This is a genomic window from Nostoc sp. CMAA1605, from assembly GCF_021596505.1.
Taxonomy (GTDB): domain Bacteria; phylum Cyanobacteriota; class Cyanobacteriia; order Cyanobacteriales; family Nostocaceae; genus Trichormus.
In genome coordinates, this window is the sequence record NZ_PJIZ01000003.1 from 57,672 (window position 1) to 147,607 (window position 89,936).

Consider the following 89,936-nt stretch of genomic DNA (forward strand, 5'->3'; position numbering starts at 1 on the left):
TGCATTACGCCATTCATCTGCGTGCAGATTGTAACGTTGTCCGCTTAGTTGAAATATATGGCGTAATTCACTATCACTAAACCACAAAATTCCTTTGGCACGAAAGACATTTTGCGGCATCTCTTCTGCTAGGAAGTTTTCAAATTTATGCACATCAAAAGGTCTATCATATTGACAAGAGATAGATACAAATCCATCATTCTCTAAATGGTGAGAGTGGTGTTCATGGTGATGGTGATGATGGTGTTCATGATGATCATGCTCATGGTGGTGATGATGTTCATGTTCATCATTCTCTAAATTATGGCTAGTATATTCAGCAGTCGGAGTTAAACCCACACCTAAAATTAAAGGTAAAGCCACCTCGCCATATTGAGTGCGTAAAATTCTCGCACCATGTTTCACATCATGAATATAGCTTTCAACTTCTTGCAGCTTTTCTGGGGTGATTAAATCTGTCTTATTGAGGAGAATAATATCTCCATAGGTAATTTGTTTTAAAGCTGCTTCACTTTCAAAATGTTCTCGATTAAATGTCTCAGCATCAACTACAGTCAAAATCGAATCTAGACTAGTTAAATCTCTTAACTCTGTCCCCAGAAAAGTTAAAATAATCGGTAATGGGTCAGCAACGCCAGTAGTTTCAATTACCATGTAATCAATGCGGTCTTCTCGCTCTAACACACGATAAACAGCATCAACCAGACCATCATTAATAGTACAGCAGATACAGCCATTGCTGAGTTCTACCATATCTTGATCAAGAGAGACTAGCAGTTGGCTATCAATGTTAATATCGCCAAACTCATTGACTAAAACAGCGACTTTTAAATCTTGTTTATTTTTCAGAATTTGATTGAGGAGGGTAGTTTTACCACTCCCTAAAAACCCCGTAATAATCGTAACAGGCATTCCCCGTTTAGGGATATCAGGAATGATGTTTTGAGTCGGTGCAGTGATGGCATTCATAGTGCAATTGGATTTTTGTAAATTACTCAATTTCGATTTATCTTCCCAAATTTTTGAATAAATCAGGAAGTTTTAGAAATTATAGCCTCTTGTAAAAAATCCGCCAGTTCATTTAAACTCATCGCGCCTAAATCTCCAGCTTGTCTAGTTCTCACACTCAAATTGTGATTTTCTACCTCTTTTTTTCCCACAACTGCCACAACGGGAATTTTTTCTAATTCTGCTGTCCGAATTTGTTTACCTAAACGTTCGCCACTATTATCTACTTCTACTCTCAAACCAGATTTTTTGAACTCATTGACTACTGATTGGGCATATTCTCGCACATCATCACTTACAGGTAATAATCTTACTTGAATTGGTGCTAACCATAAAGGAAAATCACCCGCATAGTTTTCAATTAAGATGCCAAAAAACCTTTCTAATGAACCAAAAATGGCGCGATGAATCATAATAGGTCTTTGACGACTACCATCGGCTGCAATATATTCCATATCAAAGCGTTCTGGGAGATTAAAATCTACTTGAATTGTGGAACATTGCCACAAACGACCAATGGCATCTTGAATTTTAATGTCAATTTTCGGCCCATAAAATGCACCGCCACCAGCATCCACAACATAATCCCAGCCTTTATTATCTAAGGCTGTTTTTAAAGCTGCTGTTGCTAATTCCCACACTTGATCATTGCCGACTGATTTATCAGGACGGGTGGAAAGATTGACCTCATAATTTTTAAAACCAAAGTCTGATAAAATTTGCTCAGTCAGATTTAAAACACCTAAAATTTCATCAGCAATTTGATGCGGTAAACAGAAAATATGGGCATCATCTTGGGTGAAGCCACGGACACGCATTAACCCATGTAATGCCCCAGACCGTTCATAACGATAAACTGTACCTAATTCCGCCCATTTTAAGGGTAATTCTCGGTAAGAATGCAATTGATTTTTATAAGTTAAAACATGAAAGGGACAATTCATGGGCTTAATTTGGTAAGCCTGATTTTCCACTTCCATTGAGTCAAACATATTCTCTTTATAGAAGTCGAAATGACCCGATGTTTTCCATAAATCGAGATTAGCTACATGGGGTGTGTAGAGTAATTGATAACCAGCTTCTAGATGAGATTTACGCCAATAATCTTCAATAATATAGCGAATACTTGCGCCTTTGGGATGCCAAAATACTAACCCACCGCCAGCAGCTTCTTGAATGCTAAATAGGTTGAGTTCTTGACCGATTTTTCTATGGTCACGGCGTAAAGCTTCTTCTCTTTGTTTCAGATAAGCTTCTAGTTCTGCGGCGGTTTCCCAAGCTGTACCATATATGCGTTGCAGTTGGGGTTTGGTTTCATCGCCTAGCCAATAAGCACCAGCAATGTTAAGTAGTTGGAAAGCATCAGGGGCAATTTCTCCAGTAAAGTTAATGTGAGGCCCTGCACATAAGTCCCACCAGTAGTTATTAGCTGGTTGAATGTCGCTAACAAATAATGATGATTCTGGCTGACCTTTTTCGGGACTACCAATAAAGTAGCGGGTGATGGTTTCCCCTGGGGGAATGCGTTCTAGGATTGCTAATTTGTAAGGTTCGTTTAATTCGGCGATTTCGGTGCGAATTTCCTCCCTTTCTACCTCTTCGCGGATGATAGGGAGGTTAGCTTTAATTATCCGCCGCATTGCTGTGGCGATTTTTTCTAGGTCATCGGGGGTGAGGCTGACTGGACAATCAAAGTCGTAGTAAAATCCGGTTTCTGTAACTGGGCCAATTGCTACCTTAGTCCCTGGATATAGTTGCTGTACCGCCATCGCCATGATGTGGGCGCAGGTATGACGGATGCGTGTAAGTTTATCACTATCATGTGGCTGTGATTTTTCCTGGGACTGGGTGGGGGAACTGACCATAGATTTCAATTCAAAGTTCAAAGTTCAAAATACTTTGGGAATTGGCGGTAGTGTTGCGCCTTCAAAATGCAAAGAGGACTAAAGTCCTCACTACAAAGGGGTTTTGGTAAGGGTGTTGGGGATGGGTGGACTAACAAAGAATGAGAATCGTTATCATAGTAGCGCAAAAAAGGCATTTTGGTTAAAAGATTTTTAGATATGGGAAATTTGGGGAGAAATTATGCTGGTTTTAAATGATACTGTTCTTCTAAGAAGTTAAATAGCCAATCTTTGACGAGGTGGGTGGCGTGACAGTCGTCTTCGTTGTAGCGGCTGATGATTTCTAGTAAAGTGCGATCGCCTGTCTCTAGCCATAGGTCATACCAGTAAATACATTTAGCCCCACTAGCTTCAGGATTACGCCATTCAAATCCTAACCAACGGGCGATCGCTTTTAGGGCGTAACTTTCAATGGGTAATGTTACAGTCTCTGTGAGGTATTCATAAATATCGACAAATCGATTTAAAACCGGCTGGACTAATTTATTGGGTGTACGGTATAACTTGGCCAGGCGTTTAACTGTATCTAATTCGTAGACGCAAAAATGATAAATCGGTGCATCGGGATATCGCCAGACTAAATCGAGAAATTGTTGCCAAATTAATTCTTCTTGGGCTGGTGTTTCCGCTAACAAAGAATAGAATTCCTGAGTGTTGGTTTGTTTATTTACCACCAACACCCCTAAAAGATAATCTAAATTGATATCTGGTTGGGCTTCAATATCAAAGTACAGTTCTACCGGAGCATTAAGATCAACGTGGGGATGGGGAAAGGAAAATGGTAAAGTTAGGGGTCGTTTTTCTAAGACTGATTGGGCTTGAATGACTAATTTTGTGGCAACTTTGGCATCAAAACCCGTAAGATTTTCCAAAAGGCTGGGACTAGTGTTAGCTAGAGAATCTAGAGTAGTGAGATTAAGGCTTTGGAGTTGGGTGTAACGGATGGGTGTCACTCCTGGTAGGAGGGAGAGGTGCTGCTGAGATTGGGCGATCGCATGACATTGACTGTGCCACTGACAAAGATTACACTTTTGACGAGCAATAAAGATTTCTGGCTGAGTTTGGGACTCTAAAGCCTGGATGAACTCCTGCAAAATCTCTTGCATTTGCGGTGTCCATCGAGATAAATCTATGAAGTATTTTGTTTCCTTGCTGCGTAGCATTAACCAAGCCGTTGACGGTGTTACCCCTTGGACTGTAGCTAACACCTGATTATGAAAAGCGGTGACAACCTGGTATTCCTGTTTGGGACGCTTACCCAATTCAATATTGACTGCTGTATACATCCACTCACCAAAACGCGATGCTCCTGGTTGCTTCACAAGTAAATCAGGAATACTGAGGAGAGTAGGATGCAAGGATTCTGACTCTGTGTCTACTAACTGACTGTAATTAGCTAACAGCACTCCTTGATAGATGTAATCAACCCCAAGCTGCATTAATTCTATAGTGGCAGCTTGTCCGGCTTGCCATTTTCCTCTAGGGTAACTGGGTTTTTGATAGGGAAACCGAGCCAAAACATTCAGCCGATGGGCGTTTTTGTCCTGTTGTAGTTTCAGCAACAACTCACTAGGCTGATCCCGAAGGCTTCTGTCGCCGTGAATATCTAAAACCGGACGACGTTTACAGCGTTGGTATTGCAGGAGGTGTTCAGCATTAATTAGCATTCACTCTAGTCACCTTTCATAAGAAATTAAAAGCCCCTACTTTAGTGTAGGGGATAGAGAACGGGGAACGGGTATTGGGGATTGAGGACAAGGTAGACAAGGTAAATCTTTACTGTCTCCACTCAAGTCAATCTCATTGACAACTGGGCGTTACTTCCTGGCAGACTATAGATAGTTTTGATAAAGCGATCGCCAGTAGCGATCAGCCACAGGATGAGTTTTTGAATCAGGCGAGAGCGTGGATTAATGACAATTGGGTGATACCAGATGCACCACCGCCCACCACACCCAGTCATCCAAGCGATACCGACCGATACCAGCCAACTGATAAGGCTTCTGAGGTTTTAGAATCATGCCTAACTTTGATAACCAGAAGCAGAACGGTGCATTACCGCTTTTTTATTAGCCCTCACCTTAACATCACACAAGGACAATTTTGTATCAGTATGATTACAAGCTTATTTGATATATCCTGAGAGAAATAAGGGTGATCGCCGTGATTTTTCTTGAATACTTTTGGCTATTTTTAGAATTTTTTCATAACTAAAATTTATTCTCAAAATAGATAAAAGATTATTAAATAGCATATTTGAATTTAAATTCTTCTCAAAGAAGGGTGGTATTTTATGTGTGGCATAGTAGCCTTATTTTCCAAACAGGAACCAATTTCCGAATCATCTTTGAGACTAGGTATTGATTGCTTGAAGCATCGAGGCCCAGATGGACAAAAATTTTGGATTTCTCCTTCTAGACGTGTTGCATTAGGACATACACGACTGAGTATTATTGACCTTCAAAACGGAGATCAGCCAATTGCTAACCAAGATGAAACTCTACATATCATTGCCAATGGCGAGTTTTATGACTTCGAGCGTATCCAGCGTGATTTGAAACAATGGGGATATCAACTAAAAACTAACTCTGATACTGAGATAGCCCTGCATCTATACAACGAGTTTGGCACACAATGTCTGCATCATCTCAGGGGTGAGTTTGCTTTTGTCATTTGGGATGAGCGTCATGATTTACTGTTTGCAGCACGCGATCGTTTTGGCATCAAACCTCTGTATTACAGTATTTATGAGAATATTCTTTATCTAGCCTCTGAAGTCAAAGCTTTATTTGCTGCGGGTGTCCCAGCCGCTTGGGATCATGAATCTTTTTGGCAAGCTGAGTCCGGCATTTTAGCTCCAGACCGGACTATGTTTGCCAATGTTTATCAAGTGCCACCAGGCTATTTTCTATTGGCATCTCGCTCTGGAATGCAAGTGCATCGTTATTGGGATTTTGATTATCCACTAATTAATAATTCCTTACCCCAGTACAAAGCAGAGGATTACATTGAACAACTTCGCCATACATTAGATGAAGCTATCCAATTGCGTTTGAGGGCTGATGTACCAGTTGGCTGTTATCTCAGTGGTGGTCTTGATTCATCCACGGTTTTAGGGATGGCAGCACATCTAAGTTCTTCTCCCATTCAGGCATTTACTCTTGCTTTTGACCATGAAGCTTATAACGAAGAACCACTGGCTCGTGAAATGGCAGCCCATACTGGTGCTAATTTACAGACTATTCCTGTGCGCCAATCGGACTTAGCTGAACATTTTGCAGATTCCATTTGGCATTGTGAAAGGCTATGTATTAATGCCAACACAACTGCCAAATATCTATTAAGTCGAGCTGCACGAGATGCTGGTTATAAAGTTGTACTTACAGGTGAAGGTGCGGATGAAATCTTTGGAGGCTATGTTCATTTCCGCCAAGATATGTTGCTCCATAATCAACAAGGACAAGATGAGGAGACAGTACAACTTCTGTTAGAAGAACTGAAGTTAAAGAATAAAGTTTCAATGGGACTGTTATTAGCTGAAAATAGCTCAAGTCAAGCTTTAAATAGTGTTCAGCGTTTGTTAGGCTTTGCCCCTGCTTGGATGCAAGCTTCGGCTGAGGGATATCTCAGGTCAGTTCCTTTGTATTCACCGGACTTGATTGCACAATTTTCACACAGGGATGTTTATCGTCTCTTTTTTAATCAGGTAGATGTACTTGAACAACTCAAAGGAAGAGAACCTGTACACCAATCTCTTTATTTATGGTCTAAAACTATCTTACCTAATTACCTTTTACGGATGTTAGGCGATGGTGTTGAAATGGCACATTCCATTGAAGGGCGACTTCCTTTTTTGGATCACAAAGTTGTGGAATTAGTTTGCAATATACCCGTTGCACTTAAAATTCGTGGATTGACTGAAAAATACGTACTAAGAGAAGCAGCAAAGCCGTTTATAACTAATACGATGTATCACCGCCAAAAGCATCCATTTCTAGCTCCACCTTCAACTTTCAAGCCAAATGAAGCCCTACAGCAACTTGTCCAAGATACTCTGCGGAGTTCTTTGATGTCTTCTGTACCTTTCTATAATCATGCAGCAGTAATTCATTTGCTTGACCAATTACCAACAATGAGTGAAAGCCAACGTACTTCTATTGATGTAATTTTGATGAAAATGCTGAGTGCTTGCATTCTTCACGAAAGATTTAGAGTCTCGTAAGTTGTTAGTAAGTAATTTGCTGTTATCATGCAATTTAGATTGCTGATAACAGGAATAAATGTGGACTCAAAAGGCGGAACTTATATGTTATAAATCTGTCTATTTACCTAATATCAATTCCTCTATAAAGTGACACTAAATTTCTACCCCCTATAGCCCCCTGATTCATGGGGGACGACGACAGCAGGGGTGTGATTAAGTGCCTCGTCATGGAGAAATAGTATAAGTCAAACGTCAATTAAAAGATAGCAACTTGCATTGCAAGTAATTGATCTTCAACTCGAAAAATTCGTCAGCTTTCTTACTTAATTTCTGTAAGGCGATGGAGAAGCAATCCGATCTGCATCCACTCTCGAAACGGCAAAAAGAGGCTCTGGCTATGGCATTGTGGATGGGAAAGACATCTGATACTAATGCTACAGTTTGTGCGGGTTGCATGAAGCCATTATTACTGCGCGCATGGGCAATTTATAAACGTCGCGAACAGCTATCTGCTGATAGCTTGTACCACTATCACTGTGACTTCAATCGCCGATTAAAGAAGTGTTTGGAATTACAGCAAGACAACAAGCGAGGTTCACAATCAAAGGGGTATTGTAGAAAATTTCCTCATTACTTGTTTGTCTTTTTAGCAGAGATTTCTAGCCAAACCACTTCCAGCAACCCTAAACCCACCTCGCAGATGAGAAATGTTTCTCAAAAAGCTCAGGCTGTTGTTTCAAAGAAACCTAAGTTTCCTTCATCTCCCTACTACTTAGCTTGGCTCGGCTTAGTAAGGAGCTATTTAGCACTCTGCACAAAAAATTCCACAATTGTCAAACTCAAAAAATTCCTTGGTTGTATAAGCTTAATTACCATCAAGATTGGCCATGAGCATATAAGAGTACGAGGAGTTTGTATTCACTACCATGACTTATACCATCTTGAGGTTGCTCAACTAGAGAGAATCCAGATGGGGAAAGACTGGGTGAGTGGAATTCATGGGATTAACTCACGAGTGTTCCATGCTTCTCCAATTGAAGAAGAGTATGACAGTTTTCTTGATGAAGCCCGGATTGCCATACATGAGTGCTTAACCCGACCTACTGCCTTCAGTCAAGTCAAATTACTTTGCTGGATGACCTTGTTGATATTACAAGGTATCAATCCTTTTGCCGTCCTGATTCGGCATCTGAGAAGTCTGAAGAAAAAGCCGGAAGAATTCCTACTTCTACCTGCTGATCATTGCTAAACTCATACCAATTCACGAAAATTCTGATACAGATCCAAACATAGGAACCCTTGTCAAGTCAGGACTTATCAATTGCGTTAGCGTAGCGGGACGTTAGTCCATTGCGTTAGCGAAGCGGGACGAAGTCCATTGCGTTAGCGAAGCGGGACGAAGTCCATTGTGAATTGGTATCAGATGCGGTTATTGCTTCCCTCAAGCTAGTAGTTTGCCAAGATAACGGTAAAAACCACGTAACTAAACATCCAATCTCTTGTCATCGTGTTTAAATGTGTTTATTATTACAGCTAATATATTATTTGCTACATCAAAATAATGGGTTAAGCAAATGTCTAGTTTATTAAACTGGCACTTTTCGATTAATTCTCCATAAAAGTAACCAAAGAACCGTATTTTTTAATGCACTGATTGATAAAGAGATAAAGCATTTTCACGTAAAATTCCCATAGCGATCGCCTCAGCTTCAGCAACGGTAATATCAGAATCGATGACTGCTTGCTCTAGCACTTCTTTTAACAGTTGGCGACCCCATTTTGCACCCAAATAATACAATTCTGGAATTGAGTGAGCATCAGAAGCATACATGAGTTTGGTAGTAGGAGTTAATTCTAATAATTGTCTGATAGCTTCCCGCATTCCAGATACACTTAAAAAAGGGATTGCCAAGCCAAAATCCACATAGACTTGCGGATATACTGAAGCCAAATAACCAGCCTCCTGCATATAAGGATAGGAAGCGTGTATTGACACTCCCCCGTTTATAAAACGGGGGATTCTTGGGTCAAAAGGGAGCTACTGCTTAACCCCTCGCCAAGCATCTTGACCGTATGCCCTACGGCTGCAAGACCACGTTGCATTACCACCATAGCAGCAGCAATGTCGCGGTCTGTTTCAAATCCACATTCATTACAACGATGCACTCGCTCAGATAAATCTTTTTTGCCTGTGTGGTGGTTGCAGTTGGGACAGGTTTGGCTAGTGCCATCGGGATTAACCTTTGCAAAATAAACCCCTCGCTTCCAGCAAACCCATTCCAAGATAGAAAGAAATTCACTAAAACCAGCATCTAAGGTGTGTTTTGAAAACATCCCTTGAGCATGGGCTTTAAAATTCAAATCTTCAGCAAATACCATTCCACCTTGGTCACACAGATAATGTGCCAACTTGAAATGAAAATCTTTACGAGTGTTGTGAATGTGTTCATGTAGTCGAGACACCTTCTGTTGAGCCTTTCGCCAGTTATTTGACCCCAATTTCTTGTGACTAACTCTTTGTTGCAGCAATCGCAGCTGGCGTTGGAGATCAACAAAAAATCTTGGTCTAGCGATTTGCTCACCAGCAGAGGTGGCTAAAAAACTTTTTAGTCCCAAGTCGATACCAACTGGTTGACCGTGTGGCGCAAAACTCTTAACATCAACATCCGCTTGCAGTGTCAGCATTACATACCATCCTGAAGCTTTCTTCACCACTTGGGCTTGTTTCGCAACAAACCCATCTGGGATAGGTCGGGATAATTGCATTTTCACCCATCCGATACCAGGAAGTTTGACTCTGCTACCTTGAGTTGGATTAACGCCCAATTGAGGGAATAGCAAAGAACGCATTCTTCCTTGTTTCTTGAATCGGGGGAAACCTCTCCCAGACTCCCACATTCCAATAAACGCTTTTTCTAATCGCCTCAACACTTGTTGTAACATCTGAGAATGTGCTGCGTTGAGGTTAGGATTAGTTTTCCGAGCCTGGGTTAAAGCTTTGCATTGAGACGCGAATGTTGGGCGTGGAGCATCGGCAGGAATGATGTATTCGCTCTTGATACTGCAAGCATCAATTCTGCATGACCTTGAGTTATACCAATCCTTCCTTTCTGCTAACGCAAAATTCCAAACTTTACGAGATGTTTCTAGCCATGCTTCGTAGGTTTGGGATTGCTGCTGATTTAGTTTTAAGCGATAGGTATAGGTTAGGTTTAGCATATACCCATTGTATCTTAAAAACGAGTAAACTGTTTTTAAAGCCGAATAAATGAGCCACTGCGTTGCGGTGAATCCAGCCCTGTAGGCGGGTCTCCCGCCGTAGGGGACTGGTGAACCCGGAGGGGGGTTTCCCCCGTTGTAGCAAGTGGCGTTCGGCACATTCGCGGCAGTTGAGCGTAGTCGAAACTTATATCCCCCACTTAAAAGACGTATGAGGTACAAAACTTATTGGTTTTGTACCTCATACTTGGGGGCTTTACGCATCACGACTCGTAAAACTATTGGTGCATGGCGATATTGTGGCGACTCTAATAAATGACGCAGATATAAGGGATTAGCCAACCGTAAATCTAAATCGGGATCACCATAGCCAGTGTGTAACTGTACAGGAAGACGATATTTTGCTGCTACTAATAAAGCCTGTTGCAACAAAAAATCAATCAGGGGTTTATCTGTGAGTCGCAGAGGTTGAGTCGATAATTGTTTGAGTTGTTCAAAATGAGTCGCCGCTACTTCTGGTGTCATAGGTTGGATATGCAAACCACTCCGGTAACAAGCAATGCTTTTAAAAGCCACTACCCCAGACGGTGGCGGATCAATTTCACTGTTAAATCTGTCTAGAAAAGTGGCAAAATCCGGTGATTGGGGAATTAGTTGTTCTGCTAACTGTTCTAATCTCAAAATTCGTCGCACAGAAATAAATCTTTCATGCCATGACAGAGGTAGGATAGTTTCTGGCTGTAAACCATCATCCAAATAAATCGCCTCTAAATTAGCAGCCTGAAAATAAATCTGTGTGAGTGCTTCTAACCCTAAACTTTCCCGCCTGGCTAAAATTGCCGTTTCTTCTGCTTCACAGTTCAACAACGCCGCAATATCCCGCAAACTACGCCGATAAAACAACGTATGGTGAGCATGGTGGTGAATAATTTCTGGATAATAACTTTCAGTGAAAGCTGCTGCATAAGGATACTGAGCAGCTACCTCTGGTTGTAATATGTTGTGGGCGTGTTGGTCAATTAAGGGAATAGTAGCTAAATCCATGGGCAATGGTGATATTTTTAGTATTTCTCTAATAATTTGTCTACTTCTGTCTGTAATTCCCAATCTTTCATAGCTTGCCACTCTGCTTGACGCACGGCTAAAAAAGCTTTGGCTAACTGTGGATTTAACGCTGTTAATAGGATATCGTCTTGTTGGAGATGAGCGATCGCTTGTCCTAAATTCTCTGGTAATTGGTCTATACCATTAGCCTGACGTTCTTCTATTGATAAATATCCAGGATCTTGATTTACAGGATTTGGTGGTGTCAAACCACGCTGCACACCATCTAGTCCCGCAGCAATCATTGCACCCAAGGCTAAATAAGGATTAGCGGCAGCATCCACAGTTTTTAATTCTAAGTGACTGGGACAACCCAAACCAGGGTCACTAGGCACTCTCACTGCTGCTTCTCGATTATCTAATCCCCAACAGCGAAAAGCACCACTCCAACTATGAGGACGAAGGCGACGATAGGAATTGACGCTGGGAGTAGTTAAAGCCATCAGTGCTGGCAAGTGGTGTAGAATGCCAGCCATAAATTGTAATGCTGTGGGAGATAGACCACAGATACCTTTTGGGTCTGGTAAGAGATTTTTACCATGATGCCACAGACTAAAATGAATGTGACAACCACTACCAGCCGCATCAGGGAAAATCTTGGGTAAAAAAGAAGCGGTGAGGTTGTGGCGTTTGGCGATCGCTTTGACAGTTTCTCGAAAAGTAATTTGCCAGTCAGCCGCGTGTAAAGCATCGGTGTAGCGGATGGAGATTTCCTGTTGACCAGGGCCAGATTCAGGATAATATTGCTCTACAGGTATACCTTGGGCAATCAGTGCATCAGCGATCGCATTAATGACCTCACAGTTGAGATCCATTGCCTGAGTCGAGGCAAAAACTGTGCGATCGCCTGGAATCATCCCTTCAGGTGTGGGTCGCAGCAAGTAAAATTCATTTTCAAAGGCTGCTTGTACTTCCAAACCTTGAGATTTAGCGGCGGTAATCATCCGCTTTAAAAAATCACGCGGACATAACGCCCAAGCCGCATCATTGAGTATCATATTGCCCATAACACGAGCATGACCAGGGGCATAAGGCAAAGGCTTTAAGGTAGACCAATCTGCCACTAAGCGAATTTCACCGACTGGGCCTAAATCCGTTTCTGGGACGACGGCATCATACATTACAGGCACTCCCTGCTGCCCAAGGGAAATACCCACCCCATGCTCAAAATAGTGAGAAAGCATTTCTATGTGTACAGCTTTGCCTCGAATCACATTGGCATTATCACACCACAGAAACCGCACGAACTTTACACCTGTTTCTTGCAGAAATTTCCGTATTTTTTTGGGATGATTTTTTTCAACCATTGCTTTTTAAACTCAACTATTTTAAAAAAGATAAACTAGAATAAAACCCTCTTTCTCCCTGCTCTGATTACAATGAATCGTAAAACACTGAGTTAATTCCTCAGAGAATTTAATTTTCAATCTGTTTTTGCAAAAAATATCTCTCATGTCCTGGCGGGTAGTCTGGTAGGACACCAAATATTTGATAGCCCAAACTCTGATAAAAACCCAAGGCTTGAAAGCTAAATGTATCTAGGTAAGCGTGACTACAACTCCTTTGTTTAGCGGCTTGTTCAGCTTTCAGTAACAGTTGCTTGCCATAGCCTTGACCCCGCAAAGACTCAGCTACCCAAAGATGGGAGACAAACAACCATCCCCAATGCGTTTTCCCAACTAAACCACCCACAATTTCACCTTGAGCATCCCGCATGAAAACGCCTAGAGGATAAGCAATATCATCATCCTGTTGAGCCACTCCCCCGTTTTTAAAACGGGGGATTCAGGCATCAGACAGAGATTGCAGTCTGGGACTGTCTAACATCTCCTATGCCTAGAGTCGAACTCCCGACTCTTTGAATATTCAAGCTGGCGTTTTCATCCCTGTCATTTTCAGATTGACATGAAGGACAACGCCAACGTCTAATTGACAAATCTAGGGTTTCTAAAATATGTCCACAGCTAGAACAAGTTTTGCTACTGGGATACCACGGGTCAATGAAAACAACCAGTTTGTTTTTCTTTTTGGCAACCCATTCTAAAATTTGGAGAAACTCACCAAACGCCAAGTCTGATATTTTTCTTCCCCAAAGTCGTTGCATTCCCTTGAGGTTGAGAGTCTCAAAGCATAGTACCTCAAACCTATCAGTCAACTCATGGGCTAACTTCCAAAACCAATCGCTACGACGATTAGAAATGTCTTCATACTTGCGTACTAGATTAAGTCTCGCTCGTTCCCGATTAGCCGAGCCTTTTAACTTCTTTGAATGTTGCCTACTAGCTTTGGTTATAGCGTTTAGAGATTGTTTGAAAAACTGAGGAGAATCAATTTTTGTACCATCTGAGCAGGTGAGAAAGGTCTTCAATCCAAAGTCAAAACCAGCGATTTTACCCGTCTTAATCTCGACTTCTGACTTACTACCGTCGTCAACGCCGAGCGGAGCCGAGGCGTTGACCACAACAACCATAAACAATTCACCTAATGGTGTGCGTTTTATAGTTAGAGTCTTGACTGTTCCCTCTATTTCTCTAGACTTCCAAAATTGATAAATCTTGTTCCCAATTTTGACTCTGTTGCCACCCAAAAACTTATAACCTGCTTGCTTTAGGGTGAATGATTTATATTTCTTGACCTTCTTAAATCCTGGTGGTCTAACTCCTTTCTTCTTGTGCTTAAAAAATAATTGGTAGGCTTTCTCAATGCGTTGACAAATATCTTGTACCGCTTGAGAACCTACGGTCTGCCAAAATTGGTTGCGTTTCCGCAGCTTGGCAATATGAGCCTGAAGTTTTGCACAGTTTAAGTGTTTGCCCCACATCCGGTAGTAGCGTTTGTGCAGGGCAATACAATGATTGTAGATTACCCCACTCGCGTTAATCATGCGTTTGAGAAATCTATTTCTTTTGTGCTGGTACAGTTTGAACTTCAAGGTTTTCATGCGGTTATGATATCATCATTGGTGTAGATAATCAATACTCATCTACATGAAATCTGTATATAATCACTACAACCACGCAATCGGGTTGGCTACTGTTCATTTAGTTTGGATACCATGCAGGCGCAGGAGAGTCTTCAATAACAATGAAAAATTAAAACTACGATGTATTGAGATATTTCAGTCAGTTGCTAATGATAAAAAATGGATTATCAAAGCACTAGAAATTGCTCCTGACCACATTCATTTGTTGGTAGAATATGACCCGCATCACTCAATATCTCAAGTAGTGAAAGCGTTTAAAGGCAGGTCATCAAGATATTTGAGACAAGAATTTCCAGAACTAATGAAGCTTCCTAGTCTGTGGACGCATTCGTATATTTTTGACACAACGGGCAAAGTCAGCACTCAGAAAGTTTTGGAGTACATTAACGACCCACATCATGGATGAATAAATTCATCCTGTTCGCTTATATCCTCCACTTAAAGGACGTATGAGTTGCAAAACTTATTGGTTTTGTACCTCATACTTGGGGGCTTTACGCATCACACTCGTAAATCAGTTTTGTTATATTGCAGAATTTTACTAATTACTGTCCGAATATCTTCGGGATCAGGGTTATCTTCTACATATACTGTTACATTTGTCATTTGTGACTTAAATAAAATCCAACAAAATTTATCAGAGATTCCAGCTGCAGAGTATACTACTAAGTCCTTATCCTTAATAGATTTGTTAGCATTACTTTGGCTTTTGTGGTTACAGAATCACAGTCAAACCTGTGTCAGTCTGACAACTATCTCAGGATAGGAAGGTAGTGACATATGATACTTGACATCGAAAAGCTCATGTTTGTCATCATCAGCCTGTAGCAATTGGTGGTATTTTTATGAATTCCCGGATTCGTTTTTTGATGTGCGCTCCTGACCACTATGATGTAGACTATGTGATTAATCCCTGGATGGAAGGGAATATTCACAAATCATCACGCGATCGCGCCGTAGAACAGTGGCAAGGACTACACCAAATCCTCAAGAAACACGCAATTGTGGATTTGGTGACACCGGAAAAAGGCTGGCCAGACATGGTGTTCACGGCTAACGCTGGTTTAGTCTTAGGTGAAAATGTGGTTTTAAGTCGCTTTTTACACAAAGAGCGTCAGGGAGAAGAGCCATATTTTAAACAATGGTTTGAAGATCATGGTTATACAGTTTATGAATTGCCTAAAGACTTACCCTTTGAAGGTGCAGGCGATGCACTGCTAGATAGAGAAGGGCGTTGGTTGTGGGCTGGTTATGGTTTCCGTTCAGAATTAGATTCTCATCCCTATTTGGCTAAATGGCTAGATATTGAAGTTCTATCCCTGCGGTTAATCGATGAGCGTTTCTATCATTTAGATACTTGTTTTTGTCCTTTAGCTAACGGTTATTTACTCTATTATCCTGGCGCGTTTGATTCCTATTCCAACCGCCTCATTGAAATGCGTGTGGCTGCTGACAAGCGTATCGCCATAGCTGAAGCTGACGCTGTCAATTTTGCTTGTAATGCGGTGAATGTAGAAAGCATCGTGATTATGAATAAAGCCAGTGAAGGCTTGAAATCTCGGCTTGCGGATGTGGGTTTTCAGGTTTTAGAAACAACCCTTACCGAATTCCTCAAAGCGGGTGGTGCGGCGAAATGTCTAACTTTACGTGTCACCGAACCAGTACAGGCGGAAGTTCACGCCAACGTTTCAGTTGAAAGTCGGATTATTCGCTTAGAAGGGCATTTGCTCGACTCTGGTTTGATTAACCGCGCCTTGGATATGATCGTCGATACTGGCGGTAGTTTCCAAGTTCTCAATTTCAATTTGGGAGAACAACGTCAAAGTACCTCCGCCGCAGAGGTGAAAGTTTCTGCACCTTCTCATGGGGTGATGGAAGAAATTATCTCCCTACTAATTGATTTAGGTGCGGTAGACCTACCACAAGATGAGAGAGATGTCAAGCTTGAGCCTGTAATTCAAGATGGTGTCGCCCCTGATGATTTCTACGTCAGTACAATTTATCCCACGGAAGTCAGAATCAACGGGCAGTGGGTGAAGGTAGAAAATCAACGCATGGACGGTGCGATCGCCATCACTCAAACCCCCACAGGTTTACTAGCACGGTGTAAAATCTTACGTGACCTGAAAGTGGGTGAACAGGTGGTAGTAGATGTGCAAGGTATCCGCACCATCCGCAAGACAGAATCACGGGAACAACGCAACTCTCAAGAATTTAGCTTTATGTCCTCTGGTGTTTCCAGTGAACGCCGTGTGGAATTAGTGGTGGAACAAGTCGCTTGGGAATTACGTAAAATTCGGGATGCTGGCGGTAAAGTAGTTGTCACGGCTGGGCCTGTGGTGATTCATACAGGTGGCGGCGAACATCTCTCACGACTGATTCGGGAAGGTTATGTACAGGCTTTACTGGGTGGAAATGCGATCGCCGTCCACGACATCGAACAAAATATGATGGGTACATCCTTGGGTGTAGACATGAAGCGGGGTGTAGCTGTGCGTGGTGGACATCGCCATCACCTCAAGGTAATTAATACCATTCGTCGTCACGGTAGCATTGCCAAAGCTGTAGAAGCTGGGGTAATTCGTAGCGGTGTGATGTATGAATGTGTCCGCAATCAAGTACCCTTTGTTTTAGCTGGTTCCATTCGGGATGATGGCCCCTTACCCGACACCCAAATGAATTTGATTGCAGCCCAGGAAGAATACGCCAAAAACCTCGAAGGTGCGGAGATGATTTTAATGTTGTCATCCATGCTGCACTCCATTGGCGTAGGGAATATGACCCCGGCTGGTGTGAAAATGGTCTGTGTGGATATTAACCCAGCCGTCGTGACTAAATTGAGCGATCGCGGTTCAATAGAATCAGTCGGCGTAGTCACAGATGTGGGATTATTCCTCAGTCTGTTAATCCAGCAATTAGATAAGTTGACAAGCCCCTACGTTTCTAAGGTAGGTTAATGAGGAAGTAGAGGGCAGGGGAGCAGGGAGCAGGGGAGAAACTCATCACCCTGCACCCTACCTCTAATTAACTTACACAAGACGCATAGAAAGGAAATGGTAAGAGTCGCTTTAACAAGAGAGCTGCAAATTAACTGGGTGAGTTTCATCGCTGACTTTATGTTAGTGGGAATGGTTTTCGGCCCTCCCATTGCTCCTTTTTTGGCTGCGTCTGGAGTTTGGTTACTTGGCACTATTGCGGACATCATTTATTTCATGGGTAATCATGTCTGTCCGCAACCAGATATGGGCTTAGATTTAGCACCCCCATTTCTCATGGCTGTGTGTATGCGCTGTTATGGTACTGTCACAGGATTACTCATCACACGGTTGCTATATGCTGTAACTGGTGGTAGCGGATTTTATTGGCTGAGTCAATACGGTTGGAATGGTGCGGCGTTAGCTAGTGTATTAATGATGGCGTATCCTCTGGAATTAGCAGCGCAAATTTTTGGCTTGTGGGATTTTAATAATTATTTAGTCACACCCTTTGGGTTAATTACAGGTTTAGCTTGGGGTTTGTTCATGATGCCATTTTTACATAGTTGGCAGCGTAATTAGACTAACAAATTGTCCTCATGAAAACCGACTCTATTTTTTATCAACTATTTCAGAACTTTCCCCATATATTCTTTGAGTTGATTGGGGCATCATCTATTAGAGGTGATGCTTATAAATTCATATCCGTCGAAATTAAGCAAACCGCTTTTCGGATTGATGGTCTATTTTTACCATCTCTTGATTTAGCCGATCAACCTATATATTTTGTGGAAGTTCAGTTTCAACCTGATCCTAGATTTTATTCGCGTTTTTTTAGCGAAATATTTCTGTATCTACGTCAGTATGATGTGCCTAATGATTGGCGGGGCGTTGTGCTGTATCCTCAACGGAGTCTAGATTCAGGAGTACCAATTCAATATCGTGGTTTGTTACTCACAGAACAAGTACAGCGTATATATTTAGACGAGTTAGATAGGAAAGCAGACAATTCAGTAGGTATTAGTATAGTTCAACTAATTGTAGAGTCAGAAACAACAGCGATCGCATCAGCCCAACAGTTAATTAACAAAGCTGGACAACAAATTGATGATGCAACTTTGAGAACAAAGATTTTAGAATTGATAGAAACGATACTAATATACAAGTTTCCACAAATGACTCGCCAGGAGTTAGAAGCTATGTTTGGATTTAGTGAGTTAAAGCAGACAAGATATTATCAAGATGTTAGGGAAGAGGCAAAGCAGGAAGCGTTATTAGCAGCAATACCTCGATTGTTGGCGTTGGGATTAACGGTGGAGCAGGTTGCTGAAGCTTTAGATTTAACTGTTGAACAAGTACAGCAAGCAACCAGTAAACAACCTCCGGAGACTGAAGAATAATACAAAAGAGTTTGGAACTTGAAAAACTCAACTACTTACTTCTAAACCACTCAGTAATCGCCTCTGCTAGAGTTTTGACTAACTTATTTTGCTCTTGGGGATTTGTCGCCTCCTCAAAATCATCAGGGTTACTCATAAAACCTAACTCCAATAATACCGATGGTGCAGTATGGGGACGTGTGAGTGCTAAATTTTGCCAATACAAACCATAAGAAGGCCTACCCAAATCATTAACTAAGCGGTTATGTAGTAAAGTAGCCAAGCTATGGGCTTGGGGATGATACCAATAGGTACTGACACCCCTGGTGTTTTCCGCATCACCATCATCGGGGAGAGAGCGATAGTGAAAAGTAAGAGCGATCGCAGGTGATTCTTGATCTATAATTTTCTGACGTTCCACTAGGGATAAGTCTCGATCATCTTCCCTCGTCATCACCACAATTGCACCCCGCCGCACTAACTCATCTCTCAATAGCTTGGTGACTTGCAAATTCAAGTCTTTCGCTAACAAACCAGTAGCCCCGACTGCACCCAATTCTTTACCACCATGTCCAGCATTGAGTACAATTTTGATTCCAGACAAGGGCTTTGCAAGAGAAGAATTAGCTAAATTGGGAGTTTTATCTTGCGCCCAAGTCACAGTAGGAGTGATCAGAAAATTTAAAAGGCTTGCGCCTACAAAATCCAAAATTAAGAAAGTGAGACTCAACAAACCTTTTAGCTTTTGCACCTGTATCAACTTGCTCAAATATCCTATTTAACGCTGCTAAACCATTCAGTTATCCCATCTGCTAAAGTGTTAGCTAACTTTTTCTGTTCTTGGGAATTTGTCACCCACTCAAATTCATTGGGATTACTCATAAAACCTAACTCTAATAATACTGAGGGTGCGGTGGCTGGGCGCGTGAGTGCTAAGTTATTCCAAAATACTCCGTAGGAAGGTCTGCCGAGTTTCTGTACGAGATAATTGTGCATGAACACAGCTAAACTGTGAGCTTGAGTATTATACCAAAATGTACCAACACCCTGCGTATTTTCCGCATCACCATTATCTGGTAGAGAATTGTAATGGATAGAAAGGGCGATCGCAGGTAATTCTCGATTGATAATTGCTTGACGCTCCGGTAAAGACACATCCCGATCATCTTCCCTCGTCATCACCACCGTGGCACCGCGTTTGACTAATTCCTCTTGCAACAGCCGAGATACAATCAAATTCACATCTTTTTCTAAATATCCAGTCGGCCCAGCTGCACCAGATTCTTTACCACCATGACCAGGATCTAGTAAAATCTTGATACCAGATAGTGGCTTTTGCCTACTCTGCTTGATAACAGGCGCATGACGTAAAGCCAAAACCAGGGTTGTACCGTTATATCTCAGCTTGTATCCCCATTGTTGGCGTTTTTTGAGGTTAAAGGTGTATTTTACCTGTCCTGGGGCTACCTGCTGCCAATCTAGGCGAGAAATTAAGGGGTCATCATCCAGGCGAATAATATCAGTTTGGGCAGTGGTGTTGTAGAGCGTGAGGCTCAAAGTTTGCTCACCTTGCTCTACACTCACAGGGACAGGAGCTTGTAGAGGGAAAACCATCTCTGTTGTATCGGGAAGTCTCCGATATCCCACACTGCGAATGATTGCGCGTGGCGGAATTGCTCCTGGTAAAGTCCTGGTTTCTTTGCTATTAATCCAGCCACCATAGTCTAAACGCAACCATTCACCCTCTATTCCTGTGACAGTTCCCCTTGTTCCCTGGGGTAATGGAGTTAGCCGAGAATAATCTGTACTAGGGCCAGTTCGAGCCACACCAGATTCTGGTGTCACCTCTATGACTGGTAACTGCGTTGGTGAGAGGATTGTGACTTTACCATTTCCTGGTTGAGCGATCGTCTTACCATTTAAAGTTAACTGAAATTCCGGTTTACCCAGATCAACACTATTTTGGCTTGAATCAGGAATAAAGTCACCAGAAATGATGTTATTCCCGATCAAAAAGGAGAAAGAGTTATCAGATTGGACGGTGGTGCAGCCCTCATACTTGTCGGCATTAGACTGGGTATTAGGTTGGTTTTGTCCCGTCAAAACAGCCAAATTACTTGGTAGTTGTGCTTGTTGTGGTTGAGGTAAAAGTCTCACAGTCTGATTCGCCAATTTCACAGAGACACTGGCGTTAGGTGGCGCAACTGCGCTAAAACAAATTAGTTCTCCCGGTAGTCTGGCGATGTCAGCAACTGGAGTCAGAGAACCTTGAGCAAAAGCTAATCCCTGTGGAATTTCCGGCTGGTTGCTAATCCTGTTCACTTTCATCTCCAGCACTTGATTTTGGTGACGGATGGTAAAAATATTCTCTCCCAACTTTAAGGGAAAGCTAGGTGCAAAGTGACCATCTCGACTGCGGCTTATTGGCTTACCATTAATGAGAACTTGTCCATTAGGTGGTGCTGTACCAATAAAGAAGATTTTTTCCGCACTTGTCTGATGATTGGTGGGAGGGTAAACAACTTTTAATGGTGTTGGTTGGGCCAATGCTACAGAGGAGGTGAGAAAGCAGCTTAAGATTACTGAGACGAGGATTTTTTTCACAGCAAAATCACAGAAAATTTCATGATGTGACACCAATTCACGAAAATTCTGCCACAGAATTCAAAATTACTGGTAAATGCCGGATTTCTTAATTTTAAATTTTGAATTTTGTAGCAAGATCCCGTAGGGTATGCGTGAATTTTGAATTGGTAAGACGGGATGTTCTTTTGGAAGTTATTTTTAGCAGTCGATGGCAATTCAAACTACTATGACTAAGTTTATCTTTGTAACTGGAGGGGTAGTTTCCAGTATTGGCAAAGGCATTGTAGCAGCAAGTCTGGGCCGTTTACTCAAATCACGAGATTATTCGGTGTCGATTTTGAAACTCGACCCTTATATTAATGTTGACCCAGGAACGATGAGTCCTTTTCAACATGGGGAAGTGTTTGTTACCCAAGATGGTGCAGAAACTGACCTAGATTTGGGACATTATGAACGCTTTACCGACACTTTGATGTCACGGCTAAACAGCGTTACCACCGGCTCAATCTATCAAGCAGTGATTACCAGAGAACGCCGGGGCGACTACAATGGCGGTACAGTACAGGTAATTCCCCACATTACTAATGAAATCAAAGAACGGATTTTGTTAGTAGCAAAAGAAACAAATCCGTCCGTAGTCATTACAGAAATTGGCGGTACTGTCGGTGATATTGAATCTCTGCCATTTTTGGAAGCTATACGTCAATTACGCAAAGAGGTAGGACGGCAAAATGTGCTGTATATGCACGTTACCTTAGTACCTTACATTGCTTCGGCAGGAGAAATGAAAACAAAGCCGACACAGCACTCAGTCAAGGAACTCAGATCAATTGGCATTCAACCAGATATTTTAGTCTGCCGGAGCGATCGCCCCATCCCAATGGGACTAAAACAAAAAATGTCAGAGTTCTGTGATGTCCCTGTTCAGTGTGTCGTTACTTCCCTAGATGCTAACAGTATCTACGAAGTACCACTGATTTTAGAACGGGAAGGACTGGCACAACAAGCCCTAGAGTTGTTGCAAATGGAACAACGCCAGCCCAATCTAGAACAATGGCAAACAATGGTAGAACGGCTATACAGTCCTAAACACCCCGTGGAAATCGCCATTGTCGGTAAATATGTCAGATTGAGTGATGCGTATTTATCTGTAGTAGAAGCACTGCGTCATGCAGCATTTGCCACACATGGAGATTTACGTTTACGCTGGGTAAACTCCGAAGACTTGGAAAATCAGCCAGCCGAAAAATATTTGGCTGGTGTAGATGGTGTGCTTGTACCTGGTGGTTTTGGTACCAGGGGGGTAGATGGCAAAATTGCCGCCATTAAATATGCCCGCGATCGCCAAATTCCTTTCCTCGGTTTATGCTTGGGAATGCAGTGTGCCGTTATCGAATGGGCGAGAAATGTCGCTGATTTAGCTGGTGCTAACAGTGCAGAATTTGATCCCGCCACCCAATACCCAGTTATTAACCTGCTACCAGACCAGCAAGATGTTGTAGACTTAGGCGGAACGATGCGCTTGGGAGTCTACCGTTGTCAAATTCTTCCCAATAGTTTGGCTTCCAAGCTTTACCAAGCAGAAGTCATCAGAGAACGCCATCGCCATCGCTACGAATTTAATAACGCATATCGACAGCTGTTATTAGATTCTGGCTATGTAATCAGTGGAACTTCTCCTGACGGACGCTTAGTAGAGATTGTAGAATTACCGCAACACCCATTTTTTATTGCGTGTCAATTCCACCCGGAATTCCAATCTCGTCCTAGCAACCCCCATCCTTTATTTCAAGGATTTGTGCAGGCTGCGATCGCTCGTAATCATCCCACTACTAGTATTCAAACACCTGTAGAGGTATCTTAGACAATTTACAATCCCCTACATTGATCCAAGGAAAAAGCATCTACCGAATTAAACATAGATTTTTGCAATTGTGCATCAACAAACAACAGCACTAAACTTATGACAGGGAAAACAGAGAAGTGGGAGTGGAGATTTTCTTGGCTCCCAACTTCCAAGGAACAGGGAAGAGGAAACAGAGAGAAGTGGGGAGATTTTCTTGGCTCCCAACTTCAACAGAATAGGGAACAAATTTAAAAGTTTCTCGGCATCAAGCTTTATTCTGAAAATCTGTACTGCCTTGACTTGTAATCTGCTGTATGAAATCTAGTGATTTCGTAAAATACAGGGTAAACATCAATCATGAACTTGGGACTTGAGGAGATGTTGTGGCGTACTGGGTAAAAGTTTTTTATGAGAGGAAAGAATATGTGATTAATTTTGACCGTGTTAATGCTTTTTGTTATGAAAAAAACGGCAGAGTAACCTTTTGGTTGCCTGATAGTGCCATTCCCGTAGTGATTAACCCGCAAAGTAATCTAGAAGATTATCAAAAAATTCTAGACTATATAGAGAAAGTTACTGGATTAGAAGTGGAAAATGCCTATTGGGTGAAAATCCTTTATGAAAGAAATGAATATGTGATTAACCTCAATTGCATTAGTTCTTTTTGTCAAGAACAAAATGGCAGGATAACCTTTTGGCTACCCGATGGCACTATCCCCATCGTCATTAACCCTGTAAATAATCCAGAGTCATACAACAAAGTATTACAGTTTGTGCAGAAGACTACGGGGTATTCTTTTTCTTAGTCAATAGTCAATAGTCAATAGTCAATAGTCAATAGTCAATAGTCAGCACTCATTACTCATTACTCAGCACTCAGCACTCATTACTCAGCACTCAGCACTCATTACTCAATAGTCAGCACTCATTACTCAGCACTCAGCACTCATTACTCATTACTCATTCCTTGTCCCCAGTCCCCAGTCCCCCTAACAGCTAACTTGGCTGCACCTACCATTCCGGCGGAATTACCTAACTGTGCGGGGAGAATTTGTAAGCCTGCGCGGGATGTGGGCATGACTCGCTTTTCAATTTCTGCTTTGACGGCTGGGTAGAAAAACTCGAAGCTAGCACTGACACCACCACCAATGACGATCGCTTGTGGTGTTAAAACGTAAATTAAACTAGTTAAACCAATACCTAAGTATCTACCGTATTCTTGCCAAAATTCTAAAGCTTTGACATCTCCGTTTTGCGCTCGCATTCCTAATTCTATGGGTTCACAGCCAGTCATGCGGCGAATGGCTTGAACCGAAGTATATTGCTCTAAAGAACCTGGATTACCACTCTTACACATTGGCCCATCAGGTTGGAGTGTAATTAATCCCAGTTCTCCGCCTGCACCTTGATGTCCTACAAACAAATTACCATCGAGGATAATCGCACCGCCAACGCCAGTTCCCAAAGTCAGCATAATAAAATTGCGAAACTGACTACCTGCACCTAACCAAGCCTCGGCGACACCTGCACAATTAGCATCATTCTCGATAATAGTCGGTTTGCCTGTTTTGGTTTCTAACCAATCAGCTAACGGGATATTCAACCATCCTGGTAAATTAATCGCAATTTGGGCGATGCGTCCTGTCGCATCAGCCGGGCCAGGAGTACCCACACCAATAGCTATAGTTTGATTATCTGGGTCAACTTGCGCGATCGCATCCACCATTACCGCCAACACAGCTTCCGGTGTTGCTGGTTGGGGTGTGGCGACAGTCAAAGATTGTAGACAACTACCATCTTGACTAAATCGCCCCAATTTAATCGCCGTTCCCCCTAAATCAATCCCAATTACTTGAGAATTTTCCACTTTCAAAGCCTCACACAACAATCAATCAGCTAGCAGTGACGTAGCTGATTAAAGTTTCCCCTAATACCAATTCGCAATTCGCAATTCGCAATTCGCAATTCGCAATTCGCAATTAAGAAAGTCAGAGACAATCTTGGTTTCAAGTTTTGCATCTGTTGCTTAATTTTAGTGAATTGGTATAAGTTAGTATTTCCTCTATTCCCTTTTACAAAAGCATACTAGCTTTTTTGAGCCTCTCCACTCACAAATGAGTTGAAGTCATCAGTCTGTTTTGCAGGGACACTAACATTAGTAGCAATAGTAGGACTCAAATTTGATTGTTCCCGCCAAGCCGTCACAGGCGCACCGTGTAAAATCCCCGCTAAAGTCACAGAAAGCATAAACCCACCAGCCGCCGCCGCAATTAAAGAAATGTTATCTTTCACTCTAATCTCTCATTTACAAATACAAAAATATTGCAAATCAATAGTCCAAAGTCCAAAGCCTATAGTTTCTAGTCTCAATCTAAATAACTAATGACTAATGACTCTTGACTATGGACTATTGACTATTTCCGGTTTCCATTTTCTCCCCGTAATTTAGGATTGACAAATTCATTTAACCCCTCACCGAGTAGTGATAACCCTACCACCATCAAAGTCATCGCCAAACCAGGAAACAGAGTAGTCCACCAAACACCGGTAGGTAAAGCTTCTAGTGCTTGTTTTAAATCATGTCCCCATTCGGGTACTTCTTCCGGTAAGCCTAACCCTAAAAAGCCTAAACCACCAAGTACCAAAATTGCGTCGGCAGCGTTGAGAGTGAAAAGTACGGGTACACTTTGAATGACATTCAAAAACAGATAGCGAGACAACACAACCCAAGTAGAAGCACCCATTGCTTGAGCCGCTTCAATAAACACTTCCGTCTTGACGCTCACAGTATGATTACGGACGACTCGGTAATATTGAGGGATGTATGCAATACTAATAGCGATCGCAGCGTTGAATATTCCTCGCCCCACAACAAACGCCAGTGTCACCGAAAGCAGCAGTCCTGGTAAGGTGTAGATGCTATCCATGAGAAACAGCAGCATCTTATCTAACCTACCACCGAGGTAGCCACTTAACATTCCCAGAGGTACACCAACCACCATACTGAGTGCAGTAGCCAAAATCACCACTTGCAAAGCCGCTTGTGCGCCAAATATCGTGCGGGAGAACACATCATGTCCTAAGCGACTAGTACCAAACCAGTATTTAGCAGAAGGGGCTGCTTGTATTGGGTTAGAGAGGAATTCTTTGGGATTTTGTAGCCATCCCCAAGATTGCAATACAGGTGCAAAGAAAGCCAGAAAAATGAAGAATAAAGTAATAGCTAACCCAATCAACATTAATTTTTGCGAAAGACTGGGATTTTTAGCAAAACTCACCAACTTTGGCAGACGACGTTTAGTGACGGTCATGGGCAATATGAGAAGCAAAATACGCTGACCATTGTAATGATTCGTTAGTCAATAGTCATTAGTCAATGGTCAATAGTCATTAGTCATTAGTCATTAAGTAAGTCGGTGCAATAAAACCAAACTATGTGAAGAAAAGTCAATAAGGCTCAAACTCTTTCTCCCCCTGCTCCCTGCCCCCTGCCCCCTGCCTTATTCCAACAATAATTATTTACACCGACCTACTTAGTCAGTGGGTTTGAAGCAAGAATCTCCCGCTAACCGCTTGCGCGGTGTAGCGGCGAGAGTGTCAAAAATACTTGAGTTGAATCTGAATATTGGTGTTGGGGCCAGCTAATATGAAAGCCGCTTCGCTGAATTCGGGTGCTTTGGTGCGAACTTCGGGGTTTCTGGAAAAGCCAAAGCCTTCTAAGGGTATACCTAGATTATTTCTGTTTAAGGTGCGATCGCTATTTTGATCATGAATCACAGCCACAGCATAACTACCAGCTTGTAAGTTATCAAAGCTCACTTTTACCGGAGTTTCACCAATTGTAGTACACTGGCTCTGGACAACACGCTTGGGATCGCTGGGAAATCCTTTACTGGCAGTAAAGACGCTAGCGCAAATTTGACCTTTTTGATTTTTCAAGCCATCAATTTCTACAGTCAGCGTGCCATTGAAGTTTGCTTTTACACTTGATGACCACGTTAAACCTCCAAACGCTGCAAGCAGCATTACGCTAACTGTCATTTTTTTCAGCATAAGATTTTTAGTTAAAACAAATACCAACAGTGAGTGCAGATTCATACTGACACGGAACTGTCAATCTAGGCAAGGGAGTGGAAGCGATGAGTGTTGAGTGCTGAGTGATGAGTGTTGAGTAATGAGTAATGAGTGCTGAGTATTGAGTGCTGAGTGCTGAGTGCTGAGTGCTGACTAATGACTATTGACTATTGACCATTCGGAATATGAATAATGAACTCAGCACCTCTACCTACTGTTGATACACAGTAAATTTGTCCCTGATGTTTCTCTACAATAATTTGATGACATATTGATAAACCTAATCCTGTGCCTTTACCTACTGGTTTGGTGGTAAAAAAGGGGTCAAATAATCTTGTTTTCACATCTTCGGGAATTCCTGGGCCATTATCAGCTATGCGAATCATGATTTGCTGATTATTCATGCTTTCAGTCCGAATCTGAATTTGTGGTTGAGTCAATGATTCTGGACTGTTACTCATAGATTCTTCCAACGCATCAATTGCATTGGCGATGAGGTTCATAAAAACTTGATTGAGTAAGCCAGGATAACAATCTACTGGGGGGAGATTACCATATTCTTTAATAATTCTGATACCAGGATGGTGGTGATGAGGTTTGAGGCGACTTTGTAAGATTAACAGTACACTATCAATACCTTCATGAAGGTCTACTGTTTTTTTGTCAGATTCGTCTAAACGGGAGAAATTACGCAAAGAACGCACAATTTGATCAATGCGTCCACAACCTGTTTTCATGGAAGTTAAAAGCTGGGGCAAATCATTCATCATAAACTCAAATTCATTTTGAGCGATCGCGTTAGCAATTTCTTCTACTGGTTGGGGATAATACTGACGATATAGGTTAATCAAGTCACGTAAATCATCAATATATTCCAAGGCATGAACCAGATTACCAGCAATAAAATTGACGGGATTATTGATTTCGTGAGCAATACCCGCTACTAATTGACCTAAAGAGGCCATTTTCTCATTTTGTAATAATCTGCTATAGTTTTTCTTTAAATCCCGAAACCCGGCTTTGGCTAATTCTGATTGTTCTTCTACACGCTGTAACTGAGTCAGGGTCAGAGTATGAATTTGGGAGTTAGCTAATAGTAGTTGATGAAAATCGATGATCCCGTATTTACCGGATTGAGTTCTAATGATAATTGGTTCGTAAACAAGTGCAGGCGATCGCTGCAATGCTGCCTGAGTTGCTTCTACAATTGTCATATCTTGGTCAAAGATGCACACTTCAGGCTGAAGAAAATTATACAAAGTTTCAATGGGACGCATGGAGAACAACCCGAAGCTATAAGGGCGACTCATATGCTCAAAAAATCTCTGTCGTGAAATCATCCCGACAAAATATTGATTTTTAGTCAAAATAATTCCTGGTAATAATGTTTCGGCTTCAAATGCTTTAATTAATGTATTTCCTGGGAGATTTAGCTCAATTTGGATTTCCCAAATGGGTAGTTCTTGTAAAGTCGAATCCAATTGCAAGCTCGTTTTACTAGCATCGTTCATGCTATGGATAGCAAGCATAATCTCCATCCTTTTCGCTTGGTGCTGTATCGCTTTTAGTTGCGTCATAGGGCATTGCATATTTGCAGAATGACTTGATTGGTTTTGTTAGGATGGGCATCTTGCCATTCCCTAATATTTTGGGGTGGGTAAGATGTCTACCCTGCAAGATTCATTCCTGAATTCAGCAACACCCTTGGAAGAAATTTTTCTCTTGTTCCAGTACAAATTACTAGAACCAACATGATTACTAAATTCAGTCTTCCCAAAATTGCTTTACAAATTTTAATCACAGCTAGAATTTGGCTCAACTTTACTCAATCTTTACGAGCCGTGATGCGTAAAGCCCCCAAGTATGAAGCACAAAACCAATAAGTTTTGTGCTTCATACGTCTTTTAAGTGGGAGATATAAGTTTCGACTACGCTCAACTGTCGCCAATAGGACAAATAAATTTGTCCATGGTGCTTATAAAGCGTAAAGACGATTTATAATATTATCGGAGGTGATAAACAAGTGTTTAATCTGACATACGAATTTAAGCTAAAACCAACTCATGCACAGACTCAGATGTTTGAAGACTGGCTAGAAATCAATCGCCGCGTCTACAACTATGCTTTGGCTGAACGCAAGGATTGGTATTTATCACGTAGTTGCCAGGTTAATGCTTGTTCACTTAAGCACGGATACATCATTCCTGTTGACACACCTCGTCCAACCTACGCCAGTCAGTGTAAAGCGTTAACTGCTGCAAAGAAGGAGTTTTCAGAACTCAAGCAAGTACAGTCTCAAGTTTTACAGCAAACTCTCAAACGCCTAGAAGTGGCATTTGTAGCAATGTGGGAACGTAATCATGGGTTTCCACGTTTTAAAAAGGCTGGAAAAATGCGGTCTTTTGTCTTCCCACAAATGCAAGGTGAAAGGCTCAAGCCAGGGATGGTTAACTTTCCAGTGATTGGATGGGTTAAACTCCGGCAGTCAAGGGGAATACCTGACGGTGGGCTAGTCAAGCAAGCCCGTGTAGTTAAACGTGTCTCTGGGTGGTATGTGATGCTAACCATTCAATGGGATGTGTCTATACCTCAGCCAATGCCTCACTCTGAAGGAGTAGGAATTGATGTAGGACTAACAAGTTTTATTGCAACTTCTAATGGTCTTTTAGTCAAACGTCCGAGGTTTTTTGTAGATGCCGAACGCAAGCTGAAATTGCTGCAACAGTGTGTTTCCAGAAAACGATTAGGCTCAAACAATTGGCGCAAAGCCCAAGCGAGAGTGCAAAAACTGTATGAGTACGTTGCTAACTGCCGTAAAGACTGGCACAGAAAACTGTCTCACCAAATCTGCAAAGATGCCGGAATGGTATTTGTTGAAGACTTGAATCTAGTAGGGTTATCTCGCGGAATCTTGGGTAAACATTTCCTAGATGCTGGATTTGGTCAATTCTTCAGCATACTTGAACAAACCTGTTTTAAGCGTGGTGTTTATTTCCAGAAAGTAGACAGTCGCAAAACAAGCCAGATTTGTCCTAGTTGTGGTGTTGAGACAGGTAAAAAAGAACTCTCGCAACGTACTCATGTTTGTTCAAATTGCGGCTATACCACTGATAGAGATGTGGCCGCCGCACAGGTAGTTCTAGTTAGAGGACTTGCAGCCGTAGGGCATACGGTCAAGATGCTTGCTGAGGGTAAATTCATTGGAATCCCCGCGAAGCAAGAATCCCCCGTTTTATAAACGGGGGAGTGTCAAAGGCCGACTTTTCTGAAAAAAGGAAAAGTTGATAACTAATACCCAGTCCCCAATCCTTCCCATGCGTGAGACAATCAGGTAACACAATCGCAATACAAGCGGTTATACCAATTTGGGACTTGGGATTTGGGATTTGGGATTTTGGATTAAAAGCCTAGATTCTTAGACTATTCCAGAATCTCGAAACAATACCACCTATGCCAATTCGGTATTAAAGTACGGAAGGAACAAGATGTCAGAGAATTTTAGAAGTAAAGTTGTCACACAAGGAGTGCAGCGATCGCCCAATCGCGCTATGCTGCGTGCAGTAGGTTTTCAAGATGAAGACTTCAATAAGGCAATTGTCGGTATTTCTAATGCCTACAGTACGATCACTCCCTGTAATATGGGTATCAATCAATTAGCCCAAAGAGCCGAAGCGGGGATTAAAAAAGCCGGAGCTATGCCCCAAATGTTCGGTACAATCACCATTAGTGATGGTATTTCAATGGGAACAGAAGGGATGAAATATTCCCTCGTCTCACGAGAAGTTATTGCTGACTCCATTGAAACCGCCTGCAACGGTCAAAGTATGGATGGCGTGATTGCTATCGGTGGCTGTGATAAGAATATGCCAGGGGCAATGATTGCTATGGCCAGGATGAATATTCCAGCAATCTTTGTGTATGGTGGCACAATTAAACCAGGACACTACAACGGACGCGACTTAACTGTTGTCAGTTCCTTTGAGGCTGTGGGTCAATACAGTGCAGGTAAAATTGACGACACCGAACTCATCGCAGTGGAACGAAACGCTTGTCCTGGTGCTGGTTCTTGCGGTGGGATGTACACAGCTAACACCATGTCTTCAGCTTTTGAAGCGATGGGGATGAGTTTACCCTATTCTTCCACCATGTCGGCGGAAGATGACGAAAAAGCCGATAGTACCGAAGAATCAGCCAAAGTATTAGTAGAAGCGATTCGCAATCAATTATTACCCCGGCAAATTATTACGCGCAAATCTATAGAAAATGCTATTTCCGTAATTATGGCTGTGGGTGGTTCAACAAATGCTGTATTACATTTTCTCGCGATCGCGCGTGCGGCTGGTGTAGAACTAAATATAGATGATTTTGAAACTATCCGTGGTCGTGTCCCCGTTTTATGTGACTTAAAACCCAGTGGCCGCTATGTCGCCACAGATTTACATAAAGCTGGTGGTATTCCCCAAGTGATGAAAATGCTACTTGTGCATGGGTTACTTCACGGAGATTGCATTACTATTACTGGCAAAACTATTGCCGAAGTTTTAGCAGATATCCCCGACGAACCACCCGCCGGACAAGACGTGATTCGTCCTTGGAATAAACCTATGTACGCGCAAGGTCACTTAGCCATCCTCAAAGGGAACTTAGCGACAGAGGGCGCGGTAGCTAAAATTACTGGGGTAAAAAATCCCAACATTACAGGCCCTGCAAGGGTATTTGATTCCGAAGAAGAATGTTTAGACGCTATCCTGGCAGGTAAGATTAAAGCCGGAGATGTGATTATTATTCGCTACGAAGGCCCCAAAGGCGGCCCCGGTATGCGGGAAATGTTAGCACCCACCTCTGCAATTATCGGTGCAGGTTTGGGTGATAGCGTAGGGTTAATTACCGACGGACGTTTCTCTGGTGGTACTTACGGCATGGTAGTGGGACACGTTGCACCAGAAGCTGCCGTTGGTGGTGCGATCGCTCTAGTGGAAGAAGGTGATAGCATCACGATTGATGCTCATTCTCGCCTATTACAAATCAACATCTCTGACGAAGAATTAGCCAGCCGTCGTGCCAAATGGCAACCCCGTCCACCTCGTTACACAAAAGGTATCTTAGCGAAATACGCTAAGTTAGTATCTTCTAGCAGTGTCGGTGCTGTCACAGATTTGGATTTGTTTAATTAACGTCAGTTTGAGTTAAGGCTATTTTCTGATTCTTTCCACGAAAGAATAGCTGTTATAGCCAAATTGAGAATCCGTTTTTTAGCTTATCCTGTAGGAGATAGGAGGAGAGATCCAGAACATCGCTTGTATCTCTCCTCCCGTTTTGATTATCCACATTTTTCTAGGGGACTTCCAGAAAATAAACTATCCAAATTTATCTTATTTAAAACAGCTGTTTTTCCCCCTGCTCCCTTCGACTGCGCTCAGGGCAAGCCTGCTCCCTGCCCCCTTGCCATCAACGTGATAGTATATTTTTTAAATTGGAAGTCCCTAGAGGGTAATTTCAGCTTTCATCACAGTAGTATCGTTAGTAGCTTCCACATGAAAGCCGAGTTTTTCACAGACTCTTTGCATCCCATAATTATCAGCTAGGATATCAGCCCTGATGTGGGTGATTTGCTCATCACGCCCGACTTGTAGGAGTCGCTTGACGAGTTCTGTACCTATGCCTTGACATTGATCGCGATCGCTGACTAAAATCGCAAACTCCGCAGCATTTGTCCCATGCAATTTACTTAATCTTCCCACTGCTAAGATTTGCCGTGTTCCGGTTTGAGCATCTTGATGTTCTACAACTAACGCCATTTCGCGGTCATAATCAATAAAGCAGATACGGGTTAACCGTTCGTGGGTGATGCGATGACTTAATTTCATCATGTGGAAGTAGCGAAAATAAACGCTTTCTGCGGAAAGTGTCTCGTGAAATTTCACCATTAATGGTTCGTCTTCGGGACGAATGGGACGGATAGTTACAGATGTACCGTCTTTCATTGTCCACTCTCCTACATATTGCGTAGGATAGTGACGAATGGCTAACTTGGGTAATTGCGCTTCTGTGATTTCCGACTCATGCAGCACTACCCGCGCATCTAAAGCAATTAATCCACCATTATTTTGATTGTGTGGGTTGGGAGGAGTCGCCAACAAGGGATTAATATCAATTTCTTTAATCCAACGCTGTTCAACTACCAAGTGACTAAACGCCACTAATAGTTGTTCTAGGGCATCCATATCAATACTTTGCCTACCCCGCACACCTTTAAGGGCTTTGTAAATTTTAGTGTGTTCCATCATCCGCCGCGCCAAAGTTGTGTTTAGTGGAGGTAGTGCGATCGCTCTATCTTGAAATACTTCTACTAATTGTCCCCCAGTCCCAAACAACAACACTGGCCCAAATTGCGGATCTAAACTACTACCAATAATCAGTTCGTAGCCGTCCATTTTCACCATTGGCTGCACAGTCACACCCAGAAAATGAGGTGACTGTTGACTATCAACTATTGAATGTTGGTCATCAACTATTGAATGTTGGTCATCAACTATTGAATGTTGACCATTAACTATTGAATGTTGACTATTGACTATTGAATGTTGACCATCAACTATTGAATGTTGGTCATCAACTATTGAATGTTGGTCATCAACTATTGAATGTTGACTATTGACTATTGAATGTTGACCATCAACTATTAAATGTTGACTATCAACTATTAAATGTTGACTATCAACTATATTTACTACTTTTTCGCGCACATTAGCTTCTATAGTCCGATAAGCACGCCTAACTGCATCTGCATCTTGTAAATTTAATTGGACACCACCGACATCTGTTTTATGGGTGATAGTTTGGGAATAGAGTTTCACCACCACTGGATAACCCAAATTTTCTGCACATCGCACTGCTTCATCTTCAGTAGCAGCGACACAGGTGGCAACAATGGGAATACCATAGGCAGCTAAAATCTGTTTTGATTCATATTCCGTTAGAATAGTCCTTCCTGCCTGACGCGCCGAGGAGATAATATTTTCTACTAAATTGCGATAGGGAATCCCATTACCTGCGTCAATTGCTGGTAATACTGGCGTTTCGTAGATACCGCGTAGGTTATAGCTAGATTGCCACATATAACTAAACACTCGCGCCGCCGTATCTGGGTAAGGATAAGTGGGAATGCGTTGACGATTGAGCATAATTTCCCCCTCTGCAACATCTGCACCCCCCATCCAACTAGCAAGGATGGGTTTACCTGGGATTTGGGCGTAGGGTTTTAACTGTTCTGCTGTTTGGGTGGGGTCAGTCATGGCTTGGGGTGTGAGAATCACCAACAAACCATCACTGTTGGGATCTTGCGCTGCAATTTCCAAAGCTTGGGTATAGCGTTGGGGGTCAGCGTCACCCAAAATATCAATCGGATTATTATGACTCCAGTGTTGGGGGAGAATTGTGTTGAGGGAGTCCATAACTTCTGGGGAAATCGCTGCTAGTTCGCCGCCAGTTTCAATTAAAGCATCGGTCGCCAATACCCCAGGCCCCCCAGCATTGGTGAGAATTGTTAATCTTGACCCTTGGGGACGGGGTTGTTTTGCTAGTACCTCCGCCATATCAAACAAATCAGAAATACTGTCAACCCTTAACACCCCACAACGTCGGAATGCTGCATCTAAAACCGCATCACTACCAGCTAAAGCCCCAGTGTGGGAAGCGGCGGCTTTGGCGGCGGCGGCTGTACGTCCGGCTTTAATCACAATAATCGGTTTAGTCAATGCAACTTCTCGTGCAGCCGAGATAAAAGACCGGGCATCACCGATAGATTCCATGTAGATAACGATACTTTTGGTTTGGGGGTCATCACCCAAGTAATAAATCAAGTCTCCCCAACCCACATCTAACATTGAACCGATGGAAACGAACGCGCTAAACCCGACATTTTCCCGCACACTCCAATCTAAGATGGCGGTACACAACGCCCCACTTTGACTGAGAAAACCCACATTCCCAGAACGTGCCATTGCACTGGCAAATGTAGCATTTAAACCGCTTTGGGGACTCATTACACCCAAACAATTCGGGCCGATGATGCGGATTTTACCTCGTCGCGCTTGGGTTAAGATTTCCTGTTCTAAAGCAATTCCCTCCGCACCAGCTTCTTTAAAACCAGCCGAAATAATAATTGCTCCTTTCACCCCTGCATCGACACATTCAGCAATTACACCAGGAACTGTGGGGGCTGGTGTAGCAATTACTGCTAAATCCACCTGCTCTGGAATTTCGGCAATTGAGGGATAGGCTTTGATTCCGAGGACACTATGGCGTTTGGGATTGACGGGGAAAACTGTACCGCCAAAGGGACTGCTAATTAAATTCCATAAAATCGTGCGTCCAACACTACCGGCTTTTTCACTCGCACCAATGACAGCAACACTTTGGGGTGCAAAAATGGCATGGAGAGGATTGACCTTCTCTGCCTGCAAAATATCATAAGCGCGATCAATATTGGTAGTAGGCTTAAGAGATTGTGGCATCAATCCTCCAGATGATTTGCTGAGTGATGAGTGCTGAGTGCTGAGTGCTGAGTTTTGAGTGCTGAGTTTTGAGTGCTGGGTGCTGAGTGTTTGTTAATCAATGAAGCTATAGAAATCGTATTTAATTTCTGCGAAGCTAGGTACACTTTTATTTCGTCTTTCCTGTTCCCTGTTCCCCGTTCCCTGTTCTCTCCCTATGCAAATAATTTCAATAATCAAGTCGGATTCCTATATCTAAACTAATTCTTGAACTTCTACCCAATAGGTGTGAATTCTGTCCAAAATTTGAATGATTTTTAATAAGGCTAGTGATTTACCGATTTCAGCAATTCGGGAGAGGCGATCGCCAATTTCAAAGTTAAATCCTGGTATCGTTACTAACCAAGCTGTAGGAGAATAACCGTATAAAGCCTGAGTTAAAGCCAATAGCGATCGCGGATCACAAATATGAACACTGTTATCTAAATCATCCGACGGCGAGAGGGGTTGTATTTGCACATCCCAGTCATCGGTAGGTAAACAAGCATCTACAAATATAGCTAAATCTGTTTTTGCTAAGGACGCGGCTAAATCTGGGGTTAGTTGTTGTATTGCCAAGGATTTTACAGACGGTAAATGCCAATTAGCAATTTCATTGGCTATTTGCTGTCCTATGCCATCATCGCTTCTCAGTTCGTTACCATATCCGATCACCATCACAGTCTTATTCATTGTTTAACTCTCTAGATATCAAAAATTGCCAATTTCAGAATGTAGTAAAAGTCAGCAAATTTATCAGTATTCTTTTATTAAGGTGTTCAATTTGAAACAATAAACGAACAATTTGAGGAAGTTGTGAGGGATGGGAAATAAGCAGGAGAGGCAGGGGAAGTAGGGGAAGCAGGGGAGGCAGGGGAAGCAGGGGAGGCAGGGGAAGCAGGGGAGGAAAGAGGTTTATTTTTCGGAAATTCTTCTCTCCTGCTGTCTACCTGACTTAACCAAAAAATTTCTTACCCTTACACCCTTACACCCCCACACCCTTCACCCTGAGTTTTTCGATTTTTTAATTTTTTATTTGAAATTACCACCTAGCAGCTATGGTAATTCTATGATTAACTTGTGTAGCGCAACACAATCAAACACCGACCCAATATTCTGATGTGAGGCTGTTTTATGTCTGAAGTTAATTACCAACAGCCAATTAGTACGGTAGCCACTCTGATGGAAAAGTACCATCTGGGTGAGAGAGATTTTAGCCGAGCCGAATTAGGTGATGCGGATTTGCAAGGCGTGAACTTGAAAGGCTCTGATTTGAGTTACGCTGATTTGAGTACAGCTAATCTCATGGGTGCAAATCTCAGGGGTACTGATTTGAGCTTTGCTGATTTGAGTCAAGCTAATTTACAAAATGCAGACTTACGAGGCGCAATGTTAATGTCGGCGGATTTGCGTCACGCCAACTTGCAAGGAGCAATGCTAGAAAAAGCCGATTGCGATCGCAATACCCATTTTCCCACCAACTTTGATCCCATAACCGCCGGTTTGCAGCACAAAGATTAGTCTTCAGCAACACGGGAAAATTCAGGACAAGGGGCAGGGGGCAGGCTTCCGCCGTGAGCGTCAGCCGAACGGGAGCAGGGGGGAGAATAGGGTATTCTTAAAGAAATCCTGAAGTTTCCCATAGTTAATGACAAAAGTTACTTTCAGGTAGAGAAAATGTGTAATTATTACTAACGAGATTACACATATTCAATGAATAGAGTTAACTAGGTGTTGCTTCACCACTGCCTACAAAAATTACAAAAATATCCCTATTGCCTCACAGCAACAATCATCTTTGCTGTGACTACAACTGTTACACTAAATCACAGTCAATCTGCTGTAGCAGAGATTATTGAAGATAAAACATTACCCGATAATTCTCAAGTTACCTTATCTCGTGGGACTTTCTTAATTGAAGGTGGCACTCAGATTGGGAACAATCTATTTCACAGTTTTTCTGAGTTTTCTTTGCAAGAAAATTACATAGCTTATTTTAATAATCATACTGATATTCAAAATATTTTCAGTCGTGTTACAGGAAACAAACCATCTTATATCAATGGGTTAATTCAGGTAAATCCTAGAGCTAATCTATTTTTGATTAATCCTAATGGTATCAGTTTCGGTGCTAAGGCTAGACTCCAAATCGGCGGCTCATTTTTTGCTAGTACGCTAATAGTATTAATTTTAATAACGGCGAAAAATTTAGTACCAAACCCGAAGAAAGTTCACCTTTACTGACAGTTAAAACTCCCATCGGCTTACAAATTGGCATAAATAAAGAAAAGCCTCTGACTCAAGTGGAAACGCTGGAAACACCCATTGGGTTAGAATTCACTGCCAAGCCAGGAAATATCACTGTTCAAGGCGAACCTCTGTTAGATAGAGCTGACTTGCAAGTATCCTTTGATCAAACATTAGCTTTAGTCGGTGGCGATATATTTTTAGAAAATGCCGATTTGAGTATCTCAAAGTTTGGAGGACGAATAGAATTAGGCAGTTTATCATCAGCAGGTTTTGTAGGCTTAACATCTACGAAATTAGGCACTATTCTTAATTTTGATCAAGCACCTGATTTGGGTAATATTCAGATATCCTCAGCAACAAATATAAATTCTTTGGGTGCATTGCAAGTTGTAGGGAGAAATATTTTTATTAATGGCGGCACATTAAAAGCCCAGACTGATATAAATTTGCTGGCGACAGAAAACATCCAACTATCTCGTGACAGTTCTATTCACTCAGAAGTTTCTGGGAGCAATAGCGGCAATTTCAACGTCAATACGCAAAATTTGTTAATTCAAGATGGCTCTTATCTGGGCATAGATAAAGGTAACTTGACTATCAACGCATCAGGTAAAGTACAACTCAACAGCAACCCAGACACCACTGTACAGCGTTCTAGTCGGCTCTTTGCTACAGCTTCGGGAGACATTAACCAACAAGTAGGAAATATAACTATAAACACTCGCCATTTAGTAGTAGAAAATGGTTCGCAAATTATCACTAATTCTTCTGGAAGTGCGGCTCCTAGTTTATTAAGTTATGATCAGGCGATCGCCACAGTTGAAAGAAGTAATTTAACTATCAATGCTACTGAATCCGTCACTTTATCTGGAAGTACATTAAATGAAATAAATCCCAGTGGTTTGTTTACTAGAACTTTTGAAGGTGGAGATAGTGGAAATATCACCATTAACACTAAAGTCTTGTCCCTTACAGATGGCGCACAAATAACTGCCAATAATTTTAGTTCGGGTCAAGCTGGTAAACTGAGCATTAATGCTACAGATAAACTAGAAATTATTGGTACTTCACCCAGAGGCAAAATTCCTGCTGATTTCCTCAGTGGAGAAATTCTCATAGATGATCCCGCACCTGACACTTCTTTAGTATCTTTATCTTCTGCTCAAGGCGTGAGAATTCAAGATGCTCTACCTAGTGGTTTATTTACTAACGCGCCTGGAGCGGGAGACGCAGGCGATATTGATATCAAAACCCGAATTTTAGTCACCCAAGATGGTGGACAAATCAGTTCTAATAACTTTAATCAGGGATATGGTGGTGATGTAACCATCAATGCGTCTGAACAGGTGCAACTTTTGGGGACTTCCCCTAATGGGATATCTAGCGGTTTATTTACCAGAGCAAATCCCAAAACCAAGGCTGATGCTGGTAATTTGAATCTTTTCACTGGTAATTTATTAGTAAAAGATGGGGCGCAGGTAAGCGCAAGCACCTTTGGCGCAGGTAAAGGAGGAGTTTTAAATGTTGAAGTCACTGACGGAATAAAACTCATCGGTGTTTCGCGTCTCAATGTTCCTAGTGGTTTGTTTACTCAAGCTAATGCTGGTAGTACCGCAGATGCGGGAGAACTTACCGTCAGTACCTCTACTCTGTTGGTGCAAGACGGAGCGCAAATCAGCGCAAGCACATTTGGTGCAGGTAATGGTGGTAATTTGACGGTGAAAGCCACAGCAGGGATTGAATTAATTGGCACTTCTAAAAATGAAAATTTATTCCCTAGTGGTTTGTTTGCTATCACTGCCCGTAAAGCCACAGGGGATGCTGGTAATTTGATAGTAGATACTCCTAAATTGTTCGTGCGCGATGGAGCGCAAATTGCTGCTAGCACTAGCAGCGCAGGTAAAGGTGGTAATTTAACAGTCAATGTTCCCGATAGAGTGCAAATAATCGGGACGGCGGTAAATGGTGCGTTTCCTAGCGGTTTATTCGTTTCCGGTACTCCAGAGTCTAGCGGTGATGCTGGTAACTTGATTATCAAAACCGATGTATTGGAAGTTTTTCACGGTGCAGGGATAGCAGTACGGAATCGAGGAAGCGGTAGTGCAGGTAACTTATTTGTCAACACCCGTTCTATGGAGTTGAATAATCAAGCTTTCATCAGTGCTGATACTCGCGGTGTAAGTAATAATCCTAATCAACTACAGGCTAATATTAACCTGAGTTCTCCAGACCTCATATTATTGCGTGGTAATAGCACCATCACCACCAATGCCACAGGAAATAATGTGATTGGGGGTAATATTAACATTGATACCAAGTTGTTAGCCGCCTTTGAAAATAGTGATATCAGTGCAAATTCGGCAGATTTTCGGGGTGGTCGTGTGAAAGTCTCAGCGCAAGGTATTATCGGTACACAATTTCGTACCTCATTGACTCCAGAAAGTGATATTACCGCCACTGGGGCAACTCCAGATTTAAGCGGTACTGTAGAAATTAATACTCCAGAAGTAGACCCTAGTCGGGGTTTAACTGAATTGCCATCAAATCTAATTGATGTTTCTAATCAAATAGCACAGAAATGCCACGCTAGCGGAAGTAGAGCCAGACAAAACAATCAGTTTTTAATCACAGGTAAGGGTGGTATACCTACAAATCCCTACGATACACTCCAGAATGAGTCAGCGATCGCTAACTGGATTAATGTGGATAATATCAACAATACTGCTCAAAATCCCACTAATTACACTAAAATCACTAGTCAACCGGAAACGCCTATTATCGAAGCTCAAGCTTTAGTATCTGATAGTCATGGCAATCTCATTCTAACTGCCAACGCCCCCAATGTAACATCCCAAAAATCAGCATTTACGCACCCAGTTTGTAATAGTTAAACTTAGCTACATCAAATTACAAAATACTTAATAATTACCGTAAATATTTATTCTGAAATAATGAAATTATATGTCTGAGAAATATGGTGTACACGAATTATCCTAGACTTTTAAAGTAATTAAAAGTGAGCTTAGAGATGAATGACAGCAAAATTTTGTTGTCACTAATTTGATGTGTCGATTTTGGTTTGAAATCAAGTAATATAGGGATTTAATTAACAAAAATCAGCAGAGAAAATCAGATTTACTCATTATTAGCTCACTTTAGCAATAGGTGCAAGTATTTCACGTTTGCAACGTTAAAAACATGGGTAAAAGTAAGCGTATTGGCATTTTAACCAGTGGCGGAGATTGTTCTGGTTTAAATGCGGTAATTAGAGCCGTTGTTCACTGTGCTAGTGGTAAAGGTTGGGAAGTATTGGGAATCCGCCAAGCAACTTTAGGATTGATGGCGCGTCCACCGCAGGTAACTAAACTAGAAACTGAGCAAGTTGATCCGTTATTGACTTCTGGTGGCACAATGTTAGGTACTACCAATAAAGGCGATCCCTTTGCCTTTCCTATGACTGATGGTAGTATATGCGATCGCTCACCGGAAATTATTGCAGGCTATCATCAACTCGGTTTAGATGCGTTGATTGGTATAGGTGGTGACGGTAGTTTGGCGATTTTGCGTCACCTAGCACAACAAGGCAATATCAACTTAGTCGGTATTCCCAAAACCATAGATAATGATATCGGCATTACTGAACACGCCATTGGATTTGATACAGCAGTCAATATTGCCACAGAAGCATTAGATAGATTACATTTTACCGCCGCGTCTCACAGTCGAGTCATGATTTTAGAAGTCATGGGTCGTGATGCTGGACACATTGCTTTAGCTGCGGGAATTGCGGGTGGCGCAGATGTGATTTTAATCCCCGAAATTCTCTACAGTATGGATGACATTTGCCACCACATTAAACACCGTCAAGAAGAAGGCAAAAACTATTGTTTAATTATTGTGTCGGAAGCAGTACGCACTCAAGAAGGCGAAATTCGCACCTTAACCAATCGTTTAGGTCAATCCCGATATGGTGGTATTGGAGAATACCTAGCCGATCAAATTAGCGATCGCATCGGTGCAGAAACGCGAGTTACAGTTTTAGGACATATCCAACGCGGCGGTACAGCTTCACCCCTAGACAGATTAGTCGCCTCTGCTTTTGGTGTAGCCGCCGTCAATCTCATTGAGGAAGGTAAATATGATTACATGGTAGCTTGGCAAAATCGCCAAGTAATCACTGTACCCATTGCAGAAGCGATCGCTCAATATCGAGCAGTTAACCCAGAAGATACTCTAGTGAAAACTGCTCGTGGTTTAGGTATTTATTTAGGGGAGTAGGGACTCATCAATTCAAAATTCAAAATTCAAAATTGAAGAATGAGAGGGGAATGGGAAATCGGTAAAAAGTTATCTGTTCTCCTACTCTTTAATTGCGAATTGCGTTAGCGTAGCGGGACGTTAGTCCATTGCGAATTGCGAATTGGTATCACCTTTTGCCTTTTCTATTCTGATTCCAGAAAGATTTGCGTTACGTAAATTTTGCTACCATTGCTAGCTACACCCACCCCTGAAAGATTGAAGTTTCCCTCAATATTGGTTTTATGTCTGGGACTACTGAGCCATTTTTCTACAGCTAGAGTTGCAGAATTTCTCACATCAATGTCAGCAACATTTTCAGCTGCACCATTATGGGGAATTGCGATCGCGTCGAGTCGTTCTTCTACTCCGTTATGTCCAAACGTAACTTTTCCACTAGCCATATTTTGACTGTGGATTCTGGCTTGATTGTCTATCGCTGCATTACGGGTTAGGGGTGGTAGCTTTTGAGAAACCCGATATTGATTCACTTGCTGAAATACTGATGCTTCTATAGCTTCGGTGTCAATCTGAGATTGTGCTATCTGCTGAAACTGAACAATGGGACTAGCGGCGGAAAATGCGATCGCGCTATTTGAAATGAGAGTCCCAGAAACAACACTCAAAAGAGTGCTGCGGATGATACGAAGTTCCATAGTGTTGCGCTGAATGTGGGATACATTCTTGAGTATCCGCCTTTACCCTTTAAAGCACAATATCTATCTGTGCAAATACTTGGAACACCTGATTTTAATCACAACTTGACTCTGCGATCGCGCAAAAACCCTGGTTCTTTAATAAAACCAGGGTTCTGCATCAACTACAATACAGCCAATCTATTTACCCAACTAGCCTTTTACTATCTTGTCTTTTAAACCTTTGACAACGGAAGTCGCACCGAAAGCACCTATTGCTAACAAGCCTAACATCGCATTGGGTTCGGGAACGCTGCGGTTAGCTAGTCTGTAGGAATGGTTATCAGTTTCAAAAGCGATACCATTGGTACGCATCACAACACGATCAAATGTTTCCCCATTCTCACCAACTAAGTTGATAAACTTATTAGCGTCTTCGCTAGTCCAACTTCCGTTAGCTATAGCAGTTGGGAAATCTGAACCACTGAAAGTTTTCAGTTTCTGACCGCCACTATAAATGTCAATGAAGTTGTATTCATCTATTGAACCAGCATAGAAACCAAAGTAATCAATTGCTTCTTTGAAATCCAGAGTCACAGAACCAGTGCTACCTGCAACGTTAACACCTCCAACTTTACTACCCACAGGGGCAATTGTTAAATAGTGGCTGTTAGTATTGTATGGTGAAGCATAGTGACTAGATTTACTGCCAATAACAATGTTATCAGTGATATTGCTGTAAGTTACAAAGCCATTGGGGTCTTTAGCTGTACCATCATTAAAGTTGACAGTCTTAACATCAGAGTAAGTAGAGAATGGGCCAGCGTTTACTTTCAGAGTTACAGCACTAGCAGAATTGCTGCTCATCACTACAGCTGTCAAACCTAATAATGCAATAGATAATTTATTTAACATTTCAATGATTAGTCTTTCTAATGTGTGAGTAGAACTGGATCTAATCTAAGTTGTCGCCAACATAAACATGAACTGTATATATACGAAAAGTTTCTTGAAGATTAAATAAAGTAAATTGACTAAAATATTAGGAATCCGGTTAGCTTTATGAAATTATTTACTAAGTGAGTAGCTGATAAAGAACATCATCTATTTTAGGAACTAAATAAGTCTAAAATCCTTTAGAATTATGGCTCATGCCGTCTGTTTAACAAATTATCCCGACTAAAGATATTCATGATTTTCTACTTATTGGTATCAGTATATGACATATGTAAGTTATATCTTTACTCCTCGAACATATTCGATAAATACAATTAGAATATCTAATTAAATCTCTCTATTTATTTTGCAAAATACATCTAATAAAAATAATTAAATATACATTAAAAACAGTCCCGATAATAAATATTATCCAAATTAATTAATATTAGAAAATAATAGAGTTAATTTCGTATCAAGAAAAAACACACTCTTTATCTGACAACACTTTAGACCATCTTCACTGATATGAACTCATAGAGAATTTCCAGAATCATCTTTTGTATGACAGATCGTCATACTTGACCAAAAAACCATGTAGATATTGCGTAATTTTGGCTAACTTATCCATAAAATTACACAGGCATTTAATTAGTGAAAATTTGATTAAACTGACCTGAACGCAGAGACAATACTACAAAAATGAGGATAGAATCCCGTGCAGTGAGCAACCGTTTATACCAATTATGTTTGCCAATTCACACCCAGGTTTTATAACATCAATTCCTGTGACAAATGTAGAAATGACAGACATATAATTTTCACCGTGAATCTACGCACTAATTGATATAAACATTTCTCCAAAGCAGAATTTCTTTATTTATTTAGCCGCATCAAAAATGAAAAGTAAGTTTTTCCAGATTTCAGCTTCAGTTTTACTAGCTACCGGAATCGCAGGTGCAGTGGTAAATGCACCTGCAAACGCAGCAGTTTTGTGCAGTACCAGTAACGTTTCCCTTGGTGGAGTCAATTCTACAGCTTGTGCAGGAGCATTTGACGGTAATGACACTGGTGCAGGTGATCCTTTAAAAACTAAATTGAATGGTGGCTTATTTAAAGATTTTGTTGGTACTGGCGTAACTTGGGCGCAAGTAGCGAAATCTGATGAGGTAAATTCGTTATTTGACGCTGCTGAGGGTTCTACTCAGGGTAATTGGAATTTGACGAAAGCATTAACCAGCAAGACTTTTGTCGTGAGTTTTAAAGCCAGCAATAGTTACAGTGCTTATCTGTTTAAAGATTATGATTGGTCTAAAGGTCTGACTGGAATATTTAATACTATCGGTGTTTCAGTCAATGGGCAAGGAAAAGCACAAGCATTATCTCATGCTTCTCTCTTTGTTTCTGATATCAAAAATGCTCCCGATCCTCAAGCCGTTCCAGAACCAGCTACTTTGTTGGGGTTAGGTTTAGTTGCTAGCGGTATGGTAATTTCTCGCCGTCGTCAATCTCGCTAATTATAAGCTAGTAGTTTTGGCAAAATTCCAGTTTAAAAATCCTGGTTTTTAATAAGCCAGGATTTTTAATTGTTGACAGGTTTCGTAGTGTACCCCTGCGGGGAAGCAAGCTACGCGCAAGCGTCTCGTAGAGAGGACTTAAGTCTTAGTAAATAAGGACTAAAGTCCTTACTACAAACGGGTAAAATCAACTGCGGGAGATTTCATCCAGTAGAGTACCATCTGAGGCGACTAATTGAATTTGCAATGGCATTTGTCCGGCGGCGTGGGTGGAACAACTTAAGCAGGGGTCAAAAGCACGTATTCCAGCTTCGACACGATTTAGCATTCCTTCTGGGATTTCCGTACCTTGAATAAAATGTTTGGCAATTTGGGCGACTGTGCGATTCATCGCTAGATTATTTTGACCTGTAGCGATGATTAAATTGACCTTTTGCATCAGTCCGTTTTCATCAACTTGATAATGATGGAATAATGTCCCTCGCGGTGCTTCACTTACGCCAACACCTTCTAATTGATTGACACCAGCTTCCGCACGTAATCGATTTGATAATATATCTGGATGATCTAAAAAGATTTCGACGTATTCAATACAAGCAATAATTTCAATTAAACGGGCATAGTGATAGAAAAATGATGATGTGACAGCACCTTGTGCGAGTTGACGAAATATCTGTAATTCTTGATCTGCTAACGGTGTCCCAATAGAACTGCAAATATTTAAACGTGCTAGCGGCCCTACACGATACATTCCACTATCTAAACCGCTATGACTATTATTCTCTGGATATCCCAAGGGACGATAATAGGGTGATTTTAAGTAAGAATCTGGTTGAACAACTTCCCCAATAAACTCTTGATAGTTTGTGGGGTCAAGTTTATCAGCAATAATATTACCGTTACTATCAACAAAGCGAATATAGCCATCGTAGGTTTCCCATAAGCCATCAGGAGTTACTAAACCCATAAATAAACTAGGGAAATTACCGAAGGTTTGTACTTCTTTTTGATAGTCTTGCAAAAGGTTCTTGAATTTATCTAAAGCATTGAGAGTAGTTGCTTTAGCTTCGGGGATGCGTTGTTGAATGTGGGTGCGGGCTTCTGGTGTGAGGGGTTCTCTGACTCCTCCAGGAACAGCCCAAGCTGGGTGGATTTTTGCGCCTCCCAATAATTCAATAATTTCTTGACCAAATTGACGCAGGCGAATACCACCACGGGCTAATTCTGGTTCGGCGGCGATGAGTCCAAAAACATTGCGTTTAGCAGGGTCACTATCCATACCCAGCAATAAATCTGGGGCGGTAAGGTGAAAGAAACTCAAAGCATGGGATTGAATAATTTGCCCCCAATTCATCAACCGCCGGAGTTTAGCAGCGACGGGAGGTATAGTAACAGATAAAATGCGATCGCCTGCTTTAGCTGAAGCCAATAAGTGACTAACTGGACAAATACCACACACACGCGCCGTAATTCCTGGCATTTCCCATAAAGGACGACCTTCGCAAAACTTTTCAAATCCGCGAAACTCAGTCACATGAAACCGAGCATCGCTAACCTGTCCAGTATCATCTAAGAAAATACTAATTTTGGCGTGACCTTCAATCCGGGTAACGGGATCAATAACAATTCTTTTAGGCATAGGGATTGGGGATTGGGGACTGGGGATTGGGGATTGGGGACTGGGGATTGGGGACTGGGGACTGGGGATTGGGACTGGGGACTGGGGACTGGGGACTGGGGACTGGGGACTGGGGACTAGGACAAGGTAGACAAGGGAGTATTTATTTCTCTCTCATCACTCATTACTCATTACTCATCACTCATTACTCATTACTCATTACTCATTACTCATCACTCAGCACTCATCACTCAGCACTCCTAAAGATCATAAAGTCGAGCCTCTAAGGCTTCTGGGTATTCATCGCAGTAGTCTTCAAAAGCTGTTTTGTGAATCTTTTCGGCTTTTTGGTGAGCGATTTCTGATTGCAGTTCTTCTACGACATCCCAAGCGGCGGCGCACTCTTCAGAACGGACACCTTTCTGTTCACAAACGACGCGGGCTTTTGTAATTTCATCTTGTAATTGTTGTTCTAAAACTACTGTTCGGGGTAGTTCCAAAAAGTTACTGTTAGCCAAAATGTCAGTCAGGGAAATGATGCCCAATAACCCACCTTGAATCACGGGCGCTCTATGTAAATGATAATCAGCGAATAATCTGGCTACGTACTCTAAACCCAAATCTGGATTGATGGCGATACAAGGTTTAGTCATGACTTCGTAGACACGAACTTTACCAGGATCTTTACCATAAGCAATCACTTTATAAACAATATCGCTCTCGCTAATAATGCCGTAAGCGTCTTGTTCATGACGACGATCTACAATTAAAGCCCGCCAGTCCCTAGCGCGCATTAATTTCACAGCGTCGGCTACAGTAGCAGAACTGCGGATAGTCGCCACATCTTTTGTCATCACATCTGCTGCTTTTAACATAAATTACCTCGGTTGGGGGGATTGGGGACTGGGGATTGGGGACACTTCGGCAAGCTCAGTGCATCGCTGGGGACTGGGGATTGGGGACTGGGACAAGGGAGACAAGGGAGAAAATTCTATGCCCAATGCCCTATGCCCTATGCCCAATTACAATTACCCAAATTTAATTAAGTCGCGTCCTTCTAGATGTGGTTTTTCTCCGCGCAATAGTGGTTCTAGGGCGGCGCGGATGCGTGTAGCTGAGGGTGGACAACCAGGTAAATAAATATCTACTGGTACTATTGTGTGTACTGGTGTCACTTGATCTAGTAATGGGGGACAATGCCGGGTTCGTGGGGAATTTGCGGTTTTAGATCAACTGCTTGGATGTAAGAACGCTGTAAAACTGGTTCAGCACTACCCAAAGGGTTGCGTAAGGCGGTGACGTTACCGGTTACAGCACAATCACCAAAGGAAATTAATATTTGAGAACGTTCCCTGACGATCTGGATAGTTTCCAGGTGTTCTTCATTAGCGATCGCACCTTCGACTAATACCACATCCACATACTCTGGATATTTTTTAATATCTGCAAACGGACTAAACACTACATCTGCTTGGGCGGCTAAGTCAATCAGCCATTCGTCTAAATCCAAAAAGGACATATGACAACCAGAACATCCGCCTAACCATACTGTTGCTAATTTCAAACGAGACATAATTTTTGGGGATTGGGGATTGGGGATTGGGGACTGGGGATTGGGGATTGGGGATTGGGGATTGGGGATTGGGGATTGGGGACTGGGGATTGGGGATTGGGGATTGGGAGACAAGGTAGAATTTATTTCTCTCTTAGCACTCACTACTCAGCACTCACTACTCAGCACCCAGCACTCACTACTCATTACTCATTACTCATTACTCATTACTCATTACTCATTACTCAGCACTCATCACTCTCTGCCATTCTTGGAGGATAAAGTGGGGGACGTTGATGTCGATGGAGCGATCGCCAGGTTGAGGTATGCTCAAAACTAGGGGTTCTGTTGGTAATTTGGACAAGATGTCTTGAAAGTCATATTGACCAATAGTGGGGGCTGGTGCTTCTTCTAAGAAAACATCAGCAGCTTTGAAGACTTTGCCTGTAGCAGTGGTGATTTTTAAAGGTTGGGGATGAATCAGTTCAGCAGAACCGGGAAATCCTACCAGCCGTAAATTTAAAGTTTGTCCTTGACCTGGATAAACTTGTTTAAATAGAACAACTTGCCAAGTCTTTCCTAATTGATCAGCTAATCTTGTTTGTGAGCGATAGAGAGTTTCTGCTGATGCTGTTTCTCGTTTTTCAATAGACGCAATAACTGTTTCGGTATATAGACTTCCTAAACCAAAAAACATAATCATTGTGACTATCGCTAACAATAGCAGCCACCAAAAAATACTTTTGAAGGAAGTCGCAGACAAACACATCGAGAACGGAGAAACATTTTTCCGCCCCTGTTTCCTCCTATTCACTTTTCGACTCACTTTCGCCATCAGATTCACCTCCTAATTTCGGGAATAGGGATTGGGAATTGGGCATGGGGCATGGGGTATCGGGAATTAGAAATACTGTCTACCTTGTCTACCTTGTCCCAATCCCCAGTCCCCAGTCCCCAATCCCTATTCCCTAAAAATTCCATTGCTGCTTTTCTCGTGCGGTAACTAGGAAATCGAGTTTGGCGCGATCGCGTTTCATTTCGCCGACGCTAGAACCTTGATAAAATAGCGCGCCTGTGGGGCAAGCATTGACACATTTACCGCAAGAGGTGCAAGTTTGGGATGTTCCCCAAGGTTGGCTTAAGTCGGTAATGACGTGGGATTTTGTCCCTCTCCCTGCCATATCCCAAGTATGCGCGCCTTCAATCTCGTCACATACACGGATACAACGGGTGCAAAGAACACAACGATTATGGTCTATACCGTAGCGGTCATGAGATAAATCAACTTTGCGATCGGGGAAATGATAGTCTAAACGCACATGATCCATACCCATTTCAATCGCTAGGTCTTGTAATTCACAGTTGCCGTTAGCCACACATACTGAGCATATATGATTACCTTCAGCAAAGAGCATTTCTATAATCGTGCGACGATAACTTTGTAGGCGATCGCTATTAGTTACTACTTCCATACCTTCAGTAACTTTTGTCACACAAGCCGGAAGTAACTTATTCATCCCAGCGATTTCTACCAAACACAACCGACAAGCCCCCACATCCCCCACGCCTTCTAAATGACACAATGTAGGAATATGAACACCCGCTTCTTGCGCCGCTTGTAGTACCGTTTCCTCCTCACGCGCACTGACTAATTGACCATCAATTGTTAAAGTTTTTACAGTCACGTTGCATTACTCCGAATTTATAGTTACTGGGGGTTGGGGACTGGGGGTTGGGGACTGGGGACTAGGGATTGGGGACTGGGGACTGGGGATTGGGACAAGGTAGAATTTATTTCTCTCTTAGCACTCACTACTCAGCACTCACTACTCAGCACTCAGCACTCAGCACTCATCACTCACTACTCAGCACTCATCAACGCCAAATACTCATCATGAAAATAGCGCAAGGTACTAAATACGGGGTTGGGTGCAGACTGGCCTAAACCGCATAAACTGGTGTTTTTCACCATGTCACACAGTTCTTCTAGGAGTTGTAAATCAGCGCGTGATGCTTTCCCTTCGCTAATCTTGGTTAATAATCGATGTAACTGCACAGTCCCGACTCGGCAAGGAATGCACTTACCGCAGGATTCATCCATGCAAAATTCCATAAAGAAGCGGGCGACATCTACCATGTTGGTAGTTTGATCCATGACAATCATCCCGCCAGAACCCATCATTGAACCTAAGCTAGCTAAGGACTCATAATCTACAGGTGTATCAAAAGCGGAGGCGGGAATACATCCCCCAGAAGGGCCACCTGTTTGTACTGCTTTCGCTGTACCACCATCAGGAACACCACCACCCATTTTTTCTACTATTTCTCGGAGAGAAGTTCCCATTGGCACTTCGATTAGTCCTGTGTTGCGGATTTTGCCAGCGAGCGCAAATACTTTTGTACCTTTGCTTTTACCAGTACCGATACTAGCAAACCACTCAGCACCTTTACGGATAATAGGGGCAATATTTGCAAAGGTTTCTACGTTATTAATTAAGGTGGGATGTCCCCATAAACCAGATTCAGCCGGATAGGGGGGGCGGGGATGAGGGACACCGCGCTTACCTTCGATAGAAGCCATCAGAGCCGTTTCTTCACCGCAAACATAAGCTCCTGCACCGATGCGGATATCTATTTTAAAATCAAAGGGAGAATCAAAGATTTTACTCCCTAAAATACCTAAACGTTGGGCTTGATTAATGGCAGTTTGTAAGCGTTTGATGGCGGTGGGATATTCTGCCCGCACATAAATATAACCTTGACTTGCACCTACAGCATAGCCTGCGATCGCCATTCCCTCTAACACCCGATGGGGATCACTCTCCAACACACTCCTATCCATAAACGCACCAGGATCTCCCTCATCGGCGTTACAGATCACAAATTTGCGCTCACCTTTAGCTTTAGCCACCGTCGCCCATTTCAACCCTGTGGGATAACCAGCACCACCACGTCCCCGTAAACCACTGCGGCTAATGGTATCCACCACTTCAACCGATGTCAGATCCCGCAGCACATGATAAAGAGCCTGATAACCACCGGTGGCAATGTAAGATTGAATCCTTTCTGGATCTACTTTGCCACTGTTTTCTAAGACTATCGGCATCTGGGATGTAAAAAATGGTTGGTCTAGTTTTACTACCGATAGGTTAGACTCTTTACCTTTGAGAGTCTCTATAATGGCTGGTGCATCTTCAGGTGTCACCTTCTCATAGAGAATTTCTTGAGTCTCTACACCGACTCTTTCCACTTCTACTAAAGGCCCCTGACAGCACAAACGCATACAACCAACACCAGAAACTTGCACCTCTTGTTCCCAGCCTTCTGCTTTCACCACCGCCTCTAGTTGTTGTTTTACAGCTTGTGAGTTAGCAGAAAGACATCCAGCCGCCGTACAACAACGAATTTGTATTGCTTTAGCTTGAGAACGTTCTTGTCGAGATATTTCTAATAATTCATTTAGTTCCATGTTTTATACCAAATTCTTATATGCCACATACCCCTAATAACAATTCAAAATTTACCTTTTGCCTTTTGCCTTTTTCCTTTATGTTCTTCCCATCCACTCTTGTACACGTTCGGTTACAGATTCAGGGGTTTGATTCCCTAAAACTTTGTTATCAAACACTACTGCCGGTGCAATTCCACAAGCACCCAAACAGCGTGCTGTCATTAGTGATAACTGACCATCAGCAGTGGTTTCTCCAGCATGGATATGAGTTAACTGCTCTAGATTCGACAAAATTGCTGGTGCGCCTTTGACGTAACAAGCTGTACCCGTACACACCACACAACTATGAACGCCTTGTGGTGCTAAAGAAAACAGATGATAAAAAGTGGCTACACCATAGACTCGACTTGGCGGTAATTTTAGACTATGGGCGATATACAGCAATAAATCGTTCTCTAGGTAGCTAAAGAGTTCTTGCGCCTTGTGGAGAATTTCAATTAGTGCATCTTGTTGATATTGATGACGCTTAATCGTTGCGTCTAGCATCTTCAAGCGTTTATCTCCACTCGGATGAGTCTGATTTGGTGGTAATGTGGTTGTCATTTTGGGAGGATTGGGGACTGGGGACTGGGGATTAGGGACTGGGGATTGGGGACTGGGGACTGGGGACTGGGGGTATTCACTCTTAAAAACCCCCATACCCCTACACCCTCACACCCTTAAACCCCTATTACTTGGTTATTATGGGAATCTTCTGTTATGGTTTCTTGTTCCTTGGCTGGACAATGGACTATGTGAACTGAACAAGGTGCATGATGTAGCACGTAGTTACTGACACTACCTAGAAATAATTCTTTGATTCCGGCGAAACCTCTGTGTCCCATGACGATTAAATCAGCATTCCAGGTAGTCGCTAATTTACAAATAGTGCGTCCGGGACTACCCATGATTTGGGTAAATTCCGTAGGTACGTCTGCGGTGTTGGCTTTCGCACTGAAGGATTGCAGCATCTTCATACCTTCATTTTTAAAGCGATCCCATTGTTTTTGATAGATTTCAAAGCTTTGACCGCTTAATCCTGGATAGTAGTCATAAGTGGATACCATCGGAATGTGAGGACTACCATCTTCTTCTGAAGATAAGACGTGTACTAACAATAATTTACCTTGTGTGGCTGTTGCTAAAGCTAATGCTTGCTCAAAAACCTGTTGTCCCATTTCTGAGCGATCCAATGCGACTAAAATATTTTTCAGCATATAGACCTCTGCAAGTAATTTGAATAATAAGGTGTTGGATTGTCAAATTGAGTTTTTATGTTTAGCTGTAGAAAAATAAACAGGACGAGTCTTTTAGTTCTTACCTCCCTCACACTATATGTTTATAGGACAAGAATTTGAGGAAGTTGTGAAGAAGGAAGTAGTAGGGAGTGCTGAGTGCTGAGTGCTGAGTAGGGAGTGCTGAGTGCTGAGTGCTGAGTAAGGAGTGCTGAGTAAGGAGTGCTGAGTGCTGAGTAAGGAGTGCTGGGTTGAGAAATATTCTATGTCTACCTTGTCTACCTTGTCCCCAGTCCCCAATCCCCAATCCCCAGTTCCTCAGCACCCATTACTCAGCACTTTTAACATCTGGCTTAAGTCATAATTTTTGACTGAGCGTAGGTCTTACTAAAGGTTGATAAATATTGATATTTGTAAAAAGTTATTAATAATAGATGGAGATACCATCTAAGATACTTTTACATTACTCACATTAATAGCTTATTTTTCACCGATAAAAATATTTTGGGTTAATTAATTATTAAAATTTTATTAAATATGAAGATTTTAATTGTAGAGGATGATGAATTAAATGCCTCCGCGCTGAGTGTGGTGTTGGCAAATCAGAATTATGTGGTGGAATTGGCAACTGATGGGAATAGTGCTTGGGATTTAGTAGAAACTTATGATTATGATTTAATTCTTTTAGATGTAATATTACCGAAGCTAGATGGCATTAGTCTTTGTCGGCAAATTCGCGCTAGTGGCAGACAAATGCCGATTTTGCTATTGACTGGTTGTGATAGTGGTCATGAAAAAGCTATTGGCTTAGATGCGGGTGCGGATGACTATGTAGTCAAACCATTTGATCAAGAAGAATTAGTCGCTAGGATACGCGCACTATTACGACGGGGGGGAACAGTATCACAACCAATACTAGAGTGTGGTAATTTAAGACTTGATCCTAGCAGTTGTGAAGTTACCTATAGACAAGAATTACTATCACTAACACCAAAAGAATATGCACTATTAGAATTATTTTTGCGAAATCATCGTCGGGTGTTTAGCTGTAGCATGATTTTGGAGCATCTTTGGTCTTATGAAGATACTCCCAGTGAAGAAGCAGTCCGCACCCATATTAAAGGCTTACGGATGAAGTTGAGAAATGCGGGAGTTCCTGGAGATTTAATTGAAACAGTCTATGGTATTGGGTATCGACTCACACCACAGGAGGAAGGGAACCAAAGCATAGGGGAAAAAGAACAATCTACATCTAGTAAATCGCAGTTGGAGTCAACACAAACGGCAATAGCAGGAATTTGGGAAAAATTTTATGGACGGGTAGATGAGCAAGTCAAGGTTTTAGAAGCAGCAGCTAGCGGTGTTAAGCAAGGCAGTTTCAGTACAGAATTGCAATTACAAGCCAAACAAGAAGCGCATACATTAGCAGGTTCTCTAGGGACATTTGGAATACCAGAAGGTTCAAAGTTAGCCAAGAAAATTGAGCAGCTATTGAAATCAGAACCCACTTGGACACCTACGGAAATTGGTAAATTGCAAAAGTGGGTGAAGTTACTGCGCCAAGAAGTAGCCGCACGTAAACCCACAGAAGAAACTACCACATCCAATACTAATGGTGATTTACCAAAACCCCAAGCTAGCAGCCAAAGTTTAGCAGCGATCGCCCCCATACAACAACTGCCCCACACCGAAGCCAAAGTCCTAGCCGTAGACGATGACCCCCAAATTCTGGCTTTATTACAAACCCTCCTCCATCCTTGGGGACTCAAAGTGATCACACTAGATGATCCGCGTCATTTTTGGGAAATATTACCAGCCGAAAATCCCGATTTATTAATCTTAGACGTAGAAATGCCCCACACCAACGGCATTGAACTATGTCAAATCATCCGTAATGATACCCAATGGAGTGAACTACCAATTCTCTTCCTCACAGTCCATAGTGATGCGGAAATTGTCAATCAAGTTTATAGCGTCGGTGCTGACGATTTTGTCAGTAAACCCATCGTGGGGCCAGAACTAGTCACACGCATTATCAACCGTCTGGAACGAGTCAAACTACTCAGGCGAGTAGCTGCGGGTAGGAGTGCAGAAGGAGCAGGGGTGCAGGGGTGCAGGGGTGCAGGGGTGCAGGGGAGATTAAATCCCAATACCCAGTCCCCAATACCCAGTCCCCAATACCCAGTCCCCAGTCCCCATCCTCCCTTCTCACTCAATAGCTGTGCCATCTTCGACGCTGAACCAGATTGCGTCAAAATTGTGGCGGCTGATGGCACTTTATTGGCAATTAATCAAGCCGGGTTGACTATCTTAGGTGCAGATCATCCTGATACCGTGGTGGGTAAGTCTATCTATGATGTGATTGCGCCTGAATACCAACAGACATTTCTGCAATTTCATACAAGTGTCTGTCAAGGACAAAAAGGGACTTTGGAATTTGTGATCATGAATCGTCAAGGTGAACGTCGTTGGGTGACAACTCACGCTGTTCCTTTGCGAAATCCCGCAGATGATAGCTGGGTACATTTAGCGATTACACGGGATATTACCAACATTAAACAAGTAGAAGCAGAAATTCAGCGAGTGAATCGCACATTAAAAACCTTAAGTGACTGCAATCAGGTTCTAGTGCGGGCAGATAATGAAGAAGATTTACTGCACCAAGTTTGCGAAATTTTAATCCAAGTCGGGGGTTATCGTTTGGCTTGGGTGGCTTACGCCAAAAATAATCCCCACAAAGATATTTATCCAGTCGCTCAAGCAGGCTATGAGGATGGATATCTGCAATCTCTGCATCTGACTTGGGCGGATACAGTGCGTGGACAAGGGCCGACAGGTACAGCTATCCGTACAGGTAAAACCACAATTATTCAAAATATTTTGACTGATAGTCGTTATGAGGTTTGGCGTTGTCAAGCGACAAGTCGGGGTTATGCAGCATCTATTGCTTTACCGTTAATTGCTAATGGTCAAGCTTTTGGAGCCTTGAATATTTATGCGACAGAACCCAATGCTTTTGATGTGCATGAAGTGCAGCTATTAGAAGAACTTACAGCAGATTTAGCCTATGGAATTTTAGCATTACGCAATCAACGCGATCGCCAACGTGCTGAAGCTGCCCTCAAAGAAAGTGAAGAAAGTCTTGCCCTCGCCTTGGAAGCCGCTAATTTAGGCATTTGGGATTGGAATCTCATCACTAACCAAGTAACTTGGTCTGATGGCCATGCCAAATTATTTGGAATGACGCTGAATGGTTCTGATGAAATCTGGAAAAATTGCGTTTTTCCCGCCGACTTTTCAGGTATAGAGCAAGCAATTCTTCATGCCCAACAACACAAAACTGATTATAATCATGAATTTCGCGTAGTTTGGCCAGATGGTAGTATTCACTGGCTGGAAGGCACAGGTAAATTTTACTACGATGACTCTGGGCAGGCTGTACGAATGCTGGGTACAGTTAGAGACATCAGTAATCGCAGACAAATCGAAGCTGCTCTGCAAACTGCCAACAACGAATTAGAATTGCGAGTGGCAGAACGCACAGCCGAGTTAGTTAATGTCAATCGCCAGCTACAATCAGAACTTGATGAACGCCAACGCATCGAAGCAGCACTGCGGATTTCTCAAATCAGATTGGCACGCATTTTAGATATCGCCGATGATGCGATTATCTCCATTGATAGCAACCAAAATATTACTCTGTTTAACCAAGGGGCAGAAAAGATTTTTGGCTATTGCGCCCAAGAAATTATCGGTCAAAGCCTTGATGTGCTTTTACCCCAGCGTTTTACTCAAAGCCATCGTCAGCACGTCAACGGTTTTAGTCAATCTCCCAGCATGGCGCGACGGATGGGAGAACGACGGGAAATATATGGTTGTCGCAAAGATGGGACAGAATTTCCGGCTGAGGCTTCCATCTCCAAACTGCATATAGAAAGCGATACCATTTATACTGTAATTCTCAGAGATATTACAGAGAGAAAACAAATTGAACGGATGAAAGATGAATTTGTTTCCGTCGTCAGCCATGAACTACGTACACCCTTAACTTCAATTCACGGTTCCTTGGGAATGCTCACCAGTGGTTTATTACCAGCAGCATCAGAACAAGGTAAACGATTACTGCAAATTGCTACCGACAGCACCGAACGCTTAGTCCGCTTAATTAATGACATCCTCGATATCGAAAGAATTGAGTCAGGTAGGGTGAAAATGGAGCGAGAAACCTGCATTCTTACTGACTTAATAGAATCAGCTATTAGTATTATGCAGCCCTTAGCGAATAAAGCCCAAGTGACACTCTCTGTAGAAAGTCCATCGCTACAACTGTGGGTAGATCCCGACCGGATTGTGCAGACTTTAACTAATTTACTCAGTAATGCCATCAAGTTTTCCTCTCCAAACACCACCGTATGGCTAGCGGCGCAAAAATACGGTGATGAAGTCTTACTGACAGTTAAAGATACCGGTCGGGGAATTCCGGCTGACAAAATCCACAGTATTTTTGAACGTTTTCAACAGGTAGATTCCTCAGATTCACGCAACCATGAAGGTACAGGTTTAGGCTTGGCTATTTGTCAAAGTATCGTCCATCAACATGGCGGGAGAATTTGGGTGGAAAGTGTCTTGGGTGAAGGTAGCACATTTCACTTTACACTGCCGATTCTGCCCATTCCCCCCATTCCTGAGTTAGTAGATGATTCTCCCTTCCCCCATCCCCCATCCCTAATCCCTAATCCCCAATCCCCACTCGTCCTAGTTTGCGATGATGATGCTGTGATTCGTCAAGAAATGCAGACTCTTCTGGAAAGAGGGGGATATCGTGTGATTACTGTAGCGACAGGAGAAGAAGCGATCGCGATCGCGGCTAACCAACATCCCAGCGTGATTGTACTGGATTTACTCATGCCAGAGATGAATGGTTGGGAAACAATGGCACACCTCAAAGAACAAGCCCAAACCAAAGACATTCCCATTGTGATTTGCAGTGTCTATAAGCAAAGCAGCAATAGTCAAAATAGTAGTGATTTTGTGGATTGGGTGCGTAAACCAGTCCAAGAAAGTTATTTATTAAACTCCTTAAGACAAGTTATCGCTAAATCTTCCCAACAAGCTCGAATTCTGGTTGTGGAAGATGATCCTGATTTAGTAGAACTACTGGTAACGTTATTTGAAAGACATGGAATAGAAACCTTTTGTGCCAAAACCGGTAGAGAAGCAATTCATCTCAGCCAAGAAGTCAATCCCGATTTGTTAATTTTAGATTTAATTTTGCCAGAAACTGATGGTTTTGCCGTTGTTGATTGGTTACAGCAACACCATCATCTGTGTAATATTCCTCTAGTAGTTTATTCTGCCCAGGACTTAGATGAATCAGAACGCAACAGGCTGAAGCTAGGATATACAGAATTTTTAACTAAAGGACGCGTCACTACCCAAGAATTTGAACAACGAGTTATGGAACTACTGCAAAGAATGACTCATCAACAATCAAAAGGACAGCCATCGTGAAAAACAAACGAATTCTAGTGGTTGATAACGAGCAGTATATTCAAGAAGTCGCCAAAGTCTGTCTAGAAACGGTAGCAGGCTGGGAAGTGGTGACAGCTAGTTCCGGCCAAGAGGGCATCCACCAAGCGGAAACTCATCAACCAGATGCTATTCTCTTGGATGTGATGATGCCAGATATGGATGGCATTGCTACCTTTGAAAAATTGCAAGCCAACCCCAGCACCAAAAAAATCCCGGTAATTTTATTAACCGCTAAAATCCAAGCTTCTGATCGTCGTCGTTACTCCCAATTAGGTATGGCTACCGCGATCGCTAAACCTTTTAATCCTTTAGAATTAGCGGGACAAGTAGCTACAGCTTTGGGCTGGAATTTAGAACCATAGTCAAGCTATGACGCGATCGTTACTTTAATTTATGGAAAAGTAACTTTATTTACTAGCTTCTCAGTGCAGTCTAGGATATCTTAGATAAGTACAGCAATGTGGAAATATTAACTTGTGTAAAGTAAAATGAAATAGTATTAACATTTATCGACTTCTAAGTTGAGACAGGATGTAATACCAATTCAAAAGACTCTGATGGCTAATTGTATTGTCTGGCACAGAAGGCTTGTACCGACAAACTTCATTGATTAAGAAATCCCTATTTGATAAGGGTTTCTGGGTTGGGATTGATTTGGTGACTTTGAATGAATTGGTATAGTACCAATTGCCAATACTCTTGGGGAAAGCAGGCGACAAAATTCTTGCATCCCCATAAGATCACACTGAACAAGTATTGCTCAGTGGAAAAGAGTTGCGGATTCGTGGAAAATTGGTATTAGAGTGTATTGGCAAGACATTTTTAGTCTCAGATTTTTCTGTCTACGGTGCCACGACTACAGACTCAAACCCAGAAGTGCATTTTTTCACCACCCCCTCCAAGGTAGGGAATAGGAAACAGCCAATATTCATTAGGGGTGTAAGGGTGTAGGGGTGTAGGGGTGTAGGTGTTGGACTGTTTTTCCATGCCTGTCCAACAAGGTTGGTGGGAGGAGAAGGCTTTTAACCCAAGGTTGAGATTGGAGGTAGTTCTCTTCCCCTACACCCCACATCCCTACACCCGCCCCAGAGGGGCTAGATAGAGAGTTCCCTGTAAAAAAATAGCAGCAATCAACCTCTCTCAACACCTCTGCAAGCAGAGATACCAGTTAGGAGAAACATGACGAGCCATTATGATTCAACGCGCCTGTATTACCATCCTATTAATTGCTCATAACACCGAAGATTGGATGAGTTTTCGGCAGTGTTTGCAGCAGGATGATTTGTATACATATCGCATTTTGGAGTTTGAGACCGCTACACAGGCAATAGCATGGTGTCAGGAGGGAAAATCAGATGTAATTTTGCTCAATTCTCCCTTATTTGGCGACAATTGTTTAGATTCCCTAGAGAAATTGCGGAAAATTGTCAGCCATACAGAATCTGCAATCATTCTCTTAACAGCACATGAAGATACAGCAACTGCCGTTTGGGCAATGAAAAACGGGGCGCAAGATTATCTAGTCAAACCGCAACTCAGTCCGAATAGACTACAAGCAGCAATTCATGATGCAGTCAACCAAAGAGACAAATATCGGCAATTAGCACAAATTCAGGAACAAAAACAACTAATCAGTGCGATCGCCTTACGGATTCGACAATCACTCAAACTCAAAGACATTTTAGCGAGTACAGTCGCAGAAGTCCGGCAATTTTTACAAGCAGATAGGGTATTAATCTATCGATTTCACTCTGATATGAGTGGAACTGTTGTATCAGAATCGGTGTTACCTGGTTGGACAGCCAGCTTAGAGGCACAAATTCAGGATACCTGCTTTCAACAAGGGGCTGGTATGGAATATCGCCAAGGGAAAACAAGAGCGATTAATAACATTTACCAAGCAGGCTTAACAGACTGTCATGTGCAACTCCTCGAACAATTTGAAGTCAAAGCCAATTTAGTTGTACCGATTTTGGTACTCAATCGGTTATGGGGATTATTAATTGCTCATCAATGTACTGCACCGCGCCAATGGCAAGCAATGGAACTAGAACTATTAGACCAACTTGCGGTGCAAATAGCGATCGCCATTCAACAAGCTAGTGCTTACGAAATCGCCCAAAAACAACTCAGGGAACGCTACCGAGTTGAAAAAAATCTCCGAGACTCTGAAGAGCGATTTCGCAGTACCTTTGAACAGGCCGCAGTCGGTATTACTCATGTGTCCTTAAGTGGAAAATTCCTGCGCGTTAACCAAAGGTTTGCTGATATTACTGGCTACTCCCCATCAGAACTAAAAACCTTGAGATTTCAAGAAATCACCCATCCAGAAGATTTGGCGGCTGATTTAGAGCAACTAGAAATCCTGCTAGCTGGGGCAATTTCGACTTACTCAATGGAAAAACGCTATATCCGCCAAGACAATACGATTATTTGGGTGAAACTGACAGTATCTCTAGTCCGTGATACTTTTGCTCACCCGCAATATTTTATTGGTGTAGTGGAAGATATTAGCGATCGCATCTTGGCACAACAGGCAATAAAACAACTCAATCAAGAACTGGAAGCTAGAGTCGAACGCCGCACAGCCGCCTTAAAAGAAAGTGAAGAACGCTGGCAATTAGCATTACGTGGCAGTAATGATGGCATCTGGGACTGGAATCTGAAAACTAACGAACTATTTTTTTCGGCGCGCTGGAAACAAATACGGGGTTTTAGTGACGATGCAATTAGCCCCGATTTAGCAGCCTGGTCAAGCTCTATTCATCCAGATGATCGCGATCGCATTTTGGCGGATTTAGATGACCATTTCGCCCAAAAAACACCATTCTTCCAAGCAGAATATCGAGTACAGTGCCAAGATGGTTCATATTTATGGGTCTTAGATCGGGGTCAAGCACTGTGGGATGAAGCAGGTCATGTCATCCGCATCAGTGGTTCAGAGACGGATATTACCACACGTAAACAGGCAGAAGCTCAGTTATTTGAGCTGCTCAATTTGCAACAAGCCATCCTCACATCTACCGACTATGCCATTACCTCTACCAACTCCCAGGGGATCATTCAAATCTTTAACCCAGCTGCCCAAAAAATGTTAGGTTATACAGCCGAGGAAGTTGTGGGTCAGGTAACGCCTGTTATATTCCACGATCCAGAGGAAATTCGGCAACACGCACAAGCACTAGGAGAAGAAATTGCTCCAGGGCAAAAATTGATCGCGACAAACCCATCGGCACATCAAAAAGAGGAATGGACTTTTATTCGCAAAGATGGCTCATGCTTTCCCGTCTCTCTGTCGGTGCAACCCCTATGTAATGCCGAAGGACAGATCATTGGTGGAGTCGGTATTGCCAAAGATATTACACAACAAAAACAGATAGATGCCCAACTCCGTAAAAATGCCGCTAACCTCGCGGCTGCTCAAAGAATCGCCCATTTGGGGAGTTGGGAGATGGATTTACACACCCAGGAAATCCTGTGGTCACAAGAGGTGTTTCGCATTTTTGGCCGCAATCCTGAATCTGGAATGCCTACCTATGGGGAAATGCTGGAGTGGATACATCCAGATGACCGGCACCATCAAGATTTGGCGGTACAACAGGCGATCGCCCAAGGTCAATGTTACGAACTAGAGTATCGTTGTTATCGGCCAGATCAGAGTCTACGCTATGTACTATCACGGGGTGAAGTAATACTAAATGCGGATGGTCAACCTAGCCAGTTAATCAGCATTATCCTTGACATTACTGACCGTAAACAAACTGAACAGCAGTTAAGTAATCTTTCAGATCGGTTAACTTTAGCACTCAAATCAGCCGATATTGGCACTTGGGACTGGGATTTGACCCATGATGTCTATTGGGATGAGAGGATGTATGCTCTGTATGAACTACCATATTCTGATGATTGTGTCAAAGACAAAGACTGGTTAAAGCTAATCCATCCAGAGGATCGGGACAAAACCGCAACTGCGCTGCAAGATGCCCTACAGGGAAAGCGGGAATTTGATGTGGAATTTCGCACAATGCGGAATAATGGTAGTATTCGCTATATCCATGCCTCAGCCCTGGTACAACGTAACCAACAAGGAAAAGCGCAACGCATGGTAGGCATTAACTACGATATTACAGAGCGCAAGCAAGTGGAATCAGCCCTGCGTGAAAGTGAACACCGTTATGCCACCTTGACTGAAGCTGCTCCTGTAGCTATTTTCCGTCTAGATCATACGGGTCAATGTGTCTATGTTAACGAGCGTTGGAGCAGGATGACAGGTAGACCAATCAAGTCTGCTTTGGGGGTAGGATGGCTAGAAGCTCTGCACCCAGAAGACCGCGATCGCCTACTCACAAAATGGTTGCAACAGGGATTTAGTCAACCAGAACTCTATCAAAATGAAGGCAGACATCTACTACCTGATGGTAGCGTCAACTGGTTTTATTGCCATATCCTGCCGGAAACAGACTCCAACGGTGCAATTATGGGTTACATTGGCACACTGACAGATATTACAGAGCGTAAACAAGCAGAGGAACAGCTACATCATCTCTCAGAAAGATTGTCCCTGGCGATCAAATCAGGCGGCTTTGGGATCTGGGAATATGACTGCGTTAATGGTAGCCAGATTTGGGATGAACAAATGTACAAGCTCTACGGAGTCAGTCCCATTGATTTTGACCCTACCCTGGACTCATGGTTAAGTTGTCTGCATCCAGACGATCGCGATTATATCGTGGCAGTTATGGATCAAGTTCTGCAAAACAATCAAGAATACGACGTTGAGTTTAGCATCATTCAACCAAACGGAGAAATTCGCTACATCAAAGCCTATGGTCTGCTCAATTGTGACCCCCAAGGTCAACCTTTACGCATGATTGGGGTAAACTTTGACATTACGGCGCATAAGCAAGCTGAACAAGAACTAATCCGTAACAGAGACTTGCGGGAAATCATTTTTAACGAATCGGCGGATGCTTTGTTTTTAGTTGATCCAGTGACTTTAATCACTCTTGATTGTAATCGGCGTGCCGTCGAACTATTTGAAGCCACTAAAAAATCGGACTTATTAGGAATAGCTGGGCATCAGCTCCAAAACCGTCAATTTTCCTCAGAAGAAATGGCCACTATTGTGACACAAATGCGAACCAAAGGTTTTTGGAGTCAAGAAATTGAGTATGTCACTTGTAAAGGTAAGGTTTTCTGGGGCAACATTGCCGCTAAACCCATTGTAATTGCTGGCCGTACCCTGAATTTATTGCGAGTCACTGATATTAGTGAGCATAAACAGGCGGAAGAAGCTCTCGCTAAATATGCCCGTGAAGTTGAAGATTTGTATAACAAAGCACCCTGTGGCTACCATTCCCTAGATAGTGCAGGTCGAATCATGCGGGTGAATGAAACAGAATTGCAATGGTTAGGTTACAGCCATGAAGAGATGATTGGTCAGCCTTTCGTTCACTTTTTTACGGAAGCTAGTCGTCAAGCTTTTCTGGAAAACTATCCTCGCTTTAAAGAAAGAGGTTGGTCAAAGGATTTAGAGTATGAGATGGTCTGTAAAGATGGCACAATTTTACCAGTCATGATCAGTGCGGCTGCTGTTAAAGATGCAGATGGCAATTATTTATACAGCCGTGCCACCTTATTCGATATGCGCGAACAGCAAGCCGCACTCCGCGATCGCCAAAAAGCAGAACAAGAGTTGCAAGCATCACGCACCATGCTGCAACTAGTCCTAGATACCATTCCCCAACGTGTCTTCTGGAAAGATTGTCAGTTAAATTACATCGGCTGCAATCCAGCCTTTGCTAATGATGCTCAACTGTTTCAGCCTGACGACATTATCGGCAAAACTGACTTTGACTTGCCTTGGAAACAACAAGCACCAATGTATCGTGCCGACGATACGTTAGTGATTACTACAGGAAAAGCCAAACTCGGCTATGAAGAACCGATGGCAACTCACGATGGTGCCAGCATTTGGCTCAGAACGAGCAAAATCCCCCTGACGAACACTACAGGGGAAGTAATTGGTGTTCTCGGTTCCTATGAAGATATTACGGAACGCAAATACGCTGAAGAGAAATTGCGCCAAACCAATGAACAATTAGCCAATGCTAACGCCGAATTAGCCCGTGCTACTCGCCTCAAAGACGAATTTCTCGCCAATATGAGTCATGAATTGCGAACCCCTCTCAATGCCATTTTGGGTATGTCGGAGGGGTTTGAGGAGGGTGTGTTTGGTGCGATCAATGACCAACAAGCCAAAGCGATCGCCACGATTGAACGCAGTGGGAGACACCTCCTGGAACTGATCAATGACATCCTCGACTTATCCAAAATTGAATCAGGTAAGTTAGAATTACAACTGAGTGATATTCCCATTAAAAGCCTGTGTGAAACCAGTCTAGTGTTTATTAAACAGGTAGCATTGAAAAAAAGTATTCGCCTCCTGACAGAAATTCCCCATCATCTAGGCAGTATCCAAGCGGATGATCGCCGTTTACGTCAGGTACTAATTAACTTACTCAGCAATGCTGTCAAGTTCACCCCAGAAGGCGGTACGGTAACACTCAAAGTCTGGCTGGAAGAGCCAGGGGAAAAGGAATGCGGGGGTGCCGGGGGAGGAATTTCTTGCTTGTCTTCTCAATCAAGCCTCAAGTGTCAAGCTTCACCCCACATCAATTTCTGTGTCACTGATACTGGTATTGGGATTTCTCCTGAAAATATAGGCAAATTATTTCAACCTTTTATGCAGCTAGACAGCAGCCTCAATCGTCAATATAACGGTACTGGTTTAGGTCTAGCACTGGTACAAAGAATTACTACTTTACATGGCGGTACAGTCTGTGTTGACAGTCAGTTGGGGAAAGGCAGTTGTTTTACTGTGAGAATTCCTTATATCACCACTGATATTTTGCCGCCAAAGTTAGCAACGGTACAATTGCCCAAAAATTACTCCCTGTCTCCTAACAGCCCAGTGTTAATTATTGAAGACTCGATGGCGGCGGCTGACCAAATCACTCGCTATCTCCTGGAGATGAGCATCAAATGTTTAGTTTATCCAATGGGTGAAGGTGCGCTAGAAGAAGTCATACGTATTCGTCCAGCACTAGTGATTTTGGATCTGCAACTACCCAACGTATCCGGGTGGGATGTCCTCAAGCAACTCAAGCTCCACCCCCAAACCAAGGATATTCCCGTTTTGATTGTCTCGGTTGTGGATGAACGGACTCAAGGCATAACTGAGGGAGCATTTGCATATTTAGTTAAACCTATTACCCGGACTCAGTTTCAAGCCACCCTGGAGCGATTAAAATGTTCTACTAATGATGAGTCTGGGATGAATAACGTTACAGCAAAATCTGCTTTGTCCTCTGCTTTAGTTTTACTAGTAGAAGACAACCAAGCCAATATCAACACTATGTCTGGTTATTTGGAAAGTCGCGGATATCGATTAGCGATCGCCAACGACGGACAACAAGCCATTGCACAAGTTTATGCCCAACGTCCTGATCTCATTGTCATGGATATCCAAATGCCAGAGATGGACGGATTGACAGCTATCCGCCGCATTCGCGAAGATGAGCAATTTGTAGATTTACCCATCATTGCATTAACAGCCCTGGCCATGCCAGGCGATCGCGAAACCTGTCTAGCCGCCGGAGCTAATGAATATTTAACCAAACCCGTAAAGCTCAAACAACTCGTAGCAACAATTCAAAAATTTTTAACTAGATAAATAATTCAGTGGCAAAAAATAACTGTTAAATCCCTTGATCTTTTAATTATCCCTATGTCTAATTTTGGCATTGTTTTCAGTTAAGTCCGTGAGAAAAAACACCATAAAGTTAATCAAAACCAACTAGGCTGAAACTATTTCTTCCTTCTGCCCTATAAACTATTCTTCTGAAATAATAGAGATTTAATTATGAATCATCAACATTCTATTTTAATAATTGACGATGAACCAGATAACTTTGATGTAATTGAAATTCTACTTGATAGTGAAAACTACGAATTACATTATGCCCCCAGTGGTCAACAAGCTATTGATTGCCTTGATAGTTTTCAGCCTGATGTCATTTTGTTAGACGTAATGATGCCTGATTTAGATGGCATGGAAGTCTGCCGGAAAATTAAATCTGAACGGCAATGGCAGACAATTCCGATCATTATGGTAACGGCATTAACTGCTAAAGAAGATTTAGCTAAATGTATGGCGGCTGGAGCAGATGATTTTATTAGTAAGCCAGTCAATGGTGTGGAATTAAGAGCCAGAGTGAATTCTATGCTGCGAATTAAAGGCCAATACGATCAATTGCAGAGTCTACTGAATCTGCGTGAAGATATGGTCAATATGATTGTACATGACTTACGCAACCCCCTCACCAGCATTATCATCTCCAATGAAGTGCTGCAAATTCCTGGATTATCACCCGAAAAGCATGAACAAAAGACACATAAAATCATTCTCGCAGCCCAACAAATGCAATCTATGATTGATAGCTTGCTGATTATGGCTAAGTTGGAATCTGGCAAAATGGTTCTTCAGCGCAACGATGTAGAACTAGGTACACTTTGTCTGTCGGCGTTGGCAGATGTGGAAGAAATCGCTCACCACAAAAATCTTCATCTGATCAGCGAATTACCCAATCCAGGAAGCATGGTAAACGTCGATATACCGATTTTTCGCCGCATTTTGGATAATTTACTCTCTAATGCCATTAAATTTTCCCCTCCTCACTCTCAAGTTATCCTCAAAGCAGAATGTTCCACTACAGATATTAAATTGCAAGTAATTGATTCCGGTTCAGGAGTGCCACAAAATTTACGCCAAAGCATTTTTGAAAAGTATGAGATTGGCACAAGAATGAGCGAAGTTTCACAAATTGGCTTAGGATTAGCTTTTTGCAAAATGGCAATTGAGGCGCATCACGGTATGATTATGGTTGAAGATAATTATCCCCAAGGCAGTGTTTTTACGCTTTTTCTACCGTCAATCTAGTAGTTCACCAACCCAAAATTGCTAGGCTAAGGCAAGCAGGGGGAGCAGGGGGAGCAGGGGGAGAAAGAGATTTTTTTTGCTGCTATTAACCTTACAAAGTTCTTTTGGCAGACTACTAGGATACGAAAATAATTTCAGAAATGAAATTACCTCGATTATTGTATAGTAATAATTAATGCTATCATTTATTTTCTCTACCTAAAAACACTTAACATTATTCTACTTATTTATGGTGTCTTCTAGCCAAAAACTACGGCAGTTACTTGCAAAACCTGAAATTATTGTGATTCCTGGTGTTTATGATTGTTTAAGTGCAAAGTTAGCAGAAAATATAGGTTTTGATGTTATTGCTACCAGTGGTTTTGGTATTGCAGCTTCTACCTTGGGTTTACCAGACTATGGTTTTCTCTCCGTTACAGAAACACTATATAGTATTGGACGCATTGCTCAAGCGGTAAGTGTACCTCTGATTGCAGATTTAGATACCGGCTATGGTAATGCTCTGAATGTGATGCGGACTATCAAGGATGCTGTGCAGTTGGGAGTGGCGGGGGTGTTGCTAGAAGACCAGGAATGGCCGAAAAAGTGCGGACACTTTGAAGGTAAACGAGTCATCCCCACGGAAGAACACGCCGGGAAAATTAGAGCCGCAGTTGAGGCGCGGGGAGATAGTGGTTTAGTGATTATCGCCCGGACTGATGCCCGTGCGCCTTTGGGTTTAGAGGCTGCGATCGCCCGTGGTCATGCTTACATTGCTGCCGGAGCAGATATACTCTTTGTAGAAGCACCCCAATCTGTAGAAGAGTTAAAAGCAATTAAAGCTGCTTTTCCTGACATTCCCTTAGTAGCTAATATCGTTGAAGGTGGTAAAACTCCTTCCCTGTCGGCGGCTGAATTACAAAATCTAGGCTTTAAAATTGTCTTTTTCCCCTTAACTGGCTTATTAGCAGTTACCCAAACTCTTACTAATTGTTTAACTCATTTAAAACAACAGGGAACTACAGCTAATTTTCACGATTTAGTGAGGTTTCAAGATTTTCAAGCACTCGTCGGTGTTCCCCAATTTCTACAAATGGAAAAGCAATTTACTGTAGAAAAGGATGAATAAATTACCCGAATCTATCCAATACAAAGATACATACGATATTAACCAAAATAGTATTCTTGACCTGTATAAAGCTAATCAATGGTCATCAGCAGAAAAACCAGATTTACTCTACCAAGCTTTGATGAATTCCCATTCACTCATTTCTGCATGGCATGAAGATAAGTTGGTAGGTTTAGGCAATGCTATCTCAGATGGCTTTTTAGTAGTGTATTATCCTCATTTATTGGTCTTGCCAGATTACCAAAATCAAGGTATCGGCAGTCAGATTATCAAAATGCTTATATCTCGATATGATGGGTTTCATCAGCATATTTTACTGGCGGAAAACCAAGCTATTAATTTCTACAAAAAAGTAGGTTTTCAGCGTGCAGGTACAACAGAACCTATGTGGATTTACGCTGGAAATGACCACTGAAATTTAGACATCTATTTCTTATTTTATTAGAAAATTAGGTTACTAATTTGTAAAAAAAAAATCATTATTCTACTCATTTAAATGTTTTTTTAAAGATGAATACAAATTAATAATGTGATGATCAATCAAGCTGTAATACACATTTTTACCTTCTCGACGATAATTCACTAAGCGCATCGCTTTTAATAATCGCAATTGATGAGAAACTGCCGATTCGGTCATTTTTGTTAATGCAGCTAAATCACAAACACACAACTCTTGGGAAGCTAAAGCTGATATCAGCCGCAGACGATTGGGATCTGCAAGTATGCCAAAAATTTCTGCCATCTGTTGCGCTTGATCTGGAGACAAGATTTGTGTTTGGATTGACCGCACATTATCCAGATGTACCAAATGGGTGTCACATTTTGGTAAGTCGGCATTTGGAAGCAATTCCAACTCTTTTTTACTCTGTCGCTTATTCATCAGGGTGCTTTTCAATAATGGTTATTACTTTCAATCTTAACTAAAATTAAACATTGTACAGTTGAACATTTATTCAGATGTTGTATTAAAATACTTGTAAAAGACTGGCACTAATATTCACTGGCGACGACGAAAGATTGTTGCTGTAAGTGCGTCATACCAATTCTTTGAGAAGTAGAGACGTTGTATACAACGTCTCTACTGATAAATTTTATCTTCATCAAGAAACGTAATTAACTTTGTCACCTGCAAATTGCTATGACTCAAACTCCTTCCCTGAAAACCCAGATTCTCCAAGTGAATGGTATGGATTGTGGTAGTTGTGCCAAGACAATAGAAGTTGGTTTACAACAATTACGCGGTGTTACGGAAGCATCAGTTAGCTTTGCCACAGGTAAAGTCAGGATATCCTACAATCCAGAGGATTTGAGTCTAAAAACTATTTCCGATCGCATTCAGGCTTTAGGTTACACAGTAGAACAGATTGCTGGGTTAGAGTCAGAGCAGAAAACTCATTCTTGTGGTTGTAGTCACGACCATACTCATCACAGTGATAGTCATTCACTGGCGGAAATAGCTGATACTAAATCGCTACAACATAACTGTGATCATGACCATAACCATGACCACCATCAGCATCAAGATGCAGTTTCAACTACTACACAGAAATCTGATCCCACAAACTGGAAATTTTGGATTACTAACCGCCGGGGACAAGGTGTCATTCTTACAGGCGTGGGGTTAGCGTTGGGTTTACTGGCGCAATATTTAGCCTTACCTATTTGGATAGCACGAGCTTTTTATGGCGTTGGTATAGTGATTGCAGGCTATCCCATTGCACGGATTGGTTTATTGGAATTGCGCTTGCGCCGGGCTGATATGAATTTGCTGATGACTATTTCAGTCATAGGTGCATTGATTTTAGGTGACTGGTTTGAAGGGGCGTTAGTTGTCTTTTTGTTCTCTTTGGGTACAACATTGCAAGTCTTGACCTTTGGTCGCACACGCAACGCAATTCGCGCCCTCATGGATTTAACTCCACCCACAGCTACCGTCAAACGAGGGAATCAAGAAGTAACTGTTCCCGTGGAAAATGTTCAAGTTGGGGAAATTTTGACAGTTAGACCAGGTGGACGTGTAGCGTTAGACGGCATAGTTGTTTCTGGTAGTAGTGCTATTGACCAGTCTCCAATTACGGGAGAATCAATCCCAGAAGATAAAGAAGCAGGCGACACTGTTTTTGCTGGGACGTTAAATCAATCAGGCTTTTTGGAAATCAAGGTTACACATACTGTAAAGGATACGACTGTAGCTAAAATTATCCATTTAGTAGAAACAGCCCAAGGTAGTCGCGCACCTTCTCAGCAGTGGGTGGATAAGTTTGCCGGAGTATACACCCCAATTGTGATTTTGATTGCGATCGCGATCGCGCTCATTCCGCCTTTGGTATTTGCTCAACCTGGGAATGTCTGGTTTTATCGAGCCTTAGTCATGCTAGTCATTGCTTGTCCCTGTGCTTTAGTCATTTCTACCCCAGTTTCCATTGTGAGTGCGATCGGTGCAGCAACTCGTCAAGGAGTGTTATTTAAAGGAGGTAACGCACTAGAAACCGCCGGACATTTGACTACTCTGGCTTTTGATAAGACAGGTACAATTACCCAAGGGCTACCGATTGTACAAAAGATTTATAGTCTGGGAAATCACAGTACCCATCAAGTGTTACAAATTGCCGCCATCCTAGAGCAACACTCAGAACATCCACTAGCAAAGGCTATCGTGGCTAAAGCTGATGAACTGAGCATAGATTTGGAAACACCGATGAACTTCACAGCACTACCAGGGAAAGGCATTCAGGCAATCTGGATTGACATAGTTTATTTAGTTGGTAATCGACGGTTGTTTTCCGAGCAAGGTATTTCCTTATCTGGTGAAGTTGAAACTCTGTTGGCAGAAATTGAACAACTTGGTCAAATTCCGGTACTCGTAGGAACAAAACAAGAAATATGGGGATCGATCGCGCTGTCTGATGGTATCCGTTTAGAAGCAACAGAAGCCATCCGACAACTCAAGCGACTAGGGTTAAAGCAGTTAGTCATGTTAACAGGCGATCGCGATCGGGTGGCTAGGCAAATTGCCCAACAAGTTGAGATGACAGAATATAGAGCCGAACTCTTACCAGAAGATAAACTCCAAGCAATTCAACGGCTAAGACGTTCTGGGGTGGTAGGTATGATTGGGGATGGGATTAATGATGCACCAGCTCTAGCGGCGGCGGATATCAGTTTTGCTGTGGGTGGAATTGATATTGCCTTAGAAACAGCAGATGTAGTGCTGGTTGGTGGTGACTTGAGACGGCTTGCTTATGCAGTGGATTTAAGTCGTCGGACTGTATCTGTGATTCAACAGAATGTAGTTTTTTCTTTAGTCACGAAAGCTTTATTTCTACTATTGGGAACGTTGGGTGTTGTTGGGTTAGCGGTAGCTGTTTTAGCAGACACAGGTACTTCCTTATTAGTGACTGCAAATGGAATGCGCTTATTTAAATCAAGAAATAGGGGGGTGTAGGGGTTTAGGGGTTTAGGGGTGTAAGGGTTTAGGGGTTTAGGGGAAGAAAAAAGTGTTTCTTATATATTTTGCTGGCGTACAGTCTCGCTAGCAATACCAAATTGTGATGGTAAAAAATGGCAATTTACGCAGAGATTTGCCTAATTTGTGCTGAACCCAAATTACATAACCGTGTTGCGTGTAGATTCAGTATCAATTGGCTTAATTAAGTACAAACGTAACATATTCCAAAAAATCGCCAAAGCAGGCGGGATTCTTTGGCAGAATTTGACGAAATTCGGCAAATTACTATTGTTAATGGCTGCTAGCTTGAGATTATTTTCGGAACACTGTTCTAACCGCCAGAAAAATTCGGGGTGATTAGTATTCAAAATTACAGGGAATGCTCTAGCAGAGGTGTTATTTGTCTCTTGGATGACTCTTTGATTGTATTTGCGGGGATGGATACCAATGACTTCGTAAAAGCTGGCTCTCTCAAATACTGTCATTGTGTGGGTAGCAAATACAGTTAATAAGAAAAAGCGTATCCATAACTTAGCTTTCCAACTTTTCCATAATTGGGGCTGCGATCGCAATACGGCTTTAAAGAAATCTCCGTGGCGATTTTCATCCTGACACCAACTCTCAAATTTACGGAACAGAGGATAAAACTGATATTCTGGATGCTCCTGCATATGCTTATGCACCAAAATATAACGCCAGTAACCAATTTTCTCCGATAGGTAGACGGTGTAAATCACCCACTCTGGCGGGAAAAAGGTATATGTGCGTTTCTTGGTTAAATAATTTAGGTCTAAGGAAAGGTTTAAATCTGCCATCGATTTATTTAAAAATCCCGCATGGCGTGCCTCATCCCGTGCCATATAATTAAAGGCCTCAGCCAATAGGGGATTGCGGTCTTTAATGCGGCGTGATAGCTCTTTAAACAAGAGAAATCCAGAAAACTCCGAAGTACAAGAACGTTCCAAAAAGTCAATAAAGGCGCGGCGTTTTTCCCCTGTAATATGATCCCAATTTTGCTTAAACTCTGCATCTCGAACAAAGTGATGGCGGTTGTAGTCCTCCCGCAGTTCTTCTACAATGGCTCGAATCTCCGCCTCATTGGCTGAAATATCCATCTTCGCCACTGCATCAAAATCGGTAGTATAAAACCGGGGTGTTAATAAAGTTTCTTGAACAGGTGCTTTAATTCCTGGCTTCAGAGTTTGTGGCTCTGGGGTTACAAGGCTATTAACCATGAGACTCCTTACTATAAATGGTTTTATAGTTATATAAACATAAAATGATATTTGTATACATCAGTTAAATTATCGAACTGATTAGGTATTGGGGATTAGTGATTAGGGACTGGGTACTGGGGAATTGGGAATAGGGAATAGGGAATAGGGCATTGGATAATTCAATGCGTTGATTTTTGGTTTGGGATTTAATCTAAAGTCTCAAATTCTGACCCCTACACCCTTACACCCCTAAACCCCTACACCCTTTCCTCTTCAAACGATATATGTAGTGAGATTAAGCGAAATATAAAAAAATATTAATCTCCGTATAGTTATAAAGCTATTAATAGTTAAATGAGTTTGGGAGATATAAAAATAGTCTGGATTTGCATCAGCAGTGGTAGTTGCTAGATAGAGCGATGCCAATCCTCTCTAAACCCAGAATAACAATCCTCTCCAGTATTGATTGTGAACTGGCAACTATTTTGAGTCTATGAAGGGTGCTGAGTTAAAAGTGCTAGGTACTGAGTTAAAAAATGATCATCTCAATAACTGATCATCGGCTAAACGCCGCGCTACCGCTAACACCACTCAGCACTCATCACTAAATCAAGCATCAAGGAAGTAAAAATGAGTAGCAATTTAGCCATCAAATTACGTTCTGGTACTCAAAAAGCTCACACAGCAGCAGAAAATGTGGGATTCATGAAATGCTTTTTGAAGGGGGTTGTAGATAGAGAATGTTTTGCTAAATTTTTAAGCAATCTGTATTTTGTCTACAGTGAACTAGAAACCGCAGTCAAAAGTCATGTCAATAACCCCATCATTGCTGCGGTTTACTTTCCAGAATTGAATCGCCAAGCCGCCTTAGAAAAAGACATGGTGTTTTATTATGGCAGTGAGTGGCGCAATTTGATTACAGCTTCTAGTAGCGCACAGGCGTATATTAATCGCCTTCGCCAACTTTCTGCCCATGAACCTGTATTGTTAATTGGTCACACCTATACACGCTATATGGGCGACCTTTCTGGGGGTCAGATGTTGCAAAAAATTGCTCAGTCAACCCTGAAATTATCTGGCTACGAAGGTACGTCTTTCTATAATTTTGACCAGATTCCCGACAAAGCAGCATTTAAAAACAAGTATCGTCAGGCGATGGATTCATTATCTATTGATGATGCTACAGGCGATCGCATTGTTGCTGAAGCCAATATTGCTTTCCAATACAATATGCAAATGGCTAGAGATTTAGAGGGTAATTTAATCAAAGCTATTGGTCAAGTAGTCTTCAATAGCTTGACTCACAACACTAGCCCTGGTAGTACCGAAGCACCAGCAACCTGAAAGCGGGGAGGAAGAAGGCAAAATTCAAACAAGCCATCTTTTACCTTTCTTATGCCCCATTCCCTAATTTGGTTTAAATGAACACATCAGACTCTAGCAGTGAATATTTAAACTAGAAAATAGCTAGAGCAGAGGCATTTTATTGGCAATTTGTGACCAATCAAACAACAAATTGTAGACCCTATATACCCATAAACACGACCGTACAGCAAGGCAAAAGTAACAAGTCAAAATTCAAAGTATATTGTGTCATTTCAGATGTTATGGAAATTACTGCTGCACTTCAAGTATCTGATAATAAGTAGTAAAAAATACATTTGAATTGATCAAAATCATCAAAGCTATCTTTTGCCTTTTGACTTTTACCTTTTTGAATGGTCACATTAACTTGGAGGATTTGATGGTTTTTCTGTCGTCTGGAGTCAAATTTGACCTGGAATTGATTCAAAAGTATGATACACCTGCACCAAGGTATACCAGTTACCCAACTGCGACACAGTTAGCTGAAGGATTTACAGAGAGTGATTTTCGGGAGGCGATCGCCAGATCCAATCAGAGAAAATCACCTCTTTCTTTATACTTCCATATTCCTTTTTGTCAAAGTGCTTGTTACTTTTGTGGTTGCAATACTGTTATTTCTAATAACAGAAATATTGCTAAACCTTATCTAGAAAATTTAGCACAAGAAATCAAGCATACTGCTTCTTTGATTGACCAAGATAGAAAGGTACTGCAAATTCATTGGGGTGGTGGTACACCTAATTACTTAGATTGTGAGCAGGTAGAATTTTTGTGGAAACAAATTACCCGCAACTTCAACCTTGATCCACAAGCTGAAGTTTCTATTGAGATTAACCCCCGCTACGTTGACGAAGATTACATTTTCTTTCTTAGGGAAATTGGGTTTAATCGCGTTAGCTTTGGTATCCAAGACTTTAATAGCAAAGTACAAGTAGCTGTCAACCGCGTCCAACCAGAAGAGATGTTATATAACGTCATGAGTTGGATTAAAGCGGCTCAGTTTGAAAGTGTGAATGTGGATTTAATCTATGGTTTACCTTATCAAACTTTACAAACATTTCGCGAGACAGTACAGAAGACAGTTGCATTAGATCCAGATCGGATTGTGGTGTTTAACTTTGCTTACGTACCTTGGTTGAAACCAGCACAAAAGCATATTCCTGTGGAAGCATTACCCGAACCCCAGGAAAAGCTAGAAATTCTGCAAATGACCATTGAGGAATTGACAAAAAGCCAATATTTATTTATTGGGATGGATCATTTTGCCAAACCTAACGATGAATTAGCGATCGCGCAACGTAACCGCACTCTGCAACGTAACTTCCAAGGCTATACCACCCACGCTGGTACGGATTTATTTGGCTTTGGTGCTACGTCCATTAGTATGTTACATGATGCTTACGTACAAAATCATAAGCAGTTAAAAGAATATTATCAAGCTGTTGGTAGTGATACTTTACCAATTAGTAAAGGTGTAAAACTCACCGATGATGATATCTTGAGACGCGATGTGATTATGTGCATTATGTCCAATTTTCAGCTAAATAAGTCAGAAATAGCCGAAAAATACGGGATAAACTTTGATGAGTATTTTGCCCTAGAACTAGAGTTATTAGAGCCATTAGCAGCTGATGGTTTAGTGAATTTATCGACTAACCATATCCAAATTACGGATATTGGTAGATTACTGGTACGAAATGTTGCTGTAGTTTTTGATACTCACAATCAAACACCAGAAAAACATTTCTCCCGTGCCATATAATATCTAATCTGATCCTGTCAGCTTGTGTTCATGGAACATTTTGGTAATTGGTAGCTGGTAATTCCCTTCACTTAATTACCTCTGACCAATTACCGACTGTCATCTCATAATACTCATTAAAATAATTTGTTATCCTGGAATAATTCAGTAACTTCCTATGCGGAGGACATTCTGAACTTATTAATTCTGATATAGGAATCATATTTGATTTTTGCGAAGCTAGGTACACTTTTATCCCTTTTAACCTGTTCCCTGTTCCCTGTTCCCCGTTCCCTTACTACGCAAATGATTTCAGGAATCAAAGCGGATTCCTATATATCTATCTTTTGGCTTCAAAAACTTACTTCATCTGGTGGAAACGCTAGCAAATCAAGATTGCTAATCTGAGTACAGATGAGATTTTTGAGGACATTATATGAATATTATTGCTTGGGTAATATTAGGACTATTAGCTGGTGCGATCGCTAAAGCAATTTATCCTGGAACTCAAGGTGGCGGTATTCTTTCCACAATGATTTTAGGTATCATCGGTGCTTTCATTGGTGGTAGTTTATATAGTTTATTCGCCACGGGAACTTTACAATTAACTGCTACGAGTTTAAGCTTGCCTGGTCTTTTAATAGCAATTATTGGTGCAATGATTGCTATCTATCTGTGGGGACTAATTAGCAGAAGCCGCAGTGTGTAAAAAATTCAAAATAAGCAAATACTCATTTTGTTATCAAGCATTCAATGTTGTGATGCTTGATCATTTCTTACTCAGTTGAAAATATTTGTAGAGGCGGTTCATGTTTTTCCACAAAAAAGAGCCTATTCATGCTGTCAAAGTCGAGGAAGCAAATCCTCGCTTTGCTCAATTACTTCTAGAGCAGTTTGGCGGAGCAACAGGAGAATTATCAGCAGCTTTACAATACTGGGTGCAATCATTCCATGTTGAGAATGCTGGAATTCGCGATATGCTGCAAGACATTGCCATTGAGGAATTCGGGCATTTAGAAATGGTGGGTAAACTCATTGAGGCTCATACCAAAAATGTGGATCAAACAGATGTTTATAAAAGCACTCTTTTTGCAGTCAGAGGAATAGGGCCTCACTTTTTAGATAGTCAAGGTAATGCTTGGACTGCAAACTATCTCAATGAAGGCGGAGATGTAGTTAGAGATTTGCGTGCGAATATTGCAGCTGAGGCTGGCGCGCGTCAAACCTATGAAGAATTAATTAAGCTATGTCCAGACCAAGGTACAAAACAAACTTTAGTACATCTTTTGACTAGAGAAGTTTCTCACACCCAGATGTTTATGAAAGCATTAGATTCACTGGGTAAATTAACAGATCCATTCTTTGGCAATATTCAACCTGATGAGACTGTAGATATTTACTACAATCTATCGACTAATGGTCATGGACAAGATGAACGCGGCCCTTGGAATTCTGAGCCAGCATTTAAATATATTGCCAACCCATTAGAAAAAAGGTAAAAGGCAAAAGGTAAAAGGCAAAAGGCAAAAGGTGAAAGATGAAAGGTAAAAGGTAAAGGGTAAAAAGTTATTCTTTACTTTTTACTTTTTCCTTTTGAGGTAAGTCAGTTTCCTAAATTGGAGAGTAGTCTGTGATTGTAAATCCAACCCCAAATGGATGGGAAATTATTTATCACCGCGCCCATGCGTTGTTAGCAGCGCAACTAGCAGGACAATGGCGACGCAAAAATTCTCCAGCACGGATATATGAAACCCTAGCAGCCATTTCTCATCATGATGACTTAGAAAAAGAATGGCAAGAAGATAATCTGACTCCCGGAGGCGCGCCAATGGACTTTACCATGCACCAAAAAACCTCCGTGGAAAAACTGGCTGATCTGGTGAATAATGCCCGTTATCGAGGACGGTGGGTGACTTTATTAATTTCCAAACATATCAGTCGTTTAAATGAGCCAAAACGGGGACAATGTCCTGAACTAGATCAATTTCTAGATGAGCAACTGCAAAATCAACAGCGTTGGCGTGAAGAGTTGGGTATCAAAAAAGAAGATGTAGATGCGGCTTATGCGTTTATGCAGTGGTGCGATCGCCTATCATTAATCTTATGTCAGCAAGAATTACCAGCCGACGAAAGATTTTTAGAAATTAGTTTGGGGCCTGATGGTCAACGTTATGACATTATGCAGCGTAGTGATCATTTGCTGACCGTTCAACCCTGGCCTTTTGAGGACGATAAGTTTACAGTTAATGTCGAAGCCTGCGATTTACATCAGGTCAAGTTTGCCAGTAATGCAGAACTCACTCACGCCCTGCAAACAGCACCGATTAAAGTTTTAGAGTGGACTTTCGTGAGAGCTTAAAAATCCTCATGATTTCCAGTCCCCCCACAAAATTAAAAAACGTCCGGGAGTGTTGCCGTGTTTCCACCCCAGACGCTTTTCAATTTCAACTTGCTCCTCACACACAACTAGAGAATATCACTTATTTTTTATCCAGTAAATTTGGAGTGTGACACTTTCTTAAGTGTACAAATATCGCTGGTTTTACCACCTAATTAAAAAACGCCTGGGAGTGTGACCGTGTTTCCACCCCAGACGTTTTTTAATTTCAACTTACTCCTCACACACAAATAGAAATTATCATTATGTCTGAGAAAATGGCAAGTATTATATTTAACTCTTTATAAAAACTTCATATTAATCAAGATAATCTGTGGAAATACGGGATACAAAATTCACAATTAAGAAAGCTTCATACTACTAGGTAGGTTTGACGGGTATGTATCTTTTCCCCTCACAAAACTGGCAGATGTCAAAACCACAGCCAATTAAAAAGCGTTTGGACGTGTTGCCGTGTTTCCACTCCAAACGCTCTTTATTTTCAACTTGCTCCTCACACACAACTAGAGAATAACACTGTCACACAAGACCGACTAGTAATATAAGTGACACTTTGCAAACTGCACCATGAGATGGGGATTGGGGATTGGGGATTGGTGATTGGGAATTGGGGGTTGGGGATTGGGGATTGGGGACTGGGGATTGGGGATTGGGGATTGGGGATTGGGGATTGGGGATTGGGAGACAAGGTAAATTTTATCCCCATGCCCTATGCCCTATGCCCCATGCCCTATGCCCCATGCCCAATTCGGATTAGTGTAGAAAATGACGTATACCAGTCAATACCATGACTAAACCTAGTTCATTAGCAGCTTTGATGGAATCTTGATCACGTAAGCTTCCACCTGGTTGGACGATCGCAGTAATACCTGCGGCGGCGGCTGTTCTGACAGAATCATCAAAGGGGAAAAATCCGTCACTGGCGAGAATCGCTCCTTTGGCTTTATCTCCGGCTTGTTCGAGGGCGATTTTGGTTGAACCAACGCGGTTCATTTGTCCAGCACCGACACCTAGAGTAGTGCGATCGCTTGTGAGGACGATGGCATTAGATTTAACGTGTTTGCAAACTTTCCACGCAAATAACAATTCTGCTAATTCATCAGCCGTGGGTTGACGGTCGGTGACGACTTGCCATTTACTAGTGTCAGCGATCGCATCGTCCGCAGTCTGCACCAAGAAACCGCCAGCAATTTGTTTCACCAGAGTTTTCGGCCCACTACTCAAATCTGCTAAAGTCAAAACCCGGACATTAGATTTTTTAGCCAGAATTTTTTGGGCTTCTGCATCACAATCAGGTGCAACTACGCATTCTAGAAATGTTTTAGTTAATTCAGTGGCGGTAGCTGCATCAATGGAACGGTTGAGGGCGACAATACCACCAAAAGCAGAGATAGAATCAGCATTAAAAGCCTTTTGATAAGCTTCAACCAAGGTATTGCCTAACGCCGTACCGCAGGGATTGGTATGTTTGATAATGGTAGCGGCTGGCGTATCAGGAAATTCAGCAATAATGCGGCGGGCGGCTTCTAAATCCACCAAGTTATTGTAACTGAGTTCTTTTCCTTGGAGTTTTGTCGCCGCAGCCCAACCGCTTGCAGTTGTACCAGTTTGATACCAAGTAGCAGGTTGGTGGGGGTTTTCACCGTAACGCAGAGATTGTAATTCTGTACCGTTGAGGGTGTATTGTTGGGGGAGGGAAGTTTGGGATTGTTGAGACAGGTAGGAAGCGATCGCCTGATCATAACTAGCTGTATGCGAAAATCCCTTCAAAGCTGCTTTTTGACGGAATTCTAGGGAAGCTTCCCCGTTATTTTGCCGTAATTCCTGCAAATACTCATCATACTGTGCTGGGTCACATAATACCGTCAGATGAGCAAAATTCTTTGATGAAGCCCTCAACATCGCCGGGCCACCAATATCAATTTGTTCCACAGCTTCAGCTAATGTTACCCCTGGTTTAGCAATAGTCGCCTCAAAGGGATAAAGATTCACGACTACCAAATCAATCGGGCGAATTTGGTTATTTTCCAAGTCTGTCACATCTTGAGGTACATCCCGCCGAGCTAAAATGCCGCCATGAATCCGAGGATGGAGAGTTTTTACACGTCCACCTAAAATTTCCGGTGAACCAGTGTATTCCGAAACCTTGGTAACAGGTATTCCCGCATCTTTGAGGGCTTGGGCTGTTCCCCCACTGCTGATTAAATCAAATTCAAATTCTTCTACCAAGCTACGGGCTAAGTCAATTAAACCAGTTTTATTAGATACACTCAGCAGTGCTAGACGCGCCATGTCTCAATTCCTCAAATTTAGCGGGTGATGCCAAAGACCACAATTTTTACATAACCCTGGCTTCACTTCAATACCATGAGGAATAATTGTGCTTTAAGCTTTGTCTAAATGCCGTAAACTTGTAAAAATATATTGGCATCGTAATGAAGTATTGTCAAATTTTGCTAAAGGCATTGAGATGAGCGCAAAAAAATTAGCAGAAAATTTATAAAAACATACTTCTTGAAACTGCATTATTAAAATTGAATAGATTATCAGCAACTTAAAAGTAAATACTGTCAAGAGATAAACTAATCACTAATTCAAGTTAATCGGTAATAAGTTAAATGTCAGGATCTAAGCTTGTCAAAGTTTTTTATTGTTGCTCTGACTCTGCAAAAGATGTACAACTGCGACAAAAACTAGAAAATCATCTCAAAATCTTGGAACGGCAGCGAGTGATTATTAGTTGGCATAGAGGTATGATTAGTCCTGGAAAAGAACGGGCAGCAGAGATTGATAGGCAATTAAACACAGCTGATATAATTTTGGTGCTAATTAGTTCAGATTTGATAGCTGCCGATGACCACTGGGAATTTGTGACGAAACAGGCGATGCAAAGGCATAGATCTGGACAGGCGCGTGTTATTCCTATTCTTCTTCGTCCTGTTTTTAATATTTGGAAACCTGCTTTAGATAACCTCACAGCCTTGCCAACTTTGCTAGAAAGAGAAAAAGCTGTTACTGATTGGGGTCAGCATGATAAAGCTTTTGAAAATATTGCACAAGGTATAAAAAAAGTAGCCCAAGAACTTACTGATCCTACCTTCCATATTAAACACTATTCACAGCAGACGGGGGTAGTTGTAATATCTGTTGTACAGGCTACTTGTAATTTTCTTATACACATCGTAAGGTCAACCTTGTTCTCTGTATTTAAGCCATCAAGGACTCGTCGGCATCGTAGAGCCAGCAAGAGAGCTAATCAAATAGTTATTTTAATTGCAGTATGTAGTGTTCTTATATCTTTATTTTTCTGGCAAGCAGGTATATATAAAAGTTTTTTGTTAATATCTAATCCTACTATAGAATCCACAGAAAACATTAATTATTCTGGATGGATATGGTTAGGTATAGTTAAAAATCATCCAGGTGCTTTGTCTCCTGGAGAACCGTTAGTTGTTGAACAAAAAAATATCGCAGAATACCCTAGCATTGATCCTCTCGTTTTTCCATCACCAGGAGCAATAGTAACGGTTAAACAACTTGTAGATTTAAGACAAGAAAAATCTTTAATTTCAGAACCAATTCATAGATTTCAAGGTGGAGAGAAGTTGGTCATACTTAAAGTAGAGCCTTTAAAAAAGGCTAGTAGAAATTCAGTCTATATCCGATTGATGGCAAAAGTTCGTTGTCATCACAATTGTGAGAAAAAATAGTCTAAAGCAATTACATCGAAGATTTAAGAGCTTCAGTAATTTTCCTGTGAAATAGGGAATAAGGCACTATTTCCTATCTAACCAAGTCTGTAAATCAGCTAAACTGCCAAAATCTAGCAGTGCTTCACTCAAATCTTCCAAAACAGGCAAAGGTAAATCAGCAATTGAGGCGCGCATTTCTTCAGACAGTTCGCCAAAACGCTTAGTTAGCAGTCGGATAATTAGATTGATTGTTGCTTCTTCTCTCCCTTCCTCTCTTCCTTCCTCCTTGATTTCTCGATAAACTCTTGTTTCCTTAAGTGTAATTCCCAGCATCGACTCAACCTCTATTCTGCTCAATTGTTCAAACTTGTACACCATAATTGTAATAATCATCTCTATTATGGCGCGACTTGCTGGCTCAGTTACTTCTTGACGCGTCTTGCTTAATAAGTATCGGGCTTCTTCTGGTGCTTGACTTTCTTCTACAGTAGTCAGCACCATTAGTGCTACCCATATTGGTAATTGGCGAATATTTCCTAATTCATCTAAATAGATTCTCTGTACTTGTTCACCATTCAGTAATGAACGATGAGGATGAATTTTGCTTTGTTCAAAATTGCGTGAGGGATAAATGATCACTGCTTGCCAATCGCTAAACTTTGTATGGTTGCGATAGAAGTAGAGTGAGGATTCTGCAAATACTCTTTCGTAAAGTTGTTCGTCTTTTTGAAATTGTACCTCACAAAAATATATAACTCCTGTATCTTGGTTCTCTGGTGGTAGAAACACCCCATCAATTTCAAATTTGGGTTCTTTGACAGCTACAGATTCAAATCGGTAAGCATCTGCATTAGTTGGCGGTGTTGCTAGTAGTTGAAACAAGAGTGTAGGAGATTGTTGAAACAGTTTATAAAAAATAGAATCTCGCCGCATTCTTCTTTAAAGATTACTATAGGATTCCTATTTGATTTTGGTGAAGCTAGGTACACTTTGATTCCTTCTTTCCTGTTCCCTGTTCCCTGTTCCCTCCCTACGCAAATAATTTCAGGAATCAAAGCGGATTCCTATATTACTTAGCACTATTGATCAGCCATTCGTTAGTTGCTGCATCTCTTAACAGAGAGAATCGAATAGCAGCAGGTGTTTGTTGTCCCGATTTCATGAAAAATGTTAAACGAGCGTCAACTGTTGCTGTTGATGTATCAGACTCTACTAAACTAACGTTATCAACAGATACGCTTTCTACTTGTCCTTGCCACCAGTCCGAATAAGAACGATAGCCATTGGGGTGCAGGTTGCTATTTTGAAAACTGGGAGTTAGCAAATTCCAGGCTGTCTCATATTGAGCCTGGTTGATATGGGCATAATAATTCTCTATTGCTTGTTCTGGCGACTGTGTTTCAACTTGTGATGTTTGAGAATTTGCAGATGATGTATTACCTGCTTGCAATTCTGCATTGGTGGGTTGTGAACCAACGGGTTCTGCGGTTTCGGGAGTGGATGCAGTTACAGGTGAATTTGTGACGGCTGAAGAATTTGAGTCTGGTGTGGTTGCAGTTTCAGTAGTTCCCTGTGTTGTAGTGGTATTGGAAGTTGCAGGTGTATCTGTTGGTTCTACGCTGGGAGTGCTGTTGTTGTTAGTAGTAGATTCACTAGAAGATATTGTTGAAGGGGTGACTGATTGATTGGGTCTGGTTATAGCAAAACCAATTAATACAGATACACTCACTAAACCACCAGCAATTAAGCTACCAAGTAATATCCCCCGACTGCTATTTTTTTTGCTGACAGGTTCGGGAGAGGGGGAAGATGCGGGACTAACGGCGACGGTGTTAGAGGCTGTAACAGATGGTGGAACTGTGACTACTTGCTGTTGTTGATAAGGATTTGTGGGAGGTTGTGATTGTTGATAGGGAGTTGTAGCAGGTTGGGGTTGTTGATAGGGAGTTGTGGGAGGTTGTGATTGTTGATAGACAGTTGGGGGTAAGCTGACTGCGCCTAATTGCAAGGCTTCTAACATCTCCCTTGCGGTGGCGAACCGTTCTCTGGGATGATAGGCGATCGCACGATCAAGAGCATCTGCAAATGTCGGACTGACATTCAAAGCGTGTGTACGCCAGATAATTTCCCCTGTTCTGGAGTCTGTTTCTAATTCATGGGGTTGTTTCCCAGTCAATAAATAAATTGCTGTCATCCCCAAACTATAAATATCACTAGAATACATAGGTCTACCTGCCGCTTGTTCACTCGGCATATACCCTGGTGTCCCAATCACAATGGAACTGGTAGGATTACCTTGGGAATTCACGACTGTACCCATAGATTCCCGCACTGCACCAAAATCAATCAGTACAGGTTTGCCATCTCGATGACGCACAATAATATTGTCTGGTTTAATATCGCGGTGAATTATGTGTCTTGAGTGGACGTACTCTAAAACAGGTAGTAAATTTACGAGAATTTCTTGAACCGACTCTTCACTAAATACACCTTGTTGATAAAATTTATTAGTTAATGTGCTACCTTCTATCCACTCTTGAATCAAATAAAATTGCTCATTTGATTGAAAATAAGCATATAAAGTAGGAATTTGGTCTGTATAGCTGCCTAACTCTTCTAAAATAGCCGCCTCGCGTTGAAATCGCTCTTGGACGAGTTGGTAAATTTGAGGATTGTTGTGTATGGGTTTGAGCAGTTTCACCACACAACGACGGTTAGATGGCATTTGGGTATCTTCAGCTAAAAATGTTTCCCCAAATCCACCACTACCCAAAGTTTGAACTACTCGATAGCGATTCTCTAATAGCGTTTCCATAAGTTAGTGCAGAACAGTGTCAAATTAGTTGTGATATTGTATACATTTTATCCATTATCCAGTAGTTACCCAAAAATTGTCACTCAACAATTATTTGAGTAGTTCACTGAACAACAGTATGGATTTTATTCGCAATTAACTACAAATAAGACCAGACTAATTACTTAAAATGTCTCAAATTATAACGGTCTTGATATTGTTGAATGCGATCTACATTCTGCTGCTCTAATCTGCTGAGTAATGTTAAGGGAAATTCTCTCGGTGAATATATGGATTGATACCAAGTTTGAGTATTAAAATATGCTTGTAATTCAGGAGTATCAAATCTGCGTCCGTGACGAGCGAAAATTGTATTTCGCATAATATCTAGTGTGTAACCGTCTTTACCATTTAAATCCGCATCGGTGACAAGTCGTTCAGAAAGCCAGAGATAATTACTCTGATTATTTTCTGGTGGTGGGGTAAAAGAATTGACAATTTGAGAAGTATCTACATTTGATGGAGATTGAGTTTGAGGAACTACATTCTTGGATACTTTGGTTTGCAAAGATTGGGAGACAGGGGAAGTAGTTTCTTTGACTACTGGCTGTTCTGAGGAATGTTGCGGCGGTTTTGTCAATATAAACCCAAGAATCACCGAACCACCAATCAAACCGCCAGCGACTAAACTGCCAATTAATATATTTTTTTGCTGATTATCTGTAACAGTAGCTTGGGGAAGTACGGGAGTAGTTGGTTGTGCTGTGTGAGAGATGACGGGCGGGACAGAGTACGGCTGTGTGGGTGGTATGGAGTTAGTGTCCCTTTGCAAAGCCTCCAACATGGCTTTTGCTGAGGGGAAGCGATCGCGGGGATGATAAGCGATCGCCCGATCAATTACACTAGCCAAAACTGGACTGATATTTTGGGCATAGTTACGCCAGATAATTTCACCTGTTTGTGAGTCCGTCTCTAAGTTTTGCGGCTGCATACCCGTCAACAAATAAACCGCAGTCAACCCCAAACTATACAAATCACTAGAATAAACAGGTCTACCTGCGGCTTGTTCGCTGGGCATATATCCAGGCGTACCAATCACAATCGAACTAGTAGCATGACCTTGGGAATTAACTACTGTCCCCATTGATTCCCGGACTGCACCAAAGTCAATCAATACAGGCTTACCATCCCCATGACGCACCATGATATTATCGGGCTTAATATCACGATGGACAATTTGCTGAGAGTGGACGTAATCCAGAACAGGTAAAACATTCAGCAATATTTCCCTGACTGTATTCTCACTTAATAACCCTTGTTGTCTAACTTTAGCGGTGAGTGTATCCCCTTCAATCCACTCCTGTATTAAATAAAATTGCCCATCTGCGGAAAAATAAGCATACAATGCCGGAATTTGTCCAGTTTTTCCGCCTAATTCTTCCAGAATTGCCGCTTCACGTTGGAATCTTTCTTGAACTAACTGATAAATTTGGGGATTATTTTGAATTGGCCTGAGTTGTTTAACCACACACCTACGTTTAGAAGGCATATAAGTATCTTCTGCAAGATAGGTTTCACCAAACCCACCAGCCCCCAATGTTTGTATCACTTGATAGCGATCGTTCAACATTTGTATTGTCATAATTGGTCAATAGTCAATAGTCAATAGTCAATAGTCAATACTCATTACTCATTACTCATTACTCATTACTTCTCCCATGCCCAATGCCCCATGCCCCATTCCCCATTCCCAATACCTCACTTCACATCTAATAATCCAGTTTCCTTTAACTTAGGATTGAATCGAATTTGTGTCTTTAATCCACGCAATTCTAAAGCTGCTAGAATTTCAGCTTCTACTCTTCTGGCGATGTTTTTCAGGATATTCATTTGCTTGACTTCATCATGTACAGGATTGTGGTAATTTTCTTGCTCTTCTGAAGTCATTACTGTTTTAACATCAAATAGGTTGTGTCCATGTTGCTTTTTGTTCTCCGTTACCCACCGGAAGATTACCGTTTTCCTCTATCCATGCTTGCTCAATGTTTTCTAAGATAGTGCGATTCGGACGCTCAATCGTATGTATTTTCACCCAATAACATTTTTGGGGTTGACGGACTAAATGCTGTCTCAAGCTTAAATAGATATCGCGGGAGTAACCAATAAATTGCAATATTTTTTCTTGATTAAAATGGCATAGGCCCCTATTTTGCCCTGTAAACTCTCAGATAAATTACCGTGATCATCAATGTAAGAAATATATGGCAATGATATTAAAGATGGAAGCTGATTTTCGTTATTCATTGGTCTATTTTGAGATTACTAATTGTTTTATAAATAGAATAGGGTAAATAGTTCAAGATTTATAGTGAGAAATTTAGTTCTCAACAAAGGACTAAAGTCCTTACTACGAACTGAATACTAGTATTTTTACTTTACTTAATATATTTCGTTTTTTTAAGTTGTTCTACTTAAATTAATAATTAATAATTGGGAGTTTTGTTAATTAAAATTCCAAAAAGTTACTTAATTCAGTCAGCACAACCAAACTATAGCAGTTTGGGTTGACATGGAATGGGAAAAAGACGGAGGTTTTCACTTCCTTCACTACAACTGGGTGATTAGTTCGGCTTTTGGAGGCGATCGCCTTCAGAATGGTCTAACATTTGTCTTCCAACGCTGGTACTGTTCCCTAATTCCCTGTTAATTTAAACGAGCGCGGCAGGACTCGAACCTGCGACAGACTGCTTAGAAGGCAGTTACTCTATCCACCTGAGTTACGCGCCCAAATCAAAATTGTGGCTCAAAAATGAGTCACTCTAAAAATTATATCGTCTTTATGCCTAATAAGCAATTAAAAAAAATTGCAGATTGACTGTTGCTAAGGCTAAGATGCTAGTCGCAAGTTGATTAATTAGCTTATTATGTGGTCGATGGATGCTGATTTGCGGGTTGATGGCGATGAACTAAACGCCCGGTGTAGCTGATCGCCTGAACATAGACTATTTTCAGATAGTCGCTCACTAAATCTATACCACGTAAGTAATCGCACTCTTGGCGATGTTGCTAAATCAGATTATAAATCGCTTATCTATAAAGCCCCTGCGGGGAGTTATTTGCTAGTGCCATGTTTATTTTGAAACGGCAGGATGTTGAAATATCAAGCATTCAGCACCCGAAAAAGGATCAGCAGGTGCCGATTCTCCATTATCAGGGGCAGACTTTTCGCTTGATTAGTGTATTCAAAGCTGGCCAAGAAGAAGAAGCTAGAACTTTGTGGCGAGAATTAACTGATCATCGTGGTAAAGCTTGCGTCTTACTGGAGGAACCAGAACGCTTTAGCGTTTGGGGTAAAGTACGCCTAGACCAAATTGGTAATGATACTGGTGGACACAGCAAAAACAGCACATTAATTCAGGCTAGCATTTTGCTACTACAAGCTGTTCACATGGATATAGAAGAATTTTTGGGTACGAAGCAAGTTTCATTATTTGAAAAAGATGTCGCTGAATTTCAGAAGCAGCAGCAATTTCCTGAGACTGCTTCGATTGAAGCGGTGAAACAGTTAGTCTCAATTGATCCGTTGGAATCAGACAAGCTACCCCCCTGGAAAGAAAATCATGTAGTCAGCTTTTTACAAGAACTACATAAATTAGGGAAAACTTATTTTGGTAACGCCAACTTTGCCAATCAAGTAGCCAATCACCTACAGGATATGCCAGAAGGAGAGCGATCGCTGTTTATCTCGTGGCTGAGTCAGTCTTCCCTGAATAAATTATGGCAGTAGAAGGCAAAAGTAAAAAGGCAAAGGCAAAAGGCAAAAGGCAAAAGGCAAAAAAACCATATTGCCCTGTTTGCCCAATCCCACAAGTTCTTTCATTGTGAATTTTGAATTGGTTCATCCCCAGAGTGCATTTAATCAAATCTTATGAGTAGTTCTTACAAAAATCCATCTTCATTGGCAAAATCTCTATTTACCACCCAGAACATAGTTTTAGCTAGCATTGGCTGGGGTGTACTAGCACTGCTATACTTTTTATTGTTTAGTGCCAAAGTCCCTGGAGCTAATGGTCAAGAAACCCGTGCTGAATGGTACGTGATTGGTACAAATATTTTTGAAGCGTTAGCTTATCTGGGTGCAGGAATTTTATGCTTAAGGAATTGGCGCAGTCCACAGATTGTCAGTAGCCGCAATGTCTGGCTAGCCATTGCCATAGGTATGATTTCTTATTTCCTGGGAGGGATATTTTTTGGTTATACAGAAATTGTTTTACGAGAAGAACCGGATGTGTCTA

At 41.9% G+C, this 89,936-nt stretch carries 72 protein-coding genes, 1 tRNA gene and 4 pseudogenes (1 of these 77 only partly in view); 37 read left to right on the forward strand and 40 right to left on the reverse strand.

Annotated features, from left to right (window positions below; genetic code table 11):
- The 4 genes from CV014_RS01975 to CV014_RS01990 form a co-directional block, all read right to left on the reverse strand.
- Positions 1-969, reverse strand: the 5' portion of a protein-coding gene (locus CV014_RS01975; RefSeq protein ID WP_236140487.1) for a CobW family GTP-binding protein. 81 nt of this gene lie to the left of the window's left edge; the window shows 969 of its 1,050 coding nt (coding positions 1-969); its start codon is at positions 967-969; its stop codon lies beyond the left edge, outside the window.
- 62 nt (positions 970-1,031) lie between these two features.
- Positions 1,032-2,873: a threonine--tRNA ligase gene (gene thrS, locus CV014_RS01980; protein WP_236140488.1), complete on the reverse strand. Its 1,842-nt coding sequence runs from the start codon at positions 2,871-2,873 to the stop codon at positions 1,032-1,034.
- Positions 2,874-3,091: 218 nt separating this feature from the next.
- Positions 3,092-4,579, reverse strand: a complete 1,488-nt coding sequence (locus tag CV014_RS01985; RefSeq protein WP_236140489.1) for a TM0106 family RecB-like putative nuclease — start codon at positions 4,577-4,579, stop codon at positions 3,092-3,094.
- A gap of 122 nt (positions 4,580-4,701) precedes the next feature.
- Positions 4,702-4,875 (reverse strand): hypothetical protein, encoded by a 174-nt coding sequence (locus CV014_RS01990; RefSeq protein ID WP_236140490.1) that lies wholly within the window; start codon positions 4,873-4,875, stop codon positions 4,702-4,704.
- A 330-nt stretch (positions 4,876-5,205) separates the two neighbouring features.
- Between CV014_RS01990 and asnB the strand changes: the two genes are divergently transcribed.
- Entirely contained in the window at positions 5,206-7,134 is a 1,929-nt protein-coding gene (gene asnB / locus CV014_RS01995) for an asparagine synthase (glutamine-hydrolyzing) (RefSeq protein ID WP_236140491.1), read from the forward strand.
- Between the two features lie 391 nt (positions 7,135-7,525).
- Positions 7,526-8,365, forward strand: coding sequence for a hypothetical protein (locus CV014_RS02000; protein WP_236140492.1), 840 nt, complete (start codon positions 7,526-7,528; stop codon positions 8,363-8,365).
- A gap of 393 nt (positions 8,366-8,758) precedes the next feature.
- On the opposite strand, the gene CV014_RS02005 is transcribed toward CV014_RS02000, so the two are convergent.
- The 6 genes from CV014_RS02005 to CV014_RS02030 all read right to left on the reverse strand — a co-directional run bounded on the left by CV014_RS02005 (position 8,759) and on the right by CV014_RS02030 (position 14,380).
- Positions 8,759-9,112 (reverse strand): amidohydrolase family protein, encoded by a 354-nt coding sequence (locus tag CV014_RS02005; RefSeq protein ID WP_236140493.1) that lies wholly within the window; start codon positions 9,110-9,112, stop codon positions 8,759-8,761.
- Between the two features lie 8 nt (positions 9,113-9,120).
- On the reverse strand, positions 9,121-10,335 hold the full coding sequence (locus tag CV014_RS02010; protein ID WP_236140494.1) for an RNA-guided endonuclease InsQ/TnpB family protein: 1,215 nt from the start codon (positions 10,333-10,335) through the stop codon (positions 9,121-9,123).
- A 225-nt stretch (positions 10,336-10,560) separates the two neighbouring features.
- Complete coding sequence (locus CV014_RS02015; protein ID WP_236140495.1) at positions 10,561-11,379, reverse strand: hypothetical protein; 819 nt, start codon at positions 11,377-11,379, stop codon at positions 10,561-10,563.
- A gap of 17 nt (positions 11,380-11,396) precedes the next feature.
- Complete coding sequence (locus CV014_RS02020) at positions 11,397-12,746, reverse strand: glutamine synthetase family protein (RefSeq protein WP_236140496.1); 1,350 nt, start codon at positions 12,744-12,746, stop codon at positions 11,397-11,399.
- A 109-nt stretch (positions 12,747-12,855) separates the two neighbouring features.
- A complete protein-coding gene (locus tag CV014_RS02025) occupies positions 12,856-13,200 on the reverse strand; it encodes a GNAT family N-acetyltransferase (protein ID WP_236140497.1) in 345 nt (114 codons plus the stop codon).
- A 31-nt stretch (positions 13,201-13,231) separates the two neighbouring features.
- On the reverse strand, positions 13,232-14,380 hold the full coding sequence (locus CV014_RS02030) for an RNA-guided endonuclease InsQ/TnpB family protein (protein WP_236140498.1): 1,149 nt from the start codon (positions 14,378-14,380) through the stop codon (positions 13,232-13,234).
- 46 nt (positions 14,381-14,426) lie between these two features.
- Here CV014_RS02030 and tnpA point away from each other — a divergent pair, with 46 nt between their 5' ends.
- The 4 genes from tnpA to CV014_RS02050 all read left to right on the forward strand — a co-directional run bounded on the left by tnpA (position 14,427) and on the right by CV014_RS02050 (position 18,797).
- Entirely contained in the window at positions 14,427-14,828 is a 402-nt protein-coding gene (tnpA, locus tag CV014_RS02035) for an IS200/IS605 family transposase (protein ID WP_236140499.1), read from the forward strand.
- A 439-nt stretch (positions 14,829-15,267) separates the two neighbouring features.
- Positions 15,268-17,379: a bifunctional arginine dihydrolase/ornithine cyclodeaminase gene (gene argZ, locus CV014_RS02040; protein ID WP_236140500.1), complete on the forward strand. Its 2,112-nt coding sequence runs from the start codon at positions 15,268-15,270 to the stop codon at positions 17,377-17,379.
- A 96-nt stretch (positions 17,380-17,475) separates the two neighbouring features.
- On the forward strand, positions 17,476-17,979 hold the full coding sequence (locus CV014_RS02045) for a DUF2085 domain-containing protein (protein ID WP_236140501.1): 504 nt from the start codon (positions 17,476-17,478) through the stop codon (positions 17,977-17,979).
- 17 nt (positions 17,980-17,996) lie between these two features.
- On the forward strand, positions 17,997-18,797 hold the full coding sequence (locus CV014_RS02050; RefSeq protein ID WP_236140502.1) for an Rpn family recombination-promoting nuclease/putative transposase: 801 nt from the start codon (positions 17,997-17,999) through the stop codon (positions 18,795-18,797).
- 31 nt (positions 18,798-18,828) lie between these two features.
- Here the strand turns inward: CV014_RS02050 and CV014_RS02055 are convergent.
- A pseudogene (locus CV014_RS02055) lies at positions 18,829-19,386 on the reverse strand (N-acetylmuramoyl-L-alanine amidase family protein); the annotation flags it as partial.
- Between the two features lie 164 nt (positions 19,387-19,550).
- Positions 19,551-21,380, reverse strand: coding sequence for an N-acetylmuramoyl-L-alanine amidase (locus CV014_RS02060; protein ID WP_236140552.1), 1,830 nt, complete (start codon positions 21,378-21,380; stop codon positions 19,551-19,553).
- Positions 21,381-21,588: 208 nt separating this feature from the next.
- Here CV014_RS02060 and CV014_RS02065 point away from each other — a divergent pair, with 208 nt between their 5' ends.
- Entirely contained in the window at positions 21,589-23,226 is a 1,638-nt protein-coding gene (locus CV014_RS02065) for a CTP synthase (RefSeq protein WP_236140503.1), read from the forward strand.
- Between the two features lie 365 nt (positions 23,227-23,591).
- The gene (locus tag CV014_RS02070) at positions 23,592-24,014 is read left to right on the forward strand and encodes a hypothetical protein (RefSeq protein WP_236140504.1); all 423 of its coding nucleotides are present in this window, start codon (positions 23,592-23,594) and stop codon (positions 24,012-24,014) included.
- Between the two features lie 143 nt (positions 24,015-24,157).
- Here the strand turns inward: CV014_RS02070 and CV014_RS02075 are convergent, their stop codons facing one another.
- The 5 genes from CV014_RS02075 to CV014_RS02095 form a co-directional block, all read right to left on the reverse strand.
- Complete coding sequence (locus CV014_RS02075; RefSeq protein WP_236140505.1) at positions 24,158-25,075, reverse strand: ROK family protein; 918 nt, start codon at positions 25,073-25,075, stop codon at positions 24,158-24,160.
- A 218-nt stretch (positions 25,076-25,293) separates the two neighbouring features.
- Positions 25,294-25,500, reverse strand: coding sequence for a hypothetical protein (locus CV014_RS02080; protein WP_236140506.1), 207 nt, complete (start codon positions 25,498-25,500; stop codon positions 25,294-25,296).
- Between the two features lie 122 nt (positions 25,501-25,622).
- Positions 25,623-26,519, reverse strand: coding sequence for an ABC transporter permease (locus CV014_RS02085; protein WP_236140553.1), 897 nt, complete (start codon positions 26,517-26,519; stop codon positions 25,623-25,625).
- A gap of 286 nt (positions 26,520-26,805) precedes the next feature.
- Positions 26,806-27,261 carry a DUF2141 domain-containing protein gene (locus CV014_RS02090; RefSeq protein ID WP_236140507.1) on the reverse strand — a complete coding sequence of 152 codons (456 nt, stop codon included), beginning with the start codon at positions 27,259-27,261 and terminating at the stop codon, positions 26,806-26,808.
- Between the two features lie 188 nt (positions 27,262-27,449).
- The gene (locus tag CV014_RS02095) at positions 27,450-28,811 is read right to left on the reverse strand and encodes a sensor histidine kinase (RefSeq protein WP_236140508.1); all 1,362 of its coding nucleotides are present in this window, start codon (positions 28,809-28,811) and stop codon (positions 27,450-27,452) included.
- 222 nt (positions 28,812-29,033) lie between these two features.
- On the opposite strand from CV014_RS02095, the gene CV014_RS29810 reads away from it, so the two are divergent.
- The 3 genes from CV014_RS29810 to ilvD all read left to right on the forward strand — a co-directional run bounded on the left by CV014_RS29810 (position 29,034) and on the right by ilvD (position 32,456).
- A complete protein-coding gene (locus tag CV014_RS29810) occupies positions 29,034-29,165 on the forward strand; it encodes a hypothetical protein (protein WP_268964444.1) in 132 nt (43 codons plus the stop codon).
- Between the two features lie 140 nt (positions 29,166-29,305).
- Positions 29,306-30,520 (forward strand): RNA-guided endonuclease InsQ/TnpB family protein, encoded by a 1,215-nt coding sequence (locus CV014_RS02100; protein ID WP_236140509.1) that lies wholly within the window; start codon positions 29,306-29,308, stop codon positions 30,518-30,520.
- Between the two features lie 247 nt (positions 30,521-30,767).
- The gene (gene ilvD / locus CV014_RS02105; protein WP_236140510.1) at positions 30,768-32,456 is read left to right on the forward strand and encodes a dihydroxy-acid dehydratase; all 1,689 of its coding nucleotides are present in this window, start codon (positions 30,768-30,770) and stop codon (positions 32,454-32,456) included.
- Positions 32,457-32,765: 309 nt separating this feature from the next.
- Here the strand turns inward: ilvD and acs are convergent, their stop codons facing one another.
- From acs to CV014_RS02120, 3 genes are all read right to left on the reverse strand, one after another.
- Positions 32,766-35,798 carry an acetate--CoA ligase alpha subunit gene (acs, locus tag CV014_RS02110; protein ID WP_236140511.1) on the reverse strand — a complete coding sequence of 1,011 codons (3,033 nt, stop codon included), beginning with the start codon at positions 35,796-35,798 and terminating at the stop codon, positions 32,766-32,768.
- Positions 35,798-35,944: a hypothetical protein gene (locus CV014_RS02115; protein WP_236140512.1), complete on the reverse strand. Its 147-nt coding sequence runs from the start codon at positions 35,942-35,944 to the stop codon at positions 35,798-35,800. The genes acs and CV014_RS02115 overlap by 1 nt, the downstream gene beginning before the upstream one ends.
- A gap of 88 nt (positions 35,945-36,032) precedes the next feature.
- Positions 36,033-36,509, reverse strand: a complete 477-nt coding sequence (locus CV014_RS02120; protein WP_236140513.1) for a hydrogenase maturation protease — start codon at positions 36,507-36,509, stop codon at positions 36,033-36,035.
- Between the two features lie 441 nt (positions 36,510-36,950).
- Here CV014_RS02120 and CV014_RS02125 point away from each other — a divergent pair, with 441 nt between their 5' ends.
- The 4 genes from CV014_RS02125 to CV014_RS02140 all read left to right on the forward strand — a co-directional run bounded on the left by CV014_RS02125 (position 36,951) and on the right by CV014_RS02140 (position 42,344).
- Positions 36,951-37,337, forward strand: coding sequence for a pentapeptide repeat-containing protein (locus CV014_RS02125; protein ID WP_236140514.1), 387 nt, complete (start codon positions 36,951-36,953; stop codon positions 37,335-37,337).
- Between the two features lie 282 nt (positions 37,338-37,619).
- On the forward strand, positions 37,620-38,060 hold the full coding sequence (locus tag CV014_RS02130; protein ID WP_236140515.1) for a filamentous hemagglutinin N-terminal domain-containing protein: 441 nt from the start codon (positions 37,620-37,622) through the stop codon (positions 38,058-38,060).
- A gap of 59 nt (positions 38,061-38,119) precedes the next feature.
- Entirely contained in the window at positions 38,120-40,957 is a 2,838-nt protein-coding gene (locus CV014_RS02135) for a beta strand repeat-containing protein (protein ID WP_236140516.1), read from the forward strand.
- 307 nt (positions 40,958-41,264) lie between these two features.
- Positions 41,265-42,344 (forward strand): ATP-dependent 6-phosphofructokinase, encoded by a 1,080-nt coding sequence (locus CV014_RS02140; protein WP_236140517.1) that lies wholly within the window; start codon positions 41,265-41,267, stop codon positions 42,342-42,344.
- A gap of 164 nt (positions 42,345-42,508) precedes the next feature.
- Here CV014_RS02140 and CV014_RS02145 read toward each other — a convergent pair whose 3' ends face one another.
- Together CV014_RS02145 and CV014_RS02150 are read right to left on the reverse strand one after the other, a co-directional pair.
- Positions 42,509-43,018, reverse strand: a complete 510-nt coding sequence (locus CV014_RS02145) for a CAP domain-containing protein (RefSeq protein ID WP_236140518.1) — start codon at positions 43,016-43,018, stop codon at positions 42,509-42,511.
- A gap of 192 nt (positions 43,019-43,210) precedes the next feature.
- On the reverse strand, positions 43,211-43,912 hold the full coding sequence (locus tag CV014_RS02150) for an Npun_F0296 family exosortase-dependent surface protein (RefSeq protein ID WP_236140519.1): 702 nt from the start codon (positions 43,910-43,912) through the stop codon (positions 43,211-43,213).
- 920 nt (positions 43,913-44,832) lie between these two features.
- Here CV014_RS02150 and CV014_RS02155 point away from each other — a divergent pair.
- Positions 44,833-45,450 carry a PEP-CTERM sorting domain-containing protein gene (locus tag CV014_RS02155; RefSeq protein WP_236140520.1) on the forward strand — a complete coding sequence of 206 codons (618 nt, stop codon included), beginning with the start codon at positions 44,833-44,835 and terminating at the stop codon, positions 45,448-45,450.
- A 187-nt stretch (positions 45,451-45,637) separates the two neighbouring features.
- On the opposite strand, the gene CV014_RS02160 is transcribed toward CV014_RS02155, so the two are convergent.
- Entirely contained in the window at positions 45,638-47,089 is a 1,452-nt protein-coding gene (locus tag CV014_RS02160) for a Ni/Fe hydrogenase subunit alpha (RefSeq protein ID WP_236140521.1), read from the reverse strand.
- A gap of 74 nt (positions 47,090-47,163) precedes the next feature.
- On the opposite strand from CV014_RS02160, the gene CV014_RS02165 reads away from it, so the two are divergent.
- Entirely contained in the window at positions 47,164-47,355 is a 192-nt protein-coding gene (locus tag CV014_RS02165) for a hypothetical protein (RefSeq protein ID WP_442946878.1), read from the forward strand.
- Here the strand turns inward: CV014_RS02165 and CV014_RS02170 are convergent.
- Positions 47,329-47,943 carry a CP12 domain-containing protein gene (locus CV014_RS02170; protein WP_103137195.1) on the reverse strand — a complete coding sequence of 205 codons (615 nt, stop codon included), beginning with the start codon at positions 47,941-47,943 and terminating at the stop codon, positions 47,329-47,331. The two genes, CV014_RS02165 and CV014_RS02170, sit on opposite strands and share 27 nt — an antisense overlap.
- Before the next feature lie 21 nt (positions 47,944-47,964).
- On the opposite strand from CV014_RS02170, the gene CV014_RS02175 reads away from it, so the two are divergent.
- Complete coding sequence (locus CV014_RS02175; RefSeq protein WP_236140523.1) at positions 47,965-48,114, forward strand: hypothetical protein; 150 nt, start codon at positions 47,965-47,967, stop codon at positions 48,112-48,114.
- Here the strand turns inward: CV014_RS02175 and CV014_RS02180 are convergent.
- Positions 48,097-48,641 (reverse strand): annotated as a pseudogene (locus tag CV014_RS02180) (oxidoreductase). The gene CV014_RS02175 and the pseudogene CV014_RS02180 overlap by 18 nt on opposite strands.
- A gap of 54 nt (positions 48,642-48,695) precedes the next feature.
- Between CV014_RS02180 and CV014_RS02185 the strand changes: the two are divergent.
- The gene (locus CV014_RS02185; protein ID WP_236140524.1) at positions 48,696-48,902 is read left to right on the forward strand and encodes a hypothetical protein; all 207 of its coding nucleotides are present in this window, start codon (positions 48,696-48,698) and stop codon (positions 48,900-48,902) included.
- Here CV014_RS02185 and CV014_RS02190 read toward each other — a convergent pair.
- The 3 genes from CV014_RS02190 to hoxU form a co-directional block, all read right to left on the reverse strand.
- The gene (locus CV014_RS02190) at positions 48,862-49,323 is read right to left on the reverse strand and encodes a DUF3122 domain-containing protein (protein ID WP_329608313.1); all 462 of its coding nucleotides are present in this window, start codon (positions 49,321-49,323) and stop codon (positions 48,862-48,864) included. The two genes, CV014_RS02185 and CV014_RS02190, sit on opposite strands and share 41 nt — an antisense overlap.
- A 137-nt stretch (positions 49,324-49,460) precedes the next feature.
- Positions 49,461-49,601 (reverse strand): hypothetical protein, encoded by a 141-nt coding sequence (locus tag CV014_RS02195; protein ID WP_236140526.1) that lies wholly within the window; start codon positions 49,599-49,601, stop codon positions 49,461-49,463.
- On the reverse strand, positions 49,589-50,305 hold the full coding sequence (hoxU, locus tag CV014_RS02200; protein ID WP_236140527.1) for a bidirectional hydrogenase complex protein HoxU: 717 nt from the start codon (positions 50,303-50,305) through the stop codon (positions 49,589-49,591). The genes CV014_RS02195 and hoxU overlap by 13 nt, the downstream gene beginning before the upstream one ends.
- A gap of 33 nt (positions 50,306-50,338) precedes the next feature.
- Between hoxU and CV014_RS02205 the strand changes: the two genes are divergently transcribed.
- Positions 50,339-50,518 carry a hypothetical protein gene (locus tag CV014_RS02205; protein ID WP_236140528.1) on the forward strand — a complete coding sequence of 60 codons (180 nt, stop codon included), beginning with the start codon at positions 50,339-50,341 and terminating at the stop codon, positions 50,516-50,518.
- On the opposite strand, the gene nuoF is transcribed toward CV014_RS02205, so the two are convergent.
- From nuoF to CV014_RS02225, 4 genes are all read right to left on the reverse strand, one after another.
- Positions 50,482-52,089, reverse strand: a complete 1,608-nt coding sequence (gene nuoF, locus CV014_RS02210; RefSeq protein WP_236140529.1) for an NADH-quinone oxidoreductase subunit NuoF — start codon at positions 52,087-52,089, stop codon at positions 50,482-50,484. The two genes, CV014_RS02205 and nuoF, sit on opposite strands and share 37 nt — an antisense overlap.
- Before the next feature lie 78 nt (positions 52,090-52,167).
- Positions 52,168-52,674, reverse strand: coding sequence for a bidirectional hydrogenase complex protein HoxE (gene hoxE / locus CV014_RS02215; RefSeq protein WP_236140554.1), 507 nt, complete (start codon positions 52,672-52,674; stop codon positions 52,168-52,170).
- A 116-nt stretch (positions 52,675-52,790) separates the two neighbouring features.
- Entirely contained in the window at positions 52,791-53,327 is a 537-nt protein-coding gene (locus tag CV014_RS02220; RefSeq protein ID WP_236140530.1) for a universal stress protein, read from the reverse strand.
- Positions 53,328-53,441: 114 nt separating this feature from the next.
- Positions 53,442-53,645, reverse strand: a complete 204-nt coding sequence (locus tag CV014_RS02225; protein WP_236140531.1) for a hypothetical protein — start codon at positions 53,643-53,645, stop codon at positions 53,442-53,444.
- Between the two features lie 237 nt (positions 53,646-53,882).
- Here CV014_RS02225 and CV014_RS02230 point away from each other — a divergent pair, with 237 nt between their 5' ends.
- From CV014_RS02230 to CV014_RS02255, 6 genes are all read left to right on the forward strand, one after another.
- Entirely contained in the window at positions 53,883-58,856 is a 4,974-nt protein-coding gene (locus tag CV014_RS02230; RefSeq protein WP_236140532.1) for a response regulator, read from the forward strand.
- On the forward strand, positions 58,853-59,239 hold the full coding sequence (locus CV014_RS02235; protein ID WP_236140533.1) for a response regulator: 387 nt from the start codon (positions 58,853-58,855) through the stop codon (positions 59,237-59,239). Before CV014_RS02230 ends, CV014_RS02235 begins: the two co-directional genes overlap by 4 nt.
- An 830-nt stretch (positions 59,240-60,069) precedes the next feature.
- Positions 60,070-66,612, forward strand: coding sequence for a PAS domain S-box protein (locus tag CV014_RS02240; protein ID WP_236140534.1), 6,543 nt, complete (start codon positions 60,070-60,072; stop codon positions 66,610-66,612).
- A gap of 189 nt (positions 66,613-66,801) precedes the next feature.
- Entirely contained in the window at positions 66,802-67,878 is a 1,077-nt protein-coding gene (locus CV014_RS02245) for a hybrid sensor histidine kinase/response regulator (protein WP_236140535.1), read from the forward strand.
- Positions 67,879-68,110: 232 nt separating this feature from the next.
- The gene (locus CV014_RS02250) at positions 68,111-68,986 is read left to right on the forward strand and encodes an isocitrate lyase/PEP mutase family protein (protein ID WP_236140555.1); all 876 of its coding nucleotides are present in this window, start codon (positions 68,111-68,113) and stop codon (positions 68,984-68,986) included.
- The gene (locus CV014_RS02255) at positions 68,979-69,401 is read left to right on the forward strand and encodes a GNAT family N-acetyltransferase (RefSeq protein WP_236140536.1); all 423 of its coding nucleotides are present in this window, start codon (positions 68,979-68,981) and stop codon (positions 69,399-69,401) included. The genes CV014_RS02250 and CV014_RS02255 overlap by 8 nt, the downstream gene beginning before the upstream one ends.
- A 69-nt stretch (positions 69,402-69,470) precedes the next feature.
- On the opposite strand, the gene CV014_RS02260 is transcribed toward CV014_RS02255, so the two are convergent.
- Positions 69,471-69,866: an ArsR/SmtB family transcription factor gene (locus CV014_RS02260; protein ID WP_236140537.1), complete on the reverse strand. Its 396-nt coding sequence runs from the start codon at positions 69,864-69,866 to the stop codon at positions 69,471-69,473.
- A gap of 258 nt (positions 69,867-70,124) precedes the next feature.
- Here CV014_RS02260 and CV014_RS02265 point away from each other — a divergent pair, with 258 nt between their 5' ends.
- Positions 70,125-72,431, forward strand: a complete 2,307-nt coding sequence (locus CV014_RS02265; RefSeq protein ID WP_236140538.1) for a heavy metal translocating P-type ATPase — start codon at positions 70,125-70,127, stop codon at positions 72,429-72,431.
- Positions 72,432-72,592: 161 nt separating this feature from the next.
- Here CV014_RS02265 and acsF read toward each other — a convergent pair whose 3' ends face one another.
- The gene (gene acsF, locus CV014_RS02270) at positions 72,593-73,669 is read right to left on the reverse strand and encodes a magnesium-protoporphyrin IX monomethyl ester (oxidative) cyclase (RefSeq protein WP_236140539.1); all 1,077 of its coding nucleotides are present in this window, start codon (positions 73,667-73,669) and stop codon (positions 72,593-72,595) included.
- Positions 73,670-74,281: 612 nt separating this feature from the next.
- Between acsF and CV014_RS02275 the strand changes: the two genes are divergently transcribed.
- The 6 genes from CV014_RS02275 to CV014_RS02300 all read left to right on the forward strand — a co-directional run bounded on the left by CV014_RS02275 (position 74,282) and on the right by CV014_RS02300 (position 79,946).
- Positions 74,282-74,995 carry a biliverdin-producing heme oxygenase gene (locus CV014_RS02275; protein WP_236140540.1) on the forward strand — a complete coding sequence of 238 codons (714 nt, stop codon included), beginning with the start codon at positions 74,282-74,284 and terminating at the stop codon, positions 74,993-74,995.
- Between the two features lie 400 nt (positions 74,996-75,395).
- The gene (gene hemN, locus CV014_RS02280; RefSeq protein ID WP_236140541.1) at positions 75,396-76,778 is read left to right on the forward strand and encodes an oxygen-independent coproporphyrinogen III oxidase; all 1,383 of its coding nucleotides are present in this window, start codon (positions 75,396-75,398) and stop codon (positions 76,776-76,778) included.
- Between the two features lie 415 nt (positions 76,779-77,193).
- A complete protein-coding gene (locus CV014_RS02285) occupies positions 77,194-77,466 on the forward strand; it encodes a GlsB/YeaQ/YmgE family stress response membrane protein (RefSeq protein WP_236140542.1) in 273 nt (90 codons plus the stop codon).
- Between the two features lie 100 nt (positions 77,467-77,566).
- Positions 77,567-78,256, forward strand: a complete 690-nt coding sequence (locus CV014_RS02290; RefSeq protein ID WP_236140543.1) for a manganese catalase family protein — start codon at positions 77,567-77,569, stop codon at positions 78,254-78,256.
- A gap of 131 nt (positions 78,257-78,387) precedes the next feature.
- Complete coding sequence (locus tag CV014_RS02295; protein ID WP_236140544.1) at positions 78,388-79,116, forward strand: DUF3891 family protein; 729 nt, start codon at positions 78,388-78,390, stop codon at positions 79,114-79,116.
- Between the two features lie 611 nt (positions 79,117-79,727).
- A complete protein-coding gene (locus tag CV014_RS02300; RefSeq protein WP_236140545.1) occupies positions 79,728-79,946 on the forward strand; it encodes a hypothetical protein in 219 nt (72 codons plus the stop codon).
- Here CV014_RS02300 and purH read toward each other — a convergent pair.
- Positions 79,909-81,447: a bifunctional phosphoribosylaminoimidazolecarboxamide formyltransferase/IMP cyclohydrolase gene (gene purH, locus CV014_RS02305; RefSeq protein ID WP_236140546.1), complete on the reverse strand. Its 1,539-nt coding sequence runs from the start codon at positions 81,445-81,447 to the stop codon at positions 79,909-79,911. The two genes, CV014_RS02300 and purH, sit on opposite strands and share 38 nt — an antisense overlap.
- Positions 81,448-81,773: 326 nt before the next feature.
- On the opposite strand from purH, the gene CV014_RS02310 reads away from it, so the two are divergent.
- Positions 81,774-82,865, forward strand: coding sequence for a toll/interleukin-1 receptor domain-containing protein (locus CV014_RS02310; protein WP_236140547.1), 1,092 nt, complete (start codon positions 81,774-81,776; stop codon positions 82,863-82,865).
- Between the two features lie 66 nt (positions 82,866-82,931).
- Here CV014_RS02310 and CV014_RS02315 read toward each other — a convergent pair whose 3' ends face one another.
- The 4 genes and pseudogenes from CV014_RS02315 to CV014_RS02330 all read right to left on the reverse strand — a co-directional run bounded on the left by CV014_RS02315 (position 82,932) and on the right by CV014_RS02330 (position 87,945).
- Positions 82,932-83,780 carry an Rpn family recombination-promoting nuclease/putative transposase gene (locus tag CV014_RS02315; protein WP_236140548.1) on the reverse strand — a complete coding sequence of 283 codons (849 nt, stop codon included), beginning with the start codon at positions 83,778-83,780 and terminating at the stop codon, positions 82,932-82,934.
- 136 nt (positions 83,781-83,916) lie between these two features.
- Positions 83,917-85,662, reverse strand: a complete 1,746-nt coding sequence (locus CV014_RS02320; protein ID WP_236140549.1) for a serine/threonine-protein kinase — start codon at positions 85,660-85,662, stop codon at positions 83,917-83,919.
- Positions 85,663-85,822: 160 nt separating this feature from the next.
- Entirely contained in the window at positions 85,823-87,283 is a 1,461-nt protein-coding gene (locus tag CV014_RS02325; protein ID WP_236140550.1) for a protein kinase domain-containing protein, read from the reverse strand.
- 116 nt (positions 87,284-87,399) lie between these two features.
- Positions 87,400-87,945 (reverse strand): annotated as a pseudogene (locus CV014_RS02330) (GIY-YIG nuclease family protein).
- 265 nt (positions 87,946-88,210) lie between these two features.
- Between CV014_RS02330 and CV014_RS02335 the strand changes: the two are divergent.
- Positions 88,211-88,348 (forward strand): hypothetical protein, encoded by a 138-nt coding sequence (locus CV014_RS02335; protein ID WP_236140551.1) that lies wholly within the window; start codon positions 88,211-88,213, stop codon positions 88,346-88,348.
- 6 nt (positions 88,349-88,354) lie between these two features.
- On the opposite strand, the gene CV014_RS02340 is transcribed toward CV014_RS02335, so the two are convergent.
- Positions 88,355-88,428 (reverse strand) — tRNA-Arg (locus tag CV014_RS02340).
- A 340-nt stretch (positions 88,429-88,768) separates the two neighbouring features.
- Between CV014_RS02340 and CV014_RS02345 the strand changes: the two genes are divergently transcribed.
- Both CV014_RS02345 and CV014_RS02350 read left to right on the forward strand, forming a co-directional pair.
- Positions 88,769-89,428 carry an Npun_F0813 family protein gene (locus tag CV014_RS02345; RefSeq protein ID WP_103137224.1) on the forward strand — a complete coding sequence of 220 codons (660 nt, stop codon included), beginning with the start codon at positions 88,769-88,771 and terminating at the stop codon, positions 89,426-89,428.
- Between the two features lie 141 nt (positions 89,429-89,569).
- A pseudogene (locus CV014_RS02350) lies at positions 89,570-89,936 on the forward strand (hypothetical protein); the annotation flags it as partial.

Coding starts and splice junctions, on each gene's coding strand:
- thrS (WP_236140488.1), bottom strand. CDS start 2,873: ATGGTCAGTTCCCCCACCCAGTCCCAGGAAAAATCACAGCCACATGAT.
- CV014_RS01985 (WP_236140489.1), bottom strand. CDS start 4,579: ATGCTAATTAATGCTGAACACCTCCTGCAATACCAACGCTGTAAACGT.
- CV014_RS01990 (WP_236140490.1), bottom strand. CDS start 4,875: ATGACTGGGTGTGGTGGGCGGTGGTGCATCTGGTATCACCCAATTGTC.
- asnB (WP_236140491.1), top strand. CDS start 5,206: ATGTGTGGCATAGTAGCCTTATTTTCCAAACAGGAACCAATTTCCGAA.
- CV014_RS02000 (WP_236140492.1), top strand. CDS start 7,526: ATGGGAAAGACATCTGATACTAATGCTACAGTTTGTGCGGGTTGCATG.
- CV014_RS02010 (WP_236140494.1), bottom strand. CDS start 10,335: ATGCTAAACCTAACCTATACCTATCGCTTAAAACTAAATCAGCAGCAA.
- CV014_RS02015 (WP_236140495.1), bottom strand. CDS start 11,379: ATGGATTTAGCTACTATTCCCTTAATTGACCAACACGCCCACAACATA.
- CV014_RS02020 (WP_236140496.1), bottom strand. CDS start 12,746: ATGGTTGAAAAAAATCATCCCAAAAAAATACGGAAATTTCTGCAAGAA.
- CV014_RS02030 (WP_236140498.1), bottom strand. CDS start 14,380: ATGAAAACCTTGAAGTTCAAACTGTACCAGCACAAAAGAAATAGATTT.
- tnpA (WP_236140499.1), top strand. CDS start 14,427: ATGAAATCTGTATATAATCACTACAACCACGCAATCGGGTTGGCTACT.
- argZ (WP_236140500.1), top strand. CDS start 15,268: ATGAATTCCCGGATTCGTTTTTTGATGTGCGCTCCTGACCACTATGAT.
- CV014_RS02045 (WP_236140501.1), top strand. CDS start 17,476: ATGGTAAGAGTCGCTTTAACAAGAGAGCTGCAAATTAACTGGGTGAGT.
- CV014_RS02050 (WP_236140502.1), top strand. CDS start 17,997: ATGAAAACCGACTCTATTTTTTATCAACTATTTCAGAACTTTCCCCAT.
- CV014_RS02065 (WP_236140503.1), top strand. CDS start 21,589: ATGACTAAGTTTATCTTTGTAACTGGAGGGGTAGTTTCCAGTATTGGC.
- CV014_RS02085 (WP_236140553.1), bottom strand. CDS start 26,519: ATGACCGTCACTAAACGTCGTCTGCCAAAGTTGGTGAGTTTTGCTAAA.
- CV014_RS02090 (WP_236140507.1), bottom strand. CDS start 27,261: ATGCTGAAAAAAATGACAGTTAGCGTAATGCTGCTTGCAGCGTTTGGA.
- CV014_RS02095 (WP_236140508.1), bottom strand. CDS start 28,811: ATGCTTGCTATCCATAGCATGAACGATGCTAGTAAAACGAGCTTGCAA.
- CV014_RS29810 (WP_268964444.1), top strand. CDS start 29,034: ATGATTACTAAATTCAGTCTTCCCAAAATTGCTTTACAAATTTTAATC.
- ilvD (WP_236140510.1), top strand. CDS start 30,768: ATGTCAGAGAATTTTAGAAGTAAAGTTGTCACACAAGGAGTGCAGCGA.
- acs (WP_236140511.1), bottom strand. CDS start 35,798: ATGCCACAATCTCTTAAGCCTACTACCAATATTGATCGCGCTTATGAT.
- CV014_RS02120 (WP_236140513.1), bottom strand. CDS start 36,509: ATGAATAAGACTGTGATGGTGATCGGATATGGTAACGAACTGAGAAGC.
- CV014_RS02125 (WP_236140514.1), top strand. CDS start 36,951: ATGTCTGAAGTTAATTACCAACAGCCAATTAGTACGGTAGCCACTCTG.
- CV014_RS02140 (WP_236140517.1), top strand. CDS start 41,265: ATGGGTAAAAGTAAGCGTATTGGCATTTTAACCAGTGGCGGAGATTGT.
- CV014_RS02145 (WP_236140518.1), bottom strand. CDS start 43,018: ATGGAACTTCGTATCATCCGCAGCACTCTTTTGAGTGTTGTTTCTGGG.
- CV014_RS02150 (WP_236140519.1), bottom strand. CDS start 43,912: ATGTTAAATAAATTATCTATTGCATTATTAGGTTTGACAGCTGTAGTG.
- CV014_RS02155 (WP_236140520.1), top strand. CDS start 44,833: ATGAAAAGTAAGTTTTTCCAGATTTCAGCTTCAGTTTTACTAGCTACC.
- CV014_RS02160 (WP_236140521.1), bottom strand. CDS start 47,089: ATGCCTAAAAGAATTGTTATTGATCCCGTTACCCGGATTGAAGGTCAC.
- CV014_RS02170 (WP_103137195.1), bottom strand. CDS start 47,943: ATGTTAAAAGCAGCAGATGTGATGACAAAAGATGTGGCGACTATCCGC.
- CV014_RS02190 (WP_329608313.1), bottom strand. CDS start 49,323: ATGATTATGTTTTTTGGTTTAGGAAGTCTATATACCGAAACAGTTATT.
- CV014_RS02195 (WP_236140526.1), bottom strand. CDS start 49,601: ATGGAATTTTTAGGGAATAGGGATTGGGGACTGGGGACTGGGGATTGG.
- nuoF (WP_236140529.1), bottom strand. CDS start 52,089: ATGGAACTAAATGAATTATTAGAAATATCTCGACAAGAACGTTCTCAA.
- hoxE (WP_236140554.1), bottom strand. CDS start 52,674: ATGACAACCACATTACCACCAAATCAGACTCATCCGAGTGGAGATAAA.
- CV014_RS02220 (WP_236140530.1), bottom strand. CDS start 53,327: ATGCTGAAAAATATTTTAGTCGCATTGGATCGCTCAGAAATGGGACAA.
- CV014_RS02230 (WP_236140532.1), top strand. CDS start 53,883: ATGAAGATTTTAATTGTAGAGGATGATGAATTAAATGCCTCCGCGCTG.
- CV014_RS02240 (WP_236140534.1), top strand. CDS start 60,070: ATGATTCAACGCGCCTGTATTACCATCCTATTAATTGCTCATAACACC.
- CV014_RS02245 (WP_236140535.1), top strand. CDS start 66,802: ATGAATCATCAACATTCTATTTTAATAATTGACGATGAACCAGATAAC.
- CV014_RS02255 (WP_236140536.1), top strand. CDS start 68,979: ATGAATAAATTACCCGAATCTATCCAATACAAAGATACATACGATATT.
- CV014_RS02260 (WP_236140537.1), bottom strand. CDS start 69,866: ATGAATAAGCGACAGAGTAAAAAAGAGTTGGAATTGCTTCCAAATGCC.
- CV014_RS02265 (WP_236140538.1), top strand. CDS start 70,125: ATGACTCAAACTCCTTCCCTGAAAACCCAGATTCTCCAAGTGAATGGT.
- acsF (WP_236140539.1), bottom strand. CDS start 73,669: ATGGTTAATAGCCTTGTAACCCCAGAGCCACAAACTCTGAAGCCAGGA.
- CV014_RS02275 (WP_236140540.1), top strand. CDS start 74,282: ATGAGTAGCAATTTAGCCATCAAATTACGTTCTGGTACTCAAAAAGCT.
- hemN (WP_236140541.1), top strand. CDS start 75,396: ATGGTTTTTCTGTCGTCTGGAGTCAAATTTGACCTGGAATTGATTCAA.
- CV014_RS02285 (WP_236140542.1), top strand. CDS start 77,194: ATGAATATTATTGCTTGGGTAATATTAGGACTATTAGCTGGTGCGATC.
- CV014_RS02290 (WP_236140543.1), top strand. CDS start 77,567: ATGTTTTTCCACAAAAAAGAGCCTATTCATGCTGTCAAAGTCGAGGAA.
- CV014_RS02300 (WP_236140545.1), top strand. CDS start 79,728: ATGGGGATTGGGGATTGGGGATTGGTGATTGGGAATTGGGGGTTGGGG.
- purH (WP_236140546.1), bottom strand. CDS start 81,447: ATGGCGCGTCTAGCACTGCTGAGTGTATCTAATAAAACTGGTTTAATT.
- CV014_RS02310 (WP_236140547.1), top strand. CDS start 81,774: ATGTCAGGATCTAAGCTTGTCAAAGTTTTTTATTGTTGCTCTGACTCT.
- CV014_RS02315 (WP_236140548.1), bottom strand. CDS start 83,780: ATGCGGCGAGATTCTATTTTTTATAAACTGTTTCAACAATCTCCTACA.
- CV014_RS02320 (WP_236140549.1), bottom strand. CDS start 85,662: ATGGAAACGCTATTAGAGAATCGCTATCGAGTAGTTCAAACTTTGGGT.
- CV014_RS02325 (WP_236140550.1), bottom strand. CDS start 87,283: ATGACAATACAAATGTTGAACGATCGCTATCAAGTGATACAAACATTG.
- CV014_RS02335 (WP_236140551.1), top strand. CDS start 88,211: ATGGAATGGGAAAAAGACGGAGGTTTTCACTTCCTTCACTACAACTGG.
- CV014_RS02345 (WP_103137224.1), top strand. CDS start 88,769: ATGTTTATTTTGAAACGGCAGGATGTTGAAATATCAAGCATTCAGCAC.